Genomic DNA, 115343 nt, shown 5'->3' with positions numbered 1-115343 from the left:
CGGTGGCGATGCTGAACGTGGTGGCGCCGATGGCGGACCAGGAGAGCGTGGCGGTGCCGCCTTGATCGATGGTCGAGGGCGAGGCCGTGAATGCGCTGATGGTGGGCGCGGGCGGCTTCACGGTCACCGCGACGGTCTGCGTGACGGAGCCGGCGGCGTTGGTCGCCGTGAGGGTGTAAACGGTGTTCTGCGTGGGCGAAACGGAGTGACTGTTGCCGGTCACGACGCCGGGACTCGCGCCGACATTGGCGGCGATGGAAACCTCGCTGGCACCGTCGACGATCCAGGCGAGCGTCGTGGCATCACCGGTGACAATCGTGGCGGGAGTCGCGGTGAAGGAGCCGATGACCGGCGCGCTCACATTGACGGTGACGCTCTTACTGTCGCTGCCACCGGCATTGGTGGCGGTGAGCGTGTAGGTGGTCGTGGCTTGCGGCGAAACACTGCGTGCGTTGCCCGACACGGCGCCGATGTCCGGCGAGAGTTCGAGCGTGGCGTTGCCGTTGACCGACCAGCTCAGCTGGCTGCTCTGGCCGGGGAAGATGGTGACCGGGGCCGCAGCGAAACTCGTGATCGCGGGCGCCGGCGGATTGACCGTGACCGAAGCGGTGCGCGTGACGGCGCCGGATTCGTTGCGCGCCGTGAGTGTGTAGGTGGTCGATTGCGCGGGGGAAACGGGATAGCTGTTGCCGGTCACGATGCCGGGGCTCGCGCCGACATTGGCGGCGATGGAGATTTCGCTCGCGCCATCGGTCGACCACACGAGCGTGCTGGCCTGGCCTTCGGTGATGACGGCGGGTTGCGCGGCGAAGGAGTTGATCGTCGGCGGCGGCACGGGCTGCGAAACGGCGAGCGCGACGGTCTGGGAGACCGAGCCGCCGGCGTTCGTGGCGGTGAGCGTGTAAACGGTGCTGTCGGACGGGCTGACCGGGATGCTGGAACCGGTGACGGCGCCAATGCCGGGCGAAATGGAGAGCGATGCCGCTCCCGTCACCGACCAGGCGAGCGTGCTGCTCTGACCGGCCACGATGGCGGGCGGGGTCGCGGTGAAGCTATCGATCGTCGGCGGCGCGACGGTGACCGTGACGGTGGTCTTCTTGGTGACGCTGCCGTTGAGATTCTTGGCGGTGAGCGTGTAGGTCGTCGTGGCGGCCGGAGTGACTGTGGTGGTCGTGCCGGTGACGGAGCCGATGTTGGGCGAAATCGAGAGGGAATCGGCGTTGCTGACGGACCAGTTCAACGTGGTGCTTTGGCCGGCGGCGATCGTCGCGGGCGCAGCGCTGAAGGAAGAGATGGTGGGCTTGGGGCCGGGAGGAACAACGACGACCGGGACCGAGCGGGCGCCCGTGCCGGCCGTGTTCACCGCGGTGACGGTGTAGGTCGTGCTCGTCTGCGGATAGACCTTGGTGCTCGTGCCGAAAACGTTGCCGAGATTGTCACCCGCATCGGTGGTGACGGTATAATAGGTGGCACCGGTGCCGGTCCACGCGAGCGTGACGGCTGCACCCGGCAGCACGGTCGACGGCGTGGCGGCGAGCGTGTTCACGGTGGGCGGCACGATGACGGTGATCTTCTTCGACTTGGAAACGCTGCCGGACGAATTCTTCGCGGTCAGGGTGTAGGTGGTGGTCGCGCTCGGCGTCACCGTGACCTCGGTGCCCGTGATCGGGCCGACATCGGGCGAGATCGAGACTTGGGCGCCGTTCGAGACGGACCAGTTCAGCGTGACGCTCTCACCGACATTGATCGTGCCGGTGCCGGATTGGTTGAACGCATAAATGACCGGCAAGGCTGCGCGGGCAGCGGGCGCGCCGAAAAGCGTGGTCGCGACGGCGAGCAGCACGACAGGCAGGTAAGTTCGCAGGAGGGAGATCGGATTCATGTTTGGCTAAACGGACCTAACGGAATCGGCTCCGCAAACGGGCCAGTGGGTTGCATTTTACCGACGCCTTACAGGCTGACCAATCGGCTAAGGCACAGCGACGCCCGGTGGCCACGCTCCCGACACCGTCGCAGTAAATCGATTAACGTGACCGAAGTTGATCCCGGGCTAGCGCGACGTTGCGCGCGTAGTCGGCGTTTTCCGGCGCGAGCCGCACCGCCGCCTCGAACTCCGCCAGCGCTTCGGTCACTCGGCCGGTGCGAACGAGCGTCACCCCGCAGGCATTGCGCAAGCCGGCATGGTCGGGGCGGAGCCGAACGGCCTCGCGGATTTGTGCGAGCGCGGCGTCGGGACGATCGAGCGCCGCGAGCACGGCACTGAAATTGGCGCGGGCCTCGGCGTCGGCCGGCGTGAGCGCGAGCAAACGCTCGTAGTGCGCGACCGCCTCGGTGAGGCGCCCGGTCTGCGCGAGCGTGTTGGCGAGATTATAGAGTGCACCGGCAAAATCGGGCCTTGCCTGCAGCGCCGCCTCGAAACGTGCGATGGCTTCGTCGGCATGACCCTGCGCGAGAAGCGCGTTGCCGAGGTTCGAGAGCGTGGTCGCGTCGCGCGGACGCGCGGCGAGCGCGCGCGCGAACAACGCCTGCGCCGCCGCGAAATCGCCACGCGCCTGCCGGACGTTGCCGAGATTGTTCAAGGCTTCGGGAACCGGCTCGAGCGCGACCGAGCGCTCCAGCCAGCGTTGCGCCGCATCGACGTTGTCCTCGCGCAGGTAGTAATCGCCGAGCAAGGCCATGGCACGGGCATTGGCGGGGCAATGTGCGACAATCTGCTCATACATGGCGGTGCGGGAGGCGTAGAGAGCGTTGCGCAGCCACGTCGTCCCGCCCAACACGAGGGCCAACGGCGCGAACACGAACCACACGCGCGTCCGCAGGCCAGCCACGCCGATTGCCGCGACCAGCACACACAGTCCGGCAAGGGGGAGATAGGTGCGGTGCTCCGCCATGGTCTGCGTCGCGATCGGCACGACGCTGGAGCTGGGCGCGAGAACGACGAAGAAAAATACGACCGCGAAACCCCAGGCCTGTCCACGGCGGACGGCCCACGCGGAAGCAGCGAGCATCCCGAGCACCAGCGCTGCTGCGGGCAGCACGCGCACCCCATCGGTCACGAGTGGCGTGCCATAATCCAGCACCAGCGGGCGCGGCCAGACGAACAGGCGCAGATAGTGCGCGATCGCGGGGAATTGCGTGAGCGCGTAGTCGCGCACCGAAACCGCAGTGCCGAAGCCCGCCGTGCCGCCGCGGCCCGCCGTCGAGAGCACGAACGCGCCAAGCAAGAGCCACGTGCCCGCCAAAGCGACGTGCAATCGGCCGCGCTGTATCCAGACGGCGCGCCACGAACCGGCGAGAAACAGGCGGTCATAGAGCGCGAGCACGAGCGGCGCGGTGGCCATCACCTCCTTCGCGGCCATGCCGGCCAAGCACGCGATGAACGCCGCGACCGGCCAGTGGCGGCGCGCGGGTTGCTCGTGGGCGCGGATGAGAAAATACCACGTCGCGAGGTAGCACAAGGCGACCAGCGACTCCGCACGCTGGACGATGTAGGTGACCGACTCGGTTTGCAGGGGATGCAGCAGCCACAGCGCCGCCGCAACGAACGCCACGAGCGATGCATCGCCCGCCCAACGCGGCGCGAGCGCAGGCTGCCGGAGCGTGCGGCGCACGATGGCGGCGAACAACAGGCCGTTGGCGAGATGGATGGCGAGGTTGAGGAGGTGATAACTCCACGGCTCGATGCCACCGAGGGCGCGGTTGAGCGCGAAACTCAACGCGAGCAGCGGCCGTCCGCTGAGGGTGAGGCCGCCGTCGGCTGGCGGCAGCAACGCGGTCGAGAAATGCTGCAACGCGGGGTTGTCGACGAGCGATGCGTGGTCGTCGAAGAGGAACTGACCGCGAAAACTGTTGAGATACGCGGTCGCCGCGAGGAGCACGAGCAACGTGCCCGCAAGCCACGGGCGGTCGATCAGTCGCGACAGGATCGCGGGCAACGCGGGAGCGGTTTTAGGGCCTGAGCTCAACGGTTGGGGTCATCGGGGATCCGCCTTCGCCGAGGCTTCGACGGACAAATCTCTTTCGCCTCGCGAAGGAAATTTGGTGCTCAGGGGGGGACTCGAACCCCCATGCGGTTAAGCACAGGCTTCTGAGACCTGCGTGTCTACCAGTTCCACCACCTGAGCGGAGACGAAGGGGCATGGATACGTCCCGCCCGAGTCGGCGCAAGGCTTTTGTTGGCCGCCGGTCAGCGCAACAGCGCCATCAGGCGGGCGCGCGACGGAACCCCGAATTTACGCAGACAGGCGGCGACCTGATTTTTGATCGTATGCTCCGCGCGACCGAGGGCGCTGGCGATCTCCTTGTTGCTCAATCCGAGCTGCACGAAGTGCAGCACGCGCTGTTCCGCGGGAGTGAGCGCGACCGCCGGGCAGGTCTCGCCCAGCTGCGGCCAGAGGCGCAGTCCAGGAACGACGCCGAGATGCTCCCGGCTGCGCGACAAGGTGTAGGTATCGGAGCGCATGAGCTGGGCAGATCAGCGGTGCGGGAGACCGAGGCGACGACGGCGCGCCGCGAGCGCGGCAAGCACGGCCAACGACCACCAAGGCGAAGGCGCGCCACCACCACCGCCACCAACCGCGGATGTGGAGCCAGTGCCACCGGTGCCGGTGTTGCCCGATCCGGTGTTGGTGTTGCCGGTGCCGCCGCTCGAAGGTGGCGTCTGCACTTGGGTGAGCGTGAGCGTGGTGACATGGCCCTGCGCATCGACCTTGCGGACGGCGGACGCACCGGTGTCACCGAGGTAGATGCTGCCGGCAGACTCGACGGCCACCGCCAAGGGATGATCGAACAGCGCCGTGCTGACGGGGTGGGTGCCGGGGTCGTCGTTGTCATCGTCGTCGTCTTTGACCGCGGAAACCGCCGAGAGTCCAGCCACGGTGGTAACCGCACCGGAGGGCGCGATTTTGCGAAGGGTGGAGTTGCCGGTGTCGGCAACGTAGAGGTTGCCGGCGTTGTCGAAGGCGAGGCCGCGAGGTTGGTTGAAGAGCGAGGCGCTGCCGGTGCCATCGCTGGAACCCGCCACGCCGGCGACGCCCGCGAAGGTGGAAACATCGCCGGACGGGGCGATCTTGCGGATGGTGTTATTGTTCGTGTCGGCGACGAAAACGTTGCCCGCACTGTCGATCGCTACGGCGGTGGGGTTGTTGAAGCGCGCGGCCGAGCCGTTGGCCGAGCCGCTGAGGCCGGCTTGACCGGCGTAGGTGGTGACCGCACCAGAGGAGGTGACCTTGCGGACGGTGTGGTTGGTGGAGTCGGCAACGTAGAGATTGCCGCCGGAGTCGAGCGCGAGACCGACGGGCGCGGAGAAGGTCGCGGCGGCGCCGGTGCCGTTGGCGTTACCACGCTGGGAGGAATTGCCGGCCAAGGTGGTCACTACGCCCTCAGCACTGATGCGGCGAATGAGGGCGTTGGCGGTATCGGCGACGTAGAGCACGCCAGCGTTGGTGGCGGCGAGTCCGCCTGGCTGGTTGAAGCGCGCGGCCGAGCCGGTGCCATCGGCGGTGCCTGTGCTTCCGCTGGAGCCGGCGACGAGATAGACCGAGCCGTCGGCGGCGATGCGGCTAACCGTGGCGTTGGTCGAATCGACGGCGTAGAGACGACCGGAGCCATCGATGGCGAGCGCCGCAAGGTGCGGGAAGATCGCGGTGGTGGCGACATTCACGGTGAGTGTGGCGGGGTTCGAGGTGACGCTGCCGGCCGAATTCGTGACCACCACCGTGTAAGCGGCGGCGTCCGTCGTCGCGGCGGAGCCGATCGTGTAGGTCGCCGAAGTCGCGCTGCCGATGTTGGCGCCGTCTTTGCGCCATTGGTAACTCAGCGGTGCCGTGCCGCTCGCGGTCACGGAGAATGAGACGGACACGCCCGTGTTCACCGTCTGCGCGGCGGGCTGCGTCGTGATGCTCGGTGCGGTGGCGGTGTTGGTGACGTTCACCGTCAGCGCGGCGCCATTCGAGGTCGCACTGCCGACGGAGTTGCTCACCACCACGCTGTAGGTGCCGGCATCCGTCGTCGCGGCGGAGCCGATCGTGTAGGTCGCCGAAGTCGCGCTGGCGATGTTGGCGCCGTCTTTGCGCCATTGGTAGCTCAAGGGCGCTGTGCCGCTCGCGGTCACGGAGAATGAGACGGACGCGCCCGTGTTCACCGTCTGCGCGACGGGCTGTGTCGTGATGCTCGGCGCGATGGCGGCGGCGTTCACGGTGAGCGTGGCTCCGCTGGAAGTAACGCTGCCGGCGGAGTTGCTCACCACCACGGTATAGGTGCCCGCGTCTGTCATCGCGGTCGTGGAGATCGCGTAGGTGGATGCGGTTGCGCCGCCGATATCGGTCCCGTCCTTGCGCCATTGGTAGCTCAAGGGCGCCGTGCCACTCGCGGTGACGCTGAACGATGCCGAGGCGCCGGCGGTCACGGTTTGTCCGCTCGGTTGCGTCGTGATCGACGGCGCGGTGGCGGCGGAGCCGGTGACCGCGATGGTGTAGCTGTAGCCCTTGCTGTTGCCGGTGCCGCCGGTTTTCTCCCACGCGGTGATGGTCGCGCTGTAATTGCCCGCCGTGGTCGGCGTGCCGGAGATGGTGCCGGTGCTGGCGTTGAGGAGGAGGTTGCTGCCGCTGGCAGTGGCGCCGGTGACGGTCAGGCCCGGAGGCAGATTGGAAATCGTGTAGGATTTGACGGCGGAGGGTGCGCCCGTGACAGCAAAGGCCGCGTTGAATGGCGTGCCAGCGGTGGCCGAGGCCGGGCTCGCCGGACTGGCGGTGAACGTCGTGGCGCCCGCCAGCGTGTCGACCGCACCGGCGGCCACGCCAACGAGGACGGTGGAGCGCAGCACCTGGCCAGCCGAGCCGCTGAGCCAAGCCGATGGGGCACCGAGCAGCAGACGCAGGACCGGGGTGCGTTGGAGAAACGCGATGAGCGTCAGCATCGGCAGCTGCACGCGGCGGAAGCGAACGAACCAGGCAAGGGCGAGTGAAGACATGGGAAGGGCGCGGCCCCGAAGGACCGGACAGGAGTTGCGTGAAAGATCGGGTCGGAAAAAGCCGCGCGACTCAGTTGCAACCGCAACCGCTGCCGCCGACACCGCGCCCGCCCGAGGAGGCTTCGCGGGAGAAATAGATGTGCTCGGTCATGGCGGTCTGAAGCGGATCGCGATCAGGACGCATGGTATAGTCGGCCAGCGTCGCACGCTCCCAGGGTTGCACGTGCGGAGTGGAGCAACCGCTGCCCAGCATGGCGGCAGCGGCGGCGGTCGCGGCGAGCGCGAGACGGAGAAGTCGGGATTTCATCGGGAGGGATTAGCGGAGGGTTCGGCGAGCGCGGCATCCAACGCGGCGCGAAGCGATTTCTCGGTTTCCTCGCCGTGGTAACCGGTGAAAACGGCGCGCACGCGACCGTCGCGGCCGAGGACGAGCGTCGTGGGCATGGCGGGCACCTTCACGGCGCCGGCGAGCTTGTGGGCGGCGTCGCGCACAGTCGCGAAGGGCGGCGCGTATTTCTTCAGGAATGCGGCGTAGTCCTTCGCCTTGTCGTCCTCGCTGACGGCGACGATGGTGACGCCGCGCGCATCGTAGTCGCGGTGGACCTGGCCGAGAGCGGGAAACGATGCCTTGCACGGCGCGCACCACGAGGCCCAGAAATCCACGAGCACGACGCGACCTTGCGTGACGGGCAGCGCGCCCTCGAGCTGCGCGGCGGCGAGATCGGGAAAAGCGTCGCCACGCGCAAGCTGGGCGCGCGCCGAGGACGCGAGAACGCCGAGGATGAGGAGTCCGGCGGCGAGGAGGGCGGGGAGTTTACGTGACGACATAATTCCAGAAGCCGCGCGTTTGCGCGCGGTCGTTTTCGGTGACGAGCAGCGCCTCGGCGCCGGGGAAGCGTTGGATGAACTCCAGCCCGGCCCGCGGACCGAGCACGAAGGCGGTGGTGGAGAGCACGCCGGCCATGAAGCAGTTCTCCGCGATCACGGTGACTTGACGAAGTCCGTGCGCGACCGGGTAGCCGTCGCGCGGATCGACGATGTGACCGTAGCGGCGACCGGCGAAGGTGAACTGGCGGATATAGTCGCCCGAGGAGGCGACGCCCCGGCCGGCGGGCAGCGCAATGCTGCCGCGGTGCTGGCCGGGGGACTGCGGATCCTCCAGCCCGATGTGCCACGCGGGCCGGCCGGGCGGCGTGCCGAGGACGCGGATATCGTGACCGAAGTCGATCAACGCATCGCGCACGCCGGCTTGGCGCGCGAGTTCGGCGACCAGGTCGACGGCCCACTCCTTGCCCCAGCCGCCGAAGTCGAGCGCCATGCCGGCGCGCAGGCGCACACGGCCGGCGTCGCGCTCGACCTTGGGCCAGCCGACGCTCGCGCGCACGGCGGCCACGGTGGCGGGCACGGGCACCTGCGGCAGCGGGGTGCGGAAATTCCAGAGGCGCAGCAGCGATCCGGCCGTGACATCGAGGATGCCGCCGGTCAGCGCGTGAAGCGAGGCGCAGATGTCGAGCATCTGCTCGGTCTCGGCGTCGATCTCCACCCACGAGCCGGCGGCGGCGTTGATACGGGAGACGATGCTCTCGGCGCGGAAACGCGAGTAGCGCGCCTCGAAGCGCTCGACCCACGCGCGCACGTCGCGCTCGAAAACCGTCGCCACGGCGTCCGAGGGCGGCGCATAGCGCACCTCGCAATGCGTGCCGAGCGCGCGGAGCACGAGCGAGCGCAGCGGCCCGCCGTCGGTGACGTCGGCGGGGGGCGGGATGCGATGCGAACTGGGCGCGGTGGCGATCACGGTTGGCGACGCGGGAGCGGGTTCACCAGGTGAAGCTGACACCGCCGGTGACGATGTTGGCGGTCGGGTAGGCGCTGGCGGAGGTGAGGCTGTCGCGACCACTGATGTCGTAACGGTCGAAGGCGAGGTCGACGTGGACATGCTCGGTGGGATTCCAGACGAGCTTCAGGCCGAGGTTGACGCTGCGGAGCTTGGAGAGGCGGTAGTCGGCCGAGAAGAACGGGCCGGCGGGGTTCGGAAGGTCACCCGGCACGATGTTGGTGCCGGTGAGAGTGACGTGGTAGAAATCCGCCTGACCTTGCTGGTAGAGGCGCACGCTCGGGATGAGGATGAAGTGCGGGCCGAGCTTCTGGAACCAGGCGGCATTGAGCGTGTGGCTCGTGGTGCCGAAGGAGTCGTGGTAGAGGCGATAGCTGGCGTCGAGCGCGCCGTTCAGGGAATCGACCGCGTGGTTGAGGCCGGCGTAGACGATCCACTTGTTGCGTTTGTCCGGGCGGTTTTCGGGGAACGTGAGCGGCAGGAAGACGCCGGGGAGCAGCTCGGTGCTCTTGGTGATGATCTTGTAGGGATCGCTCTGGTAGCCGGAAACGTGACCGAAGCTGAGGTTGAGCGAGAGCGACGTCTTCGGATCGATGAGCTGGTTGAGGCCGACGACGGCGTCCCACCCCTTTTTCTTCACGCGGTCGTCCTGATAGAAGACGCGGATGGTGTCGTCGGTGAGACTGAGGCCGAGGAGGAGCGACGTGTTCTTGTCGTTGAAGTCGGTGAGCGTGTTCAGCGACGCGCCGTTGGAGACGTAGTCGCTCTCGCGGGAGTTGGCGAGGCCGACGGCGTAGTTGGTGCGGCCGAACTGATGGGAGTAGTCGAGCGTCCACGCCTTGCGCCGCTCATGCATCTGGGTGAGCGGCACGTCGCCGCCGGCGGTCGCGGGCGCCTCGCCGGTGGGAGTGGCGCCGGCGATGGAGTCGATGACGCCGGTGAGCTTGAGCTTGGCGTCGGTGCCGAGCGATTGCTCGATGAGGCCGTATTGCGCCTGGACGCCGACACGGCCGGCCGACTCGCGGTAATCCTCGTATTTGTAGGTGACGGTCGACTCCGCGCGCGCATTGCGCGGCTGCAGGAGAAAGAGGACACCGGCGAGAAGCAGCGCAGGAGTGAAGACGGGGCGTTGTGAGTGCGACATGGGAGAAAAATCGGGGCGCCAACTTGATTCCTCCGTGCCTCCCTCGATCTCAGCGCAGATCCGCCCGCCCACCACGTGGCGGAGAAAACCAGGAAACTGAGGAGAGAGTAGCATGCCGTTCGGCCCTGACGGGGAACGCATGCGGGCTTAGTTTCACTCCGCAGCGGGCCAACTAGATTAAGGTAACCTCGGCGTTACCATTTCGCTCCGGTGACATCTCCGACGCGCCGACGGACGCCGGCCGGATGCCCCCGATTCAATCGGCTGCGGCGAGCCGCACGACGAACTCCGTCCACTCCTCGTCGGAGCGCAGCAGCTCGACGTCGCCCTGGTGCAAGCGCGCGAGTTCGCGCGCGAGATTCAGCCCGAGACCATAGCCCGGGATGTTCTCGCCCATGTTTCCGCGACTGAAGCGGTCGAAAATCCGCGCCTGATCCGCGAGCGGAATCGGGTGCCGCGTGGTGTTGCCGATCGTGAGCTCGATCCAGCCATCGCGCCGCGCCGCACGCACGACAATCACTCCGCCGAGGCGGTTGTATTTCGCGGCGTTCTCGAGGAGGTTCTCGATCACGAGCGTCAGGTAGCGTGCGTCGCCGCGCACCAGCAAGTGCGGCGGCAAATCGGTTTTCGTCAGCAGACCGAGCGGATCGGGGCGCACGCTGTGATCGTCGAGCACACCTTCGACGAGACGCACGAGATTGATCTCGCCGAACTGGATTTCCAATCGCCCGGCATCCATCCGCGAGAGCAGCAACAGGTCGTCGATCAACGACGACAGTCGCGACGTCTGTGCGATCAACGCCTGCACCTCCCGCGCCGCGTTCTTCGATAAACGCTCCTTCACCCGCAGCTCCTCCAGACCCGAGCGGAGCACTGCCACGGGCGTTTTCAGCTGATGCGATGCGTCCGCCGAGAAACGCGCGGCGCGGCGCAAGCCCTCCGTCGTCAGCGCCAGCGCTTCTTCCGCGTGCCGGCGGCGCGCGCGATTTTCAGCGGAGAGCTGAACGAGCTCTTCCATCGGCCGCGCGAACCGGGCCGCCATCAGGTGGCTGAAGCCCATCGCCAGCAACAACACGAGCCCGCCAGCGCCGAGCACTTGCCAGCGCAACTGCCACTGCAGCGCCCGCATTTTCTCGAGCGAGTAGAGCCCCACCTCGTAAGCCGGCGGGTAGATCGAGCCGACGTTCAGACACTGCATCAGCAGCAAACGCGGCATGCCCGCGACCGTCACCGGCAAGGGTCGCACCGGCACGCTCTGCTTCGACAGCGCGCGATTCACCGCGTCCGCGACGTTCTGCTCCTCGAAGGGCGGGAGCCCGAGCAGGAACACCCTGCCCTGCGTCCACACCCCGGAAATCGTGTCTTCCCGCGGCGCCTTCGGCGACAACGAGTGCTTCGCCGGCTCGAAGCCGAGCACGAGCACCGCGACGACGCGACCGTCGCGCACATTCACCACCGGCAGCGCGATCACGTCGTAAATCGGACCATCCAGGTCGCCCTGTTCGCGGAGCAGGTAGCCGAACTGCGGCTCCACACCGGAAAAATCCCGCAACACCAACTGCCCCTCTTCCATCGGCGTGAGTTCACCGACCCCGGCGCCCGCCGGAGGCTCGATCAGGCGTCCGTCCGGCTCGAGGAAGCGGACGAACTCGACATGGAATCGCTGCTCCATTTTTGCGCCGGACGTCTCGTCGCGTTCGATCACATCGCCCAGCACCTCCACGCCATAGGCGTAAATCCGCTCGCGAAAATCCCGTTCCGACGGGACGCGCAGGCGTTCCACGAGCCCGCGGCAGCGCTCCACCAGCTCCGCCCGCCGCGTTTCCTGGACGCTGCGCAACGCCTCGAAAGTCTGCTGGAACTCACGCGTGAGCCCCTGCTCTGCCGTCTGCTCCATGCGCCGCTGCGCAAACCAGAGCACCACCACGGTGACGACCGAGACCACCGCCATGATGGTCAACTGCAGGCGCCAGCGGAAACGATTCGGCGTATTCGCCGGAAACGGAGGAGCGGTGTTTTCGGGCGTCATTCGCGAGACGGCGCGCGCAACGTATAACCGACCGACCGAATCGTGTGAATCAGCGCCGGACCGCTCGCGTCGATCTTCTTGCGCAACCGGCCGATAAAAATCTCCACCGTCCGCGTGTGATAATCGTGCTCGCGCTGCCAAACGCGTTCGCAGATCTCGCCCCGCGAAAACACGCGCCCCGGCTCCTGCATCAGGACGATCAACAGATCGAACTCGCGCGGGGACAACTCGACCGGCACGCCGTTGCGCGTGACCGTGCGCCGGTGCGCATCGACGCGAAGATCCGCGACCGCCAGCAAATCCTCCGCCGTCGGCGCCGTGCCGCGACGGCCGAGCGCCTCGATCCGCGCGAGCAATTCGTCCATCGCGAACGGCTTCGCCAGATAGTCGTCCGCCCCGGCACGCAGCCCCGCCACGCGATGCTCAACTTCACCGCGCGCGGTGAGCATCAGCACCCGCGCGGCGGCGCCCGCCGCGCGCACCTGCGCCAACACGCCGAACCCGTCGAGTCCCGGTAGAGTCAGATCGAGCACGATCAAATCGGGATGATCCGCAAGCGCACGTCGCACTCCCGCATGGCCGTCGTGCTCGGCGTTCGCCACGTGGCCATGGCGCGTCAACGCGCTCACGATGTGGCGCGCAAGTTGTTGCTCGTCTTCGAGCACGAGGATTCGCACGCCGCATGACTGCTCCCAACGCGCACCGCTTGGCAAGCGCGCAAAAACGGTGCGGCGCGCTGAAGCCGGGCGCTCATGGGCCTCCGGGGAGCCGCACTTTCCGTGCTGCAGGACGGCGCAACGGAAGAACCGGCGGAACGAAAGGCGCGAGGACTCCCCGGCTTTCGCTCCGCCGCGTTGTCCGACTATTCGCGTCGCGCGAGCCGCGAGCGGCGGCGCTGGCGCAAAGCGAGCAGCAGCGTCGCACTGAGCGGCAGCCACACGCTCGGCGCACCGCCGCCACCGCCACCACCACCGCCCGTCGACGGATTCGGCGCGGGCGCGGGCGCGGGAGTGGGCGTCGGGGTGGGCGTCGGCGCCGGCGCCGCGGTGAGCGTGAGCGTGGTGACGACGCCCGCGAGCGTGATTTTCCGGATCGCGGCGTTGCCGGTATCGGCGACGTAGAGATTGCCCGCACTGTCGACCGCGAGCGCCTGCGGCTGGTTGAAGAGCGCATCGGCGCCCGCACCGTCGGCAATGCCCGCGATGCCAGCCGTGCCCGCAAAAGTCGTGACGACGCCCGCCGCGGTGACTTTGCGGATCGTCGAGTTCCCGGTGTCGGCGACGAACAGGTTGCCGGAGCCGTCGACCACGAGAGCCATCGGGCGATTGAAGAGCGCAGCGATGCCTGTGCCGTTATCGAAGCCGCTGACACCCGCGAGGCCGGCGAGCGTGCTGGCCGTGCCGTCGGTGCCGATGCGACGGATCGTGTTGTTCGTCGTGTCGGCGACAAAGACCACACCGTTCGCATCGACCGCGACGCCGTTCGGCAAGTTGAAGCGCGCCGCCGCGCCGGTGCCGTCGGCCGTGCCTTGTGCGCCTGCACTGCCGGCGAAAGTCGTGACCGCGCCTCCTGACGTGACACGACGGATCGTGTGATTCATCGAATCGGCGACGAATAACACACCGCTGCTGTCGCGCGTGACGCCGACGGGCGCCGAGAATGTCGCAGCCGTGCCCGTGCCGTCAGCGCCGCCGCGACTGCCGCTCGCACCGGCAAGCGTCGTCACAGCGCCGTTCGCATCGATCGCGCGAAGCGTGGCGTTCGCGGTGTCGGCGACGACGAGGCCGCCGTTGGAGAGAACGACGACGCCGTTCGGCTGGTTGAATCGTGCAGCGGAGCCGGATCCGTCGGTCGTGCCGGCGGAATTGGCCGTGCCGGCGAGAAGGCTGACCTGGTTGGACGAATTGATTTTCTGCACCGTATCGGCGTTCGCGTCGGCGACGAAAAGATTGCCGGAGCCGTCGACGCCGATGCCGGTCGGGAACGGGAAAAAGACCGACGCCACGGTGAGTGTGGCGCCGTTGCTGGTGGAAACGACGCCGCCATTCGACGCGACGAAGCGATACTGCGCGCCCGAGAGCGACGTGCCGACATTTGCGATCGCGAGTGTCGCGGTCGTGACGCCGCTGTAGCTGCCGCCATCGGCGAGGTCGGTCCAGGTCGAGCCGCCGTTGGTGGATATCTGCCATTTCACCGAGCCGGTCACGCTGCCGGCACTCAACGTCGTGCCGTGTCCGCTGGTGACGGTGACGTCGTTGAGGTGCCGCGACGCCGTCGTGCTGACCGTGAGCGTGGCTGAACCGCTGACCACGGTGCCGAGCGAGTTCGTCGCCGTGGCCGAGTAGTGGCCGACGTCGTTCAACGTGACGCTCGCGATCGTGAACGACGCGTTGGTGGCGCCGGCAATGTTGTTGCCGTCCTTCCGCCATTGGAAGGTCGGCGCCGGGCTGCCGGTGGCGGTGACAGTGAAAGTCACCGAACTGCCGAGCGTGGCGATCTGTCCGCTCGGACTCGAAGTGATCTCGGGCGCGACGTCCGTTGCGGTGATGGTGAGCGTCGCGCCGTTACTCGTGGCCGTGCCGGCGGAGTTCGTCGCCACCACCGTGTAGGTGCCCGCATCGCCTGCCGCCACGCTCGCGATCGTGAAACTGGCGGTCGTGGCGCCCGCGAGGTTGTTGCCGTCCTTGCGCCACTGGAACGTCGGCGTCGGATTGCCGGTGGCGACGACGGTGAATGTAACCGAACCGCCGATGACGCTCGATCGGTCTGCGGGCTGCGTGGTGATCGCGGGCGCGCTAGCAGCGGCGGCCACGGTCAGGACGGCCGCATCGCTGGTGACGGAGCCGACGGAATTCGTAACCACGACGGTGTAGCTGCCGGCATCGTTCGCCGTGACGTTGTTGATGGCGAGATCCTGATTGGTCGCGCCGGCGATGGCGTTGCCGTCCTTCCTCCATTGATAAGTGGGGGCCGGGACACCGGTGGCGCGGACCGACAGGACGATCGAACTGCCTGGCGGTATGTTCGGCTGGCCGGATGGCTGCGTGGTGATGACAGGGGCCGCGTTGGCCGCGTTCACGGTCAGCGTCGCACTGTTGCTGGTGGCGGAGCCGGCGGAGTTCGTCGCCACGACCGTGTAGCCGCCGGCGTCGCCCGCGGCTGCGCTGGCGATCGTGAACGTCGCGTTCGTCGCGCCGGCGAGGTTGTTGCCGTCCTTGCGCCACTGGAATGTCGGCGTGGGATTGCCGCTCGCGGCCGCGGTGAATGTCACCGCCGCCCCTGCGGTGACGGTCTGGCTGGCGGGTTGGATGGTGAAGCTGGGAGCCGTCGACGTGCTGCCGCCGGTAACGGTGATGGTGTAGTTGTAAGCCGGCGAGGAGATGCCGCCTTCATTCGCGAACTCGTAAGCGAAAATCCTGACACTATAGCTGCCGGCGAGCGTCGGCGTTCCGGAGAGCTGCAGTGTCGTGACGTTCACGCTGCCATCGCTGGTCAGTCCGGAGAAATTCAGTCCGGGCGGAAAATTGCCGCTGACGCTCCACGACATCGGCGGGGTCTGGGTGCCGTTGACCGTGTAGAAGACGTTGACGGAGGCTCCGGTGGCAACGGAGATCCCGGTGGCGGTGCCGCTCGAAGGCACCAGTGGTGTCGCTCCAACGACGCTGTTGACGGTGCCGAGCGTCGCCGCCACGGCGAACGCCGACCGGAGAACGTTGCCCAGCGCAGGCGTCGCCACGATCTCGTCCGCCACGGCGAGCGCAACTGTCGGCGCGCGCTGGAGGAGCATCATAAGGATGGCGCTCGGAAGATTCAGCCAATGGATACGGCGCTGGGACAATGCAGAGAGTTTCATGCGACAGGTGGTTGACGGTGAAGCGCGACGCCGGCGTGGAGCCGGGTGGCACACAAGGTTGCCAGACCGCGCGGCGGGAAAAGCCGCCAGCCGTAACAGCCCTGTTACCGCGCGCTCAGAAGCGCACGACAAACTGAGTCGCCCAGGTCGGCGCGCCCCCGGCAGTGCCCGGCCGCCCGTGTTCGACGTCACACTCGAGTTTCAACTCAGTGTGCGCCGTGAAACGATAGCCGACGGCCAGATCGAGGCGGGATTGGTCCGCCCCCCACGGCTGGGCGAGAGCGGAGCTCGCGTCGACGAGATCGGAAAATGTCTGACGATTCCACCGGACCGCACCGAAAAGCTGCGGCGTGAATTTGTATTTCGCCTCCAGGAAATAAACCCAGGTGTCGGCGGCGCCCACGCCGGGCACGGCGAAACGCGCGCGATAGCCTTCGCCCCATAGTTGCCAATGCCGCCACGCGAAACTCGCGTCGAGCCCCACGGTATCCTGCCGGTAGTCGCCCAGCCTCCGACCCGGTGGCAGCGTGCGCGCGGCCGAAGGGCGCAAATAGACGCCCGTCCCGAAGGAAACGCCAAAGCTCCACCGCAAGTCAGGACGCCAGCCAAGACGCGTGTTCCACGCCGGGTTTTGCAGCTGCGTGTGGGTGATGTCCCACGAATCCGGACGTGACGAGAGTGCGGTGTTTTTCAATTCCGTGGCGTAGTCGAAATGTCCGCTTCGTCCGGCCACAGAAATGCCGCTCGCATACGACGGTCCCCAAATCACCGGCACGCGATATTCGTCTGTCGGCGCCGGCATGAACGAACCGCCGACGTGTCCCCATGCCCGCAACACGGCAGCACTCCTCGCTGCGGTCTCGTCGAAGATCCCCGTCGGATTTTCGTAGGCAAGCGGCGCGAACACGAAAGGACTGTCCCACGCCTGATGACGCTTGACCCACTGACCGACCACCGTGGCGAATTTCCCCATCTGCACGCTCAGGCGTTCCGATGCCCCGGGAGTGATCCGCAACGCATATTCGTCGAGGCGCACTCCGCTGGAACCGGCTCCGGGGTCGAAGCCGTTGTCGATCCTTGCCTGCGCGAAAAAGTAGCAATGCACGCCCGCCTGCGCATCGACAAACAGGACGAGCCGCGGATCAAAGAGCCCGTGCCCGGTCTCCTCGATGAGTCCCGGCGCCGGCTGATCGAAGCGGTAGTAGTTCACCTCCACGGTGCCGCTGATTCGCGCGCGCCAGGAGCCATGCGCGGCCGTTCCGGTCAACGCCGCATCGAGGCGGTCGATCCAGTCGTCTTCCCAAGCGTGCGCCACCAGCGGCAGCACGGCCGGCAAGAGCGAGATCATTCGTGCGATCCTCATGGCGACGGCTCCGGCGCGACGCGCGTAAAGTAGACGGCGAACTCCGTCCAGTCCTCGGTCGAGCGAAGCAACTCGAGATCGCCGCGGTGAAGCCGGGCGAGCTCCCGCGCCAGATTGAGCCCCAACCCATGGCCCGGCTTGTTTTCGGCGACCACGCCACGATGGAAACGCTCGAAGATATGCGCCTGTGCATCGGCAGGAATCGTGGGGCCGGTATTGCCGATCACCAGGCGCACTGCCGTGTCCGTGACCGTCGCCGCGATCTGCACGCGGCCGCCGGTCCGGTTGTATTTGCGCGCGTTCTCGAGGAGATTTTGCAGGATCAAGCTGGTGTAACGCTTCTCCCCGCGGACGGGCAAAGTAGCCGGCAGGTGCTTTTCAACGCTGAGGTCGCGGCTGTCGGGCAGCGCACTCAGGTCGTCCAGCCAAGCATCGATCAAAGGCACCAGATCCACCGTCTCCATCTCGAGCTGCAAGCGCCCCTCGTCGAGGCGCGAGAGCAGGAGCAGATCCTCGATCACACTCGAAAGCCGGAACGTCTGGTGGACCAGCGACGAGACCTCTTCCCGGACTTCACGATCCAGCTTCCGACTCGCCAGCAAGTCCTCGAGCCCGGTGCGCAACACGGCCACCGGCGTCTTAAGCTGGTGCGAGGCGTTCGCGGAAAACCGGGCGGTGCGTTCAAGCCCTTCCTGGCTCATCTCCAATGCGGCTTCGGTGCGTCTCAATTCCGCCCGGTTTTGCTCCGAATCAAAGGCCAGGGCCTCGACGGGACGGCTGAGTCGCGTCGCGAGCACACGGTTGGCAAGGAACGATCCCACCACCAGCGCGGCCCAAACGGCCGCGAACTGCCAGAGCAGCCGTCGTTGCCGCGCCGCCAGATCGTCGAGCGGATACGCGCACACTTCGTAAGCCGGCGGATAACCGGAAGCGGGATTGAGCAGCTTGTAGAACACCAGGCAGCGCTGCTCCCCGACCTCCAGTTCGAGACGGTGTTCGCTTTTCGCCCATACCGACGCGTCCTCGGCCAGACGCGTCGCCACCGCGCTCGCCGCGCCCGGGCCCACCCCCGGCAAGTGCAGGCGGCCCGAAAGCCACAAACCTCGCGCGAAAGATGCGCCGGTGATTCGGCCGAGGGCGGGCGGGCGAAAGCCGAGCACCAGCACCGCGATGGTCTCGCCCGTTTCGGACGAAGGAATGGGGATCGCGAGAATCTCGTGCAGGATTTCGCCGTCCGCGATGTAACCGCGCTGCATGTTCGTGGGCGCATCGCGGGTGCCGAGCTGGCGCTCGGCCGCAGGTGACAACAAACCCACTCCGCGCGCGTCAGGCGGATCGATGACGCTGCCGCGCGCATCCACGAAGCGATAGAACTCAGCCTGGAACGAAGTGGCCGACGCGCGCGCCTCGGCCGAACCCGCGACCACTCCCGCCAACTCGTCGCGCGCACTTGGATACAGCAGGTCGAGCGCATTATCCTCCAGCGCCGCGCGCAAACGCGGCTTGGTCGCAAGGGTGCGGCATCGTTCGCCGAGTGCGGCATCGCGAACCTCCTGCGCCGCATGGACCGCCGCCACCTCCGCGCGGAACTCGCGCTCGAAATCGCGGCGCACCGACTCCGCCACATTGCGCTGCGAGTAAAACAGGCCCAGCGCCGTCGCGACGGAAACCACCACCATCATCGCCACCATCAGCTTCGTTCTGAAGCCCGGCACCGCGCTGGAGGGCGAAGTTGATTCCTTCACGGAAAATCGAGCTGCAGGGTCTCGCCGTCGCGCAACTCCACCACCCGCTCGATCGTAGTGCGGCTGTCGCGCCAGACCTTCAGCGTGAAACGCCCCGCCGGCAAACCGCGCAAACGAAATCGCCCGTCGGCGTCCGTCGTGGTGAAATGAGGCGAATCGAGCACGAGGATCAGCCCGCGCATGTGTTCGTGGATGTCGCACCGCAACACGACCAAGCCAGCCGCATCGAAAACGACGGACGGCACCGGCTTATCCTCCTTCCGGTAACGCCCCAGATCGAACCGCTTGGTGGGCGAATAGGAGAAGATGTTGTGGTAGACATCGTCTTGATTGGGAAACTCGACGGTCGTGCCCGTGCGGATCACCAGCAGCGCCGGCACGAACGCCATGTTTTCCTGCGCCACCTGAACTGTCGGGCGCTTCGCCGACTCTGGAAAATCGCCGCTCAGGTAGACCACCGCGAGCGGCGGATTGGTTCCGAGCACGCCGCCCTGCGAAACGATCTCGTAGCGCTGGTTGACCACCGGCGTCGCACGCGACTTCGGCAGCGTCACGCGTCCGTCGATGGCGCAATCCGCGTGCACCACCGCAGCCAGACCGACCCAAGCCATCGCAGCCGCCGTCCACCGGACAGTGAAAAACGACGCAGAACGGAACATAGGCCAGGATTTCATGGAGCGGATTGAGCGCGAGGATGGCGGCTGGTCTCACGGAGCGGCAAGCGCTCACGCGGGCACCTGAATCGTGTAGCCCACGAGGCGTTTGGTGTGAATGAGCGGCACCGCAAATCCCGCGTCCACCTTCTTTCGGAGCCGAGTGACGAAGATCTCGACGGTGCGCGTGTCGTATTCGTGATCCCTCTGCCAAATGCGCTCGCAAAGCTCGGTCCGCGAAAAAATCCGCCCGGGCTCCTGCATCAGCACTTGCAACAGATCGAACTCGCGCGGCGAGAGCGCGACGGGCTGGCCCGCGCGCGTGACACGGCGATGAATGACGTCCATCGCGAGGTCCGCCACCCTCAGCAGATCGGCTTTGTCGACGGGCACGCCGCGCCGTCCCAGTGCTTCCACCCGGGCGACGAGCTCTTCGAGGGAGAACGGCTTCGCGAGGTAGTCGTCGGCCCCGGCTTTCAGCCCTTTTACGCGGTGCTCGACATCGCCGCGCGCCGTCAGGATCAACACCCGCGCGGGATGAGCCGCCTCGCGGAGTTGCGCGAGCACAGAGAGCCCGTCGAGCGTGGGCAGGTTCAAATCGAGCACGACAAGGTCGGGCAGCTCAGTCAGCGCCGTGCGCAGGCCGACTGCCCCGTCAGACTGGGTATTGACGAAGTGCCCGTTGCGCACGAGCGCGCGGGTGACGTGCCGCGCGAGCTGCAGTTCGTCCTCGATGATCAGGATTCGCATGGCGGGGAGCCGGGATTCTTCTCGGCGGAGCGCGGCACTTTGTCGACGGCGTTTGCCGCGACTGATCCCACCCCGTCGCCGACCTCAGTTGCAACCGCAGCCACTCCCTTTCACGCCGCGTCCGCCGGTTGCCGCCTCGCGCGAAAAGAAAATGTGCTCATTCATCATCGTCGCGAGCGGATCGCGGTCGGCACGCATCGTGTAGTGCGCGAAAGCCTCCCGTTCGTAGGGTTTCACACGCGCAAGATCGGTCGACGCGCACCCACTGAGCACCAGAGCGCCGATCGCGAGGACCGGCAAGGTCAGCAACTGGAGGAGACGATTCTTTTTCATAAGAGTCAGTTTTCGGCCAGGGCCGCCTCGATCGCGCGCACGAGTTCCGCGCCGGCGTCCACACCGTGGAAGCCCACTTCCACGAAGCGCACACGACCATTTCGCCCAATGAGAAAGCAGGTCGGCATCGCTGGAACGTCCACGGATGCGGCGAGGCGAAGCTGTGCGTCGCGCATCGTCGGAAACGGAGGCGCGAAGCGCTTGCGGAACTCCTCGTAAGCGGCCCGCTGCTTGTCGACGCTGACCCCGACGATCGTGAGTCCGCGCGCACCGTAGTCAGCGTGGAGCCGGGCGTAGAAGGGAAAGGAGGCCCGGCACGGCTCGCACCACGACGCCCAGAAATCCACCAGGAGCACACGACCCGACAAGGGCGGCAGCTTACCCTCGAGCGCGAACGTCGGCTCCTGGAGCGACGGAAATGCGTCGCCGACCGCGACACGCCCGTGGACGCCCGCGAACGAGGCGACGGCAACCAGCAGCGCCACCAGGCGGCGCCAACGACATCCATGCATTTCAAGCGACCACATAGGCATGAAAACCACGACTGTGATGGCGCGCGGTTTCGGTCACGATCACTCCCTCCGCGCCGGGACAATGCTCGATCAGTTCCATCCCGCGCGCCGCGCCGAGAACGAAAGCCGCGGTCGACAGCACGCCGGCTTGCAGGCACGTATCGGCGACAACCGTCACCTGTCGGCAGCCGTTGTCAACCGGACGGCCCGACCGCGGATCGACGATGTGCCCGTATCGCCGCCCATCGATCGTGAAGCAGCGCACATAGTCGCCCGACGAGGCGACACCGAGTCCGCCACGCACCGCGATGCTGCCCCACGTCGCACCGGGGCTGTGCGGATCCTCGAGACCGAGATGCCACGCCGCCCGACCGGGCGGGGCACCCAGCACGAATACATCGCGGCCGAAATCGATCAGCGCGCACGCAATGCCGTGCTCCCGCGCAAGGTGGGCCACGATATCGACGGCGTATTCCTTGCCGAAGCCGCCGAAGTCCAGGGCCATACCTCTCTCGGGCAGAAATACCTTCCCGGGCAGGCGCTGCACTTTACGCCATCCCACCAACCGACGGGCCGCGTCGATCTGGGCCTGCACGGGGATCTTCGGATGGTCTGCCTTCCAGTTCCAAAGCGCCAGCAGAGGCAACGCCGTCGGATCGAGCACGCCGCCGGTGGTGGCGAACAATGCGTCGCCGAGCGCGAGCATTTGCTCCATGTCGGCGTCGACGTCGACCCAGGCGCGGCCGGCCGCGTCGTTGATGCGGCTGACCAGGCTCGTCGGGCGGAAGCGCGAATATTTCGTTTCGAAGCCGCTCACCCACTCCACGACCGCGCGCTCGAACGCGGTCGCTTGTGCAGCATCGGCGGCGACGTATTGGACCTCGCAAGTGGTGCCGAGCGCCGGAAACGCGAGCAGACGCAGCGACGAATCGCCGGCGGACGCGGCGCGGGCACGAATGCTCGTGGGTGTCTCGGCAGTCATGGCGGGCACGGGCGGCGAGCGTAGCACGCGGTTACCAGGAAAATCTCGCGCCGAGCGTGACGATGTTCGCCCGCGGATAAGCGCTGGCCGGCGTCACACGATCGCGTCCGTGCATGTCGTAGCGCGCAAGCTCGGCGTCGAGTTGCCAGCGCAAGGAGAGCGTCGCGACTGCTTTCAGCGCAAGGGTTGTCGAGCGCAGTTCAGAGAGGCGGTAGTCGGAGGAATAGAACGGCCCGCCAGATCGCGGCGCGCCGCCAGTGGGCGTGATGTTCGTGCCATCGAGCCGGTAGTAGTAGAAGTCCGCCGCGCTCTGCGTGTAGAGGCGCAGGTGCGGAATGAGCACGAGGCGCGCACCGAGCTTTTGCAGCCAGGAAAAATCGACGGTGTGGCTGCTGGTTCCGAATGTGTCGTGATAGAAGCGGTAACTCGCCTCGATCGCGGCGGCGGCCGACGGCAGCGCGCGATTAACCGAGGCGAGCGCGATCCACTTCGTGCGTTCGTCGGGACGGTTTTCGCCGAACGTGAACGGCAGGAAAACGCCCGGGCCGACCTCGATGGATTTTTGGACGAGCTTATATTGGTCGTTGAGGTAGCCGGTCGCGCGGCTGAGTGAGAGGTTGAATGCGATCGAGGTGTTCGCATCGAGGAGCTGGGTCACTCCCGCCGCGAGATCGAGGGAGCGTTTCCGCACCCACGGCGCTTGGTAGAAAACCTTCACGTCGTCGCTCGTGCCGCCAACGCCCAGGAGGAGCGTGGTGTTCTTCTCGTTGAAATGGCCGAGTGCGTTCAGGGACCAGCCTTGCGAGTGGTAGTCGCTCTCGCGGCTGTTGGCGTAGCTGGCGGCCAGATTCCAAAGCGCAAGCTGGCGCGAGAGATCGAGCGACCACTCATGGCGGCGCTCGCTGATGTGCGTGAGCACGACCTGATCGCTGCCCGCGGGGGCGGGCTGGCCGTTGGGCGTGGCGCCGACGATCGCGTCGGTGACGCCCTGGAGCTTCAGGCGGAAGTCGTGACCGAGGTCCTGTTCGAGGAGTGCGCTCTGCGTGGTGACGGCGATGCGATCGCTCGCCTCACTGTAGTCCTCGTATTTGTAGGTGAGCGCGTTTTCGGCGCGCGCGCGGGGCGCGGAGAGACCGAGCCATGCAGCGAAAGCGAAAGTCAGTCCGAGCGAGCGCGGGCGGGCGGAAGAGACGGTGGAAGGTGTCATCGCGGGAGGTGTTTCCTGCCGCCGGAGAACGGAGCGCGCGGCAGCACGCGCACTGTTGCGCAGGCGCCTCGCGCGAAAAGTAACGGACCGTAACAAGGCTGTTACGCCAGCGCGCCGGCTAAATGGCAGCCCCGCTGTCGCGCTATGCGCCCAAGCCAGCCACAGTCAGCGCAGATGCTTGCGCTCGTGCTCGAGCAGACGCTGCTTGCGCCAGAGACCGCCGGCGTAGCCGCAGAGCGAACCGTCGGCGTTGATCACGCGATGACACGGGATGACGAGCGCCACGTTGTTCGAGCCGTTGGCGCGACCGATGGCGCGGGCGGCCTTCGGCACGCCGACACGCCGCGCCATTTCCAGGTAACTACGCGTGCGCCCCGGCGGGATGCGACGGAGCTCGGCCCAGACCTTTTGCTGAAAATCAGAACCGACCGGCGCGAGCGGCAGATCGAAATTCAACGCCTCGCCGGCGAAATACCGCGCGAGCTGCGCGGCGGTCGCCTCGAGCGTCGGATGGTCACCGGGGACGATGACGCATTTCAGCCGGCGGCGGAGCTGCTCGATCTCACGCTCGAGACCGCGGCGGTCGACGAATTCGAGCAAACGCAGGCCTGCGTCGTCGGCGAGTGCGACCATCGTGCCGAGCGGCGTTTCGATACGGCGGCCGAGCAGGCAGTGCTTTGTCGCGGCGTCGCGCGGCGGCTGGCCGAAGAGTCGCGCGAACGCGTCGCGGAAGCCGCTGGTGGACTCGTAGCCGGTGGCGAGCTGCGCCTCGACGACGGGCTGGCCGGACTTCAGGCCGTGCAACGCGAGACCCATGCGGCGGGCGCGCTGGTAGGCGTGGAAGGTCATGCCGTAGTAGGCCTTGAATTGGCGGCGCGCAGTGGAGGGCTCAATCTTCAGTGCGACAAGATCCTTGTCGGTCACGCGACCGTCTTGCGCGGACTCGACGGCGCGACGCAGCCGCTCGACGAGCGCGGGCACCGGGCGCGTCGCATCCATCGGCTTGCAGAGGCGGCACGGACGGTAGCCGCCGTGAAGCGCCTCGTTCACGGACGGGAAAAACTCGACGTTCTGCTCCTTGGGAAATTTCGCGCGGCAGGTCGGGCGGCAGAAGATGCCGGTGGTTTTCACGCCGGTGAAGAACACGCCTTCGTAGGCCGGGTCGCGCCGACGGACCGCGCGATACATCGTGCGGAAGTTCGGCAAGGTGTGCGTGGCGGCGTTTTGGGGCACGGAGTGGTCGAGCTGGATCATGCTCTAAGCCTAGTCGCGGCTGGCGCAAGTCCGCGGCCGAAATCCGGGCAAGGAAATCCACACCGGCCGCGCGCGACGGGACGTTGACCGGCGAGCGCGCGAAGGGTTGACTGCGCGCATGAGCCAACGCGTTTCCCGTCCCACTTCGTGGCAGCAGGCGATTGCGAGTTTCCCGGCCGCGCTGCGCGCCGAACTCGACGCGCTCTGGGAGACCGGCGGCGTGGTCGCTCCGGCGCTCGTCGACCGCGTGCGCGCGAGCGTGGGCGGCGATCTCGGTGCGGCGATGATGCGGCTATTGCCGCTCGCGCAACATTACGCGGTGGTGCCGGTGTCGCATTTCCGCGTCGGCGCGGTGGCGGCGGGTTTGCCGGCCGCGCGCGGGAAGAGCCCGGTGTTGTATCTCGGCGCGAATTACGAGTTCGAGGGCGTGGCACTGAGCTTCACCATCCACGCCGAGCAGTGCGCGACGAATAACGCGTGGCTGCATGGCGAGCGCGGACTGTCGCTGCTCGCTGTGACGGCGGCGCCGTGCGGTTATTGCCGGCAATTTCTCAATGAACTCAGCACCGCCGCGAAGCTCTCCGTGCTGCTGCCGGCAAAGACGCAGCGCGGCTTCGACGCGACGCCGCTCGCCAAGCTGTTGCCACGCTCGTTCGGTCCGACCGACCTCGACATCAAGGGCGGCTTGATGGACCCGGCGCTCGCAGCGCCGACGCTGGCCCTCGCGGGACGCGGTTCGCGGGATGCCGTGGTCATGGCGGCGCTCGACGCGGCGCGGCGCAGCTACGCGCCCTACCCGACCGACGCGGCGGGACAATTTGCGGGTGTGGCGTTGCAATTCGCGGACAGCGCGGTTTGCGCGGGACGCTACGCAGGCAACGCGGCCTACAATCCGAGTTTCTCGCCGCTGGAATCGGTGCTGGCGTTCGCGCACACGAATTCTCCGCTCGGTGTGCCGCGGCGCGTGAAGCGTGCCGTGCTCGTGGAAGTGCCGACGCTGGCGAGTCAGCGGAGCGCGACGGAGGCGGTGCTCGCGGTGGTGGCGCCGCGCGTGCGGCTGGAGTATTTCACGGCGCGGGTGCAGTGAGGCCAAGGCCCCACCCGCGCCCGGAGGTCGCGGGCCGCCTCAACTCGGGAGGTAGTTGCGGAGGTCGGGCAGTTCCTTGACGCGGCGACCGCTGCGGTTGCGCTCGAAATAGGGCTCGGGTTTCGGCGCGGCGTCGTCCTCCTCGGCGTCCTCTTCATCATCGTCGGTTTCGATTTCGATGCCGGAGAGGTCCTCGATCTGTTCGAAATATTGCGCGACGCGGCGCGGCGTCGCGTCGAGCACGATGGCGGGATTCGGCAGGCCGCCTTTTTTCACCTGGATGAAGTGCGCCGGATAAAACTGATCTTCGTAGCGGCGGATGAAAGCGCTCAGCCATTTGTTCGCGACGCCCTCGCGCTTGGTCAGGAAGACGACGTCGGAGAAATAGATGCAGGCGTCGAACCACGCCGCGAGCGGCGGCTGTTTCTCGGCGAGCTGGCAATCGACCACAGTGAACACGCGCGCGAGCTCGACGTGGTGGCGATCGAGCCAGGGTTTGAACAACTCGAGTTGCGTCATCGGGTCGCCGCGCGACTCGGCGACGAAGAAAACGGCGCCGCGCTCGGGCAGCGCTTGGTCAGGCAGCTCCTTGCCGTCCCAGGACCAGCGACGCACTTCGAGATTGGCGCGTGTGATAAATTTTTCGTCGGCCGGATCGGCGGCCTCGGTTTGCGCGAGGAGGACGAGCGCCGGCTCGTCGGGCGCGAGGCCGTTTTCGATGAGGTCGAGCACGATGCTTCGGCGGCCCGAGCCGGGCGTGCCGAGGATGAAGTAGATGGCGGCGGAATAACTCATCGCGAGCGGAACGAATGCGGGCGCGCGGGCCCGACAAGTCAGAACTTGAAGGTCTGGTTTTGCGCCGCGTGGCGCATCCAGTGATCGACGAGCACGAGCGCGGTCATGGCTTCGACGATGACGACGGCGCGCGGGACGACGCACGGATCGTGGCGACCGCGGCCTTGGAGCTCGGTCGGCGCACCGTAGATATCCACGGTTTGCTGCGCCTGCATGATCGTGGCGGTGGGTTTGAAGGCGACGCGAAAGACGAGTTCCTCGCCGTTGCTAATGCCGCCTTGCACGCCGCCGGATTTGTTGGTGGCGGTGCGGACCTTGCCGCGTTTGGCGACGAAGGCGTCGTTGTGTTGCGAGCCTTTCAGGAGCGTGCCGGTGAAGCCGCTGCCGATCTCGAAACCTTTCGTCGCCGGGAGCGAGAGCATCGCCTTCGCGAGGTCGGCCTCGAGGCGATCGAAGACGGGTTCGCCGAGCCCGGCGGGGACGCCGCGCACGCGACACTCGATGATGCCGCCGACGGAGTCGCCCTCGGAGCGCGCCTGCTTGATGGTCGCGATCATCTTCTCGGCGGTCGGTCCGTGCGGGCAACGGACGGTATTGGCCTCCACTTCGGCGAGCGTCGGAAAATGGTCGAGCGACGGCGCAGCGACGTGGTGAATGTGCGTGACGAAGGCGCGGATCTCGACCTTGCCGGCGAGCGAGAGGATCTTGCGCGCCACGGCGCCGGCGGCGACGCGGCCGATGGTCTCGCGGGCGGAGGAGCGGCCGCCGCCGCGGTGATCGCGCAGGCCGAACTTGGTTTGATAGGTGAAGTCGGCGTGCGACGGACGGAACTTGGTCTTCATCTCGTCGTAGGCGGACGAGCGGGCGTCGGCGTTGCGCACGAGCATGGCGAGCGGCTGACCGGTGGTGACGCCCTCGAAGAGGCCGGAGAGAAATTCGATTTTGTCCTCCTCCTTGCGCGGCGTGGTGATGTCGCTCTGGCCCGGGCGGCGGCGGTCGAGGTCGGCTTGGATGTCGTCCGCGATGAGCGGCAAGCGCGGCGGGCAGCCGTCGATCACGACGCCGACGGACGGGCCGTGGCTCTCGCCCCAAGTCGAGATGGTGAAGAGTTTGCCGAACGAGTTGGGCACGCCGGACAGGTTGGGCGAAGGTCGCTTGCAAGCAAGCCCCGGCTGGGCATCGTCCGCCGCATGAAATTTTTCGTGCTGAGCGGCAGCCATCGCGTGGAAGCGCAGTCGTTGAAGGTCGCGAAATACGTCGCCGCGGCGTTGCCGCAGGAGGTCGCGGGCGCGGAGGTTTTTCTCTACAGCCTCAGTGGTAATCCGCTGCCGCTCTGGGACGAAACGACTGGTGGTGCGCCGGACGAGCTCTGGGAGCCGATCGCACGCGAGCTGAAGGCCGCGGATGCGCTCGTCGTCGTGACGCCTGAGTGGAACGGCATGGTGACGCCGGGCGTGAAGAATTTCCTGATGAATTGCTCGGCCGATGAAATCGGTCATAAGCCCGGGCTGATCGTGACGGTCTCGGCCGGACGCGGCGGCAGTTATCCGGTGGCCGAGCTGCGCATGAGCGGCACGAAGAACAACCGGCTCGCGTGGATTCCCGAGCATGTGATCGTGCAGCACGTGGAAGGGAACTTGAACGCGCCCGACGGCGCAGACGGCGTCGCGAAGGAAGACGCGACGATCCGCGCGCGGCTGCGCTATGCTTTGCGCGTGCTCGGCGCGTATGGCGCGGCACTGCGCAGCGTGCGCACCAGCGGGATCGTGGACCATCGCACGTTCCGCAGCGGAATGTGAGATGCGAGCTGGCGCCCCCGCCCGGACTTGAACCGGGATGCGCGGTTTAGGAAACCGCTGCTCTATCCAGTTGAGCTACGGGGACTAATCCTCGGGCAGGGAAGGCATGCCGACGGCGGCTCGCAAAGCTAAAAATGCCCGTTGACAGCGGGAGGGCTGGAAGCAACATCTCGTCCCCTTTTCCAATCTCCATGAGCACCGAACAGAAGCAACAGAGCCTCAAGCCGGAAGAGATTCCGATGACCCAACCGCAGCTGATGTCCCGTTACATCACTGACACGGGCAAGATTCTCCCCCGCAAGTATACCGGCATGTCGGCCAAGCAGCAGCGTGAGGTGACGCGCAAAATCAAGCGCGCGCGCCAGATGCTGGTGATGCAGTAAGCCGGAGCTCGTCCTCCTTTCGCATTGAGCCGGAGCAAGCGCTCCGGCTTTTTGTTTGGTCGAATGAAAACGCGCGTCTACTCGCCAACTCCCGCCGCGCTCCGGCGCCTGGCGATGGCGTTGCGGCGCGGCGAGCTCGTCGCGATGCCGACCGAGACGGTCTACGGGCTCGCGGCCAATGCGCTCGATGCGCGCGCGTGCCGGCGGATTTTCGAGGCCAAGCGCCGGCCGGCGGACGACCCGCTGATCGTGCACGTGACGGACCGACGTGCGGCGGAGCGCCTGGCGGAATTCAACGTCGCGGCGCGCGTGCTGGCGGAAGCATTTTGGCCGGGGCCACTCACCTTGGTGCTGCCCAAGCGCACGTGCGTGCCGGCAATCGTGACATCAGGTCAGGACACCGTCGCGGTGCGCGCACCAGCGCATCCGCTGGCGCGCAAGCTCCTGAAGCTCGCACGCGTGCCGTTGGCGGCACCGAGCGCAAATCCGTTCGGCTACGTCAGCCCGACGACCGCAGCGCATGTGCTCGACGGTTTGGGCGGACGCATCCCGCACGTGTTGGACGGTGGCGCCTGCGCAGTGGGCGTGGAATCCACGATCGTGGACGCGAGCGAGCCAGCGCGGCTGGTCGTGCTGCGGCCAGGAGCGATTTCGGCGACGGATTTGCGCACGGCGCTGGCGCACGCCGGCGTGAAGGCGCGCATCGGCAAGAAGGCGCGAGAACGGACACTCGCACCCGGACTGCTCGACCAGCACTACAGTCCGCGCACGCCGTTCGCTTTGGTCGCAAAAGCGCCGCGTCAGGTGGAGGCGCGAACGGCCGTGATCTACTGGCGGCGTCCGACTACCCTTGCGGCGAGCGAGAACGTGTTCGCATTGACGCGATCGGGCGGTGCGGATGATGCAGCGCGCGCCCTCTACGCAGTGCTCCGCGCGGCTGATGCGGGCAGGTTTACCGGGATCATTTGCGAAAAAGCACCGGCGCGAGCCGGTGCTTTGGGTGAGGCGATCAACGATCGGTTGCGGCGCGCCGCAGGGAAGCGGCGCGCGGCGCATTAGCGCGGGGCGGCTTCGCCCTTTTCGCGCTTCGCCATCGTGATGTAGTAGTCCTTGTAGGACTTGTCGTAGTATTGCGCGTAGTAGTAGCCCGAGACGGTGAGGTTCAGGCCGTTGAGCACGGCGCCGAAGCATGGGACATTCACCTCGAGCAGACGGCGGGCGGCGAACTGCGCGGCCTTGCGACGCACGCGGTTGAAATAGATGGTGAACATCGAACCGTCGACGAGCGGGAGGATGATCAGCGAGTCGCTGACGGCGGCGAGCGGCGGCGTGTCGAAGAAGACGCGATCGTAGCGCTTGCGCAGGTCGGCGATCATGACTTCAAAGCCCTTGCTGTTGAGAATCTGCGTCGGATTTTTCGCGCGTCCGCCAGCGGGAATGATGTCGAGGTTTGGGTGAAGGTTCTTCACCGCGACATCGTCGATGGTGGCAGTGCCGGCGCAGACATCGATGACGCCCTTCAGGTTCTCGATGCGGAACGATTTATGGACGTTCGGCTTTCGAAGATCGCAGTCCACGATACAGACGCGCTCGCCGTGGGCGGCGAAGGTGAGGGCGAGATTGGTCGAGACGAAGGATTTGCCTTCACCGGGGATGGTGGAGGTCGTGAGAATGCATTGCGCGTTCTTGCTTTCGTCCTTGAGGCGCAAGCTGGAGTGGAGCGCGAGGAAGGCTTCGGCAACCTGCTTGTCCTGATTGTTGATGACGATCTGCGCCTTATCCGGCTGCTCCATGCGCTTGATCTCGGGAATGATGCCGATGAGCGGCAGACCAATGACTCCCTCGATGTCGAAGGAGGACTTCACGCGGTCGTCGATGTAGGCGACGAAGAAGGCAAAGCCAGTGCCCAAGGCGAGGCCGCCGAGGAAGCCGAGCGCGAGATTGAGCGGGATGTTGGGCTTGTAATATTTTAGCGCCGGAGCTGCACGATCAACGATGCGCGCATTCTGGGTCTCGATCGTGCTGCTCATCGAGGTCTCCTTCATGCGCGCCAAAGTGTTGCCGAGGAGCTGCTCGCTGATGCGCAAGTCGCGCTCGAGGTTGGAGTATTCGACGGCGGCGCGGTCGAGATCGAGAGACTCGGATTCCTGCTTAGTGAGCGAGGCGCGGGCCTGCTCGTCGCTGCGCACCGCAGTTTGATAGTCGGCTTCCGTCATCGCGACGGCGGTAGTGAGCGCGCGATTCAACTCCGTTTCGATCTGATTGAGGGAGTTCATCGCCTCGATCATCTTCGGGTGCTTGTCGCGGTAGCGCTCGCGCAGTTGGGCGATCACGATTTTTTGGGCCGCGACCTGCTGGACGAGTTGGGCGATGAGCGACTGGCTGGAAATGAAAGGTAGATCGAGCAAACCTGAGAGCGGCTGACGACGTTCCTGGACCTGCTTCCAGCGCACCTCGGCGTCTTTGCGCCGCGCGTCGGTCTGGGTGACGTAAGTGTTCAGCGCCTTGAGTTTCTCGGTGACGATGTCCTTGCGCTGGTCGAGTGAGACCAAGTTGTTTTTTTCGCGGTAGCCTTGCAACGACAGCGCGAGTTCCTCGACTTTCTTTCGTTGCTGATCGGCGCGGATCTTCAGCTCGTCCACCGCCTTCATGGACTCTTCGATGCGCAGGCGAGAGTTGTGCGCGATGAATTCGTCGAGGAAGAGGTTCGCGACCTTGGCAGCAATGAATCGGTCGGGGTGTTCGTATTGGACCTGGATGATTAGGCTGAGGCGGATAGGAACGACCTTCCGATCGCGGAAGAGAATAGTCGCCGCCGAGATCGGGTCGTCGCCGCCCGACTTTTGGTAGGGCGCGAGGAACTGCCGCAGATCTTCACCTGCGAGGCGGTCAGAAACCGCTTGGACGATAGCCAAGCTTTCAAGAACCTTCACTTGAGTGTTCAGGTCTTCGGCGGAGCGGATTTCGTTATCCACCACACCTTGGACCTGCATCACCACGGGGTCGCGACGAAAGATCTGAACGCTGGCGGTGGAGAGATAGGTGCGGGTGCGAGTAAACGTGTAGACCGCGACCGAGCTGAACACCAAGAGAAAGACCACCACGATATACCACACGCGCTCACGCAAGATGAGCATGTAGTCCTGAAAGCCACGCTGGACGGCGGTTTCTCCGCCGGCCGCGCCATAGCCGCCATAGCCGGCGCCGTAATTGCTGCCGTAGTAGGTGTAAGGATAGGCGCCAGAGCCCGAGCCCTTGTCGAATTTGGTCGCAGGTTCCATGTGCTTAGAGAATGCGCTCCGGAACAAAAATGACGTCGCCTTTCAACAGCGGCCATTTTTCGGTGGAGGCTCCCTTCATAAGGTCGTCGAGATTGATGGTGAAAATTTCGGTTTTTCCCTCAGCCATTTGTCGGGTAAGACGCACGCGCCGGATATCGGCGATACGGGCCTGTCCGCCCGCACGGGCAATCGCTTCCATGATCGTCATCTGCTGCTCCGGGGTAAAGGCAATGGCCCCGGGTTGATTGACCGCACCGAGCACCTGCACTGTGCGCGGTGTGTATTCCATAACCGTGATGGTGATCTGCGGGTTCTTAAGAAAATCGGCATCGTAGCGGGCACGAATCAGCTCTTCCGCTTGGCGAACGGATTTGCCCCGGAGATCGACAGATCCGATCAGCGGGAGATTGATCGCATATTCCTGACTGATGCGCACCTGACGCTCGAGATCGGGCTCCTGAAAGACGACGATACGAAGCAGGTCAAGCGGCTGGAGGATGTAATCGACCGCCGTGCTGGCAGGCTTCACGCCGGACGGATCCTCCACAGCATAGGCAGCACAAGCGGCCCAACAAGCGAACACCAAACTGAAAAAGAAGCGCCTCATAGAGAAAATGAAAACGGAAGAAGATCGATAGCGACCTTCTTCCGTCCAGATAAATCCCGTTTCCAGCCGCTCAGTAACGGAGATTGGCTCCGATGCTGAAGACGTTATTCGAGAATTCGAAGAGCGACGCGTTCGAGCTATTGTTGCGGTGGGTGTAGGACGCCGTGAAATTCACGTTGTTGTTGTAGACGTAAGAAACGCCCACGCCACCCTGCCAAAAGTCATCGGAATGGGCGGGGTAATCCGTGCTGCGATAGACGAGATTGGCGTTCCAGCTCCATTGCTCATCAATTCGGTTGTTGGCACCCAAATTGATCGAGAAGTTCTTCGTGGACTCACCCAGCGCCGACGTTCCGAAGTCGTTCGTTACACCGAGTGTGTAGGTCGTCTTGGGCGAATAGGCGTAGTTGAAGCTCGAATCGACGCCGAAACCGGAATCATCGTCACCACGATCAAGCTTTCGGAGGCTATAACCCACGCGAAGTTGACCCGTCAGCTTGGGCGTAAACTCGCCGCGCGCGCCGATGTTGAAGAAATGGTCTTTCCTATCGATTCCGGCGCCGCTCAGTTCGGTCGAGCGGTAGCGGTAGCCAGCGCTCCATTGCAGCTTCGGCGAGTATTCGAAATAAGCATCCAGCGGCACGGACCAAGCACGGTTATCGAGGTAGCCAGGGCCTGCATCGTAGTTGATCTTTTCCCAGCGCACACCGGCACCGAAAGAGGTCTTTTCCGTCACACCGAATTCCGACAGGGCGCGGACCGCGGTCGTCTTGCGCGACACGATGTCACCCGGGGCGCCGGTGTCATTCTGCGCGGACTCCGCGTAGGAAGCGCCGAGATCGAGCTTCGACTTGCCGTTGCTGTAGAGCGAATTGAATCCGACGTTCAGCAGCTCGGTGTTCTGCTGGTCGTTGTCCGAGTAACGGACGATGTCTTCGCGGAAATAGAAATTACCCGTCGTCGCGGCGTTCTTACCGAAAACCACATCCACGCCGGGCGTGAACGTGAGGATGGTATCGTTCACCTCGGGACGACCTGCAGAACCGTTGCGAAGATAGATGTTGTCGTCGAAATTCGCGACAACCGACCCGGTCAGGAACAACTCCGCATTGTCACCGAGCGCGACAAAGGGAGCGGCGGTCAAGGAACTCGCGCTCAAGGCGAGGAGGGAAAACAAGCGTCCGTGGGTTTTCATCTGGTATAAGGTGTGTCTAGGTCAGCGAGCTACGTCCCATCAGGAAGATGCAAAGGAATTTCGTGAGCAAGGTTTATTTCCGACATTTTCACGAGCACTTAGCTACGCGTCGGCGTGGGAAAAAGCTTGGGCCAAGCCAGTCGCCTTTCTAAAACGATCCCGTGCGCGGTTTCTGGGCGTATTTCCTCCACGGCTCCTACGACGAAAACTCCGAAACCGCGGATACCGTGAGACTGCGGTGGGGGCGAATCACGATAGCGGCGGGCATCCTCGCCATTTCGATGTGGCTCGGCGCGACCGGCACCGCCGCAGCTTACTTCAGATACCTGCGCGGCATCGAAGAGGTGTCTTGGGGCGACACACTGCTTCCCACTCATTGGCGCAACGTCGCGATCGCCATGGGCAACCACTATGTCCGCCAGGCCGAAGATGCCCTCAAACAAGGCGACCCCATTGCCGCGCTACGCTTGTTTCGCGCCGGCTTGGCGAAATCGCCTGCCAATCTGCATGGCCGTCTTGCCCTCGCACGCCTCTATGTCGGAGCCAAACGTCCCGATCTCGCCCGCGACCTCCTTGTTCAGCACCTCCCTCGCTTCGCCAACGACGCGGACTACCTGCGAGCCGCGCTGAGTTTCCTGCTCGAGTTCCAATTCGATTCCGAACTCCAAGCCGTCGCGAACGAACTGATGGCCCACCCATCCCCCGTCGTCCGCGATCAAGGCGCGATCCACGCCGCCGCCGTCGCATTTCACCGCGGCAATTTCGACGCCGCCGAAAACATTCTCCGCCGCCACCACTTGGAGCAGTCCACCGAAGGAACCTTGCTGCTCGCCCGCGCCGACTACGAGCGCGGGTTTGCCGACCTCGCCCTTACCCGCCTTACCCCGCTCCTCGAGGATACTCCCGGTCGCGGCCCTGCCTTGGAACTCGTCGCGCAAATCCACTCCCAAAAAGGACGGGGCGACGAACTTGCCCGAGCCACCACCCTCAGCCTCGCCAACGACCCGCTCTCGCCCGCACCTCGACTCCAACTCCTGCGACAGCTCCACACCGAACATCGCACCGACGAACTCGCCCGCGAGACCGATCGTTTCATGGCGCTCTTCGCCTCCGACGCCAACGCCCTGCTTGCCCTCGGCGACTTCGCCGCGAACACCAGCAATCCCGCCTTGGCCCGCCGCATCCAGCAGACCTTCGCGCGTCAGAAATGGAATCCCGACGCCCCCGCCCTCCTCTACGCCGAGGCCTGCATCTCCGCCGGCCGCCACGCCGAGGGCATCGTCGAACTCGACCGCTATCTTCAGGAAAACCCCTCCGCCGGCCTCCGCTACGGGCCGGCCTTCGATGGCCTGCGCACGGTCGCCCTCTTCGGCCTGAACCGCGACGACGACGCCCGACTTCAACTCGAGCACCTTCTCACCCAGCCCAACCTCCGCGCCGAAAATCTCTCCGCCGTCGCGAATCGCCTGCTCGCCCTTGGCCGCCCCGAAGCCGCCCGCCTCGCCCTCACCCGCGCCGTCAACCTCGACCCGCTCAACCAATCCGCGCTCGGCCTCCTCGTCCGCCTCGAAGCCGAACAAGGCCAGCTCGACACCCTCCCCGCGCACCTCCGCCATTTTCTCGCGATGCGCCGCCCCTCGCACGACATCCTCGCGTTCGTCTACCGCCGCCTCGGCAGCGACCTCAACCTCCTCCACCCGGATCAACCCGCGCTGCTCGCCGAGCTTCGGCAGCACGTCGGTCGCGAGATCACCCAGTCGCCTGCCTCGGTGCCTTAACCCCGGCCCAACACACTCGCCAGTTCCGCGAGCAGCCGCGCGTTCTGCTCGCGTGTCCCGACACTGATGCGCAACCACTCGGGCAAGCCATAACCCTTCACCGGCCGCGTGATGAGACCGCGCCGCTGCAAGGCGTCGAACACCGCCCCGCCGTCGCCGACCTTCACGAGTAGGAAATTTCCGTGGCCCGGCACAAACTCCAGCCCGAGCTGCGCGAATCCCGCCCCCAGCTGCTCGAGCCCCGCGCGATTTTCCCGCCGCACCATCGCCACGAACTCCCCGTCGCCGAGCGCAGCGATCGCCATCGCCGACGCGATCGCGTTCACGTTGAACGGCTGCCGTGCTCGCTGCACGACCGCGATCAACTCCTTCGCCGCATACGCGTAGCCGACCCGCAGCGCCGCAAGCCCGTAGATCTTCGAAAACGTCCGCAAACCGATCACCTTCCTCCCCTCGGCGATCAGCACGCGCAAGTCCGGCGGGTTGTCCAAAAACTCCGCGTAAGCCTCGTCGAACACAAAGATCACATGCTCCGGCAACGACCGCACCAGCGCGAAGATCTCCTCCGTTGTGTTCGTCGCGCCCACCGGATTCGCGGGACTCGCGAGAAAAACAAACCGCGTCCGCGGCGTCACCGCCGCCCGCAACGCCGTCAAATCCTGTCGCAACCCCTCCGCCAGCGGCACCTCCACCGGCGTCGCGCCGAACATCAGCGTCACCAGCTTGTAGACGATGAACGACGCCTGCGGCATCACGCACTCGACGCCAGGCGCCAGAAACGCGTGCCCGAGCAGCTCGATGATTTCATTCGAACCGTCGCCCACGATGAACTGGTCCATCCCGAGCCCCCAATGCTTCGCCAGCCGCTCGCGCAACAGGTAATAGCCGCCGTCCGGATAAAGATGCGCCTCCCGCAACGCCTTCTCGCCCGCCGCGACCGCCTTCGGCGACGGCCCGAACGGATTCTCGTTCGACGCCAGCTTCACGATCGTCGCCGGGTCGAGTCCCAGTTCGCGCGCCACCTGATCGATCGGCTTGCCCGGCTCATACACCGGCTGCGTGAGAATGCCCTTGTTCGCCAGGTCCGCGTAAGTCATGCCCGGAAAACCACCGCGCCGCGCCGCGCGCTTCAAACCTAAACCCGTGCGCCTCCTTCGCCTTTTAGTTTTCCTTTCCCTCGTATTCGCCCACCTGCGCGCGGCGGATGTCGTCCTCGAGACCGGCGCGCTTCCATCCGGCGCTCTCTACACCGTCGCCAAACCCGTGCGCTGGAACGGCCGCGTGCTCCTCCTCGCCCACGCTTACCGCACCGACGAGCAACCGCTCCACGCCAACCTCCAGGAGACGCACCCGCCCGTCCGCCCGCTGCTCGACCAAGGCTGGCTCGTCGCCACCACCAGCTTCCGCCGCAACGGCGTCATCCTCCGGGACGCCATCGACGACCTCGATGCCCTCCGCCGCCAAATCTCCGCCGTGCACGGCCAGCCGCAACGCGTCTACCTCCTCGGCGAGGCCATGGGCGGCGCCATCGTCGCCCGCATCGCCGAGTCCTCGCCCGACAACTACGCCGGCGCCGTCGCCATCAGCCCGGAATTTCAACTGCAGGAACCGCCGCCCACCATCGGCCTCACGCTCCAACCACGCCGTCCGCTCCTCCTGCTCGCCAACCAATCCGAACTTTCCAGCCCGCGCGGCTACGTCACCGCCGCCGCCAAAGCCGAGTTCGCGCCCGTGCTCTGGACGGTCGCCCGTCACGGCCACGCCAACATCAACTCCGCCGAAAAACTCGCCGCGCTCTCCGCCCTCGTGCGCTGGGTCGAGGAAGGCCGGCGCCCCGAACCCAATTTCGACACCACGCAGCCACCGGATGTCGGCCCCTCGCAAGTCGCCTTCGCCCCCGACCGCTCCGCCGCCGCCGGACGCGTCCTCGAGATTCTGCCCGGCTCCGGCAACCTCGTGATCAATTTCCAGCTCACCGACCTCGCGCAGCTCGGCATCAAGCCACGCACCCGTTTCGCCGTCATCGTCGGCTCCCGCGTCATCCGCGTCTTCTACGCCACAACCCCCGCGCCCGTGAAACGCGACGAGTGGTTCGCCTTCCCCGAAGCCGACGGCTGGTTCACGCTCGCGATCAACCGCGGCGACGCCGCCGCCATCTCCGGCCTGCACGTCGGCGACACCGTGGTGCTCCGCCGCTTAACTGACAACTAGTCCGGTAGCTCGCGACCTCCGGGCGCGGGTTCACGCCTAACCAAACAGTGCGCGGCTGACTGATCAGCGCTTCACCGGCCGGCTCGGCACCTCGACCCACTTCATCCCCGCCGCCTCCGCCGCGCAGAAGCCGGGACCGGCGTCCTCGAACACGAGACATGCGCTCGGCGTGACGCCCATCTGCGCCGCCGCGAGCAGGAACATGTCCGGCGCCGGCTTGCCATGCACCACGTCCTCCGGCGTCACGAGAATCGGGAACAGCTCCGACAACCCGGTCACCTCCAACGTGCGCCGCACGATCGGCTTCGGGCCACCCGAGGCGACCGCCACCGGCTTTTGCTTCGCCACGGCGCGCGCAAAATCGACGACCGGCTGGATGACTTTCATCTCACCCTGCAACGACAGGAAGATGTCCTCCTTCTCATGAAACACCTGATCGGGATCGAGCGTGAGACCGTAATGCGCCCCCATCAGCTCCGCCACGCGCCGGGTCGGCACGCCACCGAGCGAGTAGAACAAATCCTCGCTGAGCTCCCCCTTCAGTCCGTGGCGCTGCATCGCCGCGCTCCACGCGCGATAGTGCAGCGGCATCGTGTCGACGAGCGTGCCGTCGCAATCGAAAATGTAGCCGGCAAAATCGCCGGACGGGATGTCGAGCTTCATGGAAACGGTCGAACGAAGCGCGTGGCGCGCCCCACGCAATGGCAATCTGTGTCGCGCGACCGCACGATCGCTCTAGCGCCTCGCGCTGACACGCTAAGATCGTGCGGGAGAAATTTCGCCGCCCCGGCTCAGCGTCGGCCGCCGCGCGTGAGCCGGCTCTTCGGCTTCTCGGGCGCGACCTGCGGCATGCCACCGCCATCGAAGATCCCCGAGTAGGTGTAGTTGAAGCCGTCGACTTTCTTCCACTCGATGCTCTGGCCGATGAAGCGCTCGATGCTGCGCGCGTCGCGCCAGGTTTCCTCGGTGACGAGCGTGAACGCGTCGCCGGTCTTCTGCGCGCGGCCGGTGCGGCCGATGCGGTGGACGTAGTCCTCGGGATTTTCCGGGACGTCGAAGTTGATCACGTGCGACACGTCGGCGATATCGAGGCCGCGGGCCACGAGATCGGTGGCGACGAGCACCTCGTATTTGCCGGACTTGAAGCCCTTCAACGCATCCATGCGCTCCTGCTGCGAACGGTCCGCGTGCATGACCGCGCAGGTGTGACCGGCGTGCTTGAGGCGGTTGGCCACGTAGTCCGCGCCGCTCTTCGTGCGCGAAAAGATGATGACCGAGTGATACTGCGTCTGTTCGAGGAGATGCGCGAGGAGCTCGAACTTCTGCGCCTGCACCACGGGGTAAAACGCGTGCGTGATCGTCTCGGCGGTCGATCGCTCGCGGCTGACGGAAATCTTGAACGGATCGCGCAGCGCCCAGGCAGCGAGCTGCTCGATCTCGGGCGGCAGCGTGGCGGTGAAGAAGAGCGTCTGGCGATTCTTCGGCACCTTCGCGACGATGCGCTTCACGTCGGGCAGGAAGCCCATGTCGAGCATGCGGTCGACCTCGTCGAGCACGAGGATGTCGACGTTATCGAGGCGGATTTCGCCCTGCTCCATGTAGTCGAGCAGGCGGCCGGGCGTGGCGGCGAGCACATCGACGCCGCGCGCGAGATCCTCGCGCTGCTTGCCGTAACCCACGCCGCCGTAGACGACGGTGACGCGGAGATCGGTGAACTTGGAGAAATTCTTAAACGCCTCCTCGACCTGCACGGCGAGTTCGCGCGTCGGCTCGAGGATCAGGCAGCGCAGTGCGCCGCGGCGCTCGAGACGGTGGAGAATCGGCAGCGCGAACGCCGCGGTCTTGCCGGTGCCGGTCTGCGCGGAGCCGATGACGTCCTTGCCGGCCAGCACCTCGGGAATCGCCTGCGCCTGGATCGGCGTCGGGTTCTCGTAGCCCATCTGCTGGACGCCGTAGGCGATGCGGTCGTTCAGGCCTAGCGCCGTGAACGGCGTGTCCATCTTCGGCACCTCGGGCAACGGCTTCGCCGGCTCCTCGTGCCGCGGCGCACGGGGCGCCGGCGGACGGGCCGCGCGTTCATCGTGTTCGCCACGTCCGCGCCCGCCACGCTCCGGGCGATCGTGCCCGCGACCCTGCGACTTGCCGCCACCGTGGCTGTGTGAACCATGGCTCTGTCCGTGGCTGCCATGCGAACCACGGTCGGCACGCTCATGGCGGGGTCCGCCCTTCCCGGCCGGTTTCGCGGAGTGCGGACGGTGGCCGTGCGCGGGCTTGGACTCGGCGGCTTTGCCACCGGCCTTGAACGTGTCTTTGATCTTCGAGATGAGCTTGCGGAGCATGAATCGGAGCCGCGCTTATCGCGGGCCTCTCCGGCCATTGCAATCTCGCAGAAATCAGGCGCGCGGCACGGGCTCCGACGCTGCACCCTTGTCCGCCGGCTTGGCCGTGTCCGCCGGCACGGGGATTTCGCCGTTTTTGCGCGGCAGGAATAGCTCATCCGCCAATTCGCGGTTGTGTTCCACCTCCAGCAGGCGGGTGACCACGCGCATCGCCGGATTGGACACCGCTTGCACGAACGCGACCTTCACCCCGTCGACCTCCCGGTAATCCGACAGCTCCATCACCGCCTTGAAAGTGCTGCCGGGACCGGTCTGCAGCAACGTCTCCACTTTCACCAGCAACCCCGTTTCGAGATCGAAGTGACAAATGCCCGTCGAGCCCGCCACGGTCGAGAAGTCCACCGCCAGCACCGCATGGCCGTCCGCGTCGGTGCTTTCGTTCACGATGCGCCGCAGCGGAGCCTCGTCGCCCCCGATGCGCGGTGCGAGCTTCGCGGTCGCCGCCAACTGCACCAGTTCCGCACCATGCAGCTCGCGATAACCCTGCATCTCGCCCCATGCCCAACCGGTCTTGCCGTCGAAGCCCTGTAACATACGACCCATGCCCGGCACGTCCTGCTCGATCAAAATGCGATCCGGCTCCCGGATTGAGATACTCATCGCCGCGGATATTCCGCTCGCCGGCACCTCCACGCGCGCCCTCGTCACCCGTGTTTTGATTTTCGCGAACGCCTCCTTGCTGCCCATCGCTGTCTGAAACTTCCGCACCGCCTCGTCGATCCGGCGCGAGTCGGCCTCCAGTCCCTCCGGCGGCACCCACCGTTCGGCCGTGACCTTCGTCGCGTGAGTGGCCGCAAGGACCTCGAGCGAGGACCCGCTCCCGTTCCTCATCCGCATTTGGGCCCGGAAGGGTTCGACGATGCCATTCACTTTGCGAAAATCCGCGTAGTCGACGGTGCCGCCTTTCTCCTCGTCGAGCTGCTCGCGCCGCACCCGCAGCCCGGTTGAGCCATTGAAATACCAGCGCTCCTTCCATCCGCACGCATCGGTGAGTTCGACCACTCTGACCGTTTTCCCGTCGAGCTGCTCGTCCGGCAATCGCAGCCGCTGTGGGTAGTCGCGCTTCACCCGCAACGCCTCGGCCGGACCGGTCGTCCGGCGGTCGCGCTCCGCCCTGTCCGGCTCCAACACCCGCCCACCCAGACTCGCATGGTGCACCCAGGCGATGCGTCCATCGTCGGCGGAGGTCACCTCGCCCGCGGGAGTCTGCATCACCAGCCGATGCGGGCCGCTCGCCAGCGCCGTGCCCGTCGCATCGAGCACCACGCTCGGACCAAACGCCAAGCGCAGATGATAATCGCTCTGCTGGATCGCCTTCAGGCGCTTGGCGCCGCCGCTGGCCTCGACCCAGCGGTCGAGCACTGCATCGGCATCTGCGGCCGGCTTCGCCGCCTCCGCAGAGGCCAACGGCAAAAGCCACAGCGCGGCCAGCCACACGGTCCGCGACGCCATTTTCGGAAAGGACAGTTTCATGGTTTATCGGAAAGAGATTGGTCCGCCGGGCGAGATCGCGCGGACTTTTTCCCGCGCTCCCCTTGCAGCCACGCTCGCGCCGCATCGAGCACTGCATCGCGCCCCGCCGCCAGCTCGGCTCGGGTGCGCGACACCGGCTCGTCGGGTGTCACACCGGTGCCTTCGAGCGGGATTCCCCGCGCCGTGACGATGTTCGCCATCGCGAACTGAAACAGGTCGCCCATCGGGAGCTTCACGAACGCCGACGGCAGCGCCTGCCCCGCGCTCCGCTCGCCGAAAATCCGCGCACGCCCCGCCCCCTGCAACCCCGCCGCGAGGATCTCCGAGGTCGAGGCCGAGCCGCCGTCGATCAGCACCGCGACCGGACCGAGAAACGCCCCTTCCTGCGGAAACGCCGTGAACTGCGCCACCCCCTGCCGCATCTGCATCCGCCCCATCCACAGCGGCTGATCCGTCAGCCAGCCGGTCAAGCCCGGCGCCATCGCCGCGATGCCTCCCGGATTGCCGCGCAAATCGATCACGAGCGCGCCGTCCGCCGGCAGCTTCAACACGAAGTCCCGCACATCCCGAAAAGCCTCCCGCGCGAACGTATTGAACGCCACGTAACCGACACCGTCCGCGTCCATGTGATGCCGCACCTCGACCGGCCACGAGGGAAAACTGCCCATCGGCTCCGACCACGCTCCTTCATGAGACGCCGGCGCGACCTCCAGGGCACGCGCCTCGCCTTGGCCGTCCGCCACCTCCACTTCCATCCGCTCACCCACCGGACCGCAAAGCTGATGCGCCGCCCATTGCGCCAGGTAACGCCCGGAACGCTCGGCGCTCCAACCGGCATTGCGCTGCAATTTCTCCGCCAGCACGGCCAGATCTTGTCCGCCGACCGTCCGCAACACGTCGCCGTTTTTCAACCCGGCCTTCGCCGCCGGGCTTTCCGGCTGCACCTCCGTCACGACGACCGCCCCATCCGTCCAAGTGACCGTCGCGCCGACCTTGCCGATGCGCCCGCGCTCCTCCGGCTCGAACACCGCGGCCTCGCGCGGCAAAATCGCGAAATGCGAGCGATGCAGCTCGCCGAGCATTTGTTGCAGCAGCGCGCGCAACGCCGGCTTGTCCTCCGCCTCACCCAGCCGCGCGAGATAACGCACCCGCACCGCCGACCAATCCACGCCGCCGAACTTGCGGTCGAAATACGCCTCGTTGACCGTCGTCCAGACGAGATCGAAGCTCTCCTGCCGCACTTCGGCCCACGGTCGCACCGCGTCCGCAGACGGCCGATCCGCTGCGGCGCTCGCGACCGCCCACGCGGCCCACGCGAGCAGTCCCCACCGAATCCGGCGCCAAGACATGCCGGCAGCGAACCGGCGCCCGCCGCGCCGGTCAAGGCCGCAACGTCAGAGGCGGCTCTTGATGCGATCGAGAATGGTCAGCGACAGCTGCTGATCGCCCAGCAGGTCCACGCGAATCGTGACTTTCGTGGCGGCGCCCACGCGCTCCAGCGCGATGACGACTTTCTTGTCGAGCGCAGTGCGCGACGTGAGCTCCGCATCGACGCCGCTCTTGCGGTCCGTGATCTTGGCAAACTGCAGATCGCCCAACGCCTGCTGCGACGCGCGATAGACGCGATCGAGATCGCCATCGAGCGTCGTCACCACCGCGCCGCGCACCCACGCGACTGCGCCGCCCGCCGCGCCCGCGGCGACGACCGCCACGCAACCCGACGAGAACGCGGCGACGCCGAGCAGGGTCGAGGCCAGCAGCACGCGCGCGCTCAGGAGAACGGCCAACCTACGGGAACGGTTCTGAATCGTGGTTTTCATGGTCCCCACGCTGACAGTTCCCCGGGCGAATTGCTCCGGCAAAATTTTCTAAAAAGGCGCGCCGGAGCCGGAACGACCCATGACGTCAGCCACGGCTTTGCGCAACTGGTCGAGGCCGTAGGGTTTGGGCAGGATGCCGGAAAATCCGTGCTGCCGGTAACTGCCGAGCACCGGATCGCGCGAATACCCGCTCGACACGATGGCTCGCACGTTGGGATCGAGCTGGCGCAGCTGCTCCATCGCCTCCCGCCCGCCCATGCCGCCGGGCACCGTGAGATCCATGATCACGACATCGAACGGCCGACCGCTCGCCTGCGCCTTTCGATAGGCCTCCACCGCCGCGGCGCCGTCGGCGGTCCCGACGACCTCGCTGCCGAGCCGCGAGAGGAACATCTGCGCCATCTCGCGAATCGGCTCCTCGTCGTCCATGAACAACACCCGCGCCTTCACCGCTCCGCCCGGCACCGATTCGGGCGCCGCCGGGATCTCCGCGTGATCCGCCGCTGGCAGCCAAAGATGGAAAGTCGTCCCGTGTCCCAAGCGCGACTCGACCTCGATGTGTCCCTGATGCTTGCGGGCAATGGAGTAGACCATCGCAAGGCCCAGGCCGCTGCCCTGCTGCTTTGTCGTGAAATACGGATCGAAAATCTTGCCGAGATGCTCCGGCGCGATGCCCGTGCCCGTGTCGCTGACCGAGAGCTTCACGTAGTCGCCCGCCGGCAGGCCGCCGAGCGCGCCACCCGCGAGCGCGCAATTGCCGGCGCGGATCGTCACGAGCCCGCCCTGAGGCATCGCCTGCACCGCGTTGATCACGAGATTCTGCACCACCTGGCCGAGCTGGCCCTTGTCGGCGTTGGCCGGCCACAAATCCGCCGCGAGATCGAATTCGCAACGCGACTTCGAACCGTGCATCGCGAACTCCGCCGACTCGCGCAACAGCTCCGGCAACGCGATCGCCGCGCGCACCGGATCGCCGCCCTTGGCGAAGGTCAGCAGCTGCTGCGTGAGATCGCGCGCGCGCAGCGTGGCGCGCTTCGCGTCGTGCAGCATGCGGCGCACGGAGCTGTCGCTCGCCGTGTCCATCTCCGCCAGCGTGACGTTGCCGAGCACCACGGTGAGGATGTTGTTGAAATCGTGCGCGATGCCGCCGGCGAGGATGCCCACCGCCTCGAGTTTCGACGAGCGCATCATCTCGTGCTCCAACCGCCGGCGCGCCGTGATGTCCGTCACGAAACCCTCGTAGTAAAGCAGCCGTCCGTCGGTGTCGCGCACCGCGCGTGAAGTCTCCGAGACCCACAGCGTGTTGCCGTGGCGGTCGATGATGCGCGACTCGAAGTTCTCCACCTTGCCATGGCGCTCGATCAACTCGACGAAGCGCCGGTGCTCCTCCAGGTGCGCGTAGGACACGCCGGCGTGCTCGCGCTCGTTCCAGGCTAGCATCTCCGCCGGCGTCTCGAATCCGTAGAGGCGCGCCATCGCCGGGTTCACCGAGATGAAGCGGCCCTCGGGCGTCGAGCGGTAGACGCCGCCGACGGCGTTCTCGAACAGCTCGCGGTAGCGCGCCTCGCTGTCCCGCAGCGCACGCTCCGTCGCCAGCTTCGCGGTGATGTCGAACGGCAGCGAGAGCACGCAGGCGCGGCCGTTGAAGACGAGGCTGTGCGTGAACACCTCGACGATCAGGATCGTGCCGTCCTTGCAGCGATGCCGCCAGAGGCCCGCCGCGTGCGCGCCGGTGGGCGGCGCGGGCTTGATGTCGCGGAACTGGTCCATCGACCGACGCAGCCGCGCCGCCTCGTCGGACGGCCGCAGATCGAGCACGGTCATCGCCTCGAATTCCGTGCGGCCGTAGCCGTAGCGCGCCACGGCGGCCTCGTTCACCATCACGATGCGCAACGTCTCGACGTCGAAGATATACATCGGGTTCGGCGTCGTCTCGAACAGGCTGCGGTAGCGCTCTTCGCTCTCGTGCAGCGCCCGCTGCGCCCGTTTCATTTCCGTGATGTCGGTGAACACCAGGCGCACGCGCGAATAGTCCGGCTCGCCCGTCGCGTCGCGGTTGACCGACCAGTTCACAAGCATGTGGACGTCGCGCCCCTGCGAGCGGTAGACCTTCTCCATTGTGAGCGCGTCGCGCTTTTCCCAGATGGCGAGCAGTTCCTGCGGCACCGCCGCCAGGGCCTGCGGCGTCATGATGTCGCGGTAGCGCCGCTCCATTTCCTCCCGGCTCGAAAAACCGGCCGCGAGCAACGCGATGCGATTGGCGGTGACGATCCGCTTTTCGCCGAGCAACTCCTCGATGAGCTCCGGATGGTGCGCCAGGTGCGCACGCAGATCGATCACGTCCTGCCGGCGCAGCGCCTCGAGCCGTTCCGCCACCGGCCGCACGTCCTCGACCACGATCGGATTCGGCGCGAAATCGAAAATCTCGTGCTGCCGCCGCTCCGATTCCCGCAACTCCGCGGTGCGCCGCTCCACCAGACGTTGCAGGCGCCAGTTGGCCAGCAGCGCCAGCAGCGCGAGCGCCAGCACGGCGACACCGGTCCACACGACCCAGCGCGGCAGCTTCGGCCCATCCGACAAGGCCATCGGGGCGATGAAGCCCTTCAGGCGGCTGGTGTCCTTCGCCATGCCGAGCTGCACGAACGTCTCCGCCGTGCGCCGCCAGCGGTCCGGATTGACGTGCCCCAGCTCCAGCAAATCGGCGTTGATCTGCCGCGCCGTCTGGCGGGCTTCGTAGGCGAGCCGCTCGCGCGTGACCTTGGCCGGCCGGTTCGGATACTGGGCGATGATGTAGTCGATCATCTCCTCCGGATGATCGAGGGCGTATTGCCACCCGCGCAGCACCGCGCGCCGCATCGCCGCGACGCGCTCCGGGTGACGCGCCACCTCCGTCTCCGTCGTGAACAGCGCATCGCCGTAGAAATCCACCCCGTAATCCGCCGGCCGGATCAACCGCACCGCGATGCCGCGCTTCTGCATGTCGAACGGCAGGTCGGTGATGAAGACCGTCTGCGCGTCCGCCTCGCCGGTCACGATCTCGTCGACGTCCCACTTGTCCTCCACGCGCACGTAGGCATTCGGCGGCAAACCCTCCGCGGCAAACATCGCCGCGAGCTCCGGATACCGCCCGCTCGATCCGGCCGCGAGCCGCTTGCCGCGCAGATCCTCCGGCGCGCGGATGTCCGACTCCGCCCGCACCATCAGCGCCAGCAGCGAGTGCTGATAGACCGTGGCCACGAGCACCAGCGGCGCGCCGTTCAGGCGATCGAGCAGATAGGTGGCCGAGCCGATGCCATACTCCGCCCGTCCCGCGGTCAGTTCAGTGTAAGGCCGGAGGCTGTAGCCGCCCTCCCGCAAATCCACCTCGAGCCCCTCCTCCGCGAAATAGCCCTTGGCCTGCGCCGCATAGTAGCCCGCAAACTGGAACTGATGCGAATACGGCAGCTGCAACGCCACCTTGGTCCGCTCTCCCTGTCCCAACACCCGCGCCCCCAACACGGCTGAGACCGTGAGCAGCAGGAGGAGCAGGCGTATTGAGCGGGTGACCATCCCGTGGTGCCGTTGAAAACAGACCTCGCGCCTCCCCTTGTCCAGCCAATCCCCGCCACGCCGCTCCGGGCAAAAATGTCGCCAACCCACCGCTCGCCGGTTCATCTCCGCGCCATGTCCTGCACCATCCGCTCCGCGCGACCGGAAGATATCCCGACGGTCCTCGCCTGCATCCGCGCCCTCGCCGACTACGAGAAGCTCACCGGCGAATGCGTCGCCACCGAGGAGCAGCTTACGCGCACGCTCTTCCCCGTCGACGGCGCCGCTCCCGTCGCCCACTGCGTCCTGGCCGAGGCCAACGGCACGAACGCCGGCTTCGCCCTCTACTTTTTCAACTACTCCACCTTCCTCGCGCGCCCCGGCCTCTACCTCGAAGATCTCTTCGTCCACCCCGAATTCCGCGGTCGCGGCATCGGCAAGGCCCTCCTCCTCCACCTCGCCAAACTCGCCAACGCCCGCGGCTGCGGCCGCATGGAGTGGAGCGTGCTCGACTGGAACCAGCCCGCCATCGACTTCTACGAATCGCTCGGCGCCCGCCGCATGAAGGAGTGGCAAATCTGCCGCCTCACCGGCGACGCCCTCACGCGCTACGCGTGACGGAAATTGCGGAGCGCCGATTTCGGATTGCGGATTGAAAAGCCGTAGCGGCGCAGCCGGCCACAATTCCCCCCGAACACCCGTTTCAGCTTCGACCGCCACGCGGACTGTCTGCCATTCCGCAATCCGCCATGCGCCTCTTCTGGGTCGACGCCTTCACCGACAAAGTCTTCACCGGCAACCCCGCCGGCGTCGTCCCGCTCGACGCCTGGCTGCCCGACGAGCGGATGCGGCTCATCGCCTTCGAAAACGGCCTCTCCGAAACCGCCTTCTTCGTGCGCACCGGACCGGACCGCTTCCACCTGCGCTGGTTCACCCCCGCCGTCGAAGTCGATCTCTGCGGCCACGCCACGCTCGCGAGCGCCTTCGTCATCTTCCACGAACTCGGCCAAGCCGGCACGCGCCTCACGTTCGACTCGCGCAGCGGGCCGCTGCACGTCACGCGCCGACCCGACGGCGCGCTCGAACTGGATTTCCCCTCGCGCCCCGCACTCCCGCTCGCCCATCCGCCGCCCGAGATTCTCGCCAGCCTCAACGTCGCCCCGCGCGCGCTGCTGAAAACCGCGACGCATCCCTACTACCTCGCCGTCTACGCGACGCAGGCGGAAGTGCTCGCGCTGCGGCCGGATTTCCCGCGCCTCGCCCAACTCGGTGACGCGCGCGTCATCGCCACCGCGCCGGGCGACGCCTGCGATTGCGCGTCGCGTTTCTTCGCCCCCGGCGCCGGCGTGCCCGAGGACCCCGTGACCGGTTCCGCGCACTGCACGATCACGCCCTACTGGGTTGCACGCCTCGGCAAAAATCCCCTCCGTGCCCGCCAAGTCTCCGCCCGCGGCGGCGAACTCCTGTGCACGCTCGACGGCGACCGCGTGCGCCTCGCCGGCCGCGCCGCCCTCTACTTGCGCGGCGAAATCGCCGGTTGAGTCCGTCCCCGAGGGCGCGCGTCACCGCTCCGCAGTGGAACGCCACCGCCTCGTTTCCACTTCGCGATTTCGGATTTGCGGCCGTCCCATCGCCCGCCACTCGTCCGAATCATGAAAATCGCCTCGCTCTGCGTCGTCGCGCTCGCCACCGCCATTTCCACCTTCGCGCAGCCATCGGCAACGATGCGTCCCGATCTGCTCGCCTCCGTGGAGTTCACCACCGCCTCCTCGTCGCGCGAGGACCTCGCCCGCGGCCCGCAAACCCTCGGCTCGCTCGCAGTGAGAAGCTACGGCGTCAGCGTGTCCGGCCGCCATGCGTGGGACGAGAGCACGCAGCTCGTCTATGGCGTGGCGGTGCAGCAGTTCGACCTCGATCAGGACGGCCTCACCACGTTGCCGCTGCCCGCGAGCCTCGCGGAGTTTTCGCTCAACCTCGGCGCGCAACGCCGCTTCGATCCCCAGTGGAGCGCGGCCGTTTACCTGCGCCCCGGCTTCTACGGCGATTTCGAGGAGCAGCTCGGCAAGAGCTTCAACGTCCCTGCCCTCCTGCTCGTGAACTACGCGCAGAGCCGCGCGCTGATCTGGAGCTTCGGCGTGAATACCAATCCGTTCTCCGATCATCCCGTGCTGCCCATCGCCGGCGTGCGCTGGCAGTTCGCGCCGCGATGGCTCTTCAGCGTCGGTTTCCCGCGCAGCGGCTTCACCTGGCAGGCGACCGAAAGTCTCACGCTCCGCGCGAGCGCGGGCTTCGCGGGCGGCAGCTTCCGCGTGTCGCGCAACGTCGGCTCGTCCGCCGCCGGCCTTGCGCGAATCGCGAACACCTACGTCGATTTTCGCGAGGTGCGCATCGGCCTCGGCCTCGACTACTCGCTCGGCCAACGCGTGACGCTCAGCGCCGACATCGGCGCGGTCACCGATCGGAAATTCGATTACTTCGACCGGAACTACCGCCTCGACGGCGACGCCGGCACCTTCGTCTCGCTCGCGCTCAAGGGCTCATTCTAAGCCGCCGCGATCTCCGCGCGCGGTTGCTCGCCACCCCGCGCCTGCGCCCTCGCTAGCCGAAAGGCTAACCAGCCGCGCACCGCCACTATCCCACGCGCGCCGACCCGCGGCGTCGCCTCCGCGTTTTCGCGCCGTCACTCTGCGTGCGCGCCGTTTCGTTGAATGAAATTCAACGGTCGTCTGAAAATCTGTCATGGTCACAGTGCTTGTCTGGCATAACTGTGCTGGTATCAATGGAACCGCGCTGCGGCTACTGTGTCGCGACGTTCTCCGCTACAGTTTCGCCGCACTTTGCTTTCCACGCCATGATCCAGACCGTCGTCACCCCCAAGCCGCTTTCGCCCGCGAAAGCCGCCGCCCGGCCCCTCTACGCCGAGCTCGCCGACTCGCTCCAAAATCTCATCGAACAGGGCACGCTGCGCCCGGGTCACCGCGTGCCGTCCGTCCGCATCATGTCGCGCCAACGCGACGTCTCCATCGCCACCGTGCTACAAGCCTACACGGTGCTCGAAAACCGCGGCTACCTCGAGGCGCGCCCGCAATCCGGCTACTACGTCCGTCCGCGCGCGCTCACCAGCGCGCCCGAGCCGCGCATGGCGCGCGCGATGAGCAAACCGTCCTTCGTCGGCGTGAACGATCTCACCGCCGACGTCATGGAGGTCGCGCTCAACGCCGACTACGTCCCCTTCGGCAGCGCCTGCCCGCACCACTCGCTTTTCCCGACCAAGAAGCTCGCGCGGATGCTCGGCTCCGTCGCGCGGCGTGACCCGTCGCTCATCGGCCGCCCGGGCATGAATTGGGGCTACGAACCGCTCACGCGCGAAATCGCCCGCCGCTACCTCCAAGCCGGCGTGCCGATCAGCCACGAGGAAATGGTCATCACCACCGGCGGCACCGAGGCGCTCAATCTCTGCCTGCGCGCCGTCACCAAGCCCGGCGACACCGTCGCGATCGAGACACCCGCGTATTTCGGGTTCTTGGAAATCATCCAGGCGCTCGGCCTGCGCGCGCTCGAGATTCCCACCTGCTCGCGCCAGGGCATGTGCATCGAATCGCTCCAGGAAGCGCTCGCGCAAAACGACATCAAGGTCGTGATGCTGATGCCCAATTTCCACAACCCGCTCGGCTCGCTCATGCCCGACGAGAAGAAGCAGAAAATCTACGAACTCCTCGCCGAGCACGACCTGCCCATCATCGAGGACGACATCTACGGCGACACGCACTTCGGCGACCTCCGCCCCAAGCCGCTCAAGGCCTGGGACCGCGACGGCCGCGTGATGCTCTGCTCCTCGTTCGGCAAGACGCTCGCGCCCGGCTTCCATGTCGGCTGGACCGCGCCCGGCCGTTACCTCGAACGCATCCGCCGCCTGAAGTTCATCAACACGATGGGCACCCCGCGCATTCTCCAGAAAACCATCGCCGAGTTCCTGCGCGACGGCGGTTACGATCACCACCTGCGCTCGCTGCGCCGCGCCTATCGCGAGCACTTGCACTCGTTCCTCCAAGGCATGCAGCGCCACTTCCCCGACGGCACGCGCTACAGCCGCCCCCAGGGCGGCAACTACATCTGGGTCGAGTTCCCGGTGAAGGTCGACACGCTGCGCCTCCGCCGCGACGCGCTGAAGCACAAGATCAACACCGCCCCCGGCTCGCTCTTCTCCGCCGTGAAGGACCGCTACCGGAACTGTCTCCGGATGAGTTGCAGCCAGCCGTGGTCCGACGAAATGGACGCCGCGCTGAAAACGCTCGGCGATCTCGTGAAGCAGCAACTCTGAGCAAATCGTTCTCGTTCTCCTACTCGTTCCCGTTCTCCAGCTCGAAAGAAATCCCCGAGAGAACGATTACGAGAACGAGCACGCCGCGGGAATCCGTTGCCCGTTCTCCGCGCTAGCGATTCTCTCATCTGTCCTCCGTTCTCAGTCCTCCACCTTCCGCCCTCCCCCATGCAGATCGAAAACCTTCCCTTCGGCATCACCGACTGGTCCGCCGTCCCCGCCGAGCGCAAACCCGGCCTCACCGGCTGGGCCGAATGGCGCGTGCGCCAGTTCGGACCCATCCGCGTGCGGATGCTCACCTACTCGCCCGGCTACTCCGCCGACCACTGGTGCTCGAAGGGCCACATCCTCTTTTGCCTGAGCGGCGAGCTCACCACCGAACTCGAGGACGGCCGCACCTTCGTCCTCAAATCCGGCATGAGCTACCAGGTCGCCGACGGCGCCGAACCGCACCGCTCCTCCACTTTCACCGGCGCGACGCTGTTCGTCGTCGACTAGAACACACCGCTCGCTCGTCCGCTTTTCCGTCTTCTGTTTCCAGTCCTCAGCCCTCCGAAAAAAATGCGCCGCCACGTCGCCATTCTCGTGTTCGATGAAGTCGAAGTCCTCGACTTCGCGGGCCCGTTCGAAGTGTTCTCCGTCACCGACGAGCTCGCGCACGGCGCGCACTTCAATGTCAGCCTCGTCGCGGAAACTCCCGGGACCATCCGCGCCCGCAACGGCCTGAAGATCGTCCCCAATCACACGCTCGAATCCGCTCCCGCGCCGCAAATCCTCATCGTCCCCGGCGGCTACGGCACCCGCGCGCTGCTGCGCAAACCGGCGCTCGTCGAGTGGGTGCGCGTCGCCGCCAAACACGCCGAGATCACCGCCTCCGTCTGCACCGGCGCCCTCGTCCTCGCCAAGGCCGGCTTGCTCGATGACCTCGACGTCACCACGCACGCCGAAAACCTCGAAGAGCTCCGCGCGCTCGCGCCCGCCGCCCGCGTGCATGGCGATCGCCGCTTCCACGATCACGGTCGCATCGCCACCGCTGCCGGCATTTCCGCCGGCATCGATCTATCGCTCCACCTCGTTGCGCGTCTCCACGACCTCGCCACCGTCGAAGCCACCGCGCGCTACATGGAATACCCGTGGCGCAACGACGCCGGCATGCGGCGGTAACTGGAGCTTTCCCTCTCAGCTCCAGTCGTTCAGCTCTCCCCTTTTCCCGTGTCCGCCCAATCCCATCCCGCTCCGCGCGGCCAGCTCATCGCCGCCTTCGCCGCCGTGTATCTCGTGTGGGGCTCGACCTACCTCGCGATCCGCGTGGCGGTCCACAGTATCCCCCCGTTCTTCATGGCCGCGACGCGCTTCGCCGTCTCCGGCGCGCTACTCTACGGGTTTCTCTGGTTCACCAAAAGGATCCGTCCGACCGCGAAACAGTGGCGCGACAACGCCATCGTCGGCCTCTTTCTCATGCTCGGCGGCAACGGCCTCGTCTGCTGGGCCGAGCAAACCGTTCCCTCCGGCATCGCCACGCTGCTCGTCTCCGCCGGCCCGTTCGCCGTCGTGCTCCTCGACTGGGCAATCCACGCCGCCGACCCGACGAAGAAACGCGGCTCGCGCCCCACGTTCCCGATTTGGATCGGCCTCGCGCTCGGCTTCGCCGGTCTCGCGCTGCTCGTCGGCCCCGACATCGCGCACGGCACCGGCGGCTTGAACTTCCTCAACGTCGGCGCGCTGCTCGCCGCGACTTGGCTCTGGAGCGCCGGCTCGCTCTACGGCCGCTATGCGTCGGAGCCCGCGGAGCCGTTCACCGCCTCGGCCATCCAAATGATTGCCGGCAGCGGCTGGCTTTTTCTCGCCAGCCTGCTCGCCGGCGAACCGTTTCAACTCTCGACCGCGATGTTCACGCCCCACGCCGTCGGCGCGTGGGCCTATCTCACGCTGGTCGGCTCGCTCGTGGGCTTCACTGCGTTCGTCTGGCTGATGAAGCACAGCACGCCCGCCAAGGTCTACACCTACACCTACGTGAACCCGATCGTCGCCGTCTTCCTCGGTTGGCTGATCCTGCACGAACCGGTGAACTCGCGCACCTTCACCGCCGCCGCCGTCATCATCGCCGGCGTCGCCACCATCACCATCGCCAAGGTCAAAAAACCCGCCGCCAAGGCCTGATTCGCCCACATGAGCAGGCGGACAAAAAATCCGGTTGACTTGACTAATTAGTCAACTATTCGTCTGACACATGGGCCGGACCTCAGACGCCAACGAAAGACTGATGGATGCCGCTCTCGACCTCATCTGGGAAGAGAGCTACGGCGCCGTCACGATCGATGACATCTGCAAGCGAGCCGACGTGAAGAAAGGCAGTTTCTACTATTTCTTCTCCTCGAAGTCCGAACTCGCGATCGCCGCGCTCGAGCGGATGTGGACCGAGACCTGGAAGCCGGCAATGGACGCCGCCTTTTCGCCCTCGATCGACCCGCTGACGCGCATCACCAATTATCTCAGCTCGATCCACCACAAGCAGGTCGCGATCAAGCAGGAACACGGCAAGGTGCTCGGCTGCCCGATCGTCTCCGTCGGCTCTGAAACATCGACCCACGAAGTCGACATGAACGGCAAGATTCGCGAGATCCTCAACCGCAAGCGCCGTTACTACGAATCCACGCTGCGCGACGCCCTCGCGGAAGGCCTGATTGAGCCCTGCGACCCCGCCGAAAAGGCCGTCGCTCTCGCCGGCCTGATCGAAGGCATCGTTTGCCAATGCCGGATCATGAACGACCCGGAGATCGCTCACACTCTCCCCGAGATCGGGCTCAAACTCATCGGCGCCAAAGAAACGACCAAAGCGACTCTGAGCTGATTTTTTCCGCGCATCGCCCCGCGAGGCATGCGCGTTTTTTCCGCCACAAAACTAGATAACCAGTCAACTATTTAACCTCCACGTCACATGAAGCGCCGAATTCTCAACTCCGATTTCGCGACCCAACACCGCCATCTGAGCGTCGGCTCGCTGCCGCAACTCGTGCGTCAGCTCACCACGCCATCCGCCGAACCCAGCCCCGCGCGCACCCGCCCGCTTGGCTCGCTCTGGGATCCCACGCTGCTCTCGCGCCTGCAAATGCCGCTCACGCGCTATCGCGAATGAGAAACCCGACTCCCCGGAAATCCACATGACCACCGCCACCCTCCTTCCTCCGCCCGTCTCCGTCACGAACGACTCGTTCGCCACCGACGTCCTCGCCGCCTCCGAACGCCAACCCGTCCTGATCGACTTCTGGGCTTCGTGGTGCGGCCCCTGCAAAGCCATCGCGCCGCTCGTCGAGCAGATCGCACACGAGCGCGCCGGCCGCGCCATCGTCGCCAAGATCGACGTCGACGCCCATCCGGAACCGGCCGCGCGCTACGGCATCCGCTCCATTCCGACCCTGCTCATCTTCCGCGACCGCCAAGTCGTCGCGACGATGGTCGGCGTTCGTTCCAAAGCCGAAATCCTCGCCCGCCTCGACGCCGTCCTCGCGACGCCGCGCGCCTCCGTCTCCGCCTGACCCATCTGTTTTCCTCCACGCTCCCATGACCACCACCGCCCAATTCAAAACCAGCCGCCGCAAACGTCGCTCGCTCGCGATCGCCGCCGGCGTCCTCGCCCTCGCCACGATCGCCACGTTCGTCGCGCTTCCCTCCCGCTCCCAAGCCGCCTCGAATCCCGCGACCGCCACTCCGCCCGCGCCGCGCGTCACCGTCGCGCCCGTCGAACAGCAACTCGTCACCGACTACGAAGAGCTGACCGGCCACGTCGACGCCACCGAGACCGTCGAGCTGCGCGCCCGCGTCTCCGGCCACTTGGAGGAGGTCCACTTCCAGGCCGGCCAGCTCGTCCAGAAGGGCGACGTGCTCTTCACCATCGATCCTCGCTGGTATAAGGCGCAATTCGACCTCGCCGCCGCGCGCGCCGACGTCGCCGCCCGCGAAGCCGCCCGCGCCGAGAAGCTCCTCGCCGCCTCCGCCATCTCCAGCGAGGAAGCCGAAGCCCGCCGCGCCGCCTCCGCCGAAGCCCGCGCCGCCCTCGAGACCGCCAAGCTCGACCTCGAACACACCGAGGTGCGCTCGCCGATCGCCGGCCGCATCAGCCGCGCCCTCGTCACCGCCGGCAACCTCGTCTCCGGCTCGCCCGGCAACGCCACGCTGCTCACCACCATCGTCACCGTCGGCGACGCCTACGTCTACGCCGACATCGACGAGGCCACGCTGCTGAAGTTCAACCGCCTCGTCCGCGAAGGCCGCATCCTCACGCGCGCCGGCCGCATCCCGGTCGACCTCCAGCTCTCCGACGAAACCGGCTTCCCGCGCCACGGCTACATCGAGTCCACCGACAACCGTGTCAATCCCGCGACCGGCTCGCTCGCCGTCCGCCTCGTGTTCCCGAACGACGACGGCGCGCTCCTCCCCGGTCTCTTCGCCCGCGTGCGCCTGCCGGTCAGCGCCCCGCAACCCGCGCTCCTCGTCAGCGAACGCGCCATCGGCACCGACCAGAGCCAGAAGTTCGTCCTCGCCGTCAACCACGACAACACCGTCGCCTACCGCACGGTGAAACTCGGCTCGACCTACGACGGCAAACGCGTCGTCCGCGAAGGCCTCGCCGCCGGCGACACGATCATCGTCAACGGTCTCCAGCGCGTCCGCCCCGGCATGACCATCTCGCCCGAGCCGCAAGCGCTCGCCCGCTACACCGCGCCGGCGCTTCCCGCCTCTTCGTCCGGCAGCAAACTCGCGTCGCTCCGCTAACCGCTCTCCACCTTTGCCGCAGGGCGCGGATCAGCTCCGCGCCCTCCCGTCACCCGATCTCGGCCGCCGCAAAACGGCCGCTCCGGCCACCGCCTTGCCCGAAAAAGCCCTCCCATGAATTTTTCCGACTACTTCATCAAACGCCCGATCCTCGCCGGCGTTCTCTCGATCATCGTCTTCCTCGTCGGCCTCATCGCGATGTTCCGCCTGCCGATCAGCGAATACCCCGAGGTCGTCCCACCGACCGTCGTCGTCCGCGCCAGCTATCCGGGCGCCAATCCGAAAACCATCTCCGACACCGTCGCCGCTCCGCTCGAGCAGGCGATCAACGGCGTCGAGCACTCGCTCTACATGTTCTCGCAGGCCACCAGCGACGGCGTGATGACCCTCACCATCACCTTCGCCATCGGCACCGACCTCGATAACGCGCAGGTGCAGGTCCAGAACCGCGTCTCCCAAGTTCTGCCGAAACTCCCCGAAGACGTCCGCCGCATTGGCGTCACCACCGCCAAGGCCTCGCCCGACCTCCTTATGGTCGTGCACCTCTTCTCGCCCGACGGCCGCTACGACGACGTCTACGTCCGCAACTACGGCACGCTCCAGGTCCGCGACGTCCTCGCGCGCCTCAACGGCGTCGGCGAAGTCCGCGTCTTCGGCTCCGGCGATTACGCCATGCGCGTGTGGCTCGATCCGAACAAGGTCGCCGCGAAAGGCCTCACCGCTTCCGACGTCGTCGCCGCCATCCGCGAGCAGAACGTCCAGGTCGCCGCCGGCGCCGTCGGCCAGCAACCCAACTCGCGCCCCGTCGACACCGAGTTGCTCATCAACACCCAGGGCCGCCTCACCACCGAGGAGGAATTCAACTCGATCATCGTGAAGTCCGGCACCAACGGCGAACGCGTGCAGCTCCGCGATGTCGCCCGCGTCGAGCTCGGCGCCAACGCCTATGCGTTGCGCTCGCTGCTCAACAACAAGGCCGCCGTCGCGCTGCCCATCGCCCAGCTCCCCGGCTCGAACGCCATCGCCACCTCCGACGCCGTGCGCGCCACCATGAAGGAACTCGCGAAGAATTTTCCCGAGGGCCTGAGCTACGACATCGTCTACGACCCGACGGTCTTCGTGCGCAGCTCGATCGAAGCCGTCGTGCACACGCTCTTCGAGGCGATCCTCCTCGTCGTGCTCGTCGTCATCCTCTTCCTCCAGACTTGGCGCGCCTCGATCATTCCGCTCGCCGCCGTGCCCGTGTCGCTCGTCGGCACCTTCGCCGTGATGCACGCGCTGGGCTTCTCCATCAACGCGCTCTCACTCTTCGGCCTCGTGCTCGCCATCGGCATCGTGGTCGACGACGCCATCGTCGTCGTCGAGAACGTCGAGCGTAACATCGCCCTCGGCAAATCGCCCTTCGAGGCCACGCGCCAGGCCATGCGCGAAGTCACCGGACCGATCGTCGCCACCGCACTCGTCCTCTCGGCCGTGTTCATCCCGACCGCATTCATCAGCGGCCTCACCGGGCAATTCTACAAGCAGTTCGCCATGACGATCGCCATCTCGACGATCATCTCGGCGTTCAACTCGCTCACGCTCTCGCCCGCCCTCAGCGCGCTCCTGCTCAAGGACCACCACGCGCCGAAGGACCGCCTCACGCGCGGCATGGACTTTGCCTTCGGGTGGTTCTTCCGGCCGTTCAACCGCTTCTTCGCCTGGGCCGCCGACAAGTATTCCGCCGGCGTCGCGCGCCTCTTGCGCGTCTCCATCATCGCGCTGCTCGTCTACGCCGGCCTGCTCGCGCTCACCGGCACGCTGTTCAAGAGCACGCCGACCGGCTTCGTGCCGACGCAGGACAAACAATACCTCGTCGCCTTCGCGCAGCTCCCCGCCGCCGCCTCGCTCGAGCGCACCGACGCCGTCATCCGCCGCATGGGCGACATCGCGCTGAAACACCCGGGCGTCGCCAACAGCATCGCCTTCCCCGGCCTCTCGATCAACGGCTTCACCAACTCGCCCAACAGCGGCATCGTCTTCGTCGCGCTCAAGCCCTTCGAGGATCGCCGCTCGCCCGAGCTCACCGGCCAAGCCATCGCCCAGCAGCTCCAGAAGGAATTCGGCGCGATCGAGGACGCCTACATCGCGATCTTCCCGCCGCCGCCCGTGCAGGGCCTCGGCACCATCGGCGGCTTCAAGCTCTACGTCGAGGACCGCGGCGACAGCGGCCTCGATGCCCTCTACGGCGCCACGCAGGGCCTGATCGGCAAAGGCTGGCAGACGCCCGGACTCACCGGCCTGTTCTCCAGCTTCACCATCAACACGCCGCAGCTCGACGCCGACATCGATCGCGCGAAAGCCAAGGCCCAGGGCGTGCCGCTCCAAAACGTTTTCGAGACGATGCAGATCAACCTCGGCTCGCTCTACGTGAACGATTTCAACCGCTTCGGCCGCACCTACCAGGTCATCGCGCAAGCCGACGCCGAATTCCGGGACCGCCCCGAGGACATCCTCCGCCTCAAGACGCGCAACGCCGCCGGCCAGCTCGTGCCGCTCGGCTCGCTGGTCAAGGTCCGCGAGACCTACGGCCCCGACCGCGTCATGCGCTACAACGGCTATCCCGCCGCCGAGATCAACGGCGCGCCCGCGCCGGGCTTCAGCTCCGGCCAGGCCGAGGCCGCGATCGAAAAACTCGCCGCCGAGAACCTGCCCAAGGGCATGGTGCTCGATTGGACCGAACTCACGTTCCAGAAGATCATCGCGGGCAACACCGCCATCTACATTTTCCCGCTGAGCATCTTCCTCGTGTTCCTCGTGCTCGCCGCGCAATACGAGAGCTTCCGTCTCCCGTTCGCGGTCATCCTCATCGTCCCGATGGCGCTGTTCTCCGCGCTTGTCGGCCTCTGGTTCACGCGCGGCGAGAACAACGTCTTCACGCAGATCGGCCTCATCGTGCTCATCGGCCTCGCCGCGAAAAACGCGATCCTGATCGTCGAGTTCGCCGTGAAGCTGCGCGAGGAAGGCAAAGGCATTCGCGAAGCGGCGATCGAAGCCTCGCGCCTCCGCCTGCGCCCGATCCTCATGACCTCGATCGCGTTCATCGCCGGCGTCTTCCCGCTCGTGGTCAGCCACGGCGCCGGCGCCGAGATGCGCCGCGCCATGGGCGTCGCGGTGTTCGCCGGCATGATCGGCGTCACTGTCTTCGGCCTCTTCCTCACGCCGGTGTTCTACGCCGTGCTCGAAAAACTCGGCGCGCGCAAACCCGCGCCCGTCGCATTGCCTGAGCCGGCCGCCGATCACGCCTGAAACTCTCACGCTGCTCTCCGATGAAATCCTTCCTCCTTCTCACCGCTTCCTCCCTGGCTTGGACCGTGGCGTCGATCGCCGCCATCGGCCCCGATTACCAGCGCCCCGACGTCGCCGCGCCGCTCGCCTGGAAAACCGCCGCGACACCGGCCGACGCGCTCCCGCGCGACGATTGGTGGACGCTCTTCGGCGATCCCTCGCTCAACGACCTCGAAGCCCGCGCCCTCGCCGCCAACCAGAACCTCGCCGCCGCCGCCGCGCGCGTCGAGCAAGCCCGCGCCGCGGCCGGCCTCGCTCGCAGCAGCTACTTCCCGTCGATCGGTCTTCGCCCGTCGCTCGACCGCAGCCGCACCTCCGAGACGACCGATAACCGTTTCCCCGTCGCGGAGAGCACGACCTATCGCGGCGCGCTCGACGCCACCTGGGAACTCGACTTGTTCGGCCGCGTTCGCCGCCTCCACGAGAGCGCCCGCGCCGACGCCAGCGCGAGCGCCGCGGACTTCGAGAACGTCCGCCTCGCCCTCACCGCCGAAGTCGCCGCGAATTACTTCTCGCTCCGCGGCCTCGACCGCGAGCTCGCGCTCGTCACCGACGGCGTCGCTCTTCGCCGCAAGGCGCTCGAGCTCGTCGCCTCGCGCCGTGCCGGCGGCGCCGCGACCGATTTCGACGTCGCGCGCGCGGAGACCGAACTCGCTTCGACCGAAGCCGAAAATCTGGCCCTCACGAACCGCCGCGCCGCACTGCAGAACGCCCTCGCCGTTCTGCTCGGCGCGCCCGCACCGGATTTCCAGCTCTCAGCTCTAGACTCTCCGCTCTCAGTTCCTCCCTCCGTGCCGGCCGGCTTGCCCAGCGATTTGCTGGAGCGCCGCCCCGACATCGCCGCCGCGGAAGCCACGCTCGCCGCCGCAAACGCCCGCATCGGCGTCGCCAAGGCCGCCTTCTTCCCCGCGATCTCGCTGACCGGCTCCTTCGGTTACGCGAGCGGCGACGTCGACCGGCTCTTCAACGCCGACTCCAAGCTCTGGTCTGTCGGCCCGAGTCTCTATCTCCCGATTTTCCAAGGCGGCCGCAACCGCGCCAACCTCGCGCGCAGTCGCGCCGCCTACGAGGAAAGCGTCGCTCTCTTCCGCCAACGCGTGCTCGTCGCGTTCCGGGAAACACAGGACACGCTCACCGCCACGCAGCTGCTCGCCGACCAAGCTGCCGCGCAGGAGCGCGCCGTCGCCGCCGCGCGCCGCGCCCGCGAGCTGGCGCAGACTCGCTACGACGCCGGCTACGTCGCCTACTTCGAGGTCCTCGACGCCCAACGCACGCTCCTCGCGGCCGAGCGCGCCGCCACGCAGCTCCACGCGCAGCGCCTGCTCAACAGCGTCGGTCTCATCAAAGCCCTCGGCGGCGGCTGGTCGCATCCGGTCGCCGTCGCCTCGGCCGACCGGAAGGCGGATTTCTAAGCCGCTCGTCCCCGCACAGCGCTCGGACCGGGTCAAGCCGGTCCGATTTCTCTCCACCCTTACTCTCCTCCAAACCCGATGATCGCACTCACCTTCGTCCTCGCCGCCCTCGCGGTGTTTGTTGCCATCGACGGCAGTTCCGCCGACTAGCGGGCGCGATTCCCTGCGCCGGAAACCGCAAAGATTGCGGCAGGGGCGGAGCTGGGGCCGGCGTATAACGGGGAGTGAACGCTCGTCTCCTTGCCTTATTCGCCGCCCTCGCCCTGCCCGCCACCCTCGGCCTCGCAGGTTGCGGCAAGCCATCCGCGTCCGCCGCTCACGCCGGCCATGATCACACCGCCGAGGCTGCGGCCGGCACGACCTACCAGTGCCCGATGCACCCGTGGATCAAGTCGGACAAGCCCGACGCCAAGTGCACGATCTGCGGCATGGCGCTCGTCGCCGCGAGCTCCGCGCCGGCCTCCGCCTCAGCCGCCATCGACCCGAACCTGGTCACGCTGACCCCCGCGCAAGCCGCCGTCGTCGGCGTGCAAACCTCGTCTGTCCGCCGCGGCGCACTCGTCCGCACGCTGCGCGTCACCGGCGCCATCGACGACGATGACACACGCCACCGCATTCTCGCCGCGCGCGTGCCTGGCCGGGTCGAAAAGCTGTTCGTGAACTTCGTCGGCGCCGAAGTGCAGGAAGGCGCGCAACTCGCCACGATCTACTCGCCCGACATGCTCACGGCGCAGCGCGAATACCTCGAACGCATGAAGGCCGGCGCGATCGCCTACACCGCCGCCGAACGCGCCGCCGCCCGGGAAAAGCTTCTCGCCCTCGGTCTCACCGACGAGGAAATCAGCATCCTCGAGGCCACCAAACAGGCCACCGCGATGGTCACGATGCGCGCCCCGATGTTCGGCACCGTCGTCGCCCGCGGCGCCTACGAAGGCAAATACGTCGAGGCCAAGGACGAGATCTTCCAGATCGGCGACTTCTCGCGCATGTGGTTCGTCTTCGACGCCGCCGAGCCCGACCTCGCCTGGCTGCGCGCCGGCCAGCCGGTCGAAGTCACCGTCCCTTCACTGCCGGGCAAGGTGCTCACCGCCCCGATCGCGTTCATCGATCCGAATCTCAACGAGACCACGCGCACCGCGAAGGTCCGCGTCGTCCTCGACAACCCCGACCGCCTCCTCCGCCACCGCCAGACCGCCTACGCCAACGTCGTGGCCGAGTCGCCCGAAGCCCTCCTCGTCCCGCGCAGCGCCGTGCTGCAGCACAGCGGCCGCGCCGTCGTGTTCGTCGACCGCGGCAACCACGCCTACGCCGCGCAGGAAATCTCCCTCGGCCGCATCGGCGACGCCGACGCCGAAGTCCTCTCCGGCCTGCGCGATGGCGACAATGTCGTCACCGAAGGCGCGCTCGTCCTCGACGGCCAGGCCCAACTCGCCCACGCCGCCGTCGGCGCCGGCGCGCACGACCACGGCGCCGCCGCGCCGCAGAAGATCTCCGTCGAGGTGCCCCAGCCCGACGCCCGCGCCTACGCCGCGCTCAAGGCGTTGGCCTTCGCCGGCGCCGACGCCGCCGACCTCCTCGCGTCCGACAACCTCGCCGGCTACCAGAAACAGCTCCCCGCCCTCCGCGACGCGCTCACCGCCTATGTCGCCGCCTACCCCAGCGCCGCCAACACCGACCTCGGCAGGACGAAGCTCGCCGACGGTCCCGACCTCGACGCCGCGCGCCGTGCCTTCGAGCCGTTCAGCACCGAGCTGGCCGACCTCGCGAAGTCGCAGCACCTGCACCACCGCGAAAACCTCACGATCTACCAATGCCCGATGGCGCCCGTGCTCGGCACCGGCCGCTGGCTCTCCAAGAGCAAGACGCTCCGCAATCCCTTCTTCGGCTCCGCCATGCTCGAGTGCGGCGAGCAAATCGAATGACCGCCCGAAAGGTTCTAGCGTAATACGCTAGGATCCGTCCCCACCGTTCGCCGCACAGCGCCGACCTTTTGCTCGACACCTTCTCGCTATGATCAACGCCATCATCCGCTGGTCGCTTCAGAACCGCTTCGTCGTGATCGCGGGCTTCCTCGCGCTCTGCGCGTGGGGCGTCGTCGCGCTCCAGCGCGTGCCGATCGACGCGATCCCCGACCTCTCCGAAAACCAGGTCATCGTCTACGCCGACTGGCCGGGCCGCTCGCCGCAGGAGGTCGAGGACCAGATCACCTACCCGCTCAGCACGTCACTCCAGGGCCTCGCCGGCGTGAAGAGCGTGCGCGCCACGTCGATGTTCGGTTTCTCGTTTCTCACCGTCATCTTTGAGGACAAGGTCGACACCTACTTCGCGCGCACGCGCGTGCTCGAACGACTCAACTCCCTCGGCGATCTGCTGCCATCCGGCGTCGTCGCGCGCCTCGGCCCCGACGCCACCGGCCTCGGCTGGATCTACCAATACTACCTGAAGGACGACTCCGGCACGCAAGACCTCGGCTCGCTCCGCACGCTGCAGGACACCTTTCTCCGCTACCAACTCACCGCCGTGCCCGGCGTCGCGGAGGTCGCGAGTCTCGGCGGCTTCGTGCGCCAGTGGCAGGTCGAGGTCTCGTCGCTGAAACTCCGCCAATACGACGTGATGCTCGGCGAGGTCATGGACGCCGTCGCCGCGGCCAACCTCAACGTCGGCGGCAAGACCATCGAGGAAAACGGCGCCGAATACATCGTGCGCGGCGTCGGCCTGGTGAAGACCGCCGCCGACCTCGAGACCATCGCGCTCAAGCCGCGCAACGGCACGCCGCTCTACCTGCGCGACGTCGCGACGGTGCGCATCGGCGGCGATTTCCGGCGCGGCGCGCTCGACGTGAACGGCCGCGAGGTCGTCGGCGGCATCGTCGTCATGCGCTACGGCGAGAACGCCTACCGCGTCATCGCCGACGTGAAGGCGCGCCTCGCGTCGCTCTCCGCCGGCTTGCCGAAGGGCGTCACCGTGCAGCCGTTCTACGATCGCAGCGATCTCATCTCGCGCGCGATCGACACCCTGAAGCACGCGCTGGTCGAGGAGGTCATCCTCGTGACGCTCGCGCATATCCTCTTCCTGTTCCACTTCCGCAGCATCTTGATCGTCACGCTGCCACTGCCGGCCTCGATCCTGATCTCGTTCATCCTGATGGATCGCTTCGGCATCCCGTCGCACATCATGTCGCTCACCGGCATCGCCATCTCCATCGGCGTGCTGGTCGACGCCGGCATCGTGATGACGGAAAACGTCATTCGCCACTGCGAGCGCGCCGAGGAAGAGATCAAGCGCCGTCTGACCGGCCCGGAGGTCTTCAAGCTCACGCTCGAGGCCGCCACGCAGGTCGGCCGGCCGATGTTCTTCTCGATGCTGATCATCATCCTGGCCTTCGTGCCGGTGTTCCTGCTCAGCGGCCAGGAGGGCAAGCTGTTCCACCCGCTCGCCTACACCAAGAGCTTCGCGCTCCTCGGCGCCGTGCTCCTCGCCATCACCGCGGTGCCCGTGTTCTGCACGCTGCTCGTGCGCGGGCCGTTCAAGCCCGAGCACGAGAACTGGCTGATGAGGTCGCTGCTGAAAATCTACGACCCGGTGCTCGATTGGGCGCTCACGCACCGCAAGAGCGTCCTCGGCGCCGCATTCGCGCTGCTCGCAACATGCCTCGTGGTCGCGTTCGGTTTGCCGCGCACCATCAACGCGCGCCTGCCCGACGCCGTCGCGAAGCACACCGGCGGCTTCGGCAGCGAGTTCATGCCCACGCTCGAGGAAGGCTCGCTGCTCTTCATGCCCGTGCTGCTCCCCGCGACGTCGCTCACCGAGGTGAAGCGCATCATGGCGTGGCAGGACAAGGTCATGAGCGCGCACCCCGCCGTCGCGTCCGTCGCCGGCAAGCTCGGCCGCTCCGAGACCGCCACCGACCCGGCGCCGGTCGAGATGATCGAGACCACGATCATGCTGAAGCCGCCGTCCGAGTGGCCCGCCGGCACGACGAAGCAGAGCATCATCGCCGACCTCTCCGCGAAGCTCATGAACGTCCCCGGTTACGTGCCCGGCTTCCTCCAACCGATCGAGAACCGCATCCTGATGACGAGCACCGGCATTCGCGCGCAGGTCGGCGTGAAAATTTTCGGCGACAATCTCGACGCGCTGCAGAAAAAAGCCTTCGAGGTCGAACGCGTCATCAATCGCATCCAAGGCGCCACCGGCGTCGCGCCCTCGCGCGTCCAGGGAAAGCCCTACCTCGAGATCGCCGTCCGCCGCCCCGACCTCGCCCGCTACGGCCTGAGCATGAAACAGGTTTACGAATACGTCGAAGCCGGCCTCGGTGGCGCGACGGCCGCCACCACGCTGAACGGCCGCGAACGCCGCCCGATCCAAGTGCGCCTCGACGCCGACGACCGCGGGGACATCGACAAGCTCGGCGAACTCAGCTTCCCCACGCCGTCCGGCGCCGTCGTGCAGCTCCGCCAGGTCGCCGACGTGAAGCGCGTCGTCGGCCCGAACGAGATCCAAAGCGAGAACGGCCGCCTGCGCGTCTTCGTGCAGGCCAACGTCGGCGACCGCGACCTCGGCGGTTTCGTCAACGAGATCAAGGAGCGCATCGAAAAGGAGGTGACGCTCGATCCCGGCATGACCGTCGAATACTCCGGCCAATACGAGCACCAGATCCGCGCCCGCCAGACGCTGACCTACGTCTTCCCCGCCGTGATCGTGATCATCTTTGCCCTGCTGGTCGTCACCTTCCGCTCCGCCGCCGAGGCCGCGCACGTGATCCTCGCCGTGCCGTTCGCGCTCACCGGCGGTGTGCTGCTGCAGGCGTTCATGGGCTTCAACTTCTCCGTCGCCGTCTGGGTCGGCTACATCGCGCTCTTCGGCACCGCCATCCAGACCGGCGTCGTCATGGTCGTCTATCTGGAGGAATCGCTGGAGAAGAAGCGCCGCGAGACCGGCCGGGCGCTCACGCGCGACGACCTCCTCGCCGCCGTCAAGGAGGGCGCGCGCCTCCGCCTGCGTCCGAAGGTGATGACCGTGGCTACCACCGTCGCCTCGCTCCTGCCGATCTTCTGGAGCACGCGCACCGGCGTGGAAATCATGCAGCCCCTCGCCGCGCCCGTCGTCGGCGGCATGATCTCGTCGCTTGTCCACATCCTCGTCGTCACGCCCGTGATCTTCGCGTGGCTGCGCGAGCGCGAAATCCCAAAGGCCTGACCCATCATGCCGAGCGATGCCACGACCCTCGCCCGCGCGCTGCACGCGCACCGCGACGCGTTCAAGGCGTTCCTCGCCGCCCGCGTCGGCAGCGCGGCCGAGGCGGAGGACATTCTCCAGAACGGCCTGGCCAAGGCCGTGCAGCGCGCCGGCGACCTCCGCGACGACGAGAAGCTCGTCGCGTGGTTCTACCAGCTGCTCCGCCACAGCCTCGTCGACCACTACCGCAGCAAGAGCGCCGCACGTCGCCGCAACGACGCCCTCGGCACGATGATCGCCGCCCTCGGCGACGACACCGCGCCTGCCGCGGTCCTGGAAAAGCAGCTGTGCGCCTGTCTCGGCGGCATCGTGGACACCCTCAAGCCGCTCCAGGCCGAACTCCTGCGCCGCGTCGATCTCGGCGGCGAGTCCGTGCAGGATGCGGCGGACGCGCTCCGGATTTCCGCGAACAACGCCAGCGTCACGCTGCACCGCGCCCGCCGGGAGCTGCGCACGCGGCTCGAGGCGTTCTGCGGCGACTGCGCGGCCGGCGCCTGCCTCGACTGCGACTGCGCACCGGACGGAAACTAGTTTTCCGCGCGGCGCGGTAAGATTCCGCCGCGGGCTCCGTCTCCGGGATGAAACCACCCATCCCATGCCGAACGCCCGTGCCCAACCCCACGCGACTCCCGCCGCCCCGCCGGCCGCCGCGGCCCGCGAGAGCTTCCCGCTCGAGCCCTATTGGCTCGGCTATCCGCAACGTCGATTGCTCCTGCGCGCCCTGCTGCCCATCGCGCTGGCCTTCCTCCTCTTCCTTGCCTACGGTGCGACGGATTCCGGTCCGACCGCTCCGCGCCCGGCCGCACCCGGACTCCCTCGCTGAAATGCCACCTCATTCCCATTCTCCCTCAGCGTCCGCGCCGGCGCTCCCTCCTCCCGACCAGCCCGTCCACATGGGGCTGCCGCACGAGCGCTACCTGCGGCCCAAGCTCTATGTCGCCGCGGCGCTGTCGCTGCCCGTGCTCGTGCTCGCGATGGCGCCGATGTTTTCGCACACGCTCTACGACTACCTGACGATGCAGCAGTCGGCGTGGGTGCAGTTCGTGCTGACGACCCCGGTGTTCTTCTGGTGCGGCTTGCCGTTCATCCGCCGCTGGGTGAAGGCGATCCGGGAACGCGATCCGAACATGTTCCTGCTCACTGTCACCGGCACCGGCGCGGCCTATTTCTTCAGCGCCGCCGTCACCGTCCTCTGGGAACACCTGCCGGCGAACTTCTTCACCGCCCACGGAGCCTCGCTCTACTTCGAGGCAACGGCCTTCACCACGACGATCGTCCTCCTCGGCCAGATCCTCGAGCAGCGCGCCACCGCGCGCACCGACGCCGCGATCCGCGCGCTCATGCGCCTGACGCCCAAGCTCGCCCACCGCGTCGAGGCGGACGGTTCCGAGCGTGACGTCGCGGTCGAGGACGTCCGACCGGGCGACCTGCTCCGCGTGCGCCCGGGCGAAAATCTTCCCGTCGACGGCGCGCTGACGAGCGGCGCCACCGAGATCGACGAGTCCATGCTCACCGGCGAACCGCTGCCTGTCGCCAAATCCGTCGGCGACAAGATCAGCGCCGGCACGCTCAACACCACGGGCTCCTTCGTCTACCGCGCCGAGCACGTCGGCGCCGACACGCTCCTGGCCCAGATCGTCCGCCTCGTCGAGGAAGCGCTCGAGAGCGAGCCGCCGATCGCGCGCGTCGCCGACCGCATCATCACCTGGTTCTTCCCGGTCGTGCTCGCGATCGCCGCGACGTCGTTCGTCGCCTGGACGCTCCTCGTGCCGGAGCGCGGCTGGCTCCTCGGCCTGATCAACGCCGTCTCCGTGCTCATCATCGCCTGCCCCTGCGCCCTCGGCCTCGCCACGCCGATGTCGCTCGTCACCGGCATCGGCCGCGGCGCACAGGCCGGCGTGCTGGTGAAGAACGCCGCCGCGCTCGAGGCGCTCGCCGGCGCCACCACGCTGCTGATCGACAAGACCGGCACGCTCACCGAGGGCCGGCCCGAGCTGGTGGCTTTCGCCGCCGCGCCGGGTTTCACCGACGACGAGCTCTTTAGGCTCGCCGCCGCCGCCGAATCGCCCAGCGAGCACCCGCTCGGCCGCGCCATCGTCGCCGCGGCCTTCCAGCGCAGCCTCGAGCTGCCGCCGGTCGCCGACTTCGCCGCCACACCCGGCTTCGGCGTGCGCGCCCGCGTCGGCCGGCGCGAAGTCGTCGTCGGCCGCGCGCCCGGCGCGCACCTGCCGGCGCTGCCGCACGCCACGGTCGTCAGCGTGCACGTCGACGGCCAGTTCGCCGGCACGCTCGCGCTGTCCGACCGCATCAAGCCCACCACGCCCGCCACCATCGCCGAGCTGCAGCGGCGCGGTTTCCGCGTCTTCATGGTCACGGGAGACCGCACGGCGACGGCGGAAGCGATCGCACGCGAACTGAAACTCGACGGCTTTCACGCCGAGGTCACCCCCGCAAGGAAGCAAGAACTCGTCCGCGAGCACCAAGCGCACGGCGAGCGCGTCGTGTTCGCCGGCGACGGTCTCAACGACGCGCCTGCGCTCGCCGCCGCCGACATCGGTATCGCGATGGGCACCGGCACGGACGTCGCGATGCACAGCGCCGGCCTTGTGCTCGTGAAGGGCGACCTGCAGGCGCTCGTGCGCGCAGTGCACCTCAGTCGCGCGGTCATGGGCAACATCCGGCAGAACCTATTCTGGGCGTTCTTCTACAACGGCCTCGGCCTGCCGCTCGCCGCCGGCGTGTTCGCGCCGCTCTTCGGCTGGTCGCTCAGCCCGATGTTCGCCGGCGCGGCGATGAGCGTCAGCTCCATCACCGTCGTGTCCAACGCCCTCCGCCTCCGCCGCGCCCGGCTGTGAGTCGGGGCCTGTCCGCTGGAAATCCCGTGGAACCTGGCTAGGTTTTCCGCCGTCTCCCCTTTCATCATGCATCCACGCTTTCTTTCCTCCGTGCTCGCGCTCGCGGCGTTGTTGTTCGTCGCCGGCTGCGAGACCGTCGACCGCCGCATCGCGCAGAACCCGCAGCTCTTCGCCAGCCTCGACGCCGCGACGCAAAACAAGATCAAGCAGGGCATCATCGATATCGGCTACACCGAAGACATGGTTTACCTCGCCCTCGGCGCGCCCGACCAGAAGCGCGAATCGCGCACCGCCAGCGGCGCGCAAACCATCTGGGTCTACAGCACGTATTTCGAACGCTACGACGGCACGCGCTTCGCCGGCTACCACCGCCGCGTCTACTACGATCGCTACCTGAACACCTACCGCGTCTACTACGAGCCGGTGTTCGCCGACCTGTATCGTCCCGAGGTCGAAGAACGCATCCGCGTGACTTTCCAGAACGGCAAGGTGACGGCGATCGAACAGACGAAAGACTGACGCGGCGGCGCCTTGCCGCACGCGGCGGGATGGCGTTGGCTGCGGGCAATGCTCTTTCCGACGCACTTCCGGTCGCTGCTTTGCCTTCTCGGATTGTCGGTCGCGGCCCACTCTGCGGGTGCGAGCGACCTGCGCCTCTGGTATCAGCAGCCCGCCTCCGCGTGGGTCGAAACACTGCCCATCGGCAACGGCCGCATGGGTGCAATGGTCTTCGGCGGCACGGCGACGGAGCGCATCCAGTTCAACGAAGACACGCTGTGGACCGGCGCGCCGCACTCGTATCACCATGTCGGTGCAGCGAAATTCCTGCCGGAAATCCGGGCCTTGCTGGCCGCCGGAAAACAAAAGGAAGCCGAAACGCTCGCGCTGCGGGAATTCATGGGCGAACCGCTCCGGCAGCAGAGCTATCAGCCGTGCGGCGATCTCGAGTTCGCCTTCCCGGGTCACGAATCCGCCACCGACTACCGTCGTGAACTCGATCTCGACGACGCCGTCGCCACGACGCACTACCGCGTCGGCGACACGATTTTCACGCGCGAAGTCTTCGCCAGTCACCCCGCCAGTGCGATCGTCGTGCGGCTGACCGCCAATCGACCGGGCCAGCTCACCTTCGCGCTCCGCCTCACGAGTCCGCATGTGGGCAGCACGCCGCGCACGACCTCGTTACCCGGACTCGCCCTCGAAGGCCGCGTGCAAGACGGCGCCATGCGCTTCGCCGCCCAGGTGCACGCGCGCGTCGAAGGCGGCGCCACCGCGCGCGTAGGCGACACCTTACAGGTGACGGCCGCCGACCGCGTCACACTCGTGCTCACGGCCGCGACGAACTTCGTCAACTCGCGCGAACTCTCCACCGACGCCGATCTCGTCGCGCGTTGCACGGCCCAACTGCAATCGCTCGCCGCGACCTCGCCCGACGCGCTGCTCGCCGAACATCAAGCCGATCACCGCGCGCTTTTTCGCCGCGTGACGCTCGACCTCGGCACATCGCCTGCCGCTGCGCTGCCGACGGATCGACGCCTGCGCGCCGCGGACAAATCCTTCGACCCGCAACTCGCCGCGCTCGTCTTCCAATTCGGCCGCTATCTGCTCATCGCGAGCAGCCGACCCGGTGATCAGCCCGCGAATCTTCAGGGCGTCTGGAATCAGGATCTCAAACCGGCGTGGGGCAGCAAATACACGGTGAACATCAACACCGAGATGAACTACTGGCCCGCCGAGGTCACCGCGTTGCCCGAATGCGCGGAGCCGCTCTTCGCGATGATCGCGGACCTCGTGCCCAGCGGCCAGCTGACCGCCCGCGAGCACTACGGCGCGCGCGGCTGGGTGCTGCATCACAACACCGACCTCTGGCGCGGCACCGCGCCGATCAACGCCTCGAACCACGGCATCTGGCCGATGGGCGGCGCGTGGCTCTGTCAGAGCCTGTGGGAACACTACCAATTCAGCGGCGACCGCGTGTTCCTCTCGCGCGCGTATCCGTTGATGCGCGGCGCGGCGGAATTTTTCCTCGATACGCTCGTGCCCGCGCCCGGCGGCAACGGCCAGCTCATGTCCGGTCCTTCCAACTCGCCCGAGCAAGGCGGCCTCGTGATGGCACCGGCGATGGATCACCAGATCCTGCGCGGACTCTTCGACTGGACCGCGCGCGCGGCCGATGAACTCGGCACCGACGCGGCGTTCGCGGCGCAACTGCGCGCCACCGCGGCGAAACTCATCCCTAACAAAATCGGCCAGCATAGCCAGCTGCAGGAATGGCTGCTCGCCGACCTCGACGACCCGCAGAACACGCACCGCCACGTCTCGCACCTCTGGGCTTTGCATCCCGGTAACGAAATCACGCCGCGCACACCGGACCTGTTTGCCGCTGCGCGTCGCTCGCTCGAATTCCGCGGCGACGACGGCACCGGCTGGTCGCTCGCTTGGAAAATCAACTTCTGGGCGCGCCTCCTCGACGGCGACCACGCGCACCGGATGCTCATGCGTCAGCTCTTGTTTGTCGACCCGGCTACACCGCAGAATTCCTCGCACGGCGGCACCTACCCGAATCTCTTCGACGCGCACCCGCCGTTCCAGATCGACGGCAATTTCGGCGCCACCGCCGCCATCGCCGAGATGCTGCTGCAAAGCCAGAATGACGAACTGCACCTGCTGCCCGCGCTGCCCTCCGCCTGGAAAACAGGTCGCGTCACCGGCCTTCGCGCCCGCGGCGGCTACACGGTCGACCTCGCGTGGGCCGACGGCAAACTCACCGAGGCCCGCATCGTCTCCACGCTCGGTCGCACCACGACGGTGCGCTACGGCGGCGAGACCCGCCCGCTGGCCGTCAACGCTGGCCAAACCTACGTCTGGCGCTGAGCCAATGGCGCAGGTTACTTGGCCAACACGCGCCTCAATTTCGGCGCGATGCGGCGTGCGAGGGTGAGGTTCGCGTAGCCAACCCAGGCCACCGGACTCGTCGTGTCGAGCGGCGCGCGCAGTGGCTTGCCGTCGAGCGCCGTCACGACGCAGCCGACTTCCTGCGCGATCAGCGCCGTGCAAATGTCGTAGGGGTGACAAGCCAGCGCCGCGCCGCGCGCGAGCCCGAGCCGCTCGAAAGCCAGCGGCCGCACGTCCGCGACAAAGCGGTCGTGTCCGACGATCAGCTCGTGGAGCTGTCCGCCGGTCGAGAGATACTGGTCGTCGAAGACCGGCTGCCCACCGGCCGCGCCGCTCACGCCGAGTGCGTGCCACAGCGCTTCCTCGCGCGCGGCGATCCAGTTTTTCCCCTCCGGGAAAAACTTCGCGAACGATGCGAAGCCATGCGTCACGTCGCGCGCCGTCGACGGACGCGGCCGCCATTTGCTCCGCCGCCCCGTGCGCAAGTCCACGCGCTCGGCCCGCACGCCGCGACCGCGCACGGCGCTGAGCTGATCGGCCCAGCCTTGCTTGGTCGTCGGCAGCTCCGTCATCGCGGCGACCACGAGATCGGCGAGCGTGTTCTTCGCGCCGCGCTGGGGCGCCAGTGCGGCGAGGCTCCATGCGCTGCGTTTGTCGAACATCAGGCCCCGCGTGCCATCGATCGGATCAAGAATGAGCTTCCACCGCGTCGCCGCCACTGGCGTGTCCCGCGGGAAGGTGACAGTTCCGCCGTCTTCCAGGCCTTCCATCACGAGTTCCACGGGCCACGCCCGCGGCCAGTGCCGCTCGAGCCACGCGAGCACGGCCGCTTCGCTCACCTCGTCCACGGCGTAAATCGTGTCCGCCGCGGTGATTTTGGCGACGCGTCCGAGCCGGGCGGAACCGCGGCGGCGCGCAGCGACGAGCTCCTGGCGAATTTCATCCTGCAGGCGGCAGAGCAAACGGCGGGCGCGTTCGAGATTCACGCCGGCAGTTTTCCGGCCGAAGAGCGGTGCTGACGAGACCGAAAATCCGGCGCAAGCTGCCGACGTGAATGTCGCCTATCGGCTCCGACCCGCACGCCTCGAGGATCTCGCTGGCGTGCTTGCGTGGGCGCCCGACGCCGACGCGACGCGCCTGTGGGCGGGGCCGACGATCGGCTTTCCGGTCTCGCCGGAACAGTTGTGGGACAACCTGCATCACGCGCCCGGCGCCGCGTTCGTGCTTTGCGCCACGACGGACGGAGAAGTCGTGGGCTTTGGTCAGGTGATGACCCGCGAGGATGGCTTCGCCCATCTCGCCCGCATCATTGTCGCGCCGGCGCGGCGCGGCCAGGGGCTGGGGCGCGTGCTGTGCGTGCAGCTGATGCAGATCGCGCCGACGTTCCTGCCCGTCCATGCGTTTTCGCTCTACGTCTATCCGGAAAACCGGCGCGCACGGGCGCTTTACCGTCAGCTCGGTTTTGCCGACGCGCGCGAGGAGCGCGGCTTCCTGCGCATGGAGGCGCGGCTCTAGCGCGCGAATCCCGCGCGCTCGAACCGCGGCAAACGCAACCCGGAGCGTCCGGCGCTCAGCCGACGGCGTCTTTCAGTTGTTCGAACTTTCGCTGGGCGCGCTCGCACGCGATCTGGAAATCGCGCTCGGTGATGCCCGCCTTGGCGAAGTTGTCAGGCGTAACGTGCCAATAGCTCTCCTCGCCGGGCAGCCCGCCGAAGCGATCGGAGGCGGCGGTGGCGGCAAGTTTCAACAGGTGAATGATCGGGTTGTGCTTCCCGGCAGGCTGATAGTGATAGCGGATCGCCGTCACCGTCTCGTGCGGGAGGCGCCAGTGCAGGAGAATCTTCTCGGCCGCTTCGACGTTGGTGATGCCCCAGTGCTTCTGCTCCCACGCATCGAGCGCAGTTTCGCCGCTGTCACGGAAGGGCGGGATATTCCGGTCGTCGTGCGTGAGGCGTTCGAGCGCCATCATGCCAATCGTGCGCAGGAGGCCGACCGTGTAGCAGCTGCGGGGGCGTTCGCCCGCGGGCTTGGCCATTTCCTCCATCAGCAAGGCGACGAACAGCGTGTTCTGCCGCAGGTGCGCCGCGTTGAACGGATACAGGCGCAGCCGTTGCTCGGCGAGTTGGGCGTTGGCGACGACACCGACCAGACGGTGGACTTCGGCGAAGCCGACGAAAGCGATCGCGCGTTCGAGGGAACCGATCGGCTCGCTCGGGCAATAGGCCGCGCTGTTCGAGATGCGGATGACCTGCGCCACCAACGGCGGGTCGCGCCTCAACAGGCCAACGACATCCGTCGCGTCCGCCGCCGGGTCGTTCATGAGCTGGCCCAGCTCGACGAGCAGACGCGGCGCGGTCGGGAGCCGCGCGGCTACCGCCTGCAGCTCCTGTTCAGATACTGTGATGCTAATCATCCGATGCGTTGCATCGGACGTCCGCCCGGGCGCTTGAGGGAATTATTCCCGGGCCTCTCTCCCAGTAGCCGGCCAAAAGCCCAACGGAACGCCATTAATGCGCCGCGGGCGCGCTCGGCGTCGCCGGCGTGCTGAAACGCACAACGTAGTAAGTGGCTGGCTGATCGCCTACATGATGCCAGCCAAACTCCTGGTCCGAGGCGGCGAAGAAGAGGTCGCCCGGGCCGACGCGGATCGTCTGGCCCCCCGCCACGGCGTCCATCTGCCCCTCCTTCATCACGAAGAACTGTTCGTCGGGATGCTTGCCGCCGTGCTGCGGAGCGCCGGCATGCAAGGTCGTGACATGCAGTTCGAACTTCGGGAGCGTGCGCGTGCTGGCGTTCACGAAGTCGCGCCGCTCGGTCGCCGGGGAGGACTTCACCGGGATCTTCGCCCAATCCCAAACCGTCGAGCTGATCGCGGGCTTCTTGCCCGGCGGGATTTTTGCGCCGGCGGCGGTGTAGAAATTCAACACGAGGTAGGTCGCGGGCTTTTCCCCGACGTTCTTCACCCCGTGAAGATCGTTCGACGCCATGAACAGCACCGAGCCGGCGCCGATGCGGGTGTAGACGCCCTCGATGGAGGCCTCGAGCTCGCCGTCGAGGAGGATCATCATCTCCTCGCGCTCGTGGCGGTGGGCGTCGTGCGGCTTCGCCCCGGGCTGGAGCGTCGTGCGATGCACCTCGAAGCGCGTGAGCGTCGGCGTCGCCTGATCGCAATAGTCCGCGCGCGCGCTGGTCGGCTTGACCTGTTCCTTCACCTCGGACGCATGCACGACGAAGGAGCCGCCCGGCATTTCGTGCACGGGAAAGGCGGGCTTCTCCGCGGAGCACAAACGACCGGCCGCGAGCAGCACGGCGCCGAGAACAAGGATCGAACAGCGGGTTTTCATGGGAAGCGGGTGAAAGCGTCGCGCACGGCGGCGGCGAGATTTTCCGGCGCACCGCGCAGGGCGGTCGCGAGGTCGGTGCCCGACGGCGTGATCGAATGAGCGAGAAATCCCTCCGGGGGCGTCGCAACAGCGCCGGCGAAGACGTGGACCCTTTTCCCGAGCGCGAGCGCGCGACGCGCGATTTCGCCCGCCGCCTTGCCGGCGAGCGAGCTCGCATCGAAACGCCCCTCGCCTGTGATCACGATGTCCGCCGTGGCGAGGCGCGTGTCGAGTCCGAGCCACGCGGAAACCAGATCGAAACCGCGCAACAGCGTCGCGTCCGCAGCGCAATGCAGTCCGAAGGCCAGCCCGCCCGCGGCGCCGCAACCGGGTGTCTCGCAGAGCAGCGGATGTTTGCCCGCGAGTGTGCACAGCATCGCGGCGACGCGGCCGGTCATGTATTCGAGCCGCGTGAAATCCTCCTCGAGCAATCCCTTCTGCGGGGCGTAGACGCTCGCGGCGCCGAACGTGCCCATGAGCGGGTTCGTCACATCCGTGGCGACGTAGAGCGGCGGCAATGGCGTCGCGATGCGGCCGTCGATCTTCGCCAACGCAGCCCAGGTTTCGGGAATCGGATTCTCGATCGCCGCCCCGTCCGCCGCGCGCGCCGTGAGGCCGAGTGCGGCGAGCGCGCCGAGACCGGCGTCGTGCGTCGCGCTGCCACCGACACCGAGCACGATGGCGGAAACGTTCTCGCGCGCGGCGGCGAGGATGAGTTCGCCGGTGCCGCGCGTCGTCGTCCGCCACGGGTTGCGTTGCGCCGGCGGAACGAGGGCGAGACCGGACGCCTGCGCCATTTCGATGAGCGCGATTTTTCCGGCGCCCACCAGCGGCCGCGCCGCGGCGGGCGCTTCAGCGAGGCCGAACTGCGCCTCGACCGGCGTGCCGAGCGGGCCGGTGACCGTCACGCGGCGCAGTTCGCCTCCGGCGGCGCGCGTCAGGATTTCCGCGAAGCCATCACCGCCGTCGGCGAGCGGGCAGAGTTCGATCTGCCAGTCGGGCCGCGCGCTGCGCAGGGCTTCAGCGGCGATGCGACACGCCGCGGCTGCGTCGAGGGAGTCCTTGAATTTGTCGAACGCGACGAGAGCACGCATGGGAGTTTCGGCCAAGGGGAAGGCAGGGGGATTTTTTCCGGGCCGGCTGCCGTCGGTTCCGCGTGCCGCGGCGTCAGGCCTTCACCGCGAAGGGAGCGTGCGTCTCGCGCTTCAGCTCGCGCGTCATGAGCGCGTAGAGCGCGTCGGCCGGTTTCTTGTTTTCGTAGAGGATCGATCGCACCTCGGTCATGATCGGCGCCGTGATGCCGCGCTCGACGCAGAGGCCGTGAAACGCGTCGGTGGAACGGTGGCCTTCGACGACAGTTTTGCGACCGGCCATCAACTCCTCGACCGTTTTGCCCTCGCCGATGCGCTGACCGAACTCGCGATTACGGCTCCACGCGCCGTGGCAGGTCGCGACGAGGTCGCCGAAACCGGAAAGGCCGTAGAAGGTCTCGCGTTTGGCGCCGAGCGCTTCGCCGACGCGGACCATCTCGGTCAGCGCGCGCGTGAGCAGGGCGGCCTTGGCGTTGTCGCCGAGCTTGAGACCGTCGCAAAAGCCGGACGCGATCGCGTAGATGTTTTTCAGGCACGCGCCGTATTCGGCGCCGGGCAGGTCGTCGCTGGTGTAGATGCGCAGCGACGGGCTGCTCATGGCGGCCTGCACACGGGCGACGAACGCATCGGAGCGCGCGGCGGCGAGCACCATCGCGGCGGGCAACCCGCGCGCGACTTCGGCCGCGTTGGTCGGGCCGGTGAGCGTCGCGACGTTCACGCCGGGGAGGATTTCGGCCATGACCTCGCTCGGACGCAGGTGCGTGCCGATTTCGAGGCCCTTGACGAGACTGATGAAGAGCCGGAGGCGCTCGGCCTCAGCGAGCACGGTCTTGATCTGCTCGCACCAGGCGCGCAGCGCGTGCGAGGGGCTGGCGACGAGCACGACATCGGCGCCGATGAGGCCGGCGCGAAAATCGGAGGTGACGGTGAGATTTTCCGGGAGCTTGATGCCGGGCAGATAATCGCGGTTCTCGCGCGCGAGCTGCATCGCGAGCGCGTGCTCGGAGCGGCGGGTGATGAGCGTGGCATTCTGCCCGCAGCGCGCGAGGTGCGCAGCCACGGCCGTGCCCCAGGCGCCGGCGCCGATGATGGCAAAACGAACTGACTGCTCTTCCGTCACGCGGGGTAATCAGCTTTTCAGGAAACCGGGAATCTTCTCCCCGGCGAACATGTTTTCGTAGGCTTCGCGGGCGTTGACGAGTTCGAAGCGGTTGCCGGAGACGAGCACCTCGGCGGGCATCGGACGGGTGTTGTAGCGGCCGGCCATGGTGTAGCCGTAGGCGCCGGCGGTCATGAACGCGACGAGTTCGCCTTCGCGCACCTCCTGCAGCGTGCGATCCTTGGCAAAGCAATCGCCGCTCTCGCAAACGGGTCCGACGATGTCGGCCGTCAGCGCGGGGCGCGCGGAGTCGCGCACGACCGGCACGAGTTCGTGGTAGGCCTCATACATCGCGGGGCGGACGAGGTCGTTCATCGCCGCGTCGAGGATGACGAACGATTTGCCCTGGCCGCGCTTCACGTATTCGACGCGCGAGACGAGCACGCCGGCGTTGCCGACGAGGAAGCGGCCGGGTTCGAGGAGAATTTTCAGGCCGAGCGGCGCGAGAAGCGGCTTCAGCGCGGCGCCGTAGGCCTCGGGCGTCAGCGGGCGCTCGCCCTCGGGTTTCGCGTCCCACCACGCGGCGGCGCCGCTGGCGAGGGCATCCTGATAGACGACGCCGATGCCACCGCCGACGGAGAAGTAGCGGATGCCGTAGAGTTTTTTCAGCTCCTCGACGAACGGCAGCACCTTCTGCGCGGCCTCGACGAACGGGCCGACCTGCGTGAGCTGCGAGCCGATGTGCATCTGCACCCCCGTGAGCTCGACGTGCGGGTATTTCGCGGCGGCGGCGTAGGCGGCGGCGGCGAACTTCAGCGGGATGCCGAACTTGTTCTCGCTCTTGCCGGTGGTGATCTTGGCGTGCGTGTGGGCGTCGACGTCGGGGTTGATGCGGATGGCGATCGGTGCTTTTTTGCCGAGCTGGCCGGCGAGGCGATCGATGCGGGCGAGCTCGGGCTCGCTCTCGACGTGGAAGCTGTAAACACCGGTCTCGAGCGCGAGGCGGATTTCGGCTTCGGATTTGCCGACGCCGGCAAAGACGCTCTCGCCGGGCGAGCCGCCAGCGACGACCACGCGGCGGAGTTCGCCGCCGCTGACGAGGTCGAAGGCCGCACCGAGGTTGGCGAAGTGGCGCAGGACGGAGAGCGTCGAATTCGCCTTCATCGCGTAGCAGATCTTCAGATCGAGGCCCGAGAGGCTGGCGGCGAGTCTGCGGTAGTTGTCCGCGATCGTTTGCGCGCTGTAGACGTAGGTCGGCGTGCCGTGAAGGCCCGCGACCGTGCTGAGATCGACGCCCTCGGCGTGGAGTTGATTCCCGACGTAGTGGAAGTGGTGCACGGGTAAAGTCGCGATGAAAGGCAGGGGAATACCTAGATTGCCCTTGAACGGAAGAGCGATTTCCAAATGAGTTTTCACGTGAGCAGGTTCCTCCGTCAATTGCTGCAACGTGTGCCCGCGCGCCCGCCGCGCCGGCTCGACCAGCGGCTGCGGACGACCAGCTCGCGCCGCGCGCAGTTCGTGAGCTTTCTCGAGTCGAGCGGCTATCGCACGCACACGGTGGACACCTACGAACGCTCCCTGCAGCGCCGGCGCTTCGCCAAGTCGGCCCTGATGTGGGCGGCGGCGTTCGCGGTAGCGTGGGTGGTGATCGAGAGCGCGCGAGCGGTCTCGATTTTCTGAGCGAGGCGGGCGCAAAGTAAGTTGCGCGGCGCAGGCGGTCGCGCTTGCCTCGACCGGTGCATATCGACGCCGACCTGTATCCGTGGTTTTCCGTCGCCGCCCTCGTGTGGGGGCTCCTCGACTGTTTCTTCGGGTATCGCGTTTTCAAGCTGACCATCACGCTGCTCGGCGCAGTCACCGGTGCCATCCTCGCGCAAATGGCGGCGCAAGCCGCCGGCCTCGGCAGCGGCGCGGAAATCGCGGCGCTGCTCGTCGGCGCGTTGCTCGGCGCGGGGCTGGCGTTCCTGCTCTATCTCGCCGGCGTGTTCATTGCGGGCTTCGGCTTCGGGGCGACGCTCGCGCTGCTGCTGCTTTCCCATTTCCACCGGATGGTCGCGCTGCTCGCCGCGGTGATCGTGGGCCTCATCGGCGGCATCGCCGCGGTGAAGCTGCAACGCGTGGTGATCATCCTCGCAACGGCGTTGATGGGGTCGTTCCGCGCGATCCTCGCGCTGATGTATTTCACCAATCAGCTGGATTGGATCTACTACATCCGGCAGCCGCAGCAGATCCCGGCCGTGATCGACACGAACACCTGGGTTTTCCCATCGGTGCTCGTGCTCGCAGCGGTGGGCGCGATCGCGCAATTCGAAATCGGCGGCGGCAAGGGTGGCGGAGGCTCCGGCGCGAAAAAGAAGAAGGACAAAAAGGAAAAGTCCGAGAAGGACTAACGCCTTGCCGCGCGCCGGCCGGGCCGCACACTGCCCTTTCCCCATGAAAAACACCCTGTTGGTTTTCTGCGCCGCTTTCGCATTGGTCGTGTCGTTCACCGGTTGCGGCAGCCACATCCCCGTGAGCGTCGATCTCGAGTTGGTCTCCCTCGACCGGGGCACCGACGGCAACGGGAAGGCGACGCTGCGCTTTTTGAACCGCGGGGTCGTGGCCTACAATTTCAAGGAAACGACGACGCGCGTGCTGATCGACGGCAAGCCGGTGGGCACGATCGCGATCAAGCACGCCATGGGCATCCCGGCCAGTGTGGCCGTGGAGCAGAGCGGCATCTTCACGGCCGAGAAGGGCGCGGTTATCCCATCGGGGACCGCGCGCTACCAACTCGACACGCAGGTGATCGTGACGCTTTACGACGAGAACACGGAGAAACTGAGGCTCTCCGGCAGCGGCACCGTGGTGTTGAAATAAAAAGCGGCGCCGGATCGCTCCAGCGCCGCTGCCCGAAATCCGTTCGCCTTTAGGCGGCGAGCCGGCCGACTCGCGACTCAATGTGACGGACACCGAGCGGCGCCGGGAGGCGGATGGGCCGGGCAAGGTTGAGCGGCCGATACTCGCGGCTGTATTGCTCGAGCGTCCAGGCCGCGAGACCGGCGGCGAAGAAGAGGGCGGAAAATTCGGCGGTGTCGATGGCACCGCTCGCAAAGAAAACGAGACCGGTGGCGGTCGCGGCGAGGAAGGAGATCAGAGCGGTTTTCATAGGGATCAGTGAGTTGGTGCCATGAAAACCCGGGAACCGCGCGAAAGTTGCACCCCCGGGCCGAACGGCGGAGGGGCGGGATAAACGGCTGGGGGAAAAAAACGGCGCGGAGAACCGCGCCGTTGACGAATGGGAACTGGATGTTCGCTCAGCCCGCGCCGCCGCTCGCGTTGGAGACGGGGCTGAACTTCGTCTTCACGAGGGCGCGGACGTATTCGCGGTTCAGGCGCGCGATGAAATCGTGCGAGATGAGTTTCGGGCACACGGCGCTGCACTCGTATTGGTTGGTGCAGTTGCCGAAGCCGAGGTCGTCCATCGTCTTCACCATCGCGAGCACGCGGCGCTCGCGCTCGGGCTGTCCCTGCGGGAGGAGTGCGAACTGCGAGACCTTGGCGGCGACGAAGAGCATCGCGGAGGCGTTCTTGCAGGCCGCGACGCAGGCACCGCAGCCGATGCATTGGGCGGCGTCCATCGCGAGGTCGGCGTCTTCCTTCGGCACCGGAATGGAATTCGCGTCGGGCGCGGCGCCAGTGCGGACGGAGATGAAGCCGCCAGCCTGCTGGATTTTGTCGAAGGCGGAGCGGTCCGTCATCAGGTCCTTCTGGATCGCGAATGCTTTCGCGCGGAAGGGCTCGACGAGGATGGTGTCGCCGTCCTTGAAGGAGCGCATGTAGGTCTGGCAGGTGGCGATGCCTTTGCCGGGACCGTGCGGCTTGCCGTTAATCGTGCACGAGCAGGTGCCGCAGATGCCTTCGCGGCAGTCGTGCGCGAACGCGATCGGTTCCTCGCCTTTCTTCGTCAGCTCGTCGTTCACGACGTCGAGCAACTCGAGGAAGGACATGTCGGGATTCACGTTCGTCGCGGGGTAGTCGACGAACTTGCCGGACGCGGACGGACCGGCTTGGCGCCAGACGCGGAGGGTGACGTTGAAAAGCTTCTTGGAGGTGGGACCGTGAGCGACCATGGGAATCAGCGTTTCGATTTTGCGGGATCGGTTTTGAGAGTGGTGTGGAAGCCCATCTCGCGGACTTCGTCGGCGGTGGGCGGGGTCATGAGTTCGCGGATGGCGTCGAAGACGACTTTGAATTGCGCGTCGTATTTCTTTTCGATCGCGGAGAGCTTGCGCGCGAGGTCGGCGTGGCCGGCGATCATCTGGCGGAGGCGGACGAAGGTGCGCATGATCTCGATGTTCACCTGCACGGCGCGGGAGGAACGCAAGACGCTGGAGAGCATAGCGACGCCTTGCTCGGTAAAGGCATAAGGCGAATAGCGGCGACCTCCGCTGCCCACGCGTTTTGAGGTCACAGATTGTGACCTCAGAATGTCTTTGGTGGTCAATGCGTTGTCTTCATTCCCAAGGTTTGAGGTCACAATTTGTGACTTCAAAACCAGCTCGGTCTCTTGCGGCGTGAGCTTGAAAAGGAAGTCCGAAGGAAAGCGCTCCGGGTTACGCTTTACCGCCTGATTCAGCACCTTCGTGGAAACCTCGTAGAGTTCGGCCAAGTGGACGTCCAGAATCACCTTCTCGCCACGCAGCAGCAGAACGCGGCGCTCGACTCGCTCGGCGGGAAGGAGGGCGGCGTTCATGTGGGGAGGTGAGGATGTCCCAATTTGGGATATGCTCGGCGAGTCAGGCGCGGCTCACTTGTAGGAGCGGACGCTCATCTTGGTGAACTCGTAGTTCAGCGGCTCGACGTTGCGGAGCGGCGCTTTGCCTTCGCCTTGGTATTCCCAGGCGGCGACGTGGGCGAACTTCTCGTCATCGCGTTTGCATTCGCCGTCCGGGTGTTGGTATTCCTCGCGGAAGTGACCGCCGCAGCTCTCTTCGCGGGTAAGCGCGTCGAGGCACATGAGTTCGCCGAGTTCGAGGAAGTCGGCCACGCGGCCGGCATTCTCGAGCGACTGGTTGATCGTGGTGGCGGAGCCGGGGATTTTGACGTTCTGCCAGAATTCCTCGCGGAGAGCGGGGATTTCCTTGAGCGCGGTCTCGAGCGTCTGCTTGGTGCGGGCCATGCCGCAGTTCTTCCACATGATCTGGCCGAGGCGGCGGTGGAAGTGGCTGACCGGCTCCTTGCCGTTGATGGCGAGAAGACGCTGGTTGATGGCGGAGACGTTTTCCTCGGCCTGCTTGAACTCGGCGCGGTCGGTCGACGGCTTGTTGTTCGGCTTCTGGCCGGCGAGGTAGTCGCCGATGGTGTAAGGGATGACGAAGTAGCCGTCGGCGAGGCCTTGCATCAGCGCGGAGGCGCCGAGGCGATTGGCGCCGTGGTCGGAGAAGTTGGCTTCGCCCAGCACGAACAGGCCGGGGATGTTGGACATCAGGTTATAGTCCACCCAGAGGCCGCCCATGGTGTAGTGCACCGCGGGGAAGATGCGCATCGGCGTCTTGTAGGCGTTCTCGTTGGTGATCTCGTGGTAGATGTCGAAGAGATTGCCGTAGCGCTCGCGGACGCCGTTTTCGCCGAGCCGTTTGATGGCGTCGGAGAAGTCGAGGTAAACGCCGAGACCGGTCTCACCGACGCCGCGGCCTTCGTCGCACATGCGCATGGCGGCGCGGGAGGAGACGTCGCGCGGAGCGAGGTTGCCGAAGGACGGATAGATGCGCTCCAGGTAGTAGTCGCGGTCGGCCTCGGGGATGTCGGCGGGATTTTTCTTCGCGTCTTCCTTCTTCTTCGGGACCCAGATACGGCCGTCGTTGCGCAGCGACTCGGACATGAGCGTGAGCTTCGACTGGTAGTCGCCGGAGACGGGAATGCAGGTCGGGTGAATCTGCGTGTAGCAGGGATTGCCGAAGCAGGCGCCGCGCTTGTAGGCGCGCCAGATGGCGGTGGCGTTCGAGCCGCGCGCGTAGGTGGCGAGGTTGAAGACGTTGCCGTAGCCGCCGGTGGCGAGGATCACCGCATCAGCGCTGTGGCGCGTGATGGCACCGGTGATGAGATCGCGGACGATGATGCCCTTCGCGTGCCCGTCGACGAGGACGAGGTCGAGCATCTCGGAGTTGTTGTAGAGCTGCACGGCGCCAGCGCCGATCATCTTAGAGAGCGCGCTGTAGGCGCCGAGGAGGAGCTGCTGGCCGGTCTGACCGCGGGCGTAGAACGTGCGCGAGACTTGAGCGCCACCGAAGGAGCGGTTGGCGAGAAGGCCGCCGTATTCGCGGGCGAAAGGCACGCCCTGCGCGGCGCATTGGTCGATGATGTTGACCGAGACCTCGGCGAGGCGGTGGACGTTGGCTTCGCGGGCGCGGTAGTCGCCGCCCTTGAGGGTGTCGTAGAAGAGCCGGTAAACGCTGTCGCCGTCGTTTTGGTAGTTCTTGGCGGCGTTGATGCCGCCTTGGGCGGCGATGGAGTGGGCGCGGCGCGGGCTGTCGTGGAAGACGAAGCACTTCACCTTGTAGCCGAGCTCGGCGAGCGTGGCGGCGGCGGAGCCGCCGGCGAGGCCGGCACCGACGACGATGACCTCGTATTTCCGCTTGTTGGCCGGATTGACGAGTTTGATCGAGGCCTTGTGGTTGCGCCACTTGTCGGCGAGCGGGCCGGAGGGAATCTTGGAATCAAGTTTGGCCATGGCGGAAAAGGCTTAGAGGTGGACGTAGCCGCTCAGCACCGCGATCGGGATGAGGGCGTTGAGAAGGAAGTAACCCCAGCAGTAAACCTTGGCGAAGCCGTCGAGGCCGCGCGTCCAGTTCTCGTTCTTGAGGCCGAAGGTCTGGAACATCGACGAGATGCCGTGCGCGAGGTGGTAGCTGAGCAGACCGACGGCGATGATGTAGAACGCCGACACCGGCACGCTGCTGAAGCCTTGCACGACCATCTTGTAGACGTCGCGCACCATCGTGCCGTCGTGGAGCGCGTAGGTGTGCTGACTCCATTCGGGGTGCTGCGCGCGAATCGTGAAGTGCAGGAGGTGGTAGACGATGAAGGCGAGGACAACGATGCCGGTGCGGGCCATCACGCGCGAGGCGAGCGTGGCGCGGTTGACCTTGTCGATGCCGTAGGCGTCGGGGCGCGCGGCGCGATTCTCGAGCGTGAGCTGGATCGCGAGCCAGATGTGGACGACCACGCACGCGAGCAGGAACGCGCGCACGAGCCACAACGCCGAGCCAAGCGACTCGAGGAAGTGGCCGTAGTGGTTGATCTTCTCCGGCGGGAGGAAGATCTGGAGGTTGCCGACCAAGTGTCCCGTGACGAAGCCGAACAAGACGAGTCCGGTGAACGCCATGAGAAACTTCCGGCCAATAGATGACGTGAAGAGCGAGCCGAGGAGGTTCATCGCATGAGTGGAGTCGAAAGGCGCGTGGAGGGGTGACGCCGAGGTGGACCGCAAGAAACCAACGCACCTGCCGGATGTAAAGTGCGCCGCCCGGACCAATTTGGGCCGGCCGGCTTTATTAGGCTCCCTAACCCCGACAAGAAGAGCCGTCGCCACGAATCCACCACGCCAGAAACCGCTCAAGTCCATCGCGAACCGCGCCGATGACAACCCAGCGGTTGAACTCACTCCGGCCAAGTCTTCGTCGACTCGGCTCACTGCTGGTCGCAGTGGGAGCTCTCGCTTTGGGCCTGCGGACGAGCGCCCAGGTCGCCATCACCTCGGTCGACTACGGCACGACCACCAACACCACCGATCGCACCGCCGGAAACCTGACGTTCCTCAATCAATTCACGAACGTCGAATACGTCTCCTCCTCGCTCGGCACCTACGCGATCAATGGCACCGCCGCCAGCTCGGTGTCTTTCCGCCGCAATACCGGCGCCGGCAATCCGAACACCGCCAACGTATTCTATCAGTATTCCTCCACCAATTCGAACAACGGCACCACCACCGCCTCGGTCTACGGCAAAGGCGACTCGAGCCCCACCCTCTCGGAAGTGATGCTCAGCAACGACCTCACCCAAGGCTTGCGGAATCCTTTCGCCAACGGCTCCGGCAGCGAAAATTCCAACATCGAGCGCATCGATTTCTATTTTTCCGGCGGCTACACGGTGAAGGAAAACGATGCCATCGTGCTCTTCGACCTCGAAAACTACGGCGACCACGGCGACGGCTTCCGCGTCGCCGCCTACACCTCGGTCGGCACGGTCAACGGCGTCTCGAACGCCCCCACCGCCTACGCCAACTCCGGCCTGCTCGTCGAGCCCGGCACGATGGGCGACGCGGTCGACACTCCCACCGGCACGAACGCGCGCTATCTGCTCTCCACCTCGACCAGCGGCGACAGTCTCACCAGCAACCAGTCGATCACCTCGCTCGACTACAATTCCGGCACCCCCGGCGCCAACGACCTCTACCTCGTCGGCATTTTGATCCGCTTCACCGACCTCGGCCTCTCCGTCGGCCAGACCATCTACGGCTACTCCCTCATGGCCGGCGACGTCACCGCGTCCAGTGGCAGCGACTTGGTCAACTGGAACAACTCCTCCGTCTACTCCACCGACACCGACTCCAGCACGTGGGGAAACGCCGATTTTGCAGCTTTCGGCGGCACGATCGCCCGTGCCGTGCCCGAATCCCAATTCTATGGCGGCGCCCTCCTCTCCTTCGGAGTCCTGATCGGTGCCCTTCATAAAAGACGTCGAGCGAGTCGCAAAATCCTATCTCCAAGTAGGTAAGGAAATAATTCGCACAGAAATTCAGGCACATACGGCCCCAGAGAATCAGAGATTATCCCGACTTAATCTGGGTGTTTTCACCTATTTAATTGACTAGACCAAACGGCCCCCGCATACGAGGGGCATGGAATTCAGCCGCCCGCCTCTCCGCCTTCGCCGCGCCCTCTGCGCGAGCTTGGTCGCGGGCGCGCTCGCTCTCCGCGCCATCGGACAGGTTGCGGTGACCGCCGTCGATTACGGCACCACGGTCGACACGACGAATCGCACCGCCGGCAACATCACCTACAACAACACCTACACGCCCGTCGAATACATCTCCAGTTCGCTCGGCACCTACAACTTCAACGGCCCGCTCGCCAGCGCCGTGAACTTCCGCCGCAACACCGGCGCCGGCAATCCGAACAACTCGACCGTCTTCTACCAATACTCGTCCACCAGCGGCGGCAGCGCCACCGTGCTCGGCAAAGGCGACACCACACCAACGCTTTCCGAGGTCATGCTCAGCAACGACCTCTCGCAAGGCCTCCGCAACCCCTTCGCGAACGGCTCTGGCTCCACCAACTCGAACATCGAGCGCATCGATTTCTACTTCGCCGGCGGCTACACCGTGCAGGAGGGCGACGCCGTCGTCTTCTTCGACCTGGAAAACGTCGGCAATTTCGGCGACGGCTTCCGCATCGCCGCCTTCACGTCCGTCGGCACCGTCAACGGCGCCACCAACGCGCCCACCACCTACGCGAACACCGGCCTGCTCATCCAGCCCGATACTTTCGGCAATCCCGTCGCCACGCCCGACGGCTCCAACGCCAAATACCTCCGCTCCACCACCACCAACGGCGACAACCTCGCCAGCGGCCAATCCATCGCCACGCTCGACACCAACAGCGGCACGCCGAACAGCAGCGACCTCTACCTCGTCGGCATTCTCATCCGCTTCACCGACCTCGGCCTCTCCGTCGGCCAGACCATCTACGGCTACTCCCTCATGGCCGGCGACGTCACCGCCAGCACCGCGTCCGATCTCGTGAATTGGAACAACAGCGGCGTCTACCGCACGGACACCGACCCGACCACGTGGGGCAACATGGATTTCATGGGCTTTGGCGCACAAATCTCCCGTCCCGTCCCCGAGCCCTCGACCTACGGCGCCCTTCTCCTCGGCGCCGGCCTCGCGATTTTCGGCCTCCGTCGCTGGCGCGCCCAGTCCGGTAAACCGGCCGCGCTCTGAGCGGCCTATTTTGCAAGCGGCTTCAGCAGCGCGAATTTCCCGCTCGCCGCCGGCTGGATGAACTTGCGGCGGAACAACGTCACGCGCGCCCCGTCGCCGAGCACCGCGGCGATCTTCTCCGCAAAACCGTCCGGCGCCACCGCATCGGCGACATACTGCAACTCCCACCGCTGCTCCGAGACCTGCACGAGACTCCAGTGCCAGCACTGGAACTCCGCCGGCATCACCTGATCGACCTCGAACGCCGACACGACGACGCCATCGCCGCGCGTGTGCAGATCCTTCTCGCGTCCGAGAATCCGGTAGCCCGTCGCCGTGCGCCGCACGATGTCGCCCGTGTGATAACGCAACAGCGGCATCGCCACGCGATCGCGCGTCGTCACGTAGATCTGAAACGCGTCCGGATCCGACTCCGCGCGCCACGGCGCGAGCTCGATGAAACAGTTCGCCTCGACCACCCGCAGGTTATCACGGAACGCATCGCCCACGAAAAGATAACCCGCCTCGGTCGAGCCGTAGAGATCGACCTGCGCCGCGCCCGGGAACGTTTCCGCGATGCGCCGGCTGTGCTGCAGGCTCGCCTTGCCGTAGGTGAGAATCACCGTCTTCACGCTCGGCACCGCGATGTGCCGGCGCTTCAGCGCGCGCGCGAGCAGCGAGAGATAAACCGGCTCACCCTCGAGCACCTCCGGCTGCACCGCCTGCAACTCGCGCACGATGCGCTCCCATTCGCCCTCGGGGAACGCGAACGGATCGCTCGAGAGATTGAGGTAGACCGTGCCGTCGAAATACCGGTGCGGAAACGGATGGTCCTCGTAAGGGCAGAGATTACTCGAGCAGCCGACCGGCGCGAGGACGCACTTGCGATACGGCCGGTCGACATACTGCGCCAGCACCGGATGTGCGAGATAGGCGCGGCGCGTCTGCGCGTTCCACCAGCCATCTTCCATCACGACCGTCATCGGCCCGCTCGTCGTGCCCGAGGTGTGCTCGTATTCGAATTTTTTCTGCGCGAATCCCCGCTCGATCTCGCGATAGTCCGCGAAGAACGCCGTGTGCCCGCGCTGCACGATCTCCTGTTTCGTCAGCGGCGGGATCTCGCGATAGCACGACCACTGCAACGCTTCGCGGTGCAGCGGGAAACGCTCCGCGTAGAGTGGGCTGCGCGCGTAGATCGCGCGGATTTCGTTTTCGAGCGTCGCCGGGAGGCGACAGTCATCCACCTCGCCGAGCGAGTCGGTCGAGTTGGCGAACGCGGGCGTGGACACGGCGCTTTCCATTGGGGATGGCGCAGTAAAAGCCGCCCCGGGTTAATGTCAAACGACGCACCCGTCCTATTCGCCGCGCCGGAAATCAGCCGCCCTCGCGAGCGGACAGGACAGTTTCGCTCTCGCCGCGCGCCACGAGCGACGCACCGCCCGTGCGATTCACTTTCCGCGCAATTTCTCCCAATGCGGACGAAACAGCAGCAACCCGTCGAGCACGAGCGAATGCGTGATCTCGCCGCGATAGGCGCGCGCATAGACCTCCTCCACCGGCAGCGCGAGAATCTCGAATTCCTCGTTCGGGTCCCACGCGAGCTCGCTCGTGCGGCGCGCGTTCTCGACCAGCACGAGATGGCAGCGATTGGTCTGCATCGCGGGATTCGGATGCACCGAGCCGAGCAGGCGCACGTTCTCGCCGACGTAACCGGTCTCCTCCGCGAGCTCGCGCACCGCGGCCGCGAGCGGCGCTTCGCCCCGCTCGATCACGCCGCCGGGAATTTCGAGCGAGATGTCGTTCGTGCCGAAGCGGAATTGCCGCACCAGCACGATCTCGTGCTGCGGCGTGAGCGCGACGACGTTCACCCAGTCCGGCGCGTTGATCAGGAAAAAATCGCGCGGCGCCGGATGCGTCGGGTGCTGGAAATCCACGCTCTCCACGTCGAAGATGCGCGTGTGCGCGACAGGACGCGCTCCGAGTTTTTTCCAGCGCTGCGGTTTTTCCGGTGAACTCATCGGCGCAGAAAAAGGCGCGCCACGCCGAGTGACAAGCGGCGAGTGCTCCGCCACGCACCGCAGTCGCGCGCCGCACATCGCCACCGAGCGGACGCACTTCGCCGACAAGGCACGGACTCCGCTTCGCGCCGAGAACTCGTCGCGTTCACCGAATCCGCTACCTCACGTCACTTCTTCGCGGCTCGGCTCGGAAAACAAAAAAGCCCCCGCTCGCGCGGAGGCTTTTTGAAATTGATCGATGGATCCGCTTACTTGCCGGCCGGCAGCTTGATCTTCTGGCCGATGTGCATCTTGTTCGGATTCAGGCCGGGATTTTCGGCGAGGAGCGCGTCGACGCTGGTGCCGAACTTGCGCGCGATGGCGGAGAGGCCGTCACCCTTGGCGACCGTGTAGGTGCCGTCGGCGTTCTTGACACCCGTCGGAGCGGCTTTGCCGCCCTTGCCACCGGCGACCGGAGCGGGCTTCTTCATCGCCTCTTCCATCTTCGTCAGCTGCGCGCGGATGGCGCCGATCTCGGTGCCGACCTGGTTGAGGGCGTTCTGCACGCCGTCGCGCAGATTCTTCATGTCGCCCTCGGTCTTGGAGGCGTTCGAGCGGACCTCGTTCTCGATCGTCGCGATCTTGGCGATTTCATCGCCGTGCGCGGCCAAGGTCTTTTTGACCGTGGAAAGTTGAACCAAAGCGACCACGGCCAAGAGGAGGCCGATGACGCCGGTGAACGCGCCGATCATCGGCACGATATTGCTGGAGCTGGAGCTGCTATCGCGGGAAAGAGTGTCCATTTGGTGAGAGAGTGAGGAAACTTGTGTAGGAGGGGCCTCCCAGTGAGGCAAGAAGCATTTGTTCACAGAATCGTTCCCAAACCCACTGGCGCTCCGCCACCTGCGCAAACCCGCCGCATCTACGCCAAAATCCGCGACACTCACGCCGCCGGCGCGCGCTCATGCAAGCAGTAGCCGACGCCAGCACTCCGTGCCGCACAGCGTGAAACTTGGTCGGGGCGGCGAGATTCGAACTCGCGACCTCCTGGTCCCAAACCAGGCGCTCTACCAGGCTAAGCTACACCCCGGCGACCGGCCGACAGCGGAGTCCATCCCGTCGCGATAGTCAAGGGGGAGGCGCTGGCGCGGTTCCTGCATTTCGCGTCGGCCCGCCTCCCGTGATCCTTATCCCGCTCGGCTCGACACTGGGTTCCCATCGAGAAAAGGCGTGCAAGAAAATCACCGCTCCATTACCAACTCCTCAGTCGTGGATTTTGGCCTCTTCGACTGACAACGCACACTTCTCGCCCCCTCCGTCATGTCCCCCGTTTCGTTTTTCCGCCGCACGCTCGCACTCAGCACAGCTTTGATGGCAATTTCCACCAGCGCGCAAACGGCTCTATTGACCTACTCGTTCACGGGAAACACTGCGTCACCGACAACAGTAGATTCTAATCTCACAGGCAGTGCCATGAGTTCGTTGGTGGGTTTGACAGTGAGCAATTCTAGCCCCGTATCATCTGGCTATACAGGAGCATCCGGTAGCTACTACGGCGCTGGCGGCAACGGATGGGGTAGCACAGGGAATTATTTCGAACTGACCATAACTCCGGCTGCCGGACAAACTGTGACCATAACCACTTTATCGTTCGGATACAAAGAAAGCAGCACCTCTGGTCCTACTGCTTTCACTCTCAAGTCTAGTGCCGATAATTACGGGAGCGCGATTGCCACAGGCTCGTTCGTTACAGCTGACACAAATTGGCATGCTACCGGATCGACCTCGATAACCTTATCGGCGTTTTCAAGCGCAACGACGCTTCGCATTTACGCGACAGGAGCCGCAAACAACACTCCCACGCTTAAAATAGACGACTTGATCATTAGCGGTTCTACGTCCGCCTCCGCCGTTCCTGAGCCGTCCACCTACGCCGCCCTTGCCGGTGCCTGCGCGCTCGGCGGCGTGATGTGGCACCGGCGGCGTCAGCGTGTGCTGGCACTCAAAAACTAAGACGCTGTAGCTCGATCCTCATTTTCTGCCCGCCGGTTTTCGGCGGGCTTTTTTCTGCCCCCAGCACCCCTCACGTCGTCGCGCGGCACCTTTTCGGATAAAGGTCGACGACCCGTGCCTGACCGCGCTGGGGCGACAGCCTCATCCCTCCGCTCACGCACGCCCAACAAAAAGGCGGCCCGTGGGCCGCCCTGCTTATCGCTTAAAGCTTTTCGCTTGCCGCTTCGTTCAGCCCTTCGGCTTGAACTCCACCGTCGGCGCGGCGGTCGTGGCGGGAGCGGCGGGTTTGCCGGCATCGAGCTGCGCGCTGAGCGCGAACGCACGCTGCGCCCAGAGGCCGTTAGCCTCGATCTTCTTCACGTCCTCGATGGCCTTCCTGGCATCGTCGGCGCGACCGGCGTCCTTCAGGAGCACGGCGAGATGATAGGCGGCTTCGGCGCGGGTCGCGGCGACGGCTTTGGTGTCCGCGCTGATGGCCTTGAGCGCCGCCTCGCCGGCGGTGCGATCGCCGCCGGCGATCTGGCTCATGGCGGCGCCGAGCTTGGCGCGCGATTTCAGCGCGTCGCTCGCGAGCGTCTCGGTCGCCTGGGTATAGTTGGCGGCGGCGGACTTGAAATCGTTCTTCGTGTAGTTGTCGTCCGCGACGCGCAGCAACGCGACGCCGGCGAGCGCGTGGCCCTTGTTCGCGGCCGCGAACTTCGCGAGCGAGCCGACATTGTCGCCCGCCTTCACGTATTCCTCCTGCACGCTCTGTTCGTGCGACGTCTGGAACCATTGCCAGCCTTCGCGGCCGATCAGGCCGAGCAGCACAGCGGCGACGAGGACGAGGACGAACGAGCGGTTCTTCTCCCAGAAGGTCTGCACGTCGGCGGCGAAAGCATCGGCGCCGGCGGGCGGCGGCGGGTTGGCCGGGTCATGCGGGGGAGTGGCGGAAGGGACGTTGCTCATGGGAATCGCGCAACATGGGGAACGCCGGGAGCGCGCTCAAGCCCGGAATCGGGGCGCGTCGCGGGGGCGACGCGCCAGTTGAAGTTCGAAGTGTAAGTTTAAGTAGTCGGCGGCCGGCCGTGAGGTGGTCGCCCCGCCGTCCCGGCGGCGACGACAGGAGCGCCGGTCACCCAATCGCCAAGCGTCGCTGGGGACAGCGACGCCCACCTCTTAAACTTCAACTTTCCTCTTCAACGGGCGGCGCCTCGCGCCGCCTCAGTCGAACACCACCGTCTTGCGGCCGAAGACGAGGACGCGATTCTCCAAGTGCCAGCGCAGCGCCTGGGCGAGGACGAGTTTTTCGAGGTCGCGGCCCTTGCGGATCAGGTCTTCGACGCTGTGGCGGTGGGTGACGCGCGCGACGTCCTGATGGACGATCGGGCCGTCGTCGAGCACGGCGGTCGCGTAGTGCGCCGTGGCGCCGATGAGCTTCACGCCGCGTTCGTGCGCCTGGTGATACGGCCGGCCGCCGGCGAAGGCAGGCAGGAACGAATGGTGGATGTTGAGCACCGGCTTCGCGAACGCCGCCAGGAAATCCGCCGAGAGCACTTGCATGTAGCGCGCGAGCACGACGACATCGGCTTGCAGGCGGCGCAGCAACGCGAGTTGGCGCGCCTCGGCTTGCATCTTGGTGTCGGACGTGACGGGCAGGTGGAAAAACTTCAGCCCATAGCCACGCGCCGCCGCGGCGAGATCGCGGTGGTTGGAGACGACGCCGACGATCTCGCAGGGAAACTCGCCCGCGCGCCAGCGGAGCACGACGTCGTGGAAGCAGTGGTCGGCTTTCGACACGAAGAGCGCCACGCGCGGACGATGCGTGGAATCGGACACGCGAACGTTCATGCCCAGCTCATCGCGCGCGTAGGCGAGAAATGCCTTCTCCTCCGCCGCGGGCTTCGCGCCGGCCGGAGGCACCCATTCGATGCGCTGGAAGAAAATGCCCTCGTCCTCGTCACGGTGCTGGTCGGCGTGGAGGATGTTGCCACCGCGCTGGAAAATCCAACCGGACGCGCGCGCGACGAGGCCGCGTTGATCGGGACCGTGCAGCAGGGCGATGAGGGTGAGAGGATTTTCGGCGGACATGACCGCAAGGCTAGACAAGCGCACGCGGATTGGGGAGCGGCGCGCGTGTCATGCTTCTTGGGCCGACGGTAGGGACGCTGGCTCTCAAGCGCCCCTATTCGCTGAGCCGGAGCACCGACGAAAAACAAAAAGCGCGTCGGGGCCGACGCGCTCGAAGCAGGGAAGACCGAAGCAGCCGGCTCAAACCATCGGCGTGGTGTTGTGGCGGTATTGCTGGATCGGGCGGACGCCGACTTGGAGATTTTTCATCGCGCGGATGCCGTTCAGCGCGGCGCGCGCGCCGGTGAGCGTGGTCGACATCGCGACGTTATTGGCGAAGGCGGCGGCGCGAATCGCGTTCTCGTCGTGGCGCGGGATCATGCCGCGCGGCGTGTTCACGACGAACTGGATCTCGCCGTTCTTGATCATGTCGACGCAGTTCGGGCGACCTTCCGCGAGTTTGAAGACCGGCTGCACCGCGAGGCCGTGCGATTGGAGGAGCTTGGCGGTGTTCGTCGTCGAGCAGACGGTGAAGCCGAGCTCGATGAAACCCTTCGCGAGTTCGACGACGTGCGGCTTGTCGGAGTCCTTGACCGAGATGAAGACCTTGCCCTTGAGCGGGAGCGACGGCTTGGCGGCCATCTGCGTCTTCGCGTAGGCGATGCCGAGGTCGTCGTCCATGCCCATGACTTCGCCCGTCGAACGCATCTCGGGGCTGAGCATGATGGCGGCGCCGGGGAAGCGGTTGAAGGGGAACACGGCTTCCTTCACGCACCAGTGCTTAGGCTGAATTTCCTGCGTGAAACCGAGGTCCTTGAGTTTCGCGCCGGCCATGACTTTGGCGGCGAGTTTCGCGAGCGGCACGCCGATGGCTTTGGCCACGAACGGCACCGTGCGCGACGCGCGCGGATTCACTTCGAGGACGTAGAGTTGGTTGTCCTTGATCGCGAACTGGACGTTCATCAGGCCGACGACCTTGAGCGCCTTGGCGAGCGCGTAGGTGGCCGAGCGGACGGTGCCGAGCATCTCCTTCGAGAGCGTGTGCGGGGGCATCACCATCGCGGCGTCGCCCGAGTGCACGCCGGCATACTCGATGTGCTCGAGCATGCCGCCGACGAGGGTCGTCTCGCCGTCGCTGATGCAGTCGACGTCGAGCTCGATCGCGTCCTCGAGGAACTTGTCGATGAGGACCGGCTTGCCCGGCATGACGGCGAAGACTTGATGCGCGACGTCGCGCAGTTCCGCCTCGCTGTAGAGGATGAACATGCCGCGACCGCCGAGCACGAACGACGGGCGCACGAGCACGGGGTAACCGAGCTCCGCGGCGCACGCGATCGCCTCGGGCTCGGACATCGCGATGCGGTTGTCCGGCGACTTGAGCTTCAGCTGATCGAGGACGGCGGCGAAGAGCTTGCGGTCCTCCGCGGTATCGATGCTTTCCGGCGAGGTGCCGATGACGTTCACGCCGCGCGCCTTCAAGGCGCTGGCGAGATTGAGCGGCGTCTGGCCGCCGAATTGAGCGATCGCGCCGACGCAGCCTTCCTGCTCGTAGATTTCAAGGACGTCCTCGAGCGTGAGCGGCTCGAAGTAGAGGCGGTCGGAAGTGTCGTAGTCAGTCGAGACGGTTTCGGGATTCGAGTTCACCATCACGGTCTCGAATCCCGCCTCGCGCAGCGCGAACGACGCATGCACGCAGCAGTAATCGAACTCGATGCCCTGGCCGATGCGGTTCGGGCCGCCGCCGATGATCATGATCTTCTTATTCTGCGAAGGCAGGATCTCGTTCTCGTCGCCGTAGCTCGAGTAGTAGTAGGGCGTGAAGGCCTCGAACTCCGCGGCGCAAGTGTCGACGAGGCGGTAAGTCGTGTTGACGCCCGCCTTTTTGCGTGCGGCGCGCATCGTGTCGAAATCGACCTTCAGCAAATGCGCCAGCTGCGCATCGGAGAAGCCGAACTGCTTCGCGCGCTTCAGCGTGCGCTGGTCGAGCGTGGCGAGCGACAGCGTCTTGAGATGCTGCTCCATCTCGTGGAGTTCGCGCAGCTGGTGCAGGAACCACGGATCGATCTTCGTGAGATTGAAAATATCGTCGACCGACATGCCGGACATGAACGCCCAGCGGATGTAGTAAACGCGCTCGGCGTTCGGCGTGCCGAGTTTCTGGCGCAACGTGGCGTCGTCGGGCAGTTCGTCGTGGCCGTATTTGCCGCCGCCGCCCCAGCCGCGCGCGCCGGTCTCGAGCGAGCGCAGGCACTTCTGGAACGACTCCTTGAATGTGCGACCGATCGCCATCGCCTCGCCGACCGACTTCATCGCGGAGGTGAGCGTGGTGTTGGCGCCGGGGAATTTCTCGAAGGTGAAGCGCGGGATCTTCGTGACGACGTAGTCGATCGTCGGCTCGAAGCTCGCGGGCGTGAGGCGCGTGATGTCGTTGCGCAACTCGTCGAGCGTGTAGCCGACGGCGAGCTTGGCGGCGATCTTCGCGATCGGGAAACCGGTGGCTTTCGACGCGAGCGCGGACGAGCGCGACACACGGGGGTTCATCTCGATCACGACCATGCGGCCGGTCTGCGGATCGACGGAGAACTGGATGTTGGAGCCGCCGGTCTCGACGCCGATCTCGCGGATGACGGCGAAGGAGGCGTCGCGCATCACCTGGTATTCCTTGTCGGTGAGCGTGAGCGCGGGCGCGACGGTGATCGAGTCGCCGGTGTGCACGCCCATCGGGTCGAAATTTTCGATCGAGCAGATGACGACGCACTGGTCCTTGTGGTCGCGCATGACCTCCATCTCGTATTCCTTCCAGCCGAGGAGGCATTCCTCGACGAGGACTTCATGCGTCGGCGAAGCCTCGAGGCCGCCGGTGACGATCTGCTCGAATTCCTCGCGGTTGTAGGCGACGCCGCCGCCCGTGCCGCCGAGCGTGAACGACGGACGGATGATGAGCGGAAACATGCCGATCTCGTCGGCGGCCTTGCGGGCGTCCTCGAGGGTTTTCACCGTGCGCGACTTCGCGCAGTCGAGGCCGATCTTGAGCATCGCCTCCTTGAAGAGCTGGCGGTCCTCGCCCTTTTCGATGGCGGGCGGTTTCGCGCCGATCATTTCGACGCCGTATTTCTCGAGAATGCCGGCCTTGTGGAGCTGCATCGAGAGATTGAGCGCGGTCTGGCCACCGAGCGTCGGCAGCAGCGCGGAAGGACGCTCCTTCGCGATGATCTTCTCGAGAATCTCGACCGACAACGGCTCGATGTAGGTGACGTCGGCGAACTCCGGATCGGTCATGATCGTGGCCGGATTGGAGTTCACGAGAATGACTTTGTAGCCCTCCTCCTTGAGCGCCTTGCACGCTTGGGTGCCGGAATAGTCGAATTCGCAGGCCTGGCCGATGATGATGGGGCCGGCGCCGATGATCAGGATGGATTCAAGGTCGGTGCGTTTGGGCATGAGCGCAGATTTCGGCGAGGGTTGGGCCCGGGTTTGGGCGCGGCAAGAGGGAAAAGTTCAGGCCCGCGGCATACCGTGCGAGCAACCGAGGACTGAGGACAGGATACGGAGGACGGAGAGCTAAAACCGGGGCAGAAAGGCGGAAAAATCGCGTAAACTGCGGAAGATCTGCGGCGAAGCACACCGCTGCGCAGCCTGGCGCGTTGGCCGCCTGCTGCCCTCGGCTCTCCGTCTACGGTCCGCTGTCTTCTGTCCTCCGTTTTCCGTCTTCCGCCCTAAGAGACGGGACGTCAGAGCAGCTTCGTCGGATCGATGCCGAGGACCTTGGCGGCCTTGGCCTTGTCGCCGCCGCAGGCATGGAGCACGCGGGCGACATATTGTTTTTCCTGGCCGGCCAGGTAGTCGGCGAGCGACGGCCAATCCTTCAACTCGTGGATGCGGAGCGGCAGTTGGGCCGAAGTGATCACGCGCGCCTCGGCGGCGGAAATGACTTGGGAAACGACCTGGGTGAACTCGACCAGGTTGCCCGGCCAGCGGTAGGCTTTGAGCGTGGCGAGGGCATCGTCGGTGAACTCGATCTGGCGCGCGTCGAACTGCGGATTGGCGGCTTTCGCGGCGGCGTCCTTGAGGAGCAGCGGGATGTCCTCGATCCGCTCACGCAGCGCCGGCATGTGCACGGGCAACGCGGCGATGCGGTAGAAAAGTTCCTCGTTGAAGCCGCCTTCCTCGGTGAGTTTCTCGAGATCGACCTCCGAGGTGCAGATCACGCGCAGATGCGGCGCATGCGTGCGGAGGACGGAAACCAGTTTTTCCTGCGACTCGGGCACGAGACACTGGACGTGCTGGAGGACGAGCGTGCCGCCCTTGGCCTGTTGCACCCACTTGCCGCCAGTGCCCTCGGTGCCGAGGAGGCCATCGTGCAGCGTGGCGGCGTCGAGGAGCTTGCAGTCGATGCTGATGAGTGGGCTGCCGGCGGGCGAACCGGCGAGATGCAGCAACTCGGCCGCGATCTCGTGTCCGCTGCCGAGCTCGCCGCTGATGAGCACGGGCGCGTGCGCGGTGGCGAGTTTCTTGAGCTGGGTGACGAGGCGTTTGATCTTGGCGCTCGCACCGACGAGGCGCGCATCGAAGTCGCCCGCTTGGGCGGCGCCACCGCCGGCGCCGCGTGCGGCTTCGCGCTCGGTGACGACGCGCTTGAACTCCACGCCGCGCTTGAGGGTTTGGATGAGCTCGTCGACGCGGAAAGGTTTCTGCAGGTAGTCGAACGCGCCGAATTTCAACGCCTGGATCGCGCTCTCGGTGCTGGCGTAGGCCGTCATGATAATGATGACGGCAGCGGGGTCGTATTGCTTCAGCTGCTTGAGCAGCGTGATGCCGTCCATCGGCTTCATGTCGATGTCGGCCAGCACGAGGTCGAATTTCTCGGCCTTGTAGCGCACCATCGCCTTCTCGCCGTCGGTCGCGAACGAGGTCGCGAAGCCGGTCGGCTGGATGACGGCCTCGAGCATCTCGTGAATCGAGATGAGGTCGTCGACGATCAGAATGGAAGGCATGGGCGAGAGGGTCCGTGACTTTGCGGAGCGCCCACGGTGCACGCAAGCGGGTTTCGGTCAACCGGTGCGGAAGCGGTAAACGAAGTGTTTAGAGGCGTTTCGCCGTCGCGGACGTTCGTCGAATGACGCTCGGTCTCGGCGCGCCAAAAAAGTGCCCGGTCACTCCGGGCGCCGCAGGGAAATTCGCGTGCGACAGCGGCGACGTCAGCCCTGGCCGCCTGCAACCGCGCCGAGTTGGAAGATCGGGAGGAACATCGCCATGACGATGCCGCCGACCACGACGCCGAGGAACACGATCAGCATCGGCTCGATCAGCGACGTGAGCGCGGCCACGGTGGCGTCGCACTCGGTGTCGTAGAAGTCGGCGATCTTGTTCATCATGCCGTCGACGTTGCCGGTGGATTCGCCGGCCTTGACCATGTGCTTCATCATCGGCGGGAAAAACGGATTCGCCGCCATCACCTCGGAAACCTGGCCGCCTTGCGAGACGTGCTTGGCGATCTCGACACAGGCGTCCTCCACCTGGCACATGCCCGACGCCGACGAGACGATTTCCAGCGTGCGCAGGATCGGCACGCCGGAGCGCATGAGCGTGGCGTAGGTGCGGCAGAAACGGGAGAGTGCGATCTTGTGCACCAAGTTGCCGAAGATGGGAGCGCGGACGAGGAAGTTGTCCTTCTGGCGCCGGCCGCCGGGCGTGGAGGTGTATTTCTTCAGCAGCGTGAAGGCGCCGTAGACGCCCAGCGCGATCGCCCACCACCAGGTTTTCAGGAAGTTCGAGAGATCGATCAGCATCTGCGTCGGCGCGGGGAGCTTGGCGCCGAAGTCCTTGAACATGTCCGCGAACACCGGGATGACGAAGATGAGCAGCACGTTCACGAGCGCCACGGCGAGGCCGATGACCGCGATCGGGTAGGTCATCGCGGATTTGACCTTCTTGGTCAGCTTGACGGTCGATTCGAAATAGGCCGCGACCTTGGCCAGGATTTCCGCGAGGCCGCCGGAGGCTTCGCCCGCCTCGACCATCGAGACGAAGAGCGAATTGAAGGACTTGGGAAACTTCTTCACTGCGGCCGAGAACGACGTGCCGGTGGCGATGTCGTTGCGCACGTCGCGGATGACGATGCGGAAAATCTGATCCTCCGTCTGGTCCTGCAACGCCTCGAGGCACGAGACGAGCGGAAGGCCGGCTTGGAGGAGCGAGGCGAGCTGGCTGGTGAAGATGGCGAGTTCCCCGAGGCCCAGCTTGTAAGTCTTCGATTTTTTCTCGAGGGCCTTCTGTTTGGCCAGTGCCTGAGCTTGTTGGACGCTCGACTTCGGTTTGGCGGCCGCGGGAGTTGCCATGGTGGGGGCGTTTAAGCGCAACGATTTTACGCCCGCAACCCCATTCGCGGGCGCAGCGGAGTTTAACTAAAGCTTGAATGACGATTCGCCCGCGCCACTCTCACGCCCACGCCTTCGCGGGCATAGTTTAGTGGTAAAACTCCTGTCTTCCAAACAGGTATCGTCGGTTCGATTCCGTCTGCCCGCACCAAACCTTCGCCGAGGCTCCGGCTGGCAAGCCAGCTCGCGCCAGCAACAGGCGCGACGACAATCCTTACCAGAGGAAGTATTCCACCTCGCGCGAGAGGAAACGGAGGCTCGGCGGCTCGAACAACACGCGCCAGACGTGCGCATATTGTGCCCACGGGCCCGGCACGACGCCATCGAAGACCATGCGCGGTTTAGCCCGCGTTCCAGTCAGGCCCGCACAGGCGCGCGCCGAGAACAATTCGTAGCCCGCATCCGAAGCGAAGAACAGGCTGCGCTGCTCGATGGGGTGTATCGCGTCACGCTCATGCGACGCGTGGCCGGCCAAAACGTAGTAGCCCACCACCGCGTCGTGCCGTTCGAGTTCGACCGCCGCCTTCCAGCACGCCGCTTCGACGGTATCCGCCGACGCGTGCCCGTAGGCGTGGTGCCCGCGCTCGCTCCGGCGGTGCAACACCACGGTGACACCGGGCGTATCCGACTCGATCGCGAACGCTTGCACGTCCGGTCGCGGCGAGTTCACGGGGCGGGCGATCAGTCTGCCCTCCCACCAGTTCATCAAATTGAACCGTTCGGCGGCCTCCATAAGCGCGCCGTGCCGGGCTTGACGGGCAAACAAGCCGGGAAAGGCGGCCATGCCGTTGCTCGACGGATCGACATCGAATCCGTAGCGCGCGTTTTCGCCCGAGCGATAGGTCGCCCAATGCGCCCACCGCTCCATCGCTTCGGAGATGGCCTTGAAGCGCGCGACCAAGGGAGACGGCGCTGTGCCACCACCGTCCGCCGAGCCCCACACGCTCTTTTTCAAGCGTGCGGGCATGAACTCGTCGGACAGATAGGCGTTGGCCTCGAACCAGCGAGAGCCGAGGACCGAGACTTCACCGCAGCTCAGTCGGGCAAGGGGCCCGCCTTGGGCTGCGATGACGTGACGGTAGCGATAGGCCGCGAGATTGAGCATGGCTCGCGACTATGCCAACGCGGACGGCAACACGCAGAGCGCCGCCGCGGCTTCGGGCTTAGCCGGGGCTGCGCCGGCGAAAAGATGGGCACAGATCGCTTCGGCAATCCGTGAGAGACCGAGGGAGAGAAACAAGCTGGCAACAAGGCCGGCGAGGGTATGCGAGAGGTTTTTCATGGTGCGGTGATTCTCTCAGATGCAACGCGTCCAGCCCCTCCGTCATTTCGCCGATTTTTAGGCGGCTACCGCCTGAACCACCGGCGTGCCGCTGCCTGAATTTAGGTGTTTCCGGAATTCGTGCTCGCTCCATTGTGCGACCATCTTCGCCGCATGCTACGAGTCTGCGCCGCTCTCACCGTCATTCTCTCGGGACTGGGCTTTCGCGCCCAAGCCGCGTGGGACGTGCCGTTTAACGGTGACCCAATCGTGGAAATTTTCCGCAAACAGCAAACGGGCGTCGCTTACACGGTGTATGCCGCCGCTACCGAGCCGGGCAACGGCCCATTGTGGTTTGGCACGGACCACGGTCTGCTGGTATTCGATGGTCTCAAATGGACGCACCATCCCGATACCGGCTCGGCGACGGCACTGGCGTTCACACCTGACGGACACCAACTCATTTTCGGTTCGTGGTGCGACCTAGGGTGGATCGACTTCTCGCCCGACGGTCGTCCCCGCGTCCATTCGCTGCGCGAGCACTTGCCCTTCCCTGCAACGGAACTTCAGGCCGTGCGCGCCTGCCGCGCGTCGCCGAATGGTTTTTTCTACGTCGCCGACAATTGCGTGCTGCGCTGGGACGGAGCGAAATTGGACGTCTGGCGCTACCCCGGCAAACAGCGCCTCTTCCCGATCGAGTTCGAAGGAGCGCTCTGGTTTCACGATCCCCAGAGCGGTCTCTACTCCATCGGCCCGAACGGTCCCGAGCGAATGTTCACGGATGGGCTGCCACGCGATACCGGGCTGTTCTGGCTGGGACGCAAGGACGGCCAGCTCATCGGGATCTCCAACCACGGCTGTTGGACGCTCGAGCCCAGACCGCGCTGCCTCTCGCCCCGCGAGCTGAACGAATTCACTGCGCAATACAGCGTGATCGGAGTCGTCGAACTCGCCCGCGGATTCCGCTCGGTCGCCACGCTCACCGGCGGGATCGCGATCGTGGATTCCGATTTCAAGATCGTCCGCCAAATCCCCAGCACTGGTGATCTTCAGGGATCGCTCTACGGCCAGTTCCGCGGTCGCGAAAACGACCTTTGGCTGCTCGGAGAGGATCGATTGCTTCGGCTCGAGTCGACTGGCGCCACCACACGGATCCGGCTGGACGACGATCCGCGTCCAAAATTCACCCGATTCATCAGCGTCGCCCCGGATCACTCGCTCTGGGTCGGCACCGAGAATCGCCTTTATCACCTGCAGCGCGCCGAGAACGGGCGCCTCGGCGCCGCCGCCGAGACATCGGTTCGGCAACTGTATACGGTCCTCGCCGAAGAAAACCGCACTTGGCTGGCTGGCTTCGGCGGGGTCATCCTTCGCGAAAACGGACGCGACGAGAAACGATTTGATGGCAACGGCCGTCATGCGTTTGGCATGGTTCGGCTCGGCCAAACAGACCGCTGGGTCGCCTCGCTCAACGGCGGATGGATGGATATTTCGCGGAGCGCGCCAGGGCAGTGGAGCAGCGAGGTGCGCCTCAATCTGCCATTTTTCGAGTCCGCCGCCCTAGACGTCGACGGTGCACTCTGGACCGCATCACCCGCCGAGCCTCCGAAAAAATGGATCGTCCAGCCCGACGGCTTCACGCCAGTCGCCCTTCCTCCCCTGCTCACCGCGGCCGAAGCCGCCCCCAGCATCGTCGTCGCCCGCGCGCACGACGCGATAGTGGTCGCGGGAAACAGAGTCTATCGCACTCGTGGTGCCGCGCCGCCGCTGCTCCTCTGCAAGCTTCCCGCACACGCGGTTGCGGGCGCCGTATCCACCGATCAACAGCGCCTCTATCTGGCCCTCAATCACGGCACCACCGCACCCGCCGGCTACCAAGACAGCATCAGCGTCCTTGAACTGGCCGACAATGGCCGCGACGCCCAACTGCGCCACCTCGTGGTCCCGCAGCTCCACACCGTCGGCGCGATCAATCGCCTCGCAATCAACCGCACCGCCGGCGCAGACCTGCTTTGGATTGGCGGATCGGATGCGCTGCTGCAAACCCGCCCCGCGGAACTGCCCGAATGGAGTCCGCCCGCGCCGCCGATGATCACCGCCGGCGCTTCGGGCCGCACGCACACCACCCTGGACTATTCCGAGAGCCTGCGCCTCCGCGTCACCTCGCCGGAAATCACCCTCCGCCCCGCCTTGCGCTATCAAACTCAGTTCGGACCGGACGGCGGATACTGGAGCGCGCCCGGCGACGTCACGTCCTTCGAATTCTCCAACCTGCGCGAAGGCCGCTATTCTTTCGCGGTGCGCGCCGTAAACCCGATCGGCCAAGTCAGCGCGCCTTCCTACTACTCGTTCGTCATCCTGCCCCCTTGGTATCGCGCCACGGGCGCCTACGTCGGCTACGCCGCCCTCGCTTCGCTCGGGCTCTTCGGGGCCCTGCGCTACCGCGAACGCCGCATTCGCGCCCGCAACCTCGAGCTCCAGCACCTCGTCGACGAACGCACCGCCGAACTCGTCAAAGCCAACGCCGCCAAGGACGACTTCCTCGCCAGCATGAGCCACGAGATCCGCAACCCGATGAACGGCGTCGTCGGCCTCTCCGCCGCCATCGACATCTCCCACCTCGACGAGGAAGGCCGCTACCGCTTCGGGCTCCTGCGCCACTGCGCCACGCACCTGGCCTCGCTGCTCGAGGACATCTTGGACTTCTCCAAGCTCCAAGCCGGCACCATCGAGCTCGACCCGCAGCCCTTCGCGCCCGCCGAATTGCTCGACGCCGTCTCCGCCATCACCTCCCCTGTCAGCGCCGCCGCCGGCGTGAAAGTCGAGTTCGCCCTCGGTCCGTCCGTGCCGCCCCGCCTCATCGGCGATGCCCGCCGCATCCGCCAGGTCCTCCTCAACTACGTCAGCAACGCGATCAAATACGCTCCCCAAGGCGACATCGACGTCACGGTGTGGGCTCGCACCGTTGGCGAGAGTAACGCCGTGGTCACTTTCGCGGTGTCCGACGCCGGCCCCGGCATCCCCGCCGAGGAACAGGAACGCATTTTCGAGAAATTCGAACGCGGCGCCGGCGCCCGCAGCAACCGCATCCCCGGCACCGGCATGGGCCTCGCCGTCTGCCGCCGCCTCGCCACCAAGATGGGCGGCACCGCCTGGGTCGAAAGCTCCCCGGGCGAAGGCGCCACCTTCTACCTCTCCGTCGAGCTCCCCATCGCCGCCCCGGTCACCCTCGACACCGCGACCCAGACCGTCGCCGACCTCCCGAAACTCGCCCTGATCGTCGACGACGAGGACTACAACCTCGTCACCCTCGCTACCATGCTCGAACGCCGCGGCTTCCAGGTCCTCCGCGCGGCCAATGGCGACGCTGCCCTCGCCGCCCTCGCGCAACACCCCGATGTCGTTTTCCTCGACTACGACATGCCCGACATCACCGGCCCCGCGCTCGCACGCCGCATCCGCCAAACCGTCCAGCAACGCCCGCCGCTCATCATCGCCACCACCGCCTATTCCACCGTCGAAAAACGCCGCGAGTGCCTCGCCGCCGGCATGGACGGCTTCCTCAGCAAACCGGTCGGCGAAGAGCGTCTCGGCACCGCTCTCCTCGAAGCCATCCAGACGCGCTCGCCCGGCGACGCCCGGCACTTCGTGCTCCCCTCGCGCGACAGCTTCGATCCCCTCGAAAACCTCCAGACGCTCGCCCGCCAGCACGCACAAACCCTCGAAGCCGAGCTCGCCGAGTTCTCCGCCAGCGCCCAAGGCGAATTCGAGGAACTGCACGCCGGCCTCGCTGCCTCCGATCGCACGCGCAGCGCCCGCGCCGCTCACAAACTCGCCGGCCGCTTCGGTTTCCTTCACGCCGCCGCCATCATGAAACGCGCGCTCCACCTCGAGCGCCTGTGCCAGCAGGGCGACTGGACCGCCGCACGACTGCTCGCCACCGAGCTGACGCAGGACTGGACCGCCCTGCACGACACCCTGGCGCGCCTCAATTGCGAGTCCGCGTGAGCCCGTTCGCGATCGCGTAGTGGATCAGCTTCGGCGTCGTGTGGACGTCGAGCTTCTTCATGATGTCGCGCCGCCGCGACTGCATCGTCGAGGGACTGATGCCCAACTCCGCCGCGATCTCCTCGTCGGTCATCGCGTGGCCGATCAACGCCAGGATCTTCATCTCGTATTCGGAAAGCACCCGGTTGAACGCCTTCGGATCGCGTCGCAGCCGCGCACTCGATTCCACCACGGCGCTGGTGTAAAAGACATTGCCGCTCACCACCGAGATGAGGGCCGTCCGCAGCGTTTCGGAACTCTGCTCCATCTTATCCACGAAGCCGTGCAGGCCCAGCTTCTGGACCTGCAACATCGTCCACGGGTCCCGATGCGACGAAATGCCGATCACCTTCATCGCCGAAAAGCTCCGGTCCGTCAGCACCTGCCGCGCGATCTCCAACCCATCGATATCCGGCAGGGAAAAGTCCAACATCAGCAGATCCGGCCGCATCTGGTGCACCGCGGCGAGCCCGGCCGAGCCCGACGCCGTCGCGAGCAAAACCTCGATCCCCCACTCGCGAAAACAACCCGCCAGGAAATCCGCGAAGAGCTTCTGGTCTTCCACGATGATCGCCCGCTGCCCATGCAACGGGTTACCCTCGTCCTTGCCGGGGAATTTTACACTCACATTCACCGCCGCAGGCATACCCCAAACCCTGCGCGCAGCAAGCCAAGCGTGGACATATCATTCGCCGCCCGTTACCCCGACCGCGTGAACCTGGTGCTCTTCACCGCCGCCGAAATTTCCGCCCCTCTCCCCCGCCCCGATCCGCGCGCGCGCCATCTGCTCGAAGTGCTCCACCGCGGCCCCGGCGATGAATTCTATGCCGGCGTCATCGACGGCCCGCGCGGCAAAGGCCGCATCGTCGCCATCCGCGACGCCGCGATCGAACTCGCCTTCACTTGGACCGTTTTGCCCACACCGCCGGACGCCATCACGTTGCTGATCGGACTCCCGCGCCCCCAAACCGCCCGCGACATCCTGCGCGACGCCACCACGCTCGGCGTGAGCGCGATCCACTTTGTCGCGACCGAGAAAACCGAACCGAGCTACGCGCACAGCACGCTCTGGCGCGACGGCGAATGGCGGCGGCACGTGCTCGCCGGCACCGAGCAGGCCTTCGCGACTACGACCCCCGAGGTCACCGCCACGCATTCGCTCGCCCCGGCCCTCGCACTCCTAGCACCCGACACCACGCGCCTCGCCCTCGACAATTACGAAGCCTCGCATGCCCTCGCCGATGAGCGCCCCGCGCGCGAACGCTCCCTCGCGCTCGCACTTGGTCCCGAGCGCGGCTGGGGCCCGCGCGATCGCGAACAGCTCCGCGCCGCCGGCTTCACGCTCGTGCACCTCGGCACGCGCGTGTTGCGTCTCGAGACCGCCGTCATCGCGGCGCTCACGCTCGCCAAGGCCGCCCGCGGCACGCTCTAGCCTGCGTCCGCCGCCGCCCGCGCGGCGCGCTTGAAAAAACACACCGTCGGCTGCCGCGCACCCTTGCCCAGGCGACGCACGCACGTCCAGCCCTCCGCCGCCACTTCCAGTTCGCCCGGCATCTCGAACACGATCACCGGATCCGGCTTCGGCGCGAGCAACGCCGTCAGTCGCGCGAACAGCTTCGGCGCCACCTCTGCAATCAGGTCGTAGGGCGGGTCGATGAACACGAGGTCCGGCACCGCGCCGGCATCCGGCACGGTCGTCGCGTCGGCGTTCACCACGCGCAAATCCTCTGTCCCCCGTGCGAGGCTTTTGCACACCGCCGCGATGTTTTGGTGGATGAACGCGGCCGTCCGGGCGTTCTTCTCCACGAACACGCCGCCCGCCGCCCCGCGACTCAACGCTTCCAATCCGTAGGCCCCGCTGCCGGCAAACAGGTCCAAAAACCGCGCGCCCGGCACGCGACTCGCGATGCTCGAGAAAACCGCCTGCCGCATCGCGTCGGTCGCCGGCCGCACGGCGTCGCCCTTCGGCAAGTTGAGCGGGATGCCCCGCGCGTTGCCGCCGGTTATGCGCATCCGGCACGCCCTCCGAAGCGAATCACACCGGTGCCCCGCGCCTTACGACGCCGTTGCGGCGGAACACTTTCTGCTCGTTGCGGTTTCAACATACTGTTTGCGCCCCAGCGGACTGGGACTTACCTGTCCCCGTTCGGCCCGAGCCATCACCTAACTGGCCCGGGCCGACGCAAAGGCAACGCCTTTACCATCAACCAAGCATGAAGTCTCGACTCGCACTCTGGCTGCTCGCCGCGGCGGGGTTCGCGCTGCCGCTCCGCGGCGCCGAACTCAACGGCTGGCCGTTGCGTGTCGCGACGGTCGACGACCAGACCGGCGAAGTCACCGCGCAACAAGGCCTCGGGCCGCTCCTCGCCGAGCGCACGACCGCCGATGGCAAAGAAATCCGCGCCTGGCGCCCGCTCTTCCTCAACACGAAGCAGGCCGACCGCGAAGCCGCCTACTTCCTCTACCCGCTGTTCTCCTGGCAACACGATGCGACGAGCGCGTCGTTCTCGTTTTTCCAGCTGATCAATTTCCGCAGCCAGCCCGGCCTCGCCAGCGAAGGCGGCCATCCCGTCCGCGGCTTCGATGTCTGGCCGCTCTACTTCTCGCGCGACACCGGCGATGCGGCGACGAGCTACCGCGCGCTGCTGCCGATCGCTGGCGAGGTAAAAAATCGCTTCGGCAAAGACCGCCTCAGCTGGGTCGCCTTTCCGCTCACCTTCCGCGTCGAGAAGGACGGACGCCACACGAACTACGTGCCGTGGCCCTTCCTGCGTTTCACTGACGGCAACGGCCACCACGGCTTCGAATTCTGGCCGCTCTTCGGTCACGTCGCGCGTCCGAACGATTACGACAACCAGTATTACCTCTGGCCGCTGATCTACAAACAGCAGAAGCAACTCGACGAGCCCGCCGGCGCCTCGCGCACGAGCCTCGGGTTCCTGCCCTTCTACACGCGCACCACCGCCCCGGGCTTCGTCGACGAGAACTACCTCTGGCCCTTCTTCGGCTACACCGACCGCACCGAGCCGCAACGCTACCACGAGACACGCTACCTCTGGCCGTTCCTCGTGCAGGGCCGCGGCGACAACCGCACCGTCAATCGCTGGGCGCCGTTCTACACGCACAGCGTCGTGAAAGGTTACGACAAGACCTGGGTGCTCTGGCCGCTCGTCCGCCACGCCAAGTGGAGCGAGCAGGGCGTCGCGCAGGAAAGAAATCAGTTCCTGTTCGTCGTCTATTGGTCGCACGAGCAACGCAGCCTCGCGAATCCCGCCGCCGCGCCCGCCTCGAAGCGCCACCTCTGGCCGCTCTTCAGCGCGTGGGACAACGGCGCCGGCCGCCGCCAGTTCCAGCTCTTCAGCCCGTTCGAAGTCTTTTTCACCAACAACGAACCGATCCGCGAACTCTACTCGCCGCTCTTCGCCGTCTACCGCTTCGAACAACGCGCTCCGGGCGACACCCGCTGGAACATCCTCTGGAACCTCGTCAGCCGCCGCCGCTCGGCCGCCGAGCGCGAGTTCCACCTCGGACCGCTCTTCAGCACGCGCGCCACGCCGGAGACCGGCGCCCGCGTCGCCATCGGCAACGGCCTGCTCAGCTGGCGCCGCTCCCCGGGTGACACGCACTGGAAGTTTTCCCTGTTCGATTTCCGCCGCGCCCCTGCTACCAAGGCCCCCGCGGCCTCCATGCCATGAAGCAAATCTCCCTCGTCCTCGGCCACATCGGCGGCGTCGTGCTCCTCATGACGCGCACGCTGAAGTTCACCGGCACGCTGCCGCGCCAATTCGGGCGCTTCGTCGAACAGTGCTTCCTCATCGGCTACACCTCGCTGCCGATCGTCACGATCCTCAGCTTTTTCATCGGCTCGGTGCTCGCGTTGCAGAGCGGTTACTCGATGCAGAACTTCGGGGCGAAACAGTTCATCGGCACCCTCGTCGGCCTCTCCATGGCGCGCGAACTCGGCCCCGTCATGGTCGCCATCCTCATCGCCGGCCGCGTCGGCTCCGCCATCACCGCCGAACTCGCGTCGATGAAGGTCTACCAGGAGATCGACGCGCTCGTGACGATGAATATCCCGCCCGAGCGCATGCTCGTGCTGCCGCGCCTCGCCGCCATCCTCGTGATGATGCCCGTGCTCGCGCTCATCGCGAATCTCTGCGGCTGGTATGGCGGCGCGCTCATCTGCCAATACACCCACTTCATCGCCGTCGACAGCGAGTCCTACTTCGCCGTGCTCAAGCGCTACATGGACTGGAAGGACATCACCGACGGCCTGCTCAAGGTCGAGTGCTTCGGCTTCGTCGTCGTCGCCGTCTGCTGCTACATCGGCCTCAACACCCGCGGCGGCCCGCGCGAGATCGGCGCCTCCGTCACCAAGGCCGTCGTCACCTCGCTCATCCTCATCCTGGTGCTCGATTACTTCGTCACCAAGGCGCTCCTCTGACCCGGCCATGAGTTCCCCTTCCTCCTACACCGCCACACCCTTCGCCGGCAAAACCTTCGGCGTCACCGTCGATCACCTGACGAAGAAATTCGGCAGCGTCACCGTCCTGAAGGACATCAACCTCGAGGTGCGCGCCGGAGAGATCTTCTGCATCATGGGCCCCAGCGGCTCGGGTAAGAGCGTCCTCCTGAAACACATCGCCGGCCTCGAGCTCCCCACCAGCGGCTCCGTCCGCATCGGCGACTACGACGCCGCCGATCCCGACACGCGCGACAAGGTCCACCTCGCCCTCGTCTTCCAGGCCGGCGCGCTCTTCAACTCGCTCACCGTCTACGACAACCTCGCGCTCTACCCGCGCGAGCATCGCCAGTGCAACGAGGCCGGCATCCGCGAACGCGTCATGCACGCACTCTCGATTCTTTCCCTCGAGAAAGCGGCCAACAAATACCCGTCCGAACTCTCCGGCGGCATGAAGAAGCGCGTCGCCATCGCCCGCGCCCTCGTCATGGAGCCGCAGCTCCTCCTCTACGACGAGCCGACCTCCGAGCTCGACCCGGTGATGGGCGCCACGATCAGCGAGATCATCGCGACGCTCCGCGAGCAGACCGCCGTCACCAGCATCGTCGTCACGCACGACCGCGACCTCGCGATCAACATCGCCGACCGCATCGCCATCATCATGGACGGCAAGATCCGCGCCACCGGCAAACCCGCCGACTTCCGCGAGCCGAAGGAGCGCGACATCGCGAACTTCCTCACGCCCACGATCGATCTCAAGAACCCCCGCTTTAAACAACTGGAGAACTCCCATGAATAACACGCAACAGACCGTTCGCGTCGGCCTCTTCTTCCTGCTCGGCTGCGCGCTGGCTTGGATCACGTTCGAGTCGCTCAGCGGCGGCCAGATTTTCAAGAAGCGCGGCTACACCGTCCTCGCGCCCTTCGCGAACCTCAAGGGCCTCAAGGAAGGCGACGAGGTCCAGATGGCCGGCGTGAAAATCGGCTCCGTTGCCGAGACGCGCCTCGGCAACCAGCGCGTCGAAGCCGTGCTCACCATCGACCCGAAGGTCTCCATTCCGAACGACGCCGTCGCCTCCGTCGAGACCTCCAGCCTCCTCGGCAGCCAGCACCTCGCCGTCAGCTTCGGCACCTCCGCCGTCATGCTCAAGGAGGGCGACACGATGAAGACCAAGAACACCGCCGACATGAACGAGGTCATCGCCCAGCTCGGCTCCCTCGGCGCCAAGCTCGAGGGCGTCGCCGACAACATCGGCAAGGCCCTCGGCGGCGACAGCGGCTCCGGCTCGCTCTTCGGCAAACTCGACAAGCTCGTCGACCAAAACGGCCCCAAACTCACCGAGACCATCGCCAATCTCCAGGACATCACCGCGAAGATCAAAAACGGCGACGGCACCTTCGGCAAACTCGTCAACGACCCGAAGCTCCACGACGACCTCGTCGCCGCCGTCGGCGAAATCAAATCCGCCGCCGGCGACGCCAAGATCTTCATGGCCGACACCCGCGGCATCATCGCCGACGTGAAATCCGGCAAGGGCGCCGTCGGCGCTCTGCTCTACGACCAGGCCACCGCCGACAACCTCAAGGCCACCGTCGCCAACGCCCGCACCGTCACCGACAAGATCGCCAAGGGCGAAGGCACGCTCGGCAAGCTCCTCGCCGACGACTCGATGTATAAAGACGTGCAAGGCGTCGTGAAGAAAGCCGACCGCGCCCTCGACGGCCTCGGCGACTCCGGCCCGATCCAAGCCGTCGGCGTCGTCGCCAACGCGCTCTTCTGACGACATAGCTCGCAAATTGGACGGCGAAGCGGTGACACCACAGTCAATTCCCCTCAGCAGCTTGCCGCGCTGGTCAATCTCGGCGATCGCTGTTTTTGTCGCTTCGCCGCTGCTTGGGATCGGTTCAGGCCTGCTCGACAACGCCATGCGCTCGCCAGAAGAGCGCGACAGCGGCGTTTTTTGGGTGATCTACTTCGTGGCGTGGCTCGGATTCGTAATTGGAACGGTTGTCGCATCTGTCGGACTATCCCGTGAAGAGAAACCGAGGTGGCTCAGATTTTTGGCGTTCGCTCTAAATGCTACGCCGGTCGTTCTGCCTGGTATCCTCCTCGGGATACACGCGCTCACAGATTGGTAGGCCAGCGGACCACGAGGCTGCTCCTTGCTTGCCTTCTTGCGATGTGGCGTCGTCCGCGCTTGGCTTCGTCTCGCCATGCCGCTCGTCATCCAGCTCCTCCCCGGCGAATTCGCGATCGCCCGCCTGCCCGCCGCCTCACCGATCCCCGACTGGGTGAGCTCCACCGTCTTCAGCGCCACGACGCGCACCACCGACGAGCTGTCGATTCTCTGCCCCGCCGCGCAAATCCCCACCGACGTGAAACACGAGGCCGGCTGGCGCCTCCTGAAGCTGCGCGGCCCGTTCAACTTCACCGAGACCGGCATCCTCTCCTCCGTGCTCGACCCGCTCGCCTTCTCGCGCATCAGCATCCTCGCCCACTCGACCTTCGACACCGACTACGTGCTCGTGAAACAGGCCCAGCTCGAGGACGCCATCCGCACACTCCGCAACGCCGAGCACACCGTCGAGCGCCTCTAGGTAGCCCGCGATCTCCGAGCGCGGGTCATCCCAGGCCCGCGCTCGCTGTGCCTCCGCGACGCTCCTTATTTTGGCACAGCTTCGGCTGCCTTTCGTCGCCATGCCCCACCTCACTTTCCACCTCATGACCGAGGCCGACTGGCCGGACGTCCAGCGCATCTACGCCGAAGGTATCGCGACCGGCATCGCGACGTTCGAAGCCACGCCGCCGGAAACCTTCGCGGATTTCATCAAGACCAAGATCGCCGACCTCGCCGTCGTCGCTCGCGATGCGAAAGGCGCGCTCGCCGCGTGGGCCGTGCTCATCCCCGTCTCCGGGCGCTACGTCTATCGCGGCGTCGCGGAAATGAGCCTCTACGTCGCCGCCTCGCATCGCGGCCAGCGCGTCGGCGATGCGGTGATGAAGGAAATGGTCCGCCTCAGCGAGGCGCGCGGCTTCTGGACGCTGCAATCGTCCACCTTCCCGCAAAACGCCGCGAGCGTCGCGCTCCAGCAACGCCACGGTTTCCATATCATCGGTATCCGCGAAAAAATCGGTCGCATGGCGCAGGGCCCCCTCGCCGGCCAATGGTGCGATACGCTCCTGCTCGAACGCCGGAGCAAGACCGTCGGCCGGGACTAGCGCATCGCTAGTGCGCGGTAGGGCGGGACCGCTGAGCCCACCGTGAGATTGATACCACCTTCGCAGCGTGCAGGCTGACGCCGCAGCCTGCGCTCGCTCACGCCGGCAGCGTGAAACCCTCGAACTGTTTCTTCACTTCCTGGAGAAATGCCGCCGCACCGGCGCCGTTCACGACCTTGTGGTCGAAGGTCAGCGAGAGCGTGACGACCTCGCACGGATAGATCATGCCGCCGTCGTTGATCATGCGCTCGTGCGCCGTGCCGATGAAGAGCGTCGCCATCGCCGGCGGCACCACGATCGGCGTCGCGCTCTCGACACCAAACGCACCGAGGCTCGTGATGTTGAGCGGTGCCTGCACGTCGAGCAGCTTGCCGGCGCGCGTCTCCTCGACGGCGCGGTTGTAGGCCGCGCTGAAATCCGCGAACGCGAGTTTGTTCGCACCCGCGATCGCCGCGGTGGCGAGCCGGTCGCCCTCGAGCGCGACCGCCACGCCTTGATCGAAGACCGGCTGCTCGAGAATCGTGCCGTCCTTGCCGACGATGCAGCGGAACGCCGGGTGCAGCTCCTGCGCACGCGTGACGCACCACGCCATCATCGCCGAAGGCGAGGGCGCGGCCTTGCCGAGCTTGGCCTTCGCGGCTTCGCGCGCCTTTTTCAACGGCTCCCACCGCACGTCCATCAACATGTTCGCGGGCACGACGGCATCGAGACGCTTCGTGATCGCGGGGTGCAGGGCGGGCGGGCGGGCGTTGCCATTCATGGAGGGAGGAGCGGAAAGAGAAACAGGCACTGCGGGTTTACTGGCGACCGCCGGCGCGGCAGGTGCGGATTTCGGCGCGGCAGCGATGGGCGCGGCCGCGGGTTTCGCGGTGGGCGCCGCGCCTTCGACGGGCAATCCCGCCACGCTCGCGGCGTCGCCGGTGACGAGCGCGATCTCCTGCCCGATGAGCACGGTGTCGTCGACCTTGATGCGCCATTCCTTGAACTTGCCGGCGAACGACGCCTCGACGGGATAGACGGCCTTGTCGGTCTCGAGTTCGCAGAGCACGTCGTCGTGCTTCACGGCATCGCCGGGCTTCTTGTTCAAATTCACCACGCGGGCGGAGCGCAGGCCTTCGCCCATGATCGGCACGCGCACCACGATGTCGCTCGTGCCGGCAACGACGGTGTTCTGCGGACCATGCGCGGAAGATGCGCCAGCCGCCGGTGTGGCTGTGGGAGCGACCTTGGTCGCGACGGGTTCGAGTGTGGAAGTCGCGAGCAAGCTCGCTCCCACCGTAACGGCGGCGGGGATTTCCCCGCGCGCGAGGTTCAGCGCCACCAGTTCCCAAATCGCCTCGACGATCTGCGGCACGGCGGGCAGCGCGGCGTATTCGTAGATCGGGTTGTAACCGATCATCACGTTGCCCTTCGTGATCAGACGCGGCGGCGCCTTCAGGGCACCGAAGATGTCCGCGCGACCCACGACGTGCTGCACGATCATCTGGCCGACGGAGCACGCTTCGGTGTCTTCCTGGATGACGAGGAGCCGGCCGGTCTTGCGCACCGAGGCCTCGATGGTCGCTTTGTCCCACGGCATGATCGAGCGCAGGTCGATGAGCTCGACGCTCACTTCGCCCTGCAACTCTGCAATCGCTTCGTGGGCCTTCTCCATCGTGTTGCCCCACGCGACGATCGTGAGGTCTTCGCCTGCGGTCACCACGCGCGCCGAGCCGAGCGGGATGGATTTGATCGGCTGCTTCGACTCGACCTCGGCCCAGAGCATGTGCTTCGGCGCCAGGAACAGCGTGATGTCCTCGCCGTGCATCGCGGTCCAGAGCAGGCCGGCCGCGTCTTCGGGCGTGGATGGCACCACGACGTTGAGGCCGGGAAAATGCGCGTAAGCCGACTCGTTCGCCTGCGAATGCCAGAGCGAGCCGCCAGGCAGATAGGCGCCGTAGGGCGCATAGAACACCGCGGGCACCTTCCACGCGCCGTTCGAGCGCCAGCGGAGATTCGCAAGGTTCTGCACGATCTGGTTGAAGCCCGGGAAACTGAAGTCGATGAACTGCAGCTCGAACACCGGCCGGCGTCCGTAGAGCGCAAGGCCGCCACCGATGCCGTAGATCGTCGATTCCGCGAGCGGCGAGTTGAAGACCTGCTCCGGAAAATCAGTCGAGAGTTTTTGCGTGAGACGGAACACGCCGCCCTTCGGATCCTCGATGTCCTCGCCGAAAATCACGCGGCCGGGATCGGCATCGAGGCCGGCGCGGAGCGTCTTGTTGATCAAGTCGCCCATGCGATACTTGCCGGCCTTGAAGAGCTCCTCGTTCAGGTCGGGCGACGCGCCCGTCACATCGAGAAGCAATTCGTCGGCACGCGGATCTTCGGCCTTCTCGGCCGCCGCGTAGTCGGCGCGAACCTTCTCCTTGATCTCCTCGTCGAGCTGGGCGAACTCCGCCTCGGTGAGCTCGCCGGCCTTGATCATGCGATCGCGGAGCACGCGGATCGGATCCGCCTTCTCCATCGCGGCGATGTCCTCCTTCGTCCGGTAGAGCGTGTGGTCGTCCGAGCTGGTGTGACTCGAAAGCCGCT

At 66.2% G+C, this 115343-nt stretch carries 97 protein-coding genes and 4 tRNA genes (2 of these 101 only partly in view); 42 read left to right on the top strand and 59 right to left on the bottom strand.

Translation table 11 applies throughout. The features are described 5' to 3' along the window. The 21 genes from KF715_14190 to KF715_14090 form a co-directional block, all read right to left on the bottom strand. A protein-coding gene (locus KF715_14190) for a hypothetical protein (protein MBX3737841.1) crosses the window boundary here: on the bottom strand, window positions 1–1882 show its start. Its footprint begins 4142 nt before the window's first position; the window shows 1882 of its 6024 coding nt (coding positions 1–1882); it begins with the start codon at window positions 1880–1882; the stop codon falls past the left edge of the window. Window positions 1883–2024: 142 nt separating this feature from the next. Further along, the gene (locus KF715_14185; GenBank protein ID MBX3737840.1) at window positions 2025–3935 is read right to left on the bottom strand and encodes a tetratricopeptide repeat protein; all 1911 of its coding nucleotides are present in this window, start codon (window positions 3933–3935) and stop codon (window positions 2025–2027) included. 104 nt (window positions 3936–4039) lie between these two features. After that, window positions 4040–4124: transfer RNA gene (locus KF715_14180), tRNA-Leu, on the bottom strand. A 62-nt stretch (window positions 4125–4186) separates the two neighbouring features. Beyond that, entirely contained in the window at window positions 4187–4462 is a 276-nt protein-coding gene (locus KF715_14175; GenBank protein ID MBX3737839.1) for a helix-turn-helix transcriptional regulator, read from the bottom strand. 12 nt (window positions 4463–4474) lie between these two features. Continuing rightward, complete coding sequence (locus tag KF715_14170; protein ID MBX3737838.1) at window positions 4475–6970, bottom strand: immunoglobulin domain-containing protein; 2496 nt, start codon at window positions 6968–6970, stop codon at window positions 4475–4477. 70 nt (window positions 6971–7040) lie between these two features. Beyond that, entirely contained in the window at window positions 7041–7277 is a 237-nt protein-coding gene (locus tag KF715_14165) for a DUF4266 domain-containing protein (protein ID MBX3737837.1), read from the bottom strand. Next, a complete protein-coding gene (locus KF715_14160) occupies window positions 7274–7798 on the bottom strand; it encodes a TlpA family protein disulfide reductase (GenBank protein MBX3737836.1) in 525 nt (174 codons plus the stop codon). Before KF715_14160 ends, KF715_14165 begins: the two co-directional genes overlap by 4 nt. Beyond that, window positions 7785–8906: an FAD:protein FMN transferase gene (locus KF715_14155; GenBank protein ID MBX3737835.1), complete on the bottom strand. Its 1122-nt coding sequence runs from the start codon at window positions 8904–8906 to the stop codon at window positions 7785–7787. Before KF715_14155 ends, KF715_14160 begins: the two co-directional genes overlap by 14 nt. After that, window positions 8788–9948 carry a DUF3570 domain-containing protein gene (locus KF715_14150; GenBank protein MBX3737834.1) on the bottom strand — a complete coding sequence of 387 codons (1161 nt, stop codon included), beginning with the start codon at window positions 9946–9948 and terminating at the stop codon, window positions 8788–8790. The genes KF715_14155 and KF715_14150 overlap by 119 nt, the downstream gene beginning before the upstream one ends. Before the next feature lie 256 nt (window positions 9949–10204). Further along, entirely contained in the window at window positions 10205–11977 is a 1773-nt protein-coding gene (locus KF715_14145) for a HAMP domain-containing histidine kinase (protein ID MBX3737833.1), read from the bottom strand. Further along, window positions 11974–12654: a response regulator transcription factor gene (locus KF715_14140; GenBank protein MBX3737832.1), complete on the bottom strand. Its 681-nt coding sequence runs from the start codon at window positions 12652–12654 to the stop codon at window positions 11974–11976. Before KF715_14140 ends, KF715_14145 begins: the two co-directional genes overlap by 4 nt. A 185-nt stretch (window positions 12655–12839) precedes the next feature. Further along, window positions 12840–15830, bottom strand: a complete 2991-nt coding sequence (locus tag KF715_14135; GenBank protein ID MBX3737831.1) for an immunoglobulin domain-containing protein — start codon at window positions 15828–15830, stop codon at window positions 12840–12842. A gap of 115 nt (window positions 15831–15945) precedes the next feature. Then, a complete protein-coding gene (locus KF715_14130) occupies window positions 15946–17178 on the bottom strand; it encodes a hypothetical protein (GenBank protein ID MBX3737830.1) in 1233 nt (410 codons plus the stop codon). An 11-nt stretch (window positions 17179–17189) separates the two neighbouring features. Further along, the gene (locus tag KF715_14125) at window positions 17190–18938 is read right to left on the bottom strand and encodes a HAMP domain-containing histidine kinase (GenBank protein MBX3737829.1); all 1749 of its coding nucleotides are present in this window, start codon (window positions 18936–18938) and stop codon (window positions 17190–17192) included. Continuing rightward, the gene (locus KF715_14120; protein MBX3737828.1) at window positions 18935–19549 is read right to left on the bottom strand and encodes a carboxypeptidase regulatory-like domain-containing protein; all 615 of its coding nucleotides are present in this window, start codon (window positions 19547–19549) and stop codon (window positions 18935–18937) included. Before KF715_14120 ends, KF715_14125 begins: the two co-directional genes overlap by 4 nt. Window positions 19550–19663: 114 nt before the next feature. After that, the gene (locus KF715_14115; GenBank protein MBX3737827.1) at window positions 19664–20341 is read right to left on the bottom strand and encodes a response regulator transcription factor; all 678 of its coding nucleotides are present in this window, start codon (window positions 20339–20341) and stop codon (window positions 19664–19666) included. 84 nt (window positions 20342–20425) lie between these two features. Continuing rightward, the gene (locus KF715_14110; protein ID MBX3737826.1) at window positions 20426–20674 is read right to left on the bottom strand and encodes a DUF4266 domain-containing protein; all 249 of its coding nucleotides are present in this window, start codon (window positions 20672–20674) and stop codon (window positions 20426–20428) included. A 5-nt stretch (window positions 20675–20679) separates the two neighbouring features. Further along, window positions 20680–21159 (bottom strand): TlpA family protein disulfide reductase, encoded by a 480-nt coding sequence (locus KF715_14105; GenBank protein MBX3737825.1) that lies wholly within the window; start codon window positions 21157–21159, stop codon window positions 20680–20682. Between the two features lie 28 nt (window positions 21160–21187). Continuing rightward, entirely contained in the window at window positions 21188–22168 is a 981-nt protein-coding gene (locus KF715_14100) for an FAD:protein FMN transferase (protein ID MBX3737824.1), read from the bottom strand. A 31-nt stretch (window positions 22169–22199) separates the two neighbouring features. Then, window positions 22200–23375 (bottom strand): DUF3570 domain-containing protein, encoded by a 1176-nt coding sequence (locus KF715_14095; GenBank protein MBX3737823.1) that lies wholly within the window; start codon window positions 23373–23375, stop codon window positions 22200–22202. A 165-nt stretch (window positions 23376–23540) separates the two neighbouring features. Next, window positions 23541–24629 (bottom strand): bifunctional transcriptional activator/DNA repair protein Ada, encoded by a 1089-nt coding sequence (locus KF715_14090; GenBank protein ID MBX3737822.1) that lies wholly within the window; start codon window positions 24627–24629, stop codon window positions 23541–23543. Window positions 24630–24747: 118 nt separating this feature from the next. Here KF715_14090 and cdd point away from each other — a divergent pair, with 118 nt between their 5' ends. Next, window positions 24748–25716 (top strand): cytidine deaminase, encoded by a 969-nt coding sequence (cdd, locus tag KF715_14085; GenBank protein ID MBX3737821.1) that lies wholly within the window; start codon window positions 24748–24750, stop codon window positions 25714–25716. A 39-nt stretch (window positions 25717–25755) separates the two neighbouring features. Here cdd and KF715_14080 read toward each other — a convergent pair whose 3' ends face one another. Together KF715_14080 and aroC are read right to left on the bottom strand one after the other, a co-directional pair. Further along, window positions 25756–26511: a hypothetical protein gene (locus tag KF715_14080; protein MBX3737820.1), complete on the bottom strand. Its 756-nt coding sequence runs from the start codon at window positions 26509–26511 to the stop codon at window positions 25756–25758. A gap of 38 nt (window positions 26512–26549) precedes the next feature. After that, window positions 26550–27641 (bottom strand): chorismate synthase, encoded by a 1092-nt coding sequence (gene aroC / locus KF715_14075; GenBank protein MBX3737819.1) that lies wholly within the window; start codon window positions 27639–27641, stop codon window positions 26550–26552. Window positions 27642–27701: 60 nt separating this feature from the next. Here aroC and KF715_14070 point away from each other — a divergent pair, with 60 nt between their 5' ends. Then, window positions 27702–28310: an NAD(P)H-dependent oxidoreductase gene (locus KF715_14070; GenBank protein MBX3737818.1), complete on the top strand. Its 609-nt coding sequence runs from the start codon at window positions 27702–27704 to the stop codon at window positions 28308–28310. A 9-nt stretch (window positions 28311–28319) separates the two neighbouring features. Here KF715_14070 and KF715_14065 read toward each other — a convergent pair. Then, window positions 28320–28395 (bottom strand) — tRNA-Arg (locus KF715_14065). 106 nt (window positions 28396–28501) lie between these two features. On the opposite strand from KF715_14065, the gene rpsR reads away from it, so the two are divergent. Both rpsR and KF715_14055 read left to right on the top strand, forming a co-directional pair. Next, on the top strand, window positions 28502–28693 hold the full coding sequence (rpsR, locus tag KF715_14060; protein ID MBX3737817.1) for a 30S ribosomal protein S18: 192 nt from the start codon (window positions 28502–28504) through the stop codon (window positions 28691–28693). Window positions 28694–28756: 63 nt separating this feature from the next. Next, complete coding sequence (locus tag KF715_14055; protein ID MBX3737816.1) at window positions 28757–29752, top strand: threonylcarbamoyl-AMP synthase; 996 nt, start codon at window positions 28757–28759, stop codon at window positions 29750–29752. Here KF715_14055 and KF715_14050 read toward each other — a convergent pair. The 3 genes from KF715_14050 to KF715_14040 form a co-directional block, all read right to left on the bottom strand. Then, complete coding sequence (locus KF715_14050; GenBank protein ID MBX3737815.1) at window positions 29749–31974, bottom strand: polysaccharide biosynthesis tyrosine autokinase; 2226 nt, start codon at window positions 31972–31974, stop codon at window positions 29749–29751. The genes KF715_14055 and KF715_14050 overlap by 4 nt on opposite strands. Before the next feature lie 4 nt (window positions 31975–31978). Then, window positions 31979–32581: a polysaccharide export protein gene (locus KF715_14045; GenBank protein MBX3737814.1), complete on the bottom strand. Its 603-nt coding sequence runs from the start codon at window positions 32579–32581 to the stop codon at window positions 31979–31981. A 70-nt stretch (window positions 32582–32651) separates the two neighbouring features. Then, window positions 32652–33758: an outer membrane beta-barrel protein gene (locus KF715_14040; protein ID MBX3737813.1), complete on the bottom strand. Its 1107-nt coding sequence runs from the start codon at window positions 33756–33758 to the stop codon at window positions 32652–32654. Between the two features lie 179 nt (window positions 33759–33937). Here KF715_14040 and KF715_14035 point away from each other — a divergent pair, with 179 nt between their 5' ends. Then, window positions 33938–35554, top strand: coding sequence for a tetratricopeptide repeat protein (locus KF715_14035; GenBank protein ID MBX3737812.1), 1617 nt, complete (start codon window positions 33938–33940; stop codon window positions 35552–35554). Here KF715_14035 and KF715_14030 read toward each other — a convergent pair. Then, window positions 35551–36651, bottom strand: a complete 1101-nt coding sequence (locus KF715_14030; protein MBX3737811.1) for a histidinol-phosphate transaminase — start codon at window positions 36649–36651, stop codon at window positions 35551–35553. The two genes, KF715_14035 and KF715_14030, sit on opposite strands and share 4 nt — an antisense overlap. A gap of 46 nt (window positions 36652–36697) precedes the next feature. On the opposite strand from KF715_14030, the gene KF715_14025 reads away from it, so the two are divergent. After that, window positions 36698–37765 carry an alpha/beta hydrolase gene (locus KF715_14025; protein ID MBX3737810.1) on the top strand — a complete coding sequence of 356 codons (1068 nt, stop codon included), beginning with the start codon at window positions 36698–36700 and terminating at the stop codon, window positions 37763–37765. A gap of 63 nt (window positions 37766–37828) precedes the next feature. Here the strand turns inward: KF715_14025 and KF715_14020 are convergent, their stop codons facing one another. The 6 genes from KF715_14020 to KF715_13995 all read right to left on the bottom strand — a co-directional run bounded on the left by KF715_14020 (window position 37829) and on the right by KF715_13995 (window position 47006). Beyond that, window positions 37829–38428, bottom strand: coding sequence for an HAD family phosphatase (locus tag KF715_14020; protein ID MBX3737809.1), 600 nt, complete (start codon window positions 38426–38428; stop codon window positions 37829–37831). Window positions 38429–38556: 128 nt separating this feature from the next. Continuing rightward, a complete protein-coding gene (locus KF715_14015) occupies window positions 38557–40104 on the bottom strand; it encodes a DEAD/DEAH box helicase (GenBank protein MBX3737808.1) in 1548 nt (515 codons plus the stop codon). Window positions 40105–40158: 54 nt separating this feature from the next. Further along, on the bottom strand, window positions 40159–41637 hold the full coding sequence (locus KF715_14010; protein MBX3737807.1) for a hypothetical protein: 1479 nt from the start codon (window positions 41635–41637) through the stop codon (window positions 40159–40161). Further along, window positions 41634–42986: a PDZ domain-containing protein gene (locus KF715_14005; protein MBX3737806.1), complete on the bottom strand. Its 1353-nt coding sequence runs from the start codon at window positions 42984–42986 to the stop codon at window positions 41634–41636. Before KF715_14005 ends, KF715_14010 begins: the two co-directional genes overlap by 4 nt. 45 nt (window positions 42987–43031) lie before the next feature. Beyond that, window positions 43032–43457 carry a DUF3568 family protein gene (locus KF715_14000; protein MBX3737805.1) on the bottom strand — a complete coding sequence of 142 codons (426 nt, stop codon included), beginning with the start codon at window positions 43455–43457 and terminating at the stop codon, window positions 43032–43034. A gap of 48 nt (window positions 43458–43505) precedes the next feature. Continuing rightward, entirely contained in the window at window positions 43506–47006 is a 3501-nt protein-coding gene (locus KF715_13995; GenBank protein ID MBX3737804.1) for an ABC transporter substrate-binding protein, read from the bottom strand. 114 nt (window positions 47007–47120) lie between these two features. Here KF715_13995 and KF715_13990 point away from each other — a divergent pair, with 114 nt between their 5' ends. The 20 genes from KF715_13990 (at window position 47121) to KF715_13895 (ending at window position 71785) form a co-directional block, all read left to right on the top strand. Beyond that, the gene (locus KF715_13990; protein MBX3737803.1) at window positions 47121–47603 is read left to right on the top strand and encodes a GNAT family N-acetyltransferase; all 483 of its coding nucleotides are present in this window, start codon (window positions 47121–47123) and stop codon (window positions 47601–47603) included. Window positions 47604–47734: 131 nt separating this feature from the next. After that, window positions 47735–48526: a PhzF family phenazine biosynthesis protein gene (locus tag KF715_13985; protein MBX3737802.1), complete on the top strand. Its 792-nt coding sequence runs from the start codon at window positions 47735–47737 to the stop codon at window positions 48524–48526. A 111-nt stretch (window positions 48527–48637) separates the two neighbouring features. Further along, complete coding sequence (locus KF715_13980) at window positions 48638–49531, top strand: hypothetical protein (protein ID MBX3737801.1); 894 nt, start codon at window positions 48638–48640, stop codon at window positions 49529–49531. Between the two features lie 305 nt (window positions 49532–49836). Beyond that, on the top strand, window positions 49837–51306 hold the full coding sequence (locus KF715_13975; GenBank protein MBX3737800.1) for a PLP-dependent aminotransferase family protein: 1470 nt from the start codon (window positions 49837–49839) through the stop codon (window positions 51304–51306). Between the two features lie 168 nt (window positions 51307–51474). Further along, entirely contained in the window at window positions 51475–51804 is a 330-nt protein-coding gene (locus KF715_13970; GenBank protein MBX3737799.1) for a DHCW motif cupin fold protein, read from the top strand. Window positions 51805–51867: 63 nt separating this feature from the next. Continuing rightward, the gene (locus tag KF715_13965) at window positions 51868–52470 is read left to right on the top strand and encodes a DJ-1/PfpI family protein (protein ID MBX3737798.1); all 603 of its coding nucleotides are present in this window, start codon (window positions 51868–51870) and stop codon (window positions 52468–52470) included. A 48-nt stretch (window positions 52471–52518) separates the two neighbouring features. Beyond that, window positions 52519–53466, top strand: coding sequence for an EamA family transporter (locus tag KF715_13960; protein MBX3737797.1), 948 nt, complete (start codon window positions 52519–52521; stop codon window positions 53464–53466). Between the two features lie 70 nt (window positions 53467–53536). Next, window positions 53537–54157, top strand: coding sequence for a TetR/AcrR family transcriptional regulator (locus tag KF715_13955; GenBank protein MBX3737796.1), 621 nt, complete (start codon window positions 53537–53539; stop codon window positions 54155–54157). 87 nt (window positions 54158–54244) lie between these two features. Continuing rightward, window positions 54245–54442 carry a hypothetical protein gene (locus KF715_13950; protein ID MBX3737795.1) on the top strand — a complete coding sequence of 66 codons (198 nt, stop codon included), beginning with the start codon at window positions 54245–54247 and terminating at the stop codon, window positions 54440–54442. A gap of 25 nt (window positions 54443–54467) precedes the next feature. Further along, the gene (gene trxA, locus KF715_13945) at window positions 54468–54842 is read left to right on the top strand and encodes a thioredoxin (protein ID MBX3737794.1); all 375 of its coding nucleotides are present in this window, start codon (window positions 54468–54470) and stop codon (window positions 54840–54842) included. Window positions 54843–54867: 25 nt separating this feature from the next. Then, entirely contained in the window at window positions 54868–56079 is a 1212-nt protein-coding gene (locus KF715_13940) for an efflux RND transporter periplasmic adaptor subunit (protein ID MBX3737793.1), read from the top strand. Window positions 56080–56193: 114 nt separating this feature from the next. Continuing rightward, window positions 56194–59367: a multidrug efflux RND transporter permease subunit gene (locus KF715_13935; protein MBX3737792.1), complete on the top strand. Its 3174-nt coding sequence runs from the start codon at window positions 56194–56196 to the stop codon at window positions 59365–59367. Window positions 59368–59387: 20 nt separating this feature from the next. Then, window positions 59388–60818: an efflux transporter outer membrane subunit gene (locus tag KF715_13930; GenBank protein ID MBX3737791.1), complete on the top strand. Its 1431-nt coding sequence runs from the start codon at window positions 59388–59390 to the stop codon at window positions 60816–60818. 224 nt (window positions 60819–61042) lie between these two features. Beyond that, on the top strand, window positions 61043–62740 hold the full coding sequence (locus tag KF715_13925) for an efflux RND transporter periplasmic adaptor subunit (protein MBX3737790.1): 1698 nt from the start codon (window positions 61043–61045) through the stop codon (window positions 62738–62740). 88 nt (window positions 62741–62828) lie between these two features. Further along, window positions 62829–66017, top strand: coding sequence for an efflux RND transporter permease subunit (locus KF715_13920; protein ID MBX3737789.1), 3189 nt, complete (start codon window positions 62829–62831; stop codon window positions 66015–66017). A gap of 6 nt (window positions 66018–66023) precedes the next feature. Further along, window positions 66024–66587, top strand: coding sequence for a sigma-70 family RNA polymerase sigma factor (locus tag KF715_13915; protein MBX3737788.1), 564 nt, complete (start codon window positions 66024–66026; stop codon window positions 66585–66587). 64 nt (window positions 66588–66651) lie between these two features. Further along, the gene (locus KF715_13910) at window positions 66652–66879 is read left to right on the top strand and encodes a hypothetical protein (GenBank protein ID MBX3737787.1); all 228 of its coding nucleotides are present in this window, start codon (window positions 66652–66654) and stop codon (window positions 66877–66879) included. Window positions 66880–66949: 70 nt separating this feature from the next. Further along, window positions 66950–68911 carry a cadmium-translocating P-type ATPase gene (cadA, locus tag KF715_13905; GenBank protein MBX3737786.1) on the top strand — a complete coding sequence of 654 codons (1962 nt, stop codon included), beginning with the start codon at window positions 66950–66952 and terminating at the stop codon, window positions 68909–68911. A 66-nt stretch (window positions 68912–68977) separates the two neighbouring features. Next, the gene (locus tag KF715_13900) at window positions 68978–69430 is read left to right on the top strand and encodes a hypothetical protein (GenBank protein MBX3737785.1); all 453 of its coding nucleotides are present in this window, start codon (window positions 68978–68980) and stop codon (window positions 69428–69430) included. Window positions 69431–69478: 48 nt separating this feature from the next. Beyond that, a complete protein-coding gene (locus KF715_13895) occupies window positions 69479–71785 on the top strand; it encodes a glycoside hydrolase family 95 protein (GenBank protein ID MBX3737784.1) in 2307 nt (768 codons plus the stop codon). A gap of 14 nt (window positions 71786–71799) precedes the next feature. Here the strand turns inward: KF715_13895 and KF715_13890 are convergent, their stop codons facing one another. Continuing rightward, the gene (locus KF715_13890; protein ID MBX3737783.1) at window positions 71800–72792 is read right to left on the bottom strand and encodes an inositol monophosphatase; all 993 of its coding nucleotides are present in this window, start codon (window positions 72790–72792) and stop codon (window positions 71800–71802) included. Window positions 72793–72907: 115 nt separating this feature from the next. Here KF715_13890 and KF715_13885 point away from each other — a divergent pair, with 115 nt between their 5' ends. Then, window positions 72908–73321, top strand: a complete 414-nt coding sequence (locus KF715_13885) for a GNAT family N-acetyltransferase (protein MBX3737782.1) — start codon at window positions 72908–72910, stop codon at window positions 73319–73321. Window positions 73322–73376: 55 nt separating this feature from the next. On the opposite strand, the gene KF715_13880 is transcribed toward KF715_13885, so the two are convergent. From KF715_13880 to lysA, 5 genes are all read right to left on the bottom strand, one after another. Next, window positions 73377–74219: an HDOD domain-containing protein gene (locus KF715_13880; GenBank protein MBX3737781.1), complete on the bottom strand. Its 843-nt coding sequence runs from the start codon at window positions 74217–74219 to the stop codon at window positions 73377–73379. A gap of 94 nt (window positions 74220–74313) precedes the next feature. Next, window positions 74314–75150, bottom strand: a complete 837-nt coding sequence (locus tag KF715_13875; GenBank protein MBX3737780.1) for a cupin domain-containing protein — start codon at window positions 75148–75150, stop codon at window positions 74314–74316. After that, window positions 75147–76283, bottom strand: coding sequence for a glycerate kinase (locus KF715_13870; protein ID MBX3737779.1), 1137 nt, complete (start codon window positions 76281–76283; stop codon window positions 75147–75149). Before KF715_13870 ends, KF715_13875 begins: the two co-directional genes overlap by 4 nt. A 73-nt stretch (window positions 76284–76356) precedes the next feature. Further along, the gene (locus KF715_13865; protein MBX3737778.1) at window positions 76357–77400 is read right to left on the bottom strand and encodes an NAD(P)-dependent glycerol-3-phosphate dehydrogenase; all 1044 of its coding nucleotides are present in this window, start codon (window positions 77398–77400) and stop codon (window positions 76357–76359) included. Window positions 77401–77409: 9 nt separating this feature from the next. Next, window positions 77410–78717, bottom strand: coding sequence for a diaminopimelate decarboxylase (gene lysA / locus KF715_13860; GenBank protein ID MBX3737777.1), 1308 nt, complete (start codon window positions 78715–78717; stop codon window positions 77410–77412). A 78-nt stretch (window positions 78718–78795) separates the two neighbouring features. Here lysA and KF715_13855 point away from each other — a divergent pair, with 78 nt between their 5' ends. Genes KF715_13855 through KF715_13845 form a run of 3 tightly spaced genes read left to right on the top strand, consistent with a single transcriptional unit; the run spans window position 78796 to window position 80238 of the window. Then, window positions 78796–79059: a hypothetical protein gene (locus KF715_13855; GenBank protein ID MBX3737776.1), complete on the top strand. Its 264-nt coding sequence runs from the start codon at window positions 78796–78798 to the stop codon at window positions 79057–79059. A 56-nt stretch (window positions 79060–79115) separates the two neighbouring features. Continuing rightward, entirely contained in the window at window positions 79116–79769 is a 654-nt protein-coding gene (locus tag KF715_13850) for a DUF4203 domain-containing protein (protein MBX3737775.1), read from the top strand. 43 nt (window positions 79770–79812) lie between these two features. After that, window positions 79813–80238, top strand: coding sequence for a hypothetical protein (locus tag KF715_13845; protein ID MBX3737774.1), 426 nt, complete (start codon window positions 79813–79815; stop codon window positions 80236–80238). A gap of 49 nt (window positions 80239–80287) precedes the next feature. On the opposite strand, the gene KF715_13840 is transcribed toward KF715_13845, so the two are convergent. The 5 genes from KF715_13840 to KF715_13820 form a co-directional block, all read right to left on the bottom strand. Continuing rightward, entirely contained in the window at window positions 80288–80527 is a 240-nt protein-coding gene (locus KF715_13840) for a hypothetical protein (protein MBX3737773.1), read from the bottom strand. 148 nt (window positions 80528–80675) lie between these two features. Continuing rightward, a complete protein-coding gene (locus tag KF715_13835; GenBank protein MBX3737772.1) occupies window positions 80676–81491 on the bottom strand; it encodes a succinate dehydrogenase/fumarate reductase iron-sulfur subunit in 816 nt (271 codons plus the stop codon). Window positions 81492–81496: 5 nt separating this feature from the next. After that, a complete protein-coding gene (locus KF715_13830) occupies window positions 81497–82114 on the bottom strand; it encodes an ORF6N domain-containing protein (protein ID MBX3737771.1) in 618 nt (205 codons plus the stop codon). Between the two features lie 54 nt (window positions 82115–82168). Further along, on the bottom strand, window positions 82169–84091 hold the full coding sequence (locus tag KF715_13825; GenBank protein ID MBX3737770.1) for a fumarate reductase/succinate dehydrogenase flavoprotein subunit: 1923 nt from the start codon (window positions 84089–84091) through the stop codon (window positions 82169–82171). A gap of 12 nt (window positions 84092–84103) precedes the next feature. Further along, on the bottom strand, window positions 84104–84796 hold the full coding sequence (locus KF715_13820; protein MBX3737769.1) for a succinate dehydrogenase cytochrome b subunit: 693 nt from the start codon (window positions 84794–84796) through the stop codon (window positions 84104–84106). Window positions 84797–85065: 269 nt separating this feature from the next. Here KF715_13820 and KF715_13815 point away from each other — a divergent pair, with 269 nt between their 5' ends. Both KF715_13815 and KF715_13810 read left to right on the top strand, forming a co-directional pair. After that, a complete protein-coding gene (locus KF715_13815; protein MBX3737768.1) occupies window positions 85066–86136 on the top strand; it encodes a hypothetical protein in 1071 nt (356 codons plus the stop codon). 124 nt (window positions 86137–86260) lie between these two features. After that, window positions 86261–87364, top strand: a complete 1104-nt coding sequence (locus tag KF715_13810; GenBank protein ID MBX3737767.1) for a PEP-CTERM sorting domain-containing protein — start codon at window positions 86261–86263, stop codon at window positions 87362–87364. Between the two features lie 5 nt (window positions 87365–87369). Here the strand turns inward: KF715_13810 and KF715_13805 are convergent, their stop codons facing one another. From KF715_13805 to KF715_13790, 4 genes are all read right to left on the bottom strand, one after another. Next, window positions 87370–88632, bottom strand: coding sequence for a CoF synthetase (locus KF715_13805; GenBank protein MBX3737766.1), 1263 nt, complete (start codon window positions 88630–88632; stop codon window positions 87370–87372). A 159-nt stretch (window positions 88633–88791) separates the two neighbouring features. Next, the gene (locus KF715_13800) at window positions 88792–89361 is read right to left on the bottom strand and encodes an NUDIX hydrolase (GenBank protein MBX3737765.1); all 570 of its coding nucleotides are present in this window, start codon (window positions 89359–89361) and stop codon (window positions 88792–88794) included. Between the two features lie 248 nt (window positions 89362–89609). Further along, window positions 89610–90143, bottom strand: a complete 534-nt coding sequence (locus tag KF715_13795) for a LysM peptidoglycan-binding domain-containing protein (protein ID MBX3737764.1) — start codon at window positions 90141–90143, stop codon at window positions 89610–89612. A 210-nt stretch (window positions 90144–90353) separates the two neighbouring features. After that, window positions 90354–90430: transfer RNA gene (locus tag KF715_13790), tRNA-Pro, on the bottom strand. A 230-nt stretch (window positions 90431–90660) separates the two neighbouring features. On the opposite strand from KF715_13790, the gene KF715_13785 reads away from it, so the two are divergent. After that, the gene (locus KF715_13785) at window positions 90661–91353 is read left to right on the top strand and encodes a PEP-CTERM sorting domain-containing protein (protein MBX3737763.1); all 693 of its coding nucleotides are present in this window, start codon (window positions 90661–90663) and stop codon (window positions 91351–91353) included. Between the two features lie 228 nt (window positions 91354–91581). On the opposite strand, the gene KF715_13780 is transcribed toward KF715_13785, so the two are convergent. The 5 genes from KF715_13780 to KF715_13760 form a co-directional block, all read right to left on the bottom strand. Next, on the bottom strand, window positions 91582–92301 hold the full coding sequence (locus tag KF715_13780; GenBank protein MBX3737762.1) for a tetratricopeptide repeat protein: 720 nt from the start codon (window positions 92299–92301) through the stop codon (window positions 91582–91584). Between the two features lie 255 nt (window positions 92302–92556). Beyond that, the gene (gene purU, locus KF715_13775) at window positions 92557–93423 is read right to left on the bottom strand and encodes a formyltetrahydrofolate deformylase (GenBank protein MBX3737761.1); all 867 of its coding nucleotides are present in this window, start codon (window positions 93421–93423) and stop codon (window positions 92557–92559) included. A 180-nt stretch (window positions 93424–93603) separates the two neighbouring features. Continuing rightward, complete coding sequence (gene carB / locus KF715_13770; GenBank protein ID MBX3737760.1) at window positions 93604–96843, bottom strand: carbamoyl-phosphate synthase large subunit; 3240 nt, start codon at window positions 96841–96843, stop codon at window positions 93604–93606. A 290-nt stretch (window positions 96844–97133) separates the two neighbouring features. Next, complete coding sequence (locus tag KF715_13765; GenBank protein ID MBX3737759.1) at window positions 97134–98396, bottom strand: sigma-54-dependent Fis family transcriptional regulator; 1263 nt, start codon at window positions 98394–98396, stop codon at window positions 97134–97136. A 204-nt stretch (window positions 98397–98600) separates the two neighbouring features. After that, window positions 98601–99740: a type II secretion system F family protein gene (locus tag KF715_13760; GenBank protein MBX3737758.1), complete on the bottom strand. Its 1140-nt coding sequence runs from the start codon at window positions 99738–99740 to the stop codon at window positions 98601–98603. Window positions 99741–99856: 116 nt separating this feature from the next. On the opposite strand from KF715_13760, the gene KF715_13755 reads away from it, so the two are divergent. Continuing rightward, a tRNA-Gly gene (locus KF715_13755) sits at window positions 99857–99930 on the top strand. Window positions 99931–99993: 63 nt separating this feature from the next. Here the strand turns inward: KF715_13755 and KF715_13750 are convergent. Both KF715_13750 and KF715_13745 read right to left on the bottom strand, forming a co-directional pair. Continuing rightward, the gene (locus KF715_13750) at window positions 99994–100884 is read right to left on the bottom strand and encodes a hypothetical protein (GenBank protein ID MBX3737757.1); all 891 of its coding nucleotides are present in this window, start codon (window positions 100882–100884) and stop codon (window positions 99994–99996) included. Window positions 100885–100893: 9 nt separating this feature from the next. Then, entirely contained in the window at window positions 100894–101061 is a 168-nt protein-coding gene (locus KF715_13745; GenBank protein ID MBX3737756.1) for a hypothetical protein, read from the bottom strand. Between the two features lie 153 nt (window positions 101062–101214). Between KF715_13745 and KF715_13740 the strand changes: the two genes are divergently transcribed. Further along, window positions 101215–105048, top strand: coding sequence for a response regulator (locus tag KF715_13740; protein MBX3737755.1), 3834 nt, complete (start codon window positions 101215–101217; stop codon window positions 105046–105048). On the opposite strand, the gene KF715_13735 is transcribed toward KF715_13740, so the two are convergent. Next, window positions 105029–105652 (bottom strand): response regulator transcription factor, encoded by a 624-nt coding sequence (locus tag KF715_13735; protein MBX3737754.1) that lies wholly within the window; start codon window positions 105650–105652, stop codon window positions 105029–105031. The two genes, KF715_13740 and KF715_13735, sit on opposite strands and share 20 nt — an antisense overlap. A gap of 18 nt (window positions 105653–105670) precedes the next feature. On the opposite strand from KF715_13735, the gene KF715_13730 reads away from it, so the two are divergent. Then, the gene (locus KF715_13730) at window positions 105671–106519 is read left to right on the top strand and encodes a 16S rRNA (uracil(1498)-N(3))-methyltransferase (GenBank protein ID MBX3737753.1); all 849 of its coding nucleotides are present in this window, start codon (window positions 105671–105673) and stop codon (window positions 106517–106519) included. On the opposite strand, the gene KF715_13725 is transcribed toward KF715_13730, so the two are convergent. Further along, window positions 106516–107100 carry an RsmD family RNA methyltransferase gene (locus KF715_13725; GenBank protein MBX3737752.1) on the bottom strand — a complete coding sequence of 195 codons (585 nt, stop codon included), beginning with the start codon at window positions 107098–107100 and terminating at the stop codon, window positions 106516–106518. The two genes, KF715_13730 and KF715_13725, sit on opposite strands and share 4 nt — an antisense overlap. Before the next feature lie 200 nt (window positions 107101–107300). On the opposite strand from KF715_13725, the gene KF715_13720 reads away from it, so the two are divergent. The 6 genes from KF715_13720 to KF715_13695 all read left to right on the top strand — a co-directional run bounded on the left by KF715_13720 (window position 107301) and on the right by KF715_13695 (window position 112769). After that, window positions 107301–108782: a hypothetical protein gene (locus tag KF715_13720; GenBank protein MBX3737751.1), complete on the top strand. Its 1482-nt coding sequence runs from the start codon at window positions 107301–107303 to the stop codon at window positions 108780–108782. Continuing rightward, a complete protein-coding gene (locus KF715_13715; protein MBX3737750.1) occupies window positions 108779–109531 on the top strand; it encodes an ABC transporter permease in 753 nt (250 codons plus the stop codon). The genes KF715_13720 and KF715_13715 overlap by 4 nt, the downstream gene beginning before the upstream one ends. Window positions 109532–109538: 7 nt before the next feature. Continuing rightward, the gene (locus KF715_13710) at window positions 109539–110348 is read left to right on the top strand and encodes an ATP-binding cassette domain-containing protein (GenBank protein ID MBX3737749.1); all 810 of its coding nucleotides are present in this window, start codon (window positions 109539–109541) and stop codon (window positions 110346–110348) included. Further along, window positions 110341–111330 (top strand): MCE family protein, encoded by a 990-nt coding sequence (locus KF715_13705; GenBank protein MBX3737748.1) that lies wholly within the window; start codon window positions 110341–110343, stop codon window positions 111328–111330. The genes KF715_13710 and KF715_13705 overlap by 8 nt, the downstream gene beginning before the upstream one ends. A 433-nt stretch (window positions 111331–111763) precedes the next feature. Continuing rightward, window positions 111764–112147 (top strand): ACT domain-containing protein, encoded by a 384-nt coding sequence (locus KF715_13700; GenBank protein ID MBX3737747.1) that lies wholly within the window; start codon window positions 111764–111766, stop codon window positions 112145–112147. A 100-nt stretch (window positions 112148–112247) separates the two neighbouring features. Further along, window positions 112248–112769, top strand: coding sequence for an N-acetyltransferase (locus KF715_13695; protein MBX3737746.1), 522 nt, complete (start codon window positions 112248–112250; stop codon window positions 112767–112769). 97 nt (window positions 112770–112866) lie between these two features. On the opposite strand, the gene KF715_13690 is transcribed toward KF715_13695, so the two are convergent. Further along, window positions 112867–115343, bottom strand: the 3' portion of a protein-coding gene (locus KF715_13690) for a 2-oxo acid dehydrogenase subunit E2 (protein MBX3737745.1). The gene runs 712 nt beyond the window's last position; only the last 2477 of its 3189 coding nucleotides appear in the window; its start codon lies off the right edge, out of view; the stop codon is at window positions 112867–112869.

The sequence above is a fragment of the Candidatus Didemnitutus sp. genome (genome assembly GCA_019634575.1).
Classification (GTDB): Bacteria; Verrucomicrobiota; Verrucomicrobiia; order Opitutales; family Opitutaceae; genus Didemnitutus.
This window is presented reverse-complemented; position numbering and strand designations above follow the sequence as displayed.

What these genes read in the sequence shown, in the direction of transcription:
- KF715_14175 (MBX3737839.1), bottom strand. Translation starts at nt 4,462, where the DNA reads ATGCGCTCCGATACCTACACCTTGTCGCGCAGCCGGGAGCATCTCGGC.
- KF715_14170 (MBX3737838.1), bottom strand. Translation starts at nt 6,970, where the DNA reads ATGTCTTCACTCGCCCTTGCCTGGTTCGTTCGCTTCCGCCGCGTGCAG.
- KF715_14165 (MBX3737837.1), bottom strand. Translation starts at nt 7,277, where the DNA reads ATGAAATCCCGACTTCTCCGTCTCGCGCTCGCCGCGACCGCCGCCGCT.
- KF715_14160 (MBX3737836.1), bottom strand. Translation starts at nt 7,798, where the DNA reads ATGTCGTCACGTAAACTCCCCGCCCTCCTCGCCGCCGGACTCCTCATC.
- KF715_14155 (MBX3737835.1), bottom strand. Translation starts at nt 8,906, where the DNA reads ATGTCCACGTCGACCTCGCCTTCGACCGTTACGACATCAGTGGTCGCG.
- KF715_14150 (MBX3737834.1), bottom strand. Translation starts at nt 9,948, where the DNA reads ATGTCGCACTCACAACGCCCCGTCTTCACTCCTGCGCTGCTTCTCGCC.
- KF715_14145 (MBX3737833.1), bottom strand. Translation starts at nt 11,977, where the DNA reads ATGACGCCCGAAAACACCGCTCCTCCGTTTCCGGCGAATACGCCGAAT.
- KF715_14135 (MBX3737831.1), bottom strand. Translation starts at nt 15,830, where the DNA reads ATGAAACTCTCTGCATTGTCCCAGCGCCGTATCCATTGGCTGAATCTT.
- KF715_14130 (MBX3737830.1), bottom strand. Translation starts at nt 17,178, where the DNA reads ATGATCTCGCTCTTGCCGGCCGTGCTGCCGCTGGTGGCGCACGCTTGG.
- KF715_14120 (MBX3737828.1), bottom strand. Translation starts at nt 19,549, where the DNA reads ATGGCTTGGGTCGGTCTGGCTGCGGTGGTGCACGCGGATTGCGCCATC.
- KF715_14115 (MBX3737827.1), bottom strand. Translation starts at nt 20,341, where the DNA reads ATGCGAATCCTGATCATCGAGGACGAACTGCAGCTCGCGCGGCACGTC.
- KF715_14110 (MBX3737826.1), bottom strand. Translation starts at nt 20,674, where the DNA reads ATGAAAAAGAATCGTCTCCTCCAGTTGCTGACCTTGCCGGTCCTCGCG.
- KF715_14100 (MBX3737824.1), bottom strand. Translation starts at nt 22,168, where the DNA reads ATGACTGCCGAGACACCCACGAGCATTCGTGCCCGCGCCGCGTCCGCC.
- KF715_14095 (MBX3737823.1), bottom strand. Translation starts at nt 23,375, where the DNA reads ATGACACCTTCCACCGTCTCTTCCGCCCGCCCGCGCTCGCTCGGACTG.
- KF715_14090 (MBX3737822.1), bottom strand. Translation starts at nt 24,629, where the DNA reads ATGATCCAGCTCGACCACTCCGTGCCCCAAAACGCCGCCACGCACACC.
- cdd (MBX3737821.1), top strand. Translation starts at nt 24,748, where the DNA reads ATGAGCCAACGCGTTTCCCGTCCCACTTCGTGGCAGCAGGCGATTGCG.
- KF715_14080 (MBX3737820.1), bottom strand. Translation starts at nt 26,511, where the DNA reads ATGAGTTATTCCGCCGCCATCTACTTCATCCTCGGCACGCCCGGCTCG.
- KF715_14070 (MBX3737818.1), top strand. Translation starts at nt 27,702, where the DNA reads ATGAAATTTTTCGTGCTGAGCGGCAGCCATCGCGTGGAAGCGCAGTCG.
- rpsR (MBX3737817.1), top strand. Translation starts at nt 28,502, where the DNA reads ATGAGCACCGAACAGAAGCAACAGAGCCTCAAGCCGGAAGAGATTCCG.
- KF715_14055 (MBX3737816.1), top strand. Translation starts at nt 28,757, where the DNA reads ATGAAAACGCGCGTCTACTCGCCAACTCCCGCCGCGCTCCGGCGCCTG.
- KF715_14050 (MBX3737815.1), bottom strand. Translation starts at nt 31,974, where the DNA reads ATGGAACCTGCGACCAAATTCGACAAGGGCTCGGGCTCTGGCGCCTAT.
- KF715_14045 (MBX3737814.1), bottom strand. Translation starts at nt 32,581, where the DNA reads ATGAGGCGCTTCTTTTTCAGTTTGGTGTTCGCTTGTTGGGCCGCTTGT.
- KF715_14030 (MBX3737811.1), bottom strand. Translation starts at nt 36,651, where the DNA reads ATGACTTACGCGGACCTGGCGAACAAGGGCATTCTCACGCAGCCGGTG.
- KF715_14020 (MBX3737809.1), bottom strand. Translation starts at nt 38,428, where the DNA reads ATGAAGCTCGACATCCCGTCCGGCGATTTTGCCGGCTACATTTTCGAT.
- KF715_14015 (MBX3737808.1), bottom strand. Translation starts at nt 40,104, where the DNA reads ATGCTCCGCAAGCTCATCTCGAAGATCAAAGACACGTTCAAGGCCGGT.
- KF715_14010 (MBX3737807.1), bottom strand. Translation starts at nt 41,637, where the DNA reads ATGAAACTGTCCTTTCCGAAAATGGCGTCGCGGACCGTGTGGCTGGCC.
- KF715_14005 (MBX3737806.1), bottom strand. Translation starts at nt 42,986, where the DNA reads ATGTCTTGGCGCCGGATTCGGTGGGGACTGCTCGCGTGGGCCGCGTGG.
- KF715_14000 (MBX3737805.1), bottom strand. Translation starts at nt 43,457, where the DNA reads ATGAAAACCACGATTCAGAACCGTTCCCGTAGGTTGGCCGTTCTCCTG.
- KF715_13995 (MBX3737804.1), bottom strand. Translation starts at nt 47,006, where the DNA reads ATGGTCACCCGCTCAATACGCCTGCTCCTCCTGCTGCTCACGGTCTCA.
- KF715_13990 (MBX3737803.1), top strand. Translation starts at nt 47,121, where the DNA reads ATGTCCTGCACCATCCGCTCCGCGCGACCGGAAGATATCCCGACGGTC.
- KF715_13985 (MBX3737802.1), top strand. Translation starts at nt 47,735, where the DNA reads ATGCGCCTCTTCTGGGTCGACGCCTTCACCGACAAAGTCTTCACCGGC.
- KF715_13980 (MBX3737801.1), top strand. Translation starts at nt 48,638, where the DNA reads ATGAAAATCGCCTCGCTCTGCGTCGTCGCGCTCGCCACCGCCATTTCC.
- KF715_13975 (MBX3737800.1), top strand. Translation starts at nt 49,837, where the DNA reads ATGATCCAGACCGTCGTCACCCCCAAGCCGCTTTCGCCCGCGAAAGCC.
- KF715_13970 (MBX3737799.1), top strand. Translation starts at nt 51,475, where the DNA reads ATGCAGATCGAAAACCTTCCCTTCGGCATCACCGACTGGTCCGCCGTC.
- KF715_13965 (MBX3737798.1), top strand. Translation starts at nt 51,868, where the DNA reads ATGCGCCGCCACGTCGCCATTCTCGTGTTCGATGAAGTCGAAGTCCTC.
- KF715_13955 (MBX3737796.1), top strand. Translation starts at nt 53,537, where the DNA reads ATGGGCCGGACCTCAGACGCCAACGAAAGACTGATGGATGCCGCTCTC.
- KF715_13950 (MBX3737795.1), top strand. Translation starts at nt 54,245, where the DNA reads ATGAAGCGCCGAATTCTCAACTCCGATTTCGCGACCCAACACCGCCAT.
- trxA (MBX3737794.1), top strand. Translation starts at nt 54,468, where the DNA reads ATGACCACCGCCACCCTCCTTCCTCCGCCCGTCTCCGTCACGAACGAC.
- KF715_13940 (MBX3737793.1), top strand. Translation starts at nt 54,868, where the DNA reads ATGACCACCACCGCCCAATTCAAAACCAGCCGCCGCAAACGTCGCTCG.
- KF715_13935 (MBX3737792.1), top strand. Translation starts at nt 56,194, where the DNA reads ATGAATTTTTCCGACTACTTCATCAAACGCCCGATCCTCGCCGGCGTT.
- KF715_13930 (MBX3737791.1), top strand. Translation starts at nt 59,388, where the DNA reads ATGAAATCCTTCCTCCTTCTCACCGCTTCCTCCCTGGCTTGGACCGTG.
- KF715_13920 (MBX3737789.1), top strand. Translation starts at nt 62,829, where the DNA reads ATGATCAACGCCATCATCCGCTGGTCGCTTCAGAACCGCTTCGTCGTG.
- KF715_13915 (MBX3737788.1), top strand. Translation starts at nt 66,024, where the DNA reads ATGCCGAGCGATGCCACGACCCTCGCCCGCGCGCTGCACGCGCACCGC.
- KF715_13910 (MBX3737787.1), top strand. Translation starts at nt 66,652, where the DNA reads ATGCCGAACGCCCGTGCCCAACCCCACGCGACTCCCGCCGCCCCGCCG.
- cadA (MBX3737786.1), top strand. Translation starts at nt 66,950, where the DNA reads ATGGGGCTGCCGCACGAGCGCTACCTGCGGCCCAAGCTCTATGTCGCC.
- KF715_13900 (MBX3737785.1), top strand. Translation starts at nt 68,978, where the DNA reads ATGCATCCACGCTTTCTTTCCTCCGTGCTCGCGCTCGCGGCGTTGTTG.
- KF715_13895 (MBX3737784.1), top strand. Translation starts at nt 69,479, where the DNA reads ATGCTCTTTCCGACGCACTTCCGGTCGCTGCTTTGCCTTCTCGGATTG.
- KF715_13880 (MBX3737781.1), bottom strand. Translation starts at nt 74,219, where the DNA reads ATGATTAGCATCACAGTATCTGAACAGGAGCTGCAGGCGGTAGCCGCG.
- KF715_13875 (MBX3737780.1), bottom strand. Translation starts at nt 75,150, where the DNA reads ATGAAAACCCGCTGTTCGATCCTTGTTCTCGGCGCCGTGCTGCTCGCG.
- KF715_13870 (MBX3737779.1), bottom strand. Translation starts at nt 76,283, where the DNA reads ATGCGTGCTCTCGTCGCGTTCGACAAATTCAAGGACTCCCTCGACGCA.
- KF715_13845 (MBX3737774.1), top strand. Translation starts at nt 79,813, where the DNA reads ATGAAAAACACCCTGTTGGTTTTCTGCGCCGCTTTCGCATTGGTCGTG.
- KF715_13840 (MBX3737773.1), bottom strand. Translation starts at nt 80,527, where the DNA reads ATGAAAACCGCTCTGATCTCCTTCCTCGCCGCGACCGCCACCGGTCTC.
- KF715_13835 (MBX3737772.1), bottom strand. Translation starts at nt 81,491, where the DNA reads ATGGTCGCTCACGGTCCCACCTCCAAGAAGCTTTTCAACGTCACCCTC.
- KF715_13830 (MBX3737771.1), bottom strand. Translation starts at nt 82,114, where the DNA reads ATGAACGCCGCCCTCCTTCCCGCCGAGCGAGTCGAGCGCCGCGTTCTG.
- KF715_13825 (MBX3737770.1), bottom strand. Translation starts at nt 84,091, where the DNA reads ATGGCCAAACTTGATTCCAAGATTCCCTCCGGCCCGCTCGCCGACAAG.
- KF715_13820 (MBX3737769.1), bottom strand. Translation starts at nt 84,796, where the DNA reads ATGAACCTCCTCGGCTCGCTCTTCACGTCATCTATTGGCCGGAAGTTT.
- KF715_13810 (MBX3737767.1), top strand. Translation starts at nt 86,261, where the DNA reads ATGGAATTCAGCCGCCCGCCTCTCCGCCTTCGCCGCGCCCTCTGCGCG.
- KF715_13800 (MBX3737765.1), bottom strand. Translation starts at nt 89,361, where the DNA reads ATGAGTTCACCGGAAAAACCGCAGCGCTGGAAAAAACTCGGAGCGCGT.
- KF715_13795 (MBX3737764.1), bottom strand. Translation starts at nt 90,143, where the DNA reads ATGGACACTCTTTCCCGCGATAGCAGCTCCAGCTCCAGCAATATCGTG.
- KF715_13785 (MBX3737763.1), top strand. Translation starts at nt 90,661, where the DNA reads ATGTCCCCCGTTTCGTTTTTCCGCCGCACGCTCGCACTCAGCACAGCT.
- KF715_13780 (MBX3737762.1), bottom strand. Translation starts at nt 92,301, where the DNA reads ATGAGCAACGTCCCTTCCGCCACTCCCCCGCATGACCCGGCCAACCCG.
- purU (MBX3737761.1), bottom strand. Translation starts at nt 93,423, where the DNA reads ATGTCCGCCGAAAATCCTCTCACCCTCATCGCCCTGCTGCACGGTCCC.
- carB (MBX3737760.1), bottom strand. Translation starts at nt 96,843, where the DNA reads ATGCCCAAACGCACCGACCTTGAATCCATCCTGATCATCGGCGCCGGC.
- KF715_13765 (MBX3737759.1), bottom strand. Translation starts at nt 98,396, where the DNA reads ATGCCTTCCATTCTGATCGTCGACGACCTCATCTCGATTCACGAGATG.
- KF715_13760 (MBX3737758.1), bottom strand. Translation starts at nt 99,740, where the DNA reads ATGGCAACTCCCGCGGCCGCCAAACCGAAGTCGAGCGTCCAACAAGCT.
- KF715_13750 (MBX3737757.1), bottom strand. Translation starts at nt 100,884, where the DNA reads ATGCTCAATCTCGCGGCCTATCGCTACCGTCACGTCATCGCAGCCCAA.
- KF715_13745 (MBX3737756.1), bottom strand. Translation starts at nt 101,061, where the DNA reads ATGAAAAACCTCTCGCATACCCTCGCCGGCCTTGTTGCCAGCTTGTTT.
- KF715_13740 (MBX3737755.1), top strand. Translation starts at nt 101,215, where the DNA reads ATGCTACGAGTCTGCGCCGCTCTCACCGTCATTCTCTCGGGACTGGGC.
- KF715_13730 (MBX3737753.1), top strand. Translation starts at nt 105,671, where the DNA reads ATGCAACGGGTTACCCTCGTCCTTGCCGGGGAATTTTACACTCACATT.
- KF715_13725 (MBX3737752.1), bottom strand. Translation starts at nt 107,100, where the DNA reads ATGCGCATAACCGGCGGCAACGCGCGGGGCATCCCGCTCAACTTGCCG.
- KF715_13720 (MBX3737751.1), top strand. Translation starts at nt 107,301, where the DNA reads ATGAAGTCTCGACTCGCACTCTGGCTGCTCGCCGCGGCGGGGTTCGCG.
- KF715_13715 (MBX3737750.1), top strand. Translation starts at nt 108,779, where the DNA reads ATGAAGCAAATCTCCCTCGTCCTCGGCCACATCGGCGGCGTCGTGCTC.
- KF715_13710 (MBX3737749.1), top strand. Translation starts at nt 109,539, where the DNA reads ATGAGTTCCCCTTCCTCCTACACCGCCACACCCTTCGCCGGCAAAACC.
- KF715_13705 (MBX3737748.1), top strand. Translation starts at nt 110,341, where the DNA reads ATGAATAACACGCAACAGACCGTTCGCGTCGGCCTCTTCTTCCTGCTC.
- KF715_13700 (MBX3737747.1), top strand. Translation starts at nt 111,764, where the DNA reads ATGCCGCTCGTCATCCAGCTCCTCCCCGGCGAATTCGCGATCGCCCGC.
- KF715_13695 (MBX3737746.1), top strand. Translation starts at nt 112,248, where the DNA reads ATGCCCCACCTCACTTTCCACCTCATGACCGAGGCCGACTGGCCGGAC.